107 protein-coding genes and 1 pseudogene (1 of these 108 running past the window's edge) are annotated in these 115,343 nt (G+C 47.6%); 86 read left to right on the top strand and 22 right to left on the bottom strand.

Annotated elements, in window-relative coordinates:
• Together QVE09_RS23005 and QVE09_RS23000 are read left to right on the top strand one after the other, a co-directional pair.
• Positions 1-236, top strand: the 3' portion of a protein-coding gene (locus tag QVE09_RS23005) for a hypothetical protein (protein WP_124116914.1). It extends 19 nt beyond the left edge of the window; 236 of the gene's 255 nt are visible here — the last part of the coding sequence; its start codon lies beyond the left edge, outside the window; its stop codon occupies positions 234-236.
• Positions 237-277: 41 nt separating this feature from the next.
• On the top strand, positions 278-502 hold the full coding sequence (locus QVE09_RS23000) for a hypothetical protein (protein ID WP_315938670.1): 225 nt from the start codon (positions 278-280) through the stop codon (positions 500-502).
• Between the two features lie 273 nt (positions 503-775).
• Here QVE09_RS23000 and QVE09_RS22995 read toward each other — a convergent pair whose 3' ends face one another.
• Positions 776-1,543, bottom strand: a complete 768-nt coding sequence (locus QVE09_RS22995; protein ID WP_076332059.1) for an SDR family NAD(P)-dependent oxidoreductase — start codon at positions 1,541-1,543, stop codon at positions 776-778.
• 195 nt (positions 1,544-1,738) lie between these two features.
• Here QVE09_RS22995 and QVE09_RS22990 point away from each other — a divergent pair, with 195 nt between their 5' ends.
• On the top strand, positions 1,739-2,377 hold the full coding sequence (locus tag QVE09_RS22990) for a TetR/AcrR family transcriptional regulator (RefSeq protein WP_315938669.1): 639 nt from the start codon (positions 1,739-1,741) through the stop codon (positions 2,375-2,377).
• Between the two features lie 9 nt (positions 2,378-2,386).
• On the opposite strand, the gene cobA is transcribed toward QVE09_RS22990, so the two are convergent.
• The 4 genes from cobA to nirB are packed head-to-tail and all read right to left on the bottom strand — an operon-like array spanning position 2,387 to position 6,848.
• Complete coding sequence (gene cobA, locus QVE09_RS22985) at positions 2,387-3,157, bottom strand: uroporphyrinogen-III C-methyltransferase (protein ID WP_315938668.1); 771 nt, start codon at positions 3,155-3,157, stop codon at positions 2,387-2,389.
• Entirely contained in the window at positions 3,154-4,035 is an 882-nt protein-coding gene (locus tag QVE09_RS22980) for a formate/nitrite transporter family protein (RefSeq protein ID WP_315938667.1), read from the bottom strand. The genes cobA and QVE09_RS22980 overlap by 4 nt, the downstream gene beginning before the upstream one ends.
• A 38-nt stretch (positions 4,036-4,073) precedes the next feature.
• Positions 4,074-4,391 carry a nitrite reductase small subunit NirD gene (gene nirD / locus QVE09_RS22975; RefSeq protein WP_315938666.1) on the bottom strand — a complete coding sequence of 106 codons (318 nt, stop codon included), beginning with the start codon at positions 4,389-4,391 and terminating at the stop codon, positions 4,074-4,076.
• 15 nt (positions 4,392-4,406) lie between these two features.
• Positions 4,407-6,848 carry a nitrite reductase large subunit NirB gene (nirB, locus tag QVE09_RS22970; protein ID WP_315938665.1) on the bottom strand — a complete coding sequence of 814 codons (2,442 nt, stop codon included), beginning with the start codon at positions 6,846-6,848 and terminating at the stop codon, positions 4,407-4,409.
• 611 nt (positions 6,849-7,459) lie between these two features.
• On the opposite strand from nirB, the gene QVE09_RS22965 reads away from it, so the two are divergent.
• Complete coding sequence (locus QVE09_RS22965) at positions 7,460-8,053, top strand: ANTAR domain-containing response regulator (protein ID WP_315938664.1); 594 nt, start codon at positions 7,460-7,462, stop codon at positions 8,051-8,053.
• 18 nt (positions 8,054-8,071) lie between these two features.
• Entirely contained in the window at positions 8,072-9,148 is a 1,077-nt protein-coding gene (locus QVE09_RS22960; protein ID WP_315938663.1) for an anthranilate phosphoribosyltransferase, read from the top strand.
• A 41-nt stretch (positions 9,149-9,189) separates the two neighbouring features.
• On the opposite strand, the gene QVE09_RS22955 is transcribed toward QVE09_RS22960, so the two are convergent.
• Complete coding sequence (locus tag QVE09_RS22955) at positions 9,190-9,702, bottom strand: acyl-CoA thioesterase (RefSeq protein ID WP_124116913.1); 513 nt, start codon at positions 9,700-9,702, stop codon at positions 9,190-9,192.
• A 209-nt stretch (positions 9,703-9,911) separates the two neighbouring features.
• On the bottom strand, positions 9,912-10,535 hold the full coding sequence (locus QVE09_RS22950) for an acetate uptake transporter (protein ID WP_091012490.1): 624 nt from the start codon (positions 10,533-10,535) through the stop codon (positions 9,912-9,914).
• 435 nt (positions 10,536-10,970) lie between these two features.
• On the opposite strand from QVE09_RS22950, the gene QVE09_RS22945 reads away from it, so the two are divergent.
• Positions 10,971-11,147: an aspartyl-phosphate phosphatase Spo0E family protein gene (locus QVE09_RS22945; RefSeq protein ID WP_017691636.1), complete on the top strand. Its 177-nt coding sequence runs from the start codon at positions 10,971-10,973 to the stop codon at positions 11,145-11,147.
• Positions 11,148-11,323: 176 nt separating this feature from the next.
• Here QVE09_RS22945 and QVE09_RS22940 read toward each other — a convergent pair whose 3' ends face one another.
• Entirely contained in the window at positions 11,324-12,253 is a 930-nt protein-coding gene (locus QVE09_RS22940; protein WP_249913770.1) for a response regulator, read from the bottom strand.
• 330 nt (positions 12,254-12,583) lie between these two features.
• On the opposite strand from QVE09_RS22940, the gene QVE09_RS22935 reads away from it, so the two are divergent.
• Positions 12,584-14,020 carry an alanine/glycine:cation symporter family protein gene (locus tag QVE09_RS22935; RefSeq protein ID WP_315938662.1) on the top strand — a complete coding sequence of 479 codons (1,437 nt, stop codon included), beginning with the start codon at positions 12,584-12,586 and terminating at the stop codon, positions 14,018-14,020.
• 147 nt (positions 14,021-14,167) lie between these two features.
• Here the strand turns inward: QVE09_RS22935 and QVE09_RS31555 are convergent, their stop codons facing one another.
• On the bottom strand, positions 14,168-14,626 hold the full coding sequence (locus tag QVE09_RS31555) for a methyl-accepting chemotaxis protein (RefSeq protein ID WP_397387086.1): 459 nt from the start codon (positions 14,624-14,626) through the stop codon (positions 14,168-14,170).
• A 664-nt stretch (positions 14,627-15,290) separates the two neighbouring features.
• On the opposite strand from QVE09_RS31555, the gene QVE09_RS22925 reads away from it, so the two are divergent.
• Positions 15,291-15,983, top strand: a complete 693-nt coding sequence (locus tag QVE09_RS22925; RefSeq protein WP_315938660.1) for a Crp/Fnr family transcriptional regulator — start codon at positions 15,291-15,293, stop codon at positions 15,981-15,983.
• 135 nt (positions 15,984-16,118) lie between these two features.
• On the opposite strand, the gene pepT is transcribed toward QVE09_RS22925, so the two are convergent.
• Positions 16,119-17,357, bottom strand: a complete 1,239-nt coding sequence (gene pepT / locus QVE09_RS22920) for a peptidase T (RefSeq protein ID WP_315938659.1) — start codon at positions 17,355-17,357, stop codon at positions 16,119-16,121.
• 488 nt (positions 17,358-17,845) lie between these two features.
• Between pepT and QVE09_RS22915 the strand changes: the two genes are divergently transcribed.
• A complete protein-coding gene (locus tag QVE09_RS22915) occupies positions 17,846-18,037 on the top strand; it encodes a tautomerase family protein (protein ID WP_017691642.1) in 192 nt (63 codons plus the stop codon).
• A 48-nt stretch (positions 18,038-18,085) separates the two neighbouring features.
• Complete coding sequence (locus QVE09_RS22910; RefSeq protein WP_315938658.1) at positions 18,086-19,120, top strand: NADH:flavin oxidoreductase/NADH oxidase; 1,035 nt, start codon at positions 18,086-18,088, stop codon at positions 19,118-19,120.
• A gap of 311 nt (positions 19,121-19,431) precedes the next feature.
• Here QVE09_RS22910 and QVE09_RS22905 read toward each other — a convergent pair whose 3' ends face one another.
• Complete coding sequence (locus QVE09_RS22905) at positions 19,432-20,199, bottom strand: class I SAM-dependent methyltransferase (protein WP_315938657.1); 768 nt, start codon at positions 20,197-20,199, stop codon at positions 19,432-19,434.
• Positions 20,200-20,426: 227 nt separating this feature from the next.
• Here QVE09_RS22905 and QVE09_RS22900 point away from each other — a divergent pair, with 227 nt between their 5' ends.
• The 8 genes from QVE09_RS22900 to QVE09_RS22865 all read left to right on the top strand — a co-directional run bounded on the left by QVE09_RS22900 (position 20,427) and on the right by QVE09_RS22865 (position 32,449).
• Positions 20,427-20,855, top strand: a complete 429-nt coding sequence (locus tag QVE09_RS22900; RefSeq protein WP_315938656.1) for an SRPBCC family protein — start codon at positions 20,427-20,429, stop codon at positions 20,853-20,855.
• Between the two features lie 240 nt (positions 20,856-21,095).
• On the top strand, positions 21,096-24,191 hold the full coding sequence (locus QVE09_RS22895; protein WP_315938655.1) for an ATP-binding protein: 3,096 nt from the start codon (positions 21,096-21,098) through the stop codon (positions 24,189-24,191).
• Between the two features lie 154 nt (positions 24,192-24,345).
• Positions 24,346-25,509 carry a response regulator gene (locus QVE09_RS22890; protein ID WP_315938654.1) on the top strand — a complete coding sequence of 388 codons (1,164 nt, stop codon included), beginning with the start codon at positions 24,346-24,348 and terminating at the stop codon, positions 25,507-25,509.
• Positions 25,510-25,545: 36 nt separating this feature from the next.
• The gene (locus tag QVE09_RS22885) at positions 25,546-26,892 is read left to right on the top strand and encodes a cryptochrome/photolyase family protein (RefSeq protein WP_315938653.1); all 1,347 of its coding nucleotides are present in this window, start codon (positions 25,546-25,548) and stop codon (positions 26,890-26,892) included.
• 281 nt (positions 26,893-27,173) lie between these two features.
• Entirely contained in the window at positions 27,174-28,349 is a 1,176-nt protein-coding gene (locus QVE09_RS22880) for an acyltransferase (RefSeq protein WP_315938652.1), read from the top strand.
• Between the two features lie 379 nt (positions 28,350-28,728).
• Entirely contained in the window at positions 28,729-30,372 is a 1,644-nt protein-coding gene (locus QVE09_RS22875) for an HNH endonuclease (RefSeq protein ID WP_315938651.1), read from the top strand.
• A gap of 270 nt (positions 30,373-30,642) precedes the next feature.
• The gene (locus QVE09_RS22870) at positions 30,643-31,302 is read left to right on the top strand and encodes a TVP38/TMEM64 family protein (protein ID WP_315938650.1); all 660 of its coding nucleotides are present in this window, start codon (positions 30,643-30,645) and stop codon (positions 31,300-31,302) included.
• Between the two features lie 67 nt (positions 31,303-31,369).
• Entirely contained in the window at positions 31,370-32,449 is a 1,080-nt protein-coding gene (locus QVE09_RS22865; protein ID WP_315938649.1) for a DUF1835 domain-containing protein, read from the top strand.
• Positions 32,450-32,723: 274 nt separating this feature from the next.
• Here the strand turns inward: QVE09_RS22865 and QVE09_RS22860 are convergent, their stop codons facing one another.
• Positions 32,724-33,242: a cupin domain-containing protein gene (locus QVE09_RS22860; RefSeq protein WP_315938648.1), complete on the bottom strand. Its 519-nt coding sequence runs from the start codon at positions 33,240-33,242 to the stop codon at positions 32,724-32,726.
• 152 nt (positions 33,243-33,394) lie between these two features.
• On the opposite strand from QVE09_RS22860, the gene QVE09_RS22855 reads away from it, so the two are divergent.
• Positions 33,395-34,396 (top strand): NAD-dependent epimerase/dehydratase family protein, encoded by a 1,002-nt coding sequence (locus QVE09_RS22855; RefSeq protein WP_315938647.1) that lies wholly within the window; start codon positions 33,395-33,397, stop codon positions 34,394-34,396.
• Positions 34,397-34,562: 166 nt separating this feature from the next.
• Here QVE09_RS22855 and QVE09_RS22850 read toward each other — a convergent pair whose 3' ends face one another.
• The gene (locus QVE09_RS22850) at positions 34,563-34,736 is read right to left on the bottom strand and encodes a CsbD family protein (protein WP_315938646.1); all 174 of its coding nucleotides are present in this window, start codon (positions 34,734-34,736) and stop codon (positions 34,563-34,565) included.
• A 192-nt stretch (positions 34,737-34,928) separates the two neighbouring features.
• Between QVE09_RS22850 and QVE09_RS22845 the strand changes: the two genes are divergently transcribed.
• From QVE09_RS22845 to QVE09_RS22790, 12 genes are all read left to right on the top strand, one after another.
• Positions 34,929-35,861: a cysteine peptidase family C39 domain-containing protein gene (locus QVE09_RS22845; RefSeq protein ID WP_315938645.1), complete on the top strand. Its 933-nt coding sequence runs from the start codon at positions 34,929-34,931 to the stop codon at positions 35,859-35,861.
• A 37-nt stretch (positions 35,862-35,898) separates the two neighbouring features.
• Complete coding sequence (locus QVE09_RS22840; protein WP_315938644.1) at positions 35,899-37,692, top strand: RNA polymerase sigma factor; 1,794 nt, start codon at positions 35,899-35,901, stop codon at positions 37,690-37,692.
• 682 nt (positions 37,693-38,374) lie between these two features.
• A complete protein-coding gene (locus QVE09_RS22835; RefSeq protein ID WP_017691658.1) occupies positions 38,375-38,821 on the top strand; it encodes a DUF1641 domain-containing protein in 447 nt (148 codons plus the stop codon).
• Between the two features lie 24 nt (positions 38,822-38,845).
• Positions 38,846-40,027: an NAD(P)/FAD-dependent oxidoreductase gene (locus QVE09_RS22830; protein ID WP_036606574.1), complete on the top strand. Its 1,182-nt coding sequence runs from the start codon at positions 38,846-38,848 to the stop codon at positions 40,025-40,027.
• A 317-nt stretch (positions 40,028-40,344) separates the two neighbouring features.
• Positions 40,345-40,989, top strand: a complete 645-nt coding sequence (locus QVE09_RS22825) for an SDR family oxidoreductase (protein ID WP_315938643.1) — start codon at positions 40,345-40,347, stop codon at positions 40,987-40,989.
• Positions 40,990-41,044: 55 nt separating this feature from the next.
• Positions 41,045-41,800, top strand: coding sequence for a response regulator transcription factor (locus QVE09_RS22820; RefSeq protein ID WP_315938642.1), 756 nt, complete (start codon positions 41,045-41,047; stop codon positions 41,798-41,800).
• Positions 41,797-43,173 carry a sensor histidine kinase gene (locus tag QVE09_RS22815; protein WP_315938641.1) on the top strand — a complete coding sequence of 459 codons (1,377 nt, stop codon included), beginning with the start codon at positions 41,797-41,799 and terminating at the stop codon, positions 43,171-43,173. Before QVE09_RS22820 ends, QVE09_RS22815 begins: the two co-directional genes overlap by 4 nt.
• A gap of 78 nt (positions 43,174-43,251) precedes the next feature.
• Positions 43,252-44,052, top strand: coding sequence for a PepSY domain-containing protein (locus QVE09_RS22810; RefSeq protein ID WP_315938640.1), 801 nt, complete (start codon positions 43,252-43,254; stop codon positions 44,050-44,052).
• Between the two features lie 229 nt (positions 44,053-44,281).
• Positions 44,282-44,911: a PepSY domain-containing protein gene (locus tag QVE09_RS22805; protein WP_315938639.1), complete on the top strand. Its 630-nt coding sequence runs from the start codon at positions 44,282-44,284 to the stop codon at positions 44,909-44,911.
• Positions 44,912-45,272: 361 nt separating this feature from the next.
• Positions 45,273-46,781 (top strand): RICIN domain-containing protein, encoded by a 1,509-nt coding sequence (locus tag QVE09_RS22800; protein ID WP_315938638.1) that lies wholly within the window; start codon positions 45,273-45,275, stop codon positions 46,779-46,781.
• 233 nt (positions 46,782-47,014) lie between these two features.
• Positions 47,015-47,800 carry an ABC transporter ATP-binding protein gene (locus QVE09_RS22795; protein WP_047840868.1) on the top strand — a complete coding sequence of 262 codons (786 nt, stop codon included), beginning with the start codon at positions 47,015-47,017 and terminating at the stop codon, positions 47,798-47,800.
• Between the two features lies 1 nt (position 47,801).
• Positions 47,802-49,469, top strand: coding sequence for a hypothetical protein (locus QVE09_RS22790; protein WP_315938637.1), 1,668 nt, complete (start codon positions 47,802-47,804; stop codon positions 49,467-49,469).
• Positions 49,470-50,006: 537 nt separating this feature from the next.
• On the opposite strand, the gene QVE09_RS22785 is transcribed toward QVE09_RS22790, so the two are convergent.
• Entirely contained in the window at positions 50,007-51,221 is a 1,215-nt protein-coding gene (locus QVE09_RS22785; protein WP_315938636.1) for a Leu/Phe/Val dehydrogenase, read from the bottom strand.
• A gap of 346 nt (positions 51,222-51,567) precedes the next feature.
• On the opposite strand from QVE09_RS22785, the gene QVE09_RS22780 reads away from it, so the two are divergent.
• From QVE09_RS22780 to QVE09_RS22770, 3 genes are all read left to right on the top strand, one after another.
• Positions 51,568-52,083 carry a DUF2179 domain-containing protein gene (locus QVE09_RS22780; protein ID WP_062836740.1) on the top strand — a complete coding sequence of 172 codons (516 nt, stop codon included), beginning with the start codon at positions 51,568-51,570 and terminating at the stop codon, positions 52,081-52,083.
• Between the two features lie 288 nt (positions 52,084-52,371).
• Positions 52,372-53,799: a pectate lyase family protein gene (locus QVE09_RS22775; protein ID WP_315938635.1), complete on the top strand. Its 1,428-nt coding sequence runs from the start codon at positions 52,372-52,374 to the stop codon at positions 53,797-53,799.
• A 189-nt stretch (positions 53,800-53,988) separates the two neighbouring features.
• On the top strand, positions 53,989-54,666 hold the full coding sequence (locus QVE09_RS22770; RefSeq protein ID WP_315938634.1) for a hypothetical protein: 678 nt from the start codon (positions 53,989-53,991) through the stop codon (positions 54,664-54,666).
• A 75-nt stretch (positions 54,667-54,741) separates the two neighbouring features.
• Here QVE09_RS22770 and QVE09_RS22765 read toward each other — a convergent pair whose 3' ends face one another.
• From QVE09_RS22765 to QVE09_RS22755, 3 genes are all read right to left on the bottom strand, one after another.
• Entirely contained in the window at positions 54,742-55,818 is a 1,077-nt protein-coding gene (locus QVE09_RS22765) for a substrate-binding domain-containing protein (protein ID WP_307415670.1), read from the bottom strand.
• Between the two features lie 140 nt (positions 55,819-55,958).
• On the bottom strand, positions 55,959-57,143 hold the full coding sequence (locus QVE09_RS22760; protein WP_315938633.1) for a glycoside hydrolase family 130 protein: 1,185 nt from the start codon (positions 57,141-57,143) through the stop codon (positions 55,959-55,961).
• On the bottom strand, positions 57,140-58,330 hold the full coding sequence (locus tag QVE09_RS22755; protein ID WP_315938632.1) for an AGE family epimerase/isomerase: 1,191 nt from the start codon (positions 58,328-58,330) through the stop codon (positions 57,140-57,142). Before QVE09_RS22755 ends, QVE09_RS22760 begins: the two co-directional genes overlap by 4 nt.
• A 471-nt stretch (positions 58,331-58,801) precedes the next feature.
• Here QVE09_RS22755 and QVE09_RS22750 point away from each other — a divergent pair, with 471 nt between their 5' ends.
• The 10 genes from QVE09_RS22750 (at position 58,802) to nikE (ending at position 69,782) form a co-directional block, all read left to right on the top strand.
• Positions 58,802-60,094, top strand: coding sequence for an ABC transporter substrate-binding protein (locus QVE09_RS22750; protein WP_397387085.1), 1,293 nt, complete (start codon positions 58,802-58,804; stop codon positions 60,092-60,094).
• 196 nt (positions 60,095-60,290) lie between these two features.
• Complete coding sequence (locus tag QVE09_RS22745) at positions 60,291-61,178, top strand: carbohydrate ABC transporter permease (RefSeq protein ID WP_062836746.1); 888 nt, start codon at positions 60,291-60,293, stop codon at positions 61,176-61,178.
• A 2-nt stretch (positions 61,179-61,180) separates the two neighbouring features.
• Positions 61,181-62,014: a carbohydrate ABC transporter permease gene (locus QVE09_RS22740; protein WP_315938630.1), complete on the top strand. Its 834-nt coding sequence runs from the start codon at positions 61,181-61,183 to the stop codon at positions 62,012-62,014.
• A gap of 231 nt (positions 62,015-62,245) precedes the next feature.
• Positions 62,246-63,283 (top strand): glycoside hydrolase family 130 protein, encoded by a 1,038-nt coding sequence (locus tag QVE09_RS22735; RefSeq protein ID WP_315938629.1) that lies wholly within the window; start codon positions 62,246-62,248, stop codon positions 63,281-63,283.
• 5 nt (positions 63,284-63,288) lie between these two features.
• On the top strand, positions 63,289-64,230 hold the full coding sequence (locus QVE09_RS22730; RefSeq protein WP_315938754.1) for a glycoside hydrolase family 113: 942 nt from the start codon (positions 63,289-63,291) through the stop codon (positions 64,228-64,230).
• A gap of 297 nt (positions 64,231-64,527) precedes the next feature.
• The gene (gene nikA, locus QVE09_RS22725) at positions 64,528-66,162 is read left to right on the top strand and encodes a nickel ABC transporter substrate-binding protein (RefSeq protein ID WP_315938628.1); all 1,635 of its coding nucleotides are present in this window, start codon (positions 64,528-64,530) and stop codon (positions 66,160-66,162) included.
• 36 nt (positions 66,163-66,198) lie between these two features.
• Positions 66,199-67,143 carry a nickel ABC transporter permease subunit NikB gene (gene nikB / locus QVE09_RS22720; protein ID WP_315938627.1) on the top strand — a complete coding sequence of 315 codons (945 nt, stop codon included), beginning with the start codon at positions 66,199-66,201 and terminating at the stop codon, positions 67,141-67,143.
• Positions 67,140-67,970, top strand: a complete 831-nt coding sequence (nikC, locus tag QVE09_RS22715; protein WP_315938626.1) for a nickel ABC transporter permease subunit NikC — start codon at positions 67,140-67,142, stop codon at positions 67,968-67,970. The genes nikB and nikC overlap by 4 nt, the downstream gene beginning before the upstream one ends.
• 43 nt (positions 67,971-68,013) lie before the next feature.
• A complete protein-coding gene (locus QVE09_RS22710; RefSeq protein WP_315938625.1) occupies positions 68,014-68,820 on the top strand; it encodes an ABC transporter ATP-binding protein in 807 nt (268 codons plus the stop codon).
• Between the two features lie 161 nt (positions 68,821-68,981).
• On the top strand, positions 68,982-69,782 hold the full coding sequence (gene nikE, locus QVE09_RS22705) for a nickel import ATP-binding protein NikE (RefSeq protein ID WP_315938624.1): 801 nt from the start codon (positions 68,982-68,984) through the stop codon (positions 69,780-69,782).
• A gap of 531 nt (positions 69,783-70,313) precedes the next feature.
• On the opposite strand, the gene QVE09_RS22700 is transcribed toward nikE, so the two are convergent.
• A complete protein-coding gene (locus QVE09_RS22700) occupies positions 70,314-70,892 on the bottom strand; it encodes an NAD(P)H-dependent oxidoreductase (protein WP_315938623.1) in 579 nt (192 codons plus the stop codon).
• Positions 70,893-71,207: 315 nt separating this feature from the next.
• Positions 71,208-71,798, bottom strand: coding sequence for a TetR/AcrR family transcriptional regulator (locus QVE09_RS22695; protein WP_315938753.1), 591 nt, complete (start codon positions 71,796-71,798; stop codon positions 71,208-71,210).
• 160 nt (positions 71,799-71,958) lie between these two features.
• Between QVE09_RS22695 and QVE09_RS22690 the strand changes: the two genes are divergently transcribed.
• From QVE09_RS22690 to QVE09_RS22635, 12 genes are all read left to right on the top strand, one after another.
• Positions 71,959-72,942 (top strand): phosphotransferase family protein, encoded by a 984-nt coding sequence (locus QVE09_RS22690; RefSeq protein WP_315938622.1) that lies wholly within the window; start codon positions 71,959-71,961, stop codon positions 72,940-72,942.
• Positions 72,943-72,960: 18 nt separating this feature from the next.
• A complete protein-coding gene (locus QVE09_RS22685) occupies positions 72,961-73,959 on the top strand; it encodes a glycosyltransferase (RefSeq protein WP_315938621.1) in 999 nt (332 codons plus the stop codon).
• A gap of 53 nt (positions 73,960-74,012) precedes the next feature.
• Positions 74,013-74,297 carry a hypothetical protein gene (locus QVE09_RS22680; RefSeq protein ID WP_076216814.1) on the top strand — a complete coding sequence of 95 codons (285 nt, stop codon included), beginning with the start codon at positions 74,013-74,015 and terminating at the stop codon, positions 74,295-74,297.
• A gap of 109 nt (positions 74,298-74,406) precedes the next feature.
• Positions 74,407-74,568, top strand: coding sequence for a hypothetical protein (locus QVE09_RS22675; protein WP_017691697.1), 162 nt, complete (start codon positions 74,407-74,409; stop codon positions 74,566-74,568).
• 98 nt (positions 74,569-74,666) lie between these two features.
• Positions 74,667-76,661, top strand: a complete 1,995-nt coding sequence (gene abc-f / locus QVE09_RS22670; protein WP_315938620.1) for a ribosomal protection-like ABC-F family protein — start codon at positions 74,667-74,669, stop codon at positions 76,659-76,661.
• A 441-nt stretch (positions 76,662-77,102) separates the two neighbouring features.
• Entirely contained in the window at positions 77,103-77,525 is a 423-nt protein-coding gene (locus tag QVE09_RS22665; protein WP_315938619.1) for a hypothetical protein, read from the top strand.
• Positions 77,525-77,809 carry a hypothetical protein gene (locus QVE09_RS22660; RefSeq protein ID WP_237177903.1) on the top strand — a complete coding sequence of 95 codons (285 nt, stop codon included), beginning with the start codon at positions 77,525-77,527 and terminating at the stop codon, positions 77,807-77,809. The genes QVE09_RS22665 and QVE09_RS22660 overlap by 1 nt, the downstream gene beginning before the upstream one ends.
• Positions 77,810-77,813: 4 nt before the next feature.
• Complete coding sequence (locus QVE09_RS22655) at positions 77,814-79,229, top strand: glutathionylspermidine synthase family protein (protein ID WP_315938618.1); 1,416 nt, start codon at positions 77,814-77,816, stop codon at positions 79,227-79,229.
• On the top strand, positions 79,211-79,615 hold the full coding sequence (locus QVE09_RS22650; RefSeq protein ID WP_017691702.1) for a DUF350 domain-containing protein: 405 nt from the start codon (positions 79,211-79,213) through the stop codon (positions 79,613-79,615). The genes QVE09_RS22655 and QVE09_RS22650 overlap by 19 nt, the downstream gene beginning before the upstream one ends.
• A gap of 58 nt (positions 79,616-79,673) precedes the next feature.
• A complete protein-coding gene (locus QVE09_RS22645; RefSeq protein ID WP_315938617.1) occupies positions 79,674-80,621 on the top strand; it encodes a nucleoside hydrolase in 948 nt (315 codons plus the stop codon).
• A gap of 160 nt (positions 80,622-80,781) precedes the next feature.
• Positions 80,782-81,111, top strand: a complete 330-nt coding sequence (locus QVE09_RS22640; protein ID WP_017691704.1) for a PadR family transcriptional regulator — start codon at positions 80,782-80,784, stop codon at positions 81,109-81,111.
• Positions 81,112-81,117: 6 nt separating this feature from the next.
• A complete protein-coding gene (locus QVE09_RS22635) occupies positions 81,118-82,095 on the top strand; it encodes a permease prefix domain 1-containing protein (RefSeq protein ID WP_315938616.1) in 978 nt (325 codons plus the stop codon).
• Positions 82,096-82,166: 71 nt separating this feature from the next.
• Here QVE09_RS22635 and QVE09_RS22630 read toward each other — a convergent pair whose 3' ends face one another.
• Entirely contained in the window at positions 82,167-82,646 is a 480-nt protein-coding gene (locus QVE09_RS22630; protein WP_315938615.1) for a heme-degrading domain-containing protein, read from the bottom strand.
• Between the two features lie 232 nt (positions 82,647-82,878).
• Here QVE09_RS22630 and lspA point away from each other — a divergent pair, with 232 nt between their 5' ends.
• The 28 genes from lspA to QVE09_RS22490 all read left to right on the top strand — a co-directional run bounded on the left by lspA (position 82,879) and on the right by QVE09_RS22490 (position 112,836).
• On the top strand, positions 82,879-83,370 hold the full coding sequence (gene lspA, locus QVE09_RS22625; protein ID WP_315938614.1) for a signal peptidase II: 492 nt from the start codon (positions 82,879-82,881) through the stop codon (positions 83,368-83,370).
• Positions 83,371-83,633: 263 nt separating this feature from the next.
• Positions 83,634-84,872, top strand: a complete 1,239-nt coding sequence (locus QVE09_RS22620; protein ID WP_397387082.1) for an ABC transporter substrate-binding protein — start codon at positions 83,634-83,636, stop codon at positions 84,870-84,872.
• Positions 84,873-84,896: 24 nt separating this feature from the next.
• A complete protein-coding gene (locus QVE09_RS22615; RefSeq protein ID WP_091012591.1) occupies positions 84,897-85,763 on the top strand; it encodes a carbohydrate ABC transporter permease in 867 nt (288 codons plus the stop codon).
• Complete coding sequence (locus tag QVE09_RS22610; protein WP_310339241.1) at positions 85,763-86,590, top strand: carbohydrate ABC transporter permease; 828 nt, start codon at positions 85,763-85,765, stop codon at positions 86,588-86,590. The genes QVE09_RS22615 and QVE09_RS22610 overlap by 1 nt, the downstream gene beginning before the upstream one ends.
• A 527-nt stretch (positions 86,591-87,117) precedes the next feature.
• The gene (locus tag QVE09_RS22605; RefSeq protein ID WP_315938613.1) at positions 87,118-88,881 is read left to right on the top strand and encodes a cache domain-containing sensor histidine kinase; all 1,764 of its coding nucleotides are present in this window, start codon (positions 87,118-87,120) and stop codon (positions 88,879-88,881) included.
• Positions 88,871-89,665, top strand: a complete 795-nt coding sequence (locus tag QVE09_RS22600; RefSeq protein WP_036671597.1) for a response regulator transcription factor — start codon at positions 88,871-88,873, stop codon at positions 89,663-89,665. The genes QVE09_RS22605 and QVE09_RS22600 overlap by 11 nt, the downstream gene beginning before the upstream one ends.
• A gap of 114 nt (positions 89,666-89,779) precedes the next feature.
• On the top strand, positions 89,780-91,099 hold the full coding sequence (locus QVE09_RS22595) for an extracellular solute-binding protein (protein WP_315938612.1): 1,320 nt from the start codon (positions 89,780-89,782) through the stop codon (positions 91,097-91,099).
• 38 nt (positions 91,100-91,137) lie between these two features.
• Positions 91,138-92,019: a carbohydrate ABC transporter permease gene (locus QVE09_RS22590; RefSeq protein WP_315938611.1), complete on the top strand. Its 882-nt coding sequence runs from the start codon at positions 91,138-91,140 to the stop codon at positions 92,017-92,019.
• A gap of 215 nt (positions 92,020-92,234) precedes the next feature.
• On the top strand, positions 92,235-93,098 hold the full coding sequence (locus tag QVE09_RS22585; RefSeq protein ID WP_315938751.1) for a carbohydrate ABC transporter permease: 864 nt from the start codon (positions 92,235-92,237) through the stop codon (positions 93,096-93,098).
• 235 nt (positions 93,099-93,333) lie between these two features.
• Positions 93,334-94,743, top strand: a complete 1,410-nt coding sequence (locus QVE09_RS22580) for an MATE family efflux transporter (protein WP_253504043.1) — start codon at positions 93,334-93,336, stop codon at positions 94,741-94,743.
• 222 nt (positions 94,744-94,965) lie between these two features.
• A complete protein-coding gene (locus QVE09_RS22575; RefSeq protein ID WP_244988514.1) occupies positions 94,966-95,862 on the top strand; it encodes a helix-turn-helix transcriptional regulator in 897 nt (298 codons plus the stop codon).
• An 85-nt stretch (positions 95,863-95,947) separates the two neighbouring features.
• Positions 95,948-96,799 (top strand): Rpn family recombination-promoting nuclease/putative transposase, encoded by an 852-nt coding sequence (locus QVE09_RS22570; RefSeq protein ID WP_315938610.1) that lies wholly within the window; start codon positions 95,948-95,950, stop codon positions 96,797-96,799.
• Positions 96,800-97,012: 213 nt separating this feature from the next.
• Positions 97,013-97,723, top strand: coding sequence for a response regulator transcription factor (locus QVE09_RS22565; protein WP_315938609.1), 711 nt, complete (start codon positions 97,013-97,015; stop codon positions 97,721-97,723).
• Entirely contained in the window at positions 97,720-99,225 is a 1,506-nt protein-coding gene (locus tag QVE09_RS22560; RefSeq protein WP_315938608.1) for a sensor histidine kinase, read from the top strand. The genes QVE09_RS22565 and QVE09_RS22560 overlap by 4 nt, the downstream gene beginning before the upstream one ends.
• Before the next feature lie 60 nt (positions 99,226-99,285).
• On the top strand, positions 99,286-100,392 hold the full coding sequence (locus QVE09_RS22555) for a TolB family protein (RefSeq protein WP_315938607.1): 1,107 nt from the start codon (positions 99,286-99,288) through the stop codon (positions 100,390-100,392).
• A 239-nt stretch (positions 100,393-100,631) separates the two neighbouring features.
• A complete protein-coding gene (gene trhO, locus QVE09_RS22550; RefSeq protein ID WP_062836769.1) occupies positions 100,632-101,519 on the top strand; it encodes an oxygen-dependent tRNA uridine(34) hydroxylase TrhO in 888 nt (295 codons plus the stop codon).
• 12 nt (positions 101,520-101,531) lie between these two features.
• Positions 101,532-102,179 (top strand): helix-turn-helix transcriptional regulator, encoded by a 648-nt coding sequence (locus tag QVE09_RS22545; protein ID WP_084174359.1) that lies wholly within the window; start codon positions 101,532-101,534, stop codon positions 102,177-102,179.
• A gap of 161 nt (positions 102,180-102,340) precedes the next feature.
• Positions 102,341-102,652: a hypothetical protein gene (locus QVE09_RS22540; RefSeq protein WP_315938606.1), complete on the top strand. Its 312-nt coding sequence runs from the start codon at positions 102,341-102,343 to the stop codon at positions 102,650-102,652.
• Positions 102,653-102,843: 191 nt separating this feature from the next.
• Positions 102,844-103,416, top strand: a complete 573-nt coding sequence (locus tag QVE09_RS22535) for a TetR/AcrR family transcriptional regulator (RefSeq protein WP_315938605.1) — start codon at positions 102,844-102,846, stop codon at positions 103,414-103,416.
• Between the two features lie 22 nt (positions 103,417-103,438).
• Positions 103,439-104,299 (top strand): aminoglycoside phosphotransferase family protein, encoded by an 861-nt coding sequence (locus QVE09_RS22530; RefSeq protein ID WP_315938604.1) that lies wholly within the window; start codon positions 103,439-103,441, stop codon positions 104,297-104,299.
• A 336-nt stretch (positions 104,300-104,635) separates the two neighbouring features.
• Positions 104,636-105,685 (top strand): ABC transporter substrate-binding protein, encoded by a 1,050-nt coding sequence (locus QVE09_RS22525; RefSeq protein ID WP_315938603.1) that lies wholly within the window; start codon positions 104,636-104,638, stop codon positions 105,683-105,685.
• 211 nt (positions 105,686-105,896) lie between these two features.
• Positions 105,897-106,817, top strand: a complete 921-nt coding sequence (locus tag QVE09_RS22520; protein ID WP_315938602.1) for an ABC transporter permease — start codon at positions 105,897-105,899, stop codon at positions 106,815-106,817.
• A gap of 2 nt (positions 106,818-106,819) precedes the next feature.
• Entirely contained in the window at positions 106,820-107,614 is a 795-nt protein-coding gene (locus QVE09_RS22515) for an ABC transporter ATP-binding protein (RefSeq protein ID WP_036606660.1), read from the top strand.
• A gap of 192 nt (positions 107,615-107,806) precedes the next feature.
• Entirely contained in the window at positions 107,807-108,985 is a 1,179-nt protein-coding gene (locus QVE09_RS22510; protein WP_315938601.1) for a winged helix-turn-helix domain-containing protein, read from the top strand.
• Between the two features lie 69 nt (positions 108,986-109,054).
• The gene (locus QVE09_RS22505; RefSeq protein WP_315938600.1) at positions 109,055-110,392 is read left to right on the top strand and encodes an MFS transporter; all 1,338 of its coding nucleotides are present in this window, start codon (positions 109,055-109,057) and stop codon (positions 110,390-110,392) included.
• 643 nt (positions 110,393-111,035) lie between these two features.
• Entirely contained in the window at positions 111,036-111,818 is a 783-nt protein-coding gene (locus QVE09_RS22500; protein ID WP_315938599.1) for a hypothetical protein, read from the top strand.
• Between the two features lie 34 nt (positions 111,819-111,852).
• Positions 111,853-112,101 (top strand): hypothetical protein, encoded by a 249-nt coding sequence (locus QVE09_RS22495; RefSeq protein ID WP_315938598.1) that lies wholly within the window; start codon positions 111,853-111,855, stop codon positions 112,099-112,101.
• 414 nt (positions 112,102-112,515) lie between these two features.
• Entirely contained in the window at positions 112,516-112,836 is a 321-nt protein-coding gene (locus QVE09_RS22490; protein WP_315938597.1) for a hypothetical protein, read from the top strand.
• A gap of 77 nt (positions 112,837-112,913) precedes the next feature.
• On the opposite strand, the gene QVE09_RS22485 is transcribed toward QVE09_RS22490, so the two are convergent.
• Entirely contained in the window at positions 112,914-113,495 is a 582-nt protein-coding gene (locus QVE09_RS22485; protein ID WP_315938596.1) for a hypothetical protein, read from the bottom strand.
• Between the two features lie 29 nt (positions 113,496-113,524).
• Entirely contained in the window at positions 113,525-114,058 is a 534-nt protein-coding gene (locus QVE09_RS22480) for a hypothetical protein (RefSeq protein ID WP_315938595.1), read from the bottom strand.
• Between the two features lie 199 nt (positions 114,059-114,257).
• Between QVE09_RS22480 and QVE09_RS22475 the strand changes: the two genes are divergently transcribed.
• Positions 114,258-114,755: a DUF6385 domain-containing protein gene (locus QVE09_RS22475; protein WP_315938594.1), complete on the top strand. Its 498-nt coding sequence runs from the start codon at positions 114,258-114,260 to the stop codon at positions 114,753-114,755.
• A gap of 45 nt (positions 114,756-114,800) precedes the next feature.
• Positions 114,801-115,343 (top strand): annotated as a pseudogene (locus tag QVE09_RS22470) (hypothetical protein); the annotation flags it as partial.

The following is a 115,343-nucleotide window of genomic DNA, read 5'->3' as shown; positions in this document are numbered from 1 at the left end:
ATAAAACGAAGGCAAGCCAGGCGAACATCGCTCTTGTGCTGAAGCATGAGCAAGCGTACATCAACAAGGCGCACGAAAATGCCAAAGGTAACGATGTGGATATTGACGGCGATGATCTGGCGGACTACATCCTTAGTCGCAAAGATGTGAAGCTGGATGAGTTGACCGTGGAAAGCATCCTGGATGCTGAGATGGACTATTTGATGGACAAGGGCCATGCGGGATACGTAGATTAAGTTAGCGTAGATCTGGAGCTTAGACTGTTGCGTGAGTTTTAATGAGATTTGTATCGATGATCGGCGGCATGAGGAGCTTGGTTATTGGTGTGCGGTGGTTGTTCAGTCCAGCGATCAAGCCTTTCTGTGATCCGGGTAAAATCTACCGACCTGACGCGCTCTATTCAGGTATTTCTCACTCGATTGGGAATGTAACGAATCTCAGACACGTTATTCTCTGGATTTCAGGACTTTTCGGTGCAATTGCAGCATTTCTGCGGAATTAGCGTGTCTGAGATTCGTTAGTCCGGGAAATAAGCGCTTTTTGCCGATATAAGGTGTCCTAGGTTCGTTAGAGTGGTCACATATGCAGCCTTATGCATGGCAAGTGTTATACTATAAAAAAGACCTCAACTCCACAATACTGTGGTGTTGAGGCCTTTTTTAGATTGTAGCAACCAGGCATCCCTTCGGGAACACCTGTCGGTATAACTTTTCTAAGGAGGGAATTGAAGCTCTATCGACCCACCCTGTCGAGTGCTCCTACCGTTTACAACTTCTTATTGACCCATCATGCCGCCATCTACAGTGTAGAGGGAAGCTGTTACATAGGATGCTTCTTCGGACAACAGGAAGTTCATTACCGCAGCAACTTCTTCCGGTTCACCGTAACGGCCCATTGGAATGGCAGATACCGTAGCAGATTGATAATCTTCCACGTTGCCGGAATTAGCTTCGATCTGGCGCATCATGCGGGTATTGATTGTGCCTGGCAATACAGCGTTAACGCGGATATTGTAAGGTGCCAGTTCATTGGCAGCGGTACGCGTGAGGCCAACTACGGCATGTTTGGACATAATATATGGAGATACGGCAGGTGCGCCCATCAGACCCGCGAGGGAAGAGGTATTGAGAATCGCACCGGATTTTTGTTTTTTCATAACGGGAATGACATTTTGCAGACCCAGGAATACGCCACGAATGTTGACGTTATACACGGTGTCGAGTGCTTCAACACTCAGGTCTTCGATTAGTCCTGTTGGACCTTCAATCCCGGCATTGTTGGCAAAATAATCGATACGGCCAAAAGCATCCAAAGCTTTTTGCACATAGTTTTTCACGTCTGCTTCTTGGGATACGTTTGCTTTTACGGCGATGACGTGCTCCTTGTCGAGGTTCAGATCGGTAATTGTTTGTTGGATGGCTTCTTCATTCAGGTCGACCAGTACCAGATTGATTTTGCGCTCTGCCAGGCGGCGTGCCAATTCTTTACCAATGCCTCCGGCTGCTCCTGTAATAACGGCTGTATGTGTATACGATGTACTCATGATATATTCGCTCCTTATTCATTATTGGCAGGTATTTCTTAAAAAAAGTTTCAACCTGTCGTCTATCTTTCCTGTCTCAATGTTAAGATATACATAGCCGTGTGACAATAATCATTGACAGCGCATATGTCAGCTATTGGACAGAGATGTAAGCGGTGTTCATTTAGTTTACAATAATGAACAAAGGAGGCGAAAATGTTGATTATCGAACATCCTCAGGACCGGAGAGCACGAAGAACGCAGGATGCAATCATCGCTGCGGCGGTTTCTTTGATATTGGAGAAGGGCGCAGACGCTTTAACCATTCGGGATATTACGGAACGGGCGGATTATAACCGCGGAACCTTCTATTTACATTTTCCCGGCAAACCGGAGTTATTGCAGTTCATTCTGGATGACTTCATGCAAGGGGTAGGACAGGCTTATGCAGAACCATACGCACAGCTCAAAGAAGTGGATATGACGGCATTGCTGCCATCCACGATGCCGGTATTTGAATATATAGAAGCCCATCAGGATATTTTCCGAGCATTAATGACGATGCATTCCGATATGGGTTCCCGACTGTGTAATATGTTTAGAACGTACTTAACCGAAGATTTTGTACTGGTGACCGAAGATAGCGAGCATACTATTAATTACGATATCATGTTAAGTTATCTGGTATCTGCTACGGTGGGCGTGATTATGCATTGGGCGGAGATTGGATTCAAGTATTCTGCGCATTATATGGGAGAGCAGCTGACGGCACTGATTAACATCAAACCGACCCGTCTGCTGATTGAACCAGGGCAGAAGGGCCGGACTATTCACGAGCGTATGATGTTGGATTAGAGAGTCAGATTATCCGGTCATGGAGGCGTTTGCGGCCTGTTGCATCTGAAGCAGCTGTTCGCGAATCAGGACCGACTCTCCAATCATGATTAATGCCGGATTATTCACTTGATGTGACAAGGCGAGGGAGTGGAGTTCGGCAAGTGTGCCGATAATAATCCGTTCCTCCGAAGTGGTTCCCCGTTCGATTAAAGCTGCAGGGGTGTGTCCACTTTTTCCATGGTGAAGCAATTCATGTTGAATCTGGGGTAGTTGGCAAATGCCCATGTAGATGACCAGTGTATCCACGCTATGGGCGAGCAGGTCCCAGCGAACTGATGAAACATACCCATCACTGCCAGTTCCCGTGACACATGCGAATGATGAAGCAATCCCACGATGGGTTAACGGAATAAGGGATGAAGCGGATGTGCCTACAGCTGAAGTGATGCCGGGAATGATCTCAAATGCAATCCCTGCTTCCGCCAGCACAAGCGCTTCTTCACCACCACGGCCAAAGATAAACGGATCGCCACCCTTGAGTCGTACAACTTGTTTGCCTTCCGCTGCATGTGCAGCCAGCATTCGTCCAATCATCTCCTGACTCATGGAGTGAAGGCCCGGCGCCTTGCCGCAGTAGATGCGGAGTGCTCCTTCACGAGCCTCAGCGAGCAATTGATCATTCACAAGTCGATCATACATAATGACATCTGCGGACTGAATACGTTTCAGGGCTTTTACCGTAATTAGATCCGGATCTCCAGGACCAGCGCCAACAATACTAACCAGGCCCCGGCTCATGGTCGTGTCCCCAATTTCGGTGTAACATCGGAACTTGCCAATCCTGAACGACCACCCGGAATGGTTGCCAGTTTGGATGAGAGCTTTACAGGATTTCCCCAGTGATGGGCGGCATATAGACCAAGGCCTGTAAATACAGCTCCGCCAATGAGGTTACCCACCAACACCGGGATCTGATTCCACAGCCACCAGTCAGCGACACTGACCTGTGCACCGAGCATCATGCCTGCGGGAATGACAAACATGTTCACCACAGCGTGTTCAAAACCTTGGGCGAAAAATATCGTAATAGGCAGCCACATCGCTACGATTTTACCCAGAGTAGAAGTGGATGTCATCGCCATCACTGCCCCGAGTGCGACCATCCAGTTACATAGAATGGCCTTGATGATCACCAGTACAATGCCTGCTCCGCCCAAATGCTGATATCCCAATGTTTTGGCTTCACTGGTCTGGATCAGCGTTTGAATCAGAGGGTTGCTCATATCCGTACCCATCTTGGTAATGGTCATGCCGTATAACAGAGCATAGAATGCACATCCGAGCAGATGACCTGTGATCACCCAGAAATAATTTCGGAGCATATCCATCAGTGTGATTCTGCGTTTCATCATGGCGAGTGGAAGCATCGCAAAGTTTCCTGTCACCAATTCAAGGCCCAGCAGAATAATAATGACAAATCCCGCGGGGAATATCAGTGCACCTGCCAAACCAACGGAAGTTTGAGTTACAGCGGTATATGCCAATGTGGTTGCAAAAGCAAGGATCGCCCCTGCCAGAAAACCGCGGATCAGCATCTGTATCCGATTCATTCTGGCTTTGCTCTCACCAGCTTCGACCATCGATTGCAGCACTTCTGCAGGTTTAACAAAATCCATAGCGCACGCCTCCTTGATGTCAGGGTATCTCCAGCCCTTTAACCCGCAATTGTGATGTAGATTTCTCCGCTGTTGCCGTCCACTTCTGTTTTGTAGGTATTCAAGCAGCCTTCATCCGGCTCATGTACCTTACCGTTACGCAGATCAATCTTCCAATCATGCAAAGGACAATGAACCGCTGTCCCGCACACCATGCCTTCCGACAGCTTGCCACCCTTGTGAGGGCAGCGATTCTCGATGGCATGCAGACTTCCGTCGCTCAGTTTGAAGACTGCAATTTCCGTATCCTGTATCAGGAAGGTTCGTGCTCCCTTTTCATCAATATCTGCAAGGTGTCCAATCCGGAATTTGTTCATGCTGTTCCTCCTCTTCTAGTGGGTTACCGGCTCGGCACCGGACAGTGGGGTGAAGTTTTTACGCAATTTCTCGTCTTGAATGATTTCTTTCCAAGGATCAACCGTGTGACCCAGGGTAACTTCCAGACGTTCAACCAGAGCGAGACGTACATCCCGATCCGCCAATGCTTCCTTCACATGATCCAGACCTACCCGTTCAATCCAAGCCGCTGTTCTCTCATTCCATTTTGCATTCTCTCTATAATATTGCAGGTAAGAGTAAGTCCACTCTTCCACTTCCGCATCGGTCTTCACCGTACAGAGTAGCTCGGCTGCACGAACCTTAACTCCGGCGTTACCGCCAACATGAATCTCCCAAGCGCCATCAATGGCGACAACACCCAGATCCTTGATGGTCGCTTCTGCACAGTTCCGCGGACATCCGGAAACAGCGAGCTTCACTTTGGCTGGAGCCACCATTTTGTCGAGTTTTTTCTCCAAACGAATACCCATCTCGATGGAATCCTGCGTGCCGAATCGGCAGAACGTATTACCTACACAAGTCTTCACCGTACGCAGCGCCTTGCCATAACCAAAACCGGAAGGCATATCGAGCTCTTCCCAGATCTTCGGCAGGTTCTCCTTTTGTACACCAAGCAGATCGAGACGTTGTCCACCCGTGAATTTCACCAACGGCACATCGTATTTCTCTGCGACAGTTGCAATTTTGATCAATTCCGCTGGAGAAGTGACACCACCATAGATCCGTGGAATAACGGAGTAGGTACCATCCTTCTGGATATTGGCGTGATAACGTTCATTGGTGAATTTGGATACACGCTCATCTGTGTATTCAGCCGGCCAGATCATACCGAGATAATAGTTCAGGGAAGGACGACACTTGGAACAACCTTCCGGCTCATCCCAACCGAGAACGTTCATAACTTCCTTCACGCTTTTGAGTCCCATTTCTTTGATCTGTGCAACAATCTCATCCCGATCATAGGATGTGCAACCACAGATGCCTTCTTTGGTCTGTTCGCCTACATTATCGCCGGCATAATACGTGAGCAGGTTTTCGATAATCGGTTTGCATCCACCGCAAGAAGCGGAGGCTTTGATGCAGGATTTGATTGCACCAAGGGTGTTACAGCCTTTATTCAGAACAGCGTCTCCGATGGAAGCTTTGGTAACACCGTTACAACCACAGACGATCTCGTCATCCGTCATACTCGCCATACGTTCTGCGACAGATGGACCAGAGCCTGAACTACCGGAAGGTACGCCGAGCAAAATTTCTTTCTCCCGACCGCTGATGTTCTCGCCACTCTTAATGAGAGAAAACAGCGATGCGCCATCTGTGGTATCCCCAAACAGTACAGCTCCAATCAGCTGCCCATCCTTAATCACCATCTTTTTGTACACACCATCGACATCATCCTGAATACGAATGCTGCGCGTGTTCGCAGCGTCTTTGAATTGTCCGGCAGAGAAAACGTCAACCCCGGATACTTTCAGCTTGGTAGAAGTGACCGAACCATCGTATCCTTCGGTTGCCGCGCCAGCCAGGCGTTTTGCGAGCACCATACCTTGTTCATATAATGGAGCAACCAGTCCGTAGGCAATACCGCGGTGTTCTGCACATTCGCCGACGGCAGATATACTAGGGATGCTGGTATGCATATAATCATCTACAATGACTCCACGATTCACATCGAGGCCGGTATTGCGAGCCAGTTCAATCTGAGGGCGAATCCCGACAGCCATGACAACCAGATCCGCTTCAAGTACCGTTTGATCGGTGAAACGAATGGCTTTTACTCGATGTTTGCCTGTGATTTCTTCGGTATGTTTGTTCAAAAGGAACTTCATGCCTTGCTCTTCAAGCTCACGCTGGAGCATCAGTCCTGCCGGGAGATCCAGATTCCGGTCCATCAGATGACCGTTAATGTGGATGACCGTGACGTCCATGCCCAGATTTAGCAGCCCCCTGGCTGCTTCCAGTCCTAGCAATCCGCCTCCAATGACGGCAGCTTTACGATACTTTTGTGATGCTGCCATCATGGTCTCGCAGTCTTTAATATCTCGGAACCCGATCACGCCTTCCTTGTTAGCGCCGGGAAGCGGGAGGATGAACGCTTGTGAACCGGTTGCCATAATCAGCTCATCATAGGCTGCGCGTACACCATTTTGAGATACAACTTCCTTGCGCTTGGTATCAATCTGAACGACCGGGTCACCCGGGTACACCCGAATGCGGTTATCTTCGTACCAGCTCCACTCGTTGATTACGATATCTTCGATGGATGTTCCGCCAGCCAGTACAGAAGATAACATGATCCGGTTGTAGTTGGGATGCGGCTCTGCGCCGAAAACTGTAATTTCATAAGCGTGTGGAGCAAGCTTAAGGATATGTTCGATTGTGCGGATTCCCGCCATGCCATTGCCGACCAGCACCAGTTTTTTCGTTGTACTCATTATGATTAGCCCCCTTAGGTCCATTCTGCAAACTGCCTCGAAACCTTGTCTCTAAAATCGAAAAAGCCTGTTATGCCTCGGAGGACTGCGCATATACATACGCATCCCTTGCTCCGAGATTGCAAAACAGGCTTCATTGCCGTTTCAACCAGCTACGCCGTTGTAACTGTGATCGATTCAAATATGGAGTTGTTATGGCTTAACTATAAAAGATTGGTCTATCCATGTCAATATAGTTAACATAAAAAAGTATTTGAAATTTAAAGTTAATTATGTTTACATGAGTTTATTGGAATATTGAATGGACGACGACATTTTACGAGTATATTTTCATAATTTGAAGGATTTAGATAACGTTAGCACGCTGAATACGATAAACACTGTAGAAAAGGTGCCATGTATAGTGTTCGAGCCTTTTTTATTGCAACATGATGAGGCATAAAAAGATCATTTTGAGGCATGAAAAGATCATTCTAATGTTGAAAATAAGACGCATAATCGTCACTACTTAATTTTTGTTAGGTAATGTAACATGTTTATTGCTTTCGTGTATTAACGTCTTAAATATTGTGGACTCTGATTATACGCAAGTAGGGAGGGATTGATCCATCATGCGATCTTTATTGGTCATCCGTGTTCAACCGATGATAGCTGCCTCATCCGATGCAATCCCTCTGACACCGGAGAGGCTGCTGGGAGCAAACGGGTACCATGTACAGGTGGCGGGCAGTGAAACGGAAGCGGTGAAGCTAGCTCGTGAGGCGGAGGCATCCATTTTGCACCTATCCCTGACTGATGTGGAATACTGGGGGAACTGCCTGGGAAAGGGGGAGTCGGATTCCCCGCTGCTCTGGTGGTGCGCGCCAGATACGGTCTCTTCCTCCGCAGAATCCTGCGAGGTCGAAACTTCATTTGATGGAATTCTTACACCATCCATGACCGGGCCCGAGATCCACTGGACTCTTCACTTTGCAGCTCGGCGCTACATGGAACGCAAACAGTGGGAGCAGGAACGGAAGCAGCTGCAATCCAGGCTGGAGGATCGGAAGTGGATTGATATGGCGAAGGCCATCCTTAGTGATCTGAAGCAGATCTCCGAGGCCGAAGCCTATGACCTGTTACGCAAGAAAGCGATGGATGAACGCAAACGGATGGTTGATGTAGCCACAGCAATTGTGAAGGCACATCAACTGCTCCAGTCTTAATTGGAAGGAGGATTCTCCATGGATATGTCTCAGATACTCCGAGAAGTCGGACGTGGGAAACGAGGCTCGCGTGATCTGAATTACACAGAGGCACTGACCGTTGCAGAGAAAATCCTGAAACAGGAGGTTTCCCCTGCCCAGACGGCTGCGTTTCTAATGGCTGAACGAATGAAAATGGAAAACGTCGAGGAACTGGAAGCCTTTGTTCATGCATGTCGTAACAGTGCGGAACGTTTCTCCATATTTGAGGATGGATTGGACTGCGCTGGCCCTTATGATGGGCGGACAAAGTCGTTCATGGCCACGTTTCCGGTTGCGTTTGTACTCGCGGCGGCCGGGTTGCCGGTGACTTTGCACGGGAGTGATCCTTTACCGCCCAAGTGGGGCGTCACGCTGTCGGTACTTTTGAAGGAAGTGGGAATTGATACACACAAGATGGATCGGGAAGATGCTCAGAGCGCTGCGATGCGTTCAGGTGTCATGTACGTGTCCTCCGAGGACTGGTGCGAGCCTCTTCGTAAGCTTCGTCCGTTACGGGAAGAGTTGGGTTTTCGAACGGTGTTTAACACAGCAGAGAAACTGATTGATTATAATCATTCACCGTATTTGGTGTTTGGTGTGTTTCATAATACCTTTCTGGATCGGATTGCGAAGTTGCTCACCCGGTTTAACTATCGTCGTGCTTATGTTGTACAGGGAATGGAAGGTTCTGAGGATCTGTATATTGATCGGCCAACCCGCGTATACGCTGTGGAAGACGGCGATATGAAGCTGGAATTGGTTGATCCTGCAGCCTATGAACTGGATATGCCCGTGCCGGAACTGGTCTGGACGGCTACGAAGCAGATTGAAGTGGCGGAAAGTGTATTAAGCGGTGACGGTCATATTGCTTTTGTGAATCAGGTCTTGTTAAATGGAGGTTTCCGCTTGTACGCGGCGGGGCGTGTCAATTCCATCGAAGAGGGCATATACACTTGTCAGGGGTTGCTGGAGAGTGGGGCAGCATATCGCCTCTACCAACAGTGGTGTGTCTCCATGGGTGGCGAACTGCCGGATAATAGAGCGGTGTCCATCTATCCGGCATCGTCCAGATAATGTAATGCTTGTGTTCAATCTTGTTATTGTTTAGCGTGTTTTTATTCCCATGGATAAGTGACGGTCAGGAAGTCGGCGAATTTCTTGCTCTCTTCCCGCCGCCTCTTCCGCATGGCCGCCCGATCCGGAGCGGTCTCGTATAGTTTCTTCTCTTCTTCCGTCTCCGGGATAATGCGGGGTACGATCAGTTTGCGATTATTTTCGTCCAGGGCCACAAAGGTCAGGAATGCAGTCGCCGCAATTTTCTTCTCTCCGGTCTTCAGATCCTCTCGAATCACCTTCACAAAAATCTCCATAGAACTGCGTCCTGTCCAGGACGCGAACGATTCCAGCGTAACGGAGTCCGTTGGGTTAATCGGGTACAGGAAATCGACAGAGTCGGTTGAAGCCGTTACGGTATTGACCCGGCATAGCTTCGAAGCGGCGATGGATGCAATATCATCGATGTAGGACATCAGCTTGCCGCCAAAAAGCGTATTATGATTGTTGACATCGGTTGGGAACACCCGCGCCGTCTTGAAACAACGTGTTTCACGTACATATTTTTTCTCCACCTGATCCATCTCCGTAGGTTTCGGTATCTCTCTCATGCTTTTCCTCCTTACAGTATGGCTGCTGTGACATTTCATTTCATGTGTTGCAGGGTCTTTTTTTGATCTGTTATCCCTAGTATAGGTGTAGGTCAGATACATATTCAAATGAAGTCAGACTGCAAAAAAACCGCCAGGCGCGGACCGGCGCGCTGGCGGTTTACTGCTGTATATTAAGCCTTGGGCTTGAAAATGCCGGACGGTTTGCCGATAGGCAAGAACGCATAGCCGAAGTGAGCGTTCAGTACCGAAGCACCTGTACCATACAGGGACACAATTCCGATCGCCATTTCAGCGTATGCTGCAATGGTGTGGAAAATGTGAGGAGCTACGCCGAAAGCGTCAAAAGTCAAGCCAAGGAACAGGAAGTCAATCAGAATGAAGATGATAAGCAATACTTTATTTGCTTCAATAGCACCGATTGTCATGAACAGGGTGAATACGAGGTATCCGGCAAAAGCAAATCCGAGCTGCTTGCCATCGGCCTGTTCAGCAAGCGTGGAGCCAAATACGCCCATTTTGATCATCCAGTTGGCCGCCATGGCAAACCAGAAGAATGCATACGCGCCGAAAGCTGTTGTGCCGAAGGTGTTGTTGCGTTTGGAATCTTGAATACATGCGAATAACTGGGCAAAGGCACCCAGGAAGATCGCCCAAGGAATAGCGTAGCTAAGTCCATCCGTAATGCCAAGCTTTTGGGAAGAAGCGACCAGGGTTACGATAGCCAACCCAAATAATCCCATTGCGCTGGGATCGGCGTTAACAATTTTGACTTTAGTCTGTGAATCGGTCTGCATGGTGATGATAAGCCTCCAATAATATCAAATCAGGATCAATGGCCGTCGTTGGCCGTCCTCTAAATTACATCATTTGTATCCGCCGGGTCCGGACACACACATCGCCCTATTGTACCTGAATGACCCCATTATGGAAAGGGATTTTATTACCTTTTGAACCAATAGACTTTTTGTTTTTTCAATATACACATTTACGACACAATCCGTTCTGGCGGTAAATAATGAGGCCAGACGCTACAATCGAACCCTCGATAAGACCACTAAAATTGCGTCATATCAGCCATTTTCGGATAAGCTCTTGTGTGATAAAATAATCTTTATCAAAATTTGGAGAAGAATACAAAACATCCTTGTCTCCTATGCCATATGTTAATCCAACTATAGATTGACAGGAAAAACTAAAATGGTTCACAGAATAAGGAGGTATCAGGGGTCATGGTTATGAGTTTGGATTTGAAAAATAAAATAGAGAAGGCCAGACATAACCTTCATATGCTGGTAGAGCATAACAAGGGTGGTCTTGGGCATCCGGATGTGATTCGACAGTCTATGGCATTGGACGAATTGATTAATGAGTATAACCGAATTAGCCGAAACCATTCACGGGCCTGAACCCGAAGCGATTTTGATTTTTATATACGGAACGAATCACATAAATTGTAACGTTTGATCGTACAGACGGGCATGAATACAGCCGGAATGGACTGCCTCAGTTGAAGAGGTGGTACCATACCAGCATAGTATTCATGCCCGTTTGTTTTTTTGCAAAATATCAATTATCTATCTGTTTAATGCAGCAATCGTTTGGCTTCCAAATATAGGACCTGTACGAACTTTTTTGTATTAATGCGTGTCTGGGACAAGGAAGGCTCAACGTTATTTTGCAGCTCCAGCATTTTTTTGCGAATTTCGGTGAAATCGAAAAATTTGGATGCATAGTTCTCGAACTTGGGATGTGTATAATCTGTTAATCCCAGAGAAACCACATGGCTCAGTGTCTGGAAGATGGCCCTGCGAACACGTTGTTCGGATGCCTTGATCTCCTTGTTCACCTCTGCGAGAGAGGCGTCCTCTCCCAGTTTACGTATCGCTACATTCTGGAAGATGTCTTTGAGGGATGGGAACGTATAGGGGGACAGCTTATGCTCATCTGTCTCTACCTGCTCCAGATATTCCAGCATGTCCAGCAGATCCCTGCTGCCCGCTTCACCGATCATGCCCATCTCGGACAGCAGGAAATGTCCTGCTGTCGTAATTGTTTTGTCCGGAACCGGAGCTGCGGTACGTTCGATAGAATTCAACCCGGACAATCCCTGCAATGTCCGCTGAATATCTGCGATGGATTGCTGCATCCGAAGCCTTTCGCTCACCAGCCGCAGAACAGATAGAATCTCCAACCGGTTAATCGGCTTCGTAATATAATATTCAATGCCTAGTGAATAGGCTTCACCGATCATATTTTTCGACTCGATCTGGGAGATCATGACGATCTTGCCCTCGAACCTTCCTTCAAGTGCTCGCACAGTCTGAATCCCGTCTCGTTGGGGCATCAGCAGATCAATCAGCAGTACATCCACCTTATGCAGTTCCAACAATTCCGCGTGAATATGTGCTCCGTCCTCAGCTTCCCCGGCAATATCGCCCAGGCCTTCATCCTCAATAATATCCATCAACATGGAACGAACGCCAGGATCATCATCCACGATAAAATAACGCATGTCAGTCATTCCCTTTCTCTGCGAATGGTGTGATTGATAAATCTATGGTAAAGGCGGTTAACGCCGCGATGAACTCTCGTTCCAGTGTAATCGTTCCTTTCCTTCTTGCATAGAACCCGACATGTCAGGTTAAATGACAATGATTGGGCGATCAAAGCCCATTTTTAAAATAAATCTAGAAATTGCATGTAGGTATTTGTCGATTTCCGTAGGTGCCCTTGTAGTATAAGTAACATCCCGAAGTCTGGGGCTAGTGTTGTGCAGAATGGTACAAACTTTTCACGTGACTCATCTCTGTACTTGAAATACACCATAAAAAGGGGCATACCGATGGAGCAAACAATACAAGATATTGTCGGCATTTTCAATGATTTTCTATGGTCCAAAGTGTTAATTATACTATTGGTAGTATGTGGCATATACTTCACCACCAAGACCCGATTCATGCAATTCCGCATGATTGGAGACATGGTGAAGGTGCTTCTAGAGCCGAAAAGCAAGGAACCAGGCAAAATTTCACCTTTTCAGGCGTTCTGTATTAGTATGGCGGCCCGTGTAGGTACAGGGAATATTACCGGTATTGCACTGGCTATCGCACTGGGTGGACCTGGGGCTATATTCTGGATGTGGATCATTGCAATTATCGGGTCGGCCTCCAGTTTTGTGGAGAGTACGCTGGCTCAGATCTATAAAGTGAAGGATAAGGGTGGATTCCGCGGGGGTCCGGCGTATTATATGGAACGTGGGTTGGGCAAACGCTGGATGGGGATTTTATTTGCCATTCTCATTACGTTGTCATTCGGTTTAGTCTTTAATGCGGTGCAGTCTAACACGATTACCGTTGCATTTGAGAACTCATTTGGCACGGATCGGTTAACGATAGGGATCATTATGGCCGTGGTATTTGCAGGAATTATTATGGGCGGTGTCAAACGGATTGCAAAAGCGTCGGAATACATCGTCGTGGTGCTTGCCGTATTGTACATTGGGGTAGCGGCTTTTGTGGTGCTGGCGAACATTACTCAGCTTCCGGCCATGATTGCGTTGATCGTCAAAAATGCCTTCGGCATTGAACAAGTTGCTGGCGGAACGTTGGGCGCTGCACTGATGAACGGTGTGAAACGCGGATTGTTCTCCAATGAGGCGGGGATGGGTAGTGCCCCGAATGCTGCTGCAACGGCGGATACAACACATCCGGTGAAACAGGGACTTATTCAGGCGTTTGGCGTGCTTACAGATACGTTAGTGATATGTACAAGCACAGCCATGATTATTTTGCTATCCGGGGTATACAAAGGTTCCAATCTGGGTGGCATTGAATTAACTCAGGCTGCATTAAGTGTACATATTGGTTCATGGGCATCGGGATTCCTGGCGGTTATGGTGTTCCTGTTTGCCTTCAGTACACTAATCGGAAATTATTACTATGGAGAAACCAACATTGAGTTTATCAAATCCAACAAAGTTTGGCTGTGGGTATACCGCATTTGCGTTATCGCGATGGTGGTGTTTGGTGCGGTAGCCAAAGTGCAGCTGGTATGGGATTTGGCTGACCTGTTCATGGGGCTCATGGTGGTGGTGAACCTGATTGCAATTCTGATGCTGTCCAAGGTGACTTTCGAAGCGTTGAAGGACTACAAGAAACAGAAGGCTGAAGGCCGTGATCCCGTCTTTACCCGGGACCGGATTCATATTCCGGGTGAAGTGGAATGCTGGCAGTCGGAAGAAGAAGTTATTGGAGATAAATCAATACATGTAGCCAATTAAGATTTTATCTGAACGTAGTTGGTTATATAAAATGGACACAACAAACAACAGGACTTGGATTATCCATCATGGGCAACCCGAGTCCTGTTTGTTGCATATAAAATCTATTTTTGCACTAGCTAAAGTTCATCAAAAGATATATTTTGATTACTTTTTAACCGAATAACTGATCAGTTGTTCGGATAGAGTTTTCATTCGTTCCCCTGTTACATTAAGCTGCTCAATCACATCCGTAAAGGATGCTACAAGCGTGGCTTGTTCCTGTGAAGAGGCTGCAATCTGGGAGACTTCAACTTCCATCTGTTTGATGACCTGTTGTACATCTCTCAGACTGGTATCGATATCACTTGTAGCTTGTTTGGCATCCACAGAGAGTTTGCGTACTTCCGAAGCCACCACACCGAAGCCGGCACCAGCTTCACCAACACGAGCGGCTTCAATAGCGGCATTGAGGCCAAGCAAGTTGGTTTGTTCAGAGATTTCACGGATGAACCCGGCTACTTTGTTGATTTGGGAAGAGTTCTGAACAGCAAGTCTTGTGTTCTGCAAGATCTGTTCACTGGTTGCTTGCAATTCTTCGGCATGAGCGGCGACATGCTGCACCATATCAACGAGGTTACCATTGATGGTTTGATTTTCTTGTATAATATCTTCAAGTTGGTTCTGATTGGATTGATCGTAAGATACACAGAAAACAGCAACGACTTTTTGTTGATCATCAAAGATCGGAATGTTCAAAATATCCAGTTCAATACCATAAACTTCCTTGGAGAGAGTAGAGAGAGTAGCTTCTCTTCCATTTTTTAAGATGGCAAAGTTTTGATACGATTCCAAGAGTGTCATTCCTTTTTCAAAACCAAGATCAAATTTATCTGTCATAATGACCTCTAATACTTTTTCGTGATCATAAAGAGTCAAACTGGCTGGTTCTCTGAGGATCAGGCTGATATAAGGCATTACTTTAAGCAGGGCATCTACAACGTTCATGGAAGAGGACCATCCTTTCAATATTTGAATGTATTTTATTTATCGATCTATGGAATGCTCTATCTTTCATCGGACAGGAAGGGCTTTTCGTGAACGGCATTTTGCATGAAAGAATGAACATTTTATGATTAAATTTTTAAATATTTACCATGTGAACTGATTTATTGGATATAAGTGTTAGTTGTAACTATTTTTATATCAAGATATTTGTACGATTGTATATCATTTATGGGACATATGTCCTTTTGTGTGCGTTATTTACGACAACGGAGGGGAAGTCGGGATGAAAGAAATTATGAACTTTGGACTTGTTCGGCAACTGGCCCGTGAGAATGGGCTCGATCAGGTGCTGGACGAGACTGCACTCACTGAGTTGAGACTACTTGAGGCTGCAAAGGGCGAGATGATATGTGCCAAAGGTGAACGACCCGAGCGATTGTATTTTCTCGTGCAGGGCAAGCTCAAGATCTATACCACCCTGCCTAACGGGAAGTCTCTGTTGCTTCGTTTCAGTACACCACTTGCGCTCGTGGGAGATTTGGAACTGGTAAATGGCAAGGAGGCTATGAATACGGTAGAGTCGGTGAGCAAAAGCCTCTTGCTGGGTATCAGCTATCGCGCTCTCCAGAATACGTATGCAGAGAACCCTAAGTTTCTCCACTTCATGCTCGGTCAAGTTACGCACAAATTGTATACCTTTTCCAACCTGTCGAGTCTGAATATGTTATATCCGGTCGAGAGCCGATTTGCCAGCTATCTGTTGTCCACAATGGGCCAGGACGAGTCCTCTTCGGAAGAGATCCAGACCTCCAAGCTCACCGAACTGGCCGATATGCTGGGCACCAGCTATAGGCATCTTAATAGAGTCGTTCAAGATCTGTGTAATCGAGATATTATTAGCAAAGTGCAGCGAAAGCTAGTGATCTGTGATCTGGAACAGTTGCGTGTCATCGCGGGAGGCAATATATATGAGTGATGGCATTTAAAATTAAGACCAGGCCTGCATATCTAAGCGACATGACGCGACACAATAAAATACAATACGACATAACAAAGAGCACCCTCCCGAATATACCAAGGGGTGCTCTTTTTGCAATGCACTTCAAGTGAATTAGATATCTCCGCGTTGCTCGAACAATTGAGCGATCTCTACAATGACACGGGTTGCCTTCACCATATTGTCTACCGATACATATTCGAATTTGCCATGATAGTTCTCACCACCAGTGAAAATATTTGGTGTTGGCATGCCCATATAGGATAGCTGGGAACCATCTGTTCCTCCCCGGATGGGGCGAATAACAGGTTCGATATCCAGTCGGGTCATGGCTTCATGGGCAATGTCGACGATCTGGCGTACGGGTTCAATTTTCTCGCGCATGTTATAGTACTGGTCATTCAATTCAATTGTGATTCTTTTCTCTCCATACTTGGTCTTCAGTTCGTTTGCGATATTCAATAGATTTGTTTTGCGCTCTTCAAACTTCTCCCGATCGAAATCACGGATAATGTAGCTCATCTTTGTCAGCTCAACGTCACCCTCCAGAGACAACAGATGGTAAAAACCATCATAACCGTCCGTGAATTCAGGAGCTTCCTCCACAGGCAGACGTCGATTCAATTCCATCGCAATTTTCAGAGAGTTCACCATCTTATCCTTTGCAGTTCCAGGATGCACATTGGTGCCTCGTACGGTAATTTTGGCGGCAGCTGCGTTAAAGCTCTCGTATTCCAGCTCACCAAGCGGTCCGCCATCAACCGTGTAAGCATATTTGGCTCCAAAAGCAGCTACATCGAACTTGTGCGGTCCACGGCCAATCTCTTCATCCGGGGTAAAAGCAACCCGAATCTTACCGTGTTTCACTTCCGGGTGTTCAATCAGATAGGCCATCGCGGTCATAATCTCGGCAATACCTGCCTTATTATCTGCACCAAGCAACGTTGTACCATCGGTTGTGATCAGGGTGTGGCCTTTATACTCGTGCAGCTCCGGGAAATCCTTGTTGGACAGTACTACATCCAGCTCCGAGTTCAGCACTATATCAGCACCGTCATAGTTGTCGATAACCTGTGGTTTGACATTTTTGCCAGTAAAGTCGGTCGCTGTATCGAGGTGAGCCAGGAAACCGATTACGGGAACATCCTTGTCGGTATTGGATGGCAGTGTAGCCATGACATAACCGTTCTCATCCATCGTCACATCTTGCAGACCAATGGAGGTACACTCTTCAACGAGCAGTTTGCCCAAAGCCAGTTGGCCGGGTGTGGAAGGGCATGTCTCGCTATTTTCATCGGATTGGGTATCCATCTGAACATAAGTACTCAGTCTTTGAATTAAAATATCTTTCATCTATTATCGCTCCCTAGCTTGAGTAGTATATAAGTTGAGCTACTTGTCTTACACTGATCCACTACGAGGCCAGAATAACCTTCTGATCGCTGTTATCCCCAGATTTTTTGATCCACTGTTACAAAGGTAAAAATCTGAGGATAGCGTATGCTTTCGATGCAGCTTTCTTTCAGAAAACTTTTAGGCGAAGTGTATGCTTTCGAAGTAGCTTTCTTGGAGAAAGCTTTTAGCTCCGCTTCTACAGGTTATTTCTGCCCTCTCCGTTATCGTGTAACCGTTAGTCACAACTTATGTAAATTGGGTATAGTAATTATTGTGGTTCTCTATGGTTATCATATCATGTTGTGCAGTCATTTCCAGAATGGGGCAGAGCCGAATTATGAGGATTCCTAGGTATCAAAAAGGGTACTAGGTCACAAAAATGTACGTACTTGTATTTCTATAACTGAGGTTCATAATAAATGATGAAGAAAGGATGTGTTCAAGACATGCCATTTATCACGGTTAAGGTACTGGAAGGCAAGTCGGTCGAGCAGAAACGTCAGTTGATTGAACGTATGACTCAGGTGGCTTGTGAGACACTGGATGTTGATCCGAGCAAAGTCTTTATCTTCATTGAGGATTTGGAGAAGGACAATTACGGCAAGAATGGAAAACTGTTTTCGGACTTAGACAAATAAGTAAGGCTTCATATATATCATGATCATGGAACAGGAGATGCAACATCAATGACTGAACAATTATTTTCCCCTTATCAATTCAAGAGTCTGCAATTAAATAACCGTGTCGTCATGGCACCGATGTGCCAATATTCTGTCACTGCGAAGGACGGCATTCCGAACGATTGGCATCAGGTTCACTATGTGAGCCGTGCGGTTGGAGGAACAGGACTGATTGTAATCGAGATGACCGATGTAGATCCGGATGGACGTATTACCGATAATGACTTGGGTATATGGTCAGATGAGCATGTGCCTGCCTTCACCAAACTTGTCGATGGAATTCATGCCTACGGCTCCAAAGTAGCTATTCAGATCGCACATGCGGGACGAAAAGCAGAGGATGCACCGCAGCCGGTTGCCCCATCGGTAGTTACATTCCCGGGAGAAAAGTACAAGGAACCACGTGCGTTAAGTACCGAAGAGGTAGAAGCCATGGTGCAGAAGTTCGCAGCCGGTGTTCGCCGCGCAGTACAGGCTGGAGTGGATACCATTGAGCTGCATGGCGCACATGGATACCTGATCCACCAGTTCCATTCTCCGCTGATGAACCATCGCGAGGATGCATATGGGCAGGATCTGTCCCGTTTTGGCGTTGAAGTCATTCGGGCAGCGAAAAAAGAAATGCCAGCAGACATGCCGCTGATTTTGCGGATTTCGGCCATAGAATACGCGGATGGTGGATACGATATCGACCACACGATCAATATCGCTCGTGCCTACCAAGATGCAGGCGTGGACATGTTCCATATCAGCTCAGGTGGCGAAGGACCTTCCGGACAGAGAAAACCGGGGAACTATCCAGGGTATCAAGTGCCATTTGCCCGTCGCTTCCGTGAAGAACTGAACGTTCCTGTAATCGCAGTGGGTATGCTGGAGGATGCAGCATTGGCTCAGGCGGTGATTGGAAACGGCGATGCGGATCTGGTTGCCGTTGGCAGAGGCATGCTGCGTGATCCGTACTGGGCGAACCATGCCGCTCTGGAACTGGGTGTCAGCAAGGATCAAGCTGCTATTGCGGAACAATATTCGCGTGGATACTAACTTGCACTAACATTTACACTTGCCACTCCGATGACAGAATAACCTTCCGATCGCTGTTATCCCCAGATTTTTTTGATTCACTTTTTCAAAGGTGAAAATCTGAGGATAGCGTAAGCTTCCGATGTAGCTTTCTTTCAGAAAGCTTTTAGGCGAACGCTCCGCTTCTTCAGGCTATTTCTGCCCTCTGCGTTCTCATGTAAATGTTATTGCAAATTTTATATAGTAAAATAGGCCACAGCAGGGGATAACCTTTGCTGTGGCCTATTTTTTTATAGTGAGAAGCATCAGCATATCCATCCAATTACGGATGGCTACGCTCTTCGAGTCGCTTCATAGACGAATTTTTGATTCGACTGTGTAGGTAGCTGGTCCGGGTTAAAGTTGGCGTACACTTTGATGTCAGAGAAACCAATGTGTTCGAGAATTAGGCGTAACTCTTCTATGCCGTACCAACGCAGGGTGAGTTGTTGCAGCTCCGTATCGGCAAGAGCACCCTGATGCCATTGCTCATAGCGAATGAGACTTACTAAGTACTGGTGAAGAAGGTTCACTTCAATGGTTTTCACTTCTACCGTGATCGTATCACCATCGGGTAATGAAACAATTGATGTTTCTACAGAAGAGGGTTGTGTCACATCGGGCAGAAACAGATCAAACACGAGCTTGCCGCCAGGTTCTAAATGCTGAAATAGATTACGTAATGCGTTAATCGACGCCTGTCTGTCTTGGATGAGGAGCAAAGAACCTCCGGGAATGATAATTGCCTCGTATCGATAGGGAAGGTCAAGCTTCTCCAGATTGGCAACGAACAACTCAGGCATGGGTAATGCTCGCTCCATACAACGAGAACGGCAAGAGTTGATCATATCGGTTGAATAATCAAGTCCATCCACCTTCAGGCCTGCTTCAAGTAAAGGAATGAGCACTCGGCCTGATCCCGACATGGCTTCAAGGATACGTCCTTTGCAGCGCTGAAGATAATGGCGATAGAATTCAATGTCTCCTTCCAAGGAGTGTCCCACAGGTTTCGTTAGATCATAAACGGCGGTGCATAATGGACCGTAATAACTGAATGACATAATAGGTGTCCCCCACATTCAAATGTATTAAAATGAAAACGTGGAAGGGAAGTCAGCAGGATTATCCCTTCCGGCAACGGTTGGAATTGGATTTTTCAGAGCAGACTATCATAGGAATCACGCACCTTTTATGGAATATGTTCCAATTATAGGGTGGATACAAAGCGGAGGTCAAACTTCAAATCCAGTAGTCCATACGAACAGATATGTCTAAGGAGGTGATTCGAATGGATTCATCATCAAGTTCATCAAGTGCACTGCCAGATATCCGGCAGGAACTTATGCTCCATGCACCTGTAGAGAAAGTGTGGGAGATGGTCTCGACCGAGCAAGGACTCAAAACCTGGTTCATGCCAGGCAATCTGGAACCTGTGGAAGGTCACGAGTTTATATTGGAGGCAGGCCCCTTCGGTCAATCACCATGTCGGGTGACGGAAGTTCTACCGCTGCACAAGCTGTCATTCCGTTGGGGGAAGGACTGGACATTGACGTTCCAACTGAATGAACAGCCCGAAGGTACGGATTTCACACTGATTCACAGCGGTTGGGATGCGGATAAACTGACCGAGTTTGGACAGGCCCACGCTATCGTACGCGAACGTATGGAACAGGGATGGGCCGGAATCGTTCAGAAGCTTGCTCAAGTTGTTAAATAAATCTTCATTCAATCAACTCCAGGCCATTTTGCTCGTTCATTCGGGTGGACATCGGCCTGGGGTTCCTTGGTGTACCAAGATCTGCCGGAAACAGACAGAAATCCTTCAAATTATAATGAATTTGACCGATTATGATACGGAAACTATTTCCGTGGGCACCAGAAACGTGTAACATGTTTTATAGCAATAAATCGACAAAATTAGACCTCTCTCGCCATTGTGGATGGAAGGAATACATAGATGAGAAAACACTGGATTATGCTGACCATAAGCTTCATATGTATTGTCATTGTTCCACTGGGCTGGATTGCCCAGACGTTAATAAGTGAGCGGAGTAACCCCCAGGCAACGGATGGAAGAATTGACCTGACCCAGTGGGACTTTGATCGCAAGGGTGCAGCGTCTCTAAAGGGTGTCTGGGATTTCTACCCTGGGGAGTTACTGAGCCCGGCAGATATTGAAGCAAGTGTATCCGGTCGCAAGCCATTGCCGGCTTCGTCTGGCACTCAGGTTCCGGCCCGATGGAACAAATCTCTGGGGCAAGCGCATGGGTATGGAACCTATCATTTGCAAGTCCAGCTTACACCCCGAACGATTAAAAACGATTATGGCATACGCACGCAGAATATACGCATGGCCCACCGGGTATTTATTGATGGTAAAGAGATTGGCGGCAAAGGGCTGCCAGGAAAGACCCCGGATACGGATGTGCAATTAAATCTTCCTTTTACGGGATTCACGTCCATTGAAGGCAACACGGCTGACATTATCATTCAGGTATCGAACTATAGTTATTCTTCTGGGGGCATTGTAGCGCCCATTTTGTTTGGAGACGAACATAGCATCCTGAAGAGCCAGCAACAAGATTGGCTCAAGGATCTGATGGCCTTATTCGGTTTTATCTTGCCAGCCGCCTTCTTTCTACTTCTATTCAGATTACGACGTACGGAGAAGGAGCTTCGTTTTCTCGGATTATTCAGCCTTTCTGGTGCGGTATACGCTCTGACACATGGGGAGAAGTTACTGGGAACGTTTGTACCGTTCCTGACCAATAATGAGATGCTTCGGATTCAGCTCCTTAGTTCAGCCTTTGCCTATTATTTTTTGCTCCGATATATGGATGCCCGTGTACCCGGAGCAGTCCACCAGTGGTTTGTTCGTCTGGGTGTAGTTTTGATCGTTGCACAGACTATTGTGGGTCTTACGCTCCCTTCGACCCTTTTCTCGTCTCTTGAGCTTCCCATGTTACTGATCTCGCTTGTTGTTATGTTCTATACGCTGCGCGCCATGTTCTATTGGTTGAAAGGACGGCCGAATGATAGCCACTTTGCACTGGTGAGCATGATGAGCATACTCATGGTTGTTGTGCTGCACACGCTTGGTGCGTTCACTACCTTAGACACAGCGTTCTTTGCGCTGATTGAACTTTTATTATTTGTATTTGCCCAGATGATTGTGACCGCAATCCGCTTTGCACAATCATTCCGTGATGTGGAAGCCCTTTCGGAGCGGTTGCTTGCCATTGACAGCCTAAAGGACGAGTTCATGGCGAACACGTCTCATGAGCTGCGAACTCCCCTGCATGGCATCATTAATATTGCGCAATCGATGCTGGAAGGTGCGGCCGGAGCGGTCACGCCCAAGCAAGCCAAAAATCTGTCCATGATTACTTCAACCGGCAAGCGCCTTTCACTGCTAGTTAATGATATTTTGGATTTTTCCAAATTAAAAAATAGTGAGATCGAGTTGAAACGGGTACCTGTCGATCTGGAATCGGTTGCCCGTACCGTTGTTGAAGTCTCGGGTTTCACGTTTGAGGACAAGCCGGTTTTACTAATTCAGCAATGGCCCCAGTCGTTGCCACTTGTTGAGGCAGATGAAGATCGCCTAAGGCAAGTTCTGTATAACTTGCTGGGTAACGCCTATAAGTACACTGAACAGGGTGAGATTCGGTTGTACGCCAGTGTTGAAGGGGATTGGGTGAAGGTATCGGTCGCTGATACAGGGGTAGGCATTGCCTTGGACAAACAGGAGGATATCTTCCAGGCGTACGAGCAGAGTAACGGGACGATCGAGCGATTAAATGATGGAACCGGACTGGGTCTGAGTATTACACGAAAACTTGTTGAGCTTGGCGGTGGTGAGATCTGGGTTGAATCGGAGCCGGGGCAAGGTTCGACTTTTCACTTCACCCTGCCTGTTATGAAGCTGCCGCTGCTGCAAACTCATTCAAAACCGACTGCTGCCCGATATGTTGCTGCACAGGGAGCAGGGACGAAGGAGCTTGTGACAAGAGAGTCAGATGAGCCTGATGATCTTACGGAAGCGGAGCATACGATTCTGATTGTAGACGATGATCCCGTGAATCGACAGGTATTGCTTAATCTGTTATCGACGGAACGGTATCGTGTGATTGCAGCGGACAGCGGGTCCACTGCATTGAAACTGCGTGAAGAATTTCCGTCCATTGATCTTGTTATTACAGATTGGATGATGCCTAAAATGTCCGGGCTTGAGTTATGTCGCAAACTGCGCGAGCACAGTTCCTTGTCTGAGTTACCGATTCTGATGCTGACCGCCCGAGGGTTGCCTGAGGATATCAAACACGGATTTCAGGCGGGAGCCAATGACTTCCTGAGCAAACCGGTGGATGCTGGTGAATTGCGCGCCAGAGTTCGGACGTTAATTGAGATGCGGAGTTCTGTGCAGGAAGCTATTCGTACCGAAATGGCCTTTTTACAGGCCCAGATCAAGCCACACTTTCTATATAATGCACTCAATGTCATTATCGCGACCTGTGCAGTGAATCCAGACAAAGCAACTGATCTGCTGATTGAATTGAGTCATTACCTGCGCGGAAGCTTTGACTTCCAGAACAGGGAGCAGCTTGTTCCTTTGACCAAAGAGTTGGAATTGGTGGAGTCTTATGTGCATCTGGAACAGGCCAGATTTGAGGAAAGACTGGTGGTTGAGTACGAGGTGGAATCAGACGTGCATCTATATCTGCCACCTCTCAGTATTCAGCCACTTGTGGAGAATGCCATTCGCCACGGCGTGATGGAGCGGGCAGCCGGCGGGACAGTTCATCTTAGGATTTTCAAAGAGAGCGAGTATGTAGTCGTACAGGTTCAGGATGATGGTGTAGGTATCCCCCCTGAGCGTATGGCTCAGGTGAAGTCTGGACGAACCGAAGGTCCCGGAGGTGTTGGGCTGCAAAATATAAATCGTCGCCTGATGTCTCTCTATGGTCAGGGACTGGAGATTCATAGCCATGTGGGTAAAGGCACACAGATCCGATTCCGCATCCCTGTGCAAAAGGTGAGTTATTCCAATTAATGAGCCGAGGCACGTCAAGGGAAAGTGACGCAGCAGGGGGCGAAAAGGCGGTAAAAGATGCACTTCAGCGAGTTTTGAGACACGCCCTAATAAGCGGATGCCGATAAAATCGGTATTCCTATTGAATTTTTCATGGCAGGAGGCTGAAAGAACGGTGAGAGCCATTGTGATCGATGATGAGAAGCCAGCGCAGCTTCATCTGGAGCGCCTACTACGAACGGACGGACGAATTACACCGGTGCAATGTTTTTCAACAGCCCGTGATGGTCTGCATTTTCTGGCAAACGAACGTGTAGATGTTGTATTTTTAGACATTGGAATGCCGGAGATGAATGGCCTGGAAGCGGCTGAATATATACAGCAATTGGATCAGAGTATTCGTATCATCTTTGTTACGGCTTATGCGGATCATGCAGTGGAAGCATTCGAGCTGCATGCGCTGGATTATGTACTGAAACCGGTAAGTTCCGCACGATTGGCCAAAACCATTGATCGAATTGCGAGTATAATGTCGCATACTTCCCAAGTTGCAGCCACCGCCGAGGTACAGGAATCGGAACCAGTATCTGTGGAATTGGATACAGAAGTACCAGGGCTGCTCACGTTCAAACATCTGGATATCTACAGAAGCTTGGATCAGGGTGCCGAGAAACATAAGTGGCGCACAACCAAATCACAGGAATTGTTTGCTTTTTTGTTTCATCACAGGGAAGAATGGGTAAGCAAGGAGATTCTGCTGGATAAGCTGTGGGGTGATGTTTCCCAGGAAAAGGGATTAACTCATCTACATACTTCTGTGTACCAGATTCGAAAGCTGATTAAGGAATGGAACATGACAGGCAAGCTGGAGTACAATATGAACCGCTATCGTCTGTTATCAGGCAATCTGGTAAGTGATGTGGATCAATTTGAAAAAGCCATGGTCTACAACGTCATCACATCAGACAATGTCGATGATTTAAGGCAAATGATTCGGCTCTATCGTGGCGATTATCTGGAAGAGCATGATTATCGTTGGGCACAGGCCAAAGCAAGGGAACTCAGACGCAAGTATACAGGGCTGGTTATGGATATCGCGAGATGGGACATGGAGCATGGTTGGGGCAAGGAAGCGATTGAGCAATTAACGATATTGCAGGAACGGGAGCCTTATTCGGAAGAAATCTGCCGACTCATGATGGAAGTGTATGCATCCATGGATGATCAGCAAGGCATACTTCGTTTATATCATTCATTTACATTGACATTGAACGAGGATCTGGGACATCAGCCGGAGCCGGAAACAAGCAGGTTATATCAGAACCTGACGGACAAATAAGCGTAAGTAACGTAAGTTCAGACAGGAGGGTGAGGCATGAAGGTATTCATACACCGCAAAGACTTGCGTACGGATGATCTGGCCGCATTCGATTATTTGCGGGAACACGAAGAAGAGAGTATGCATGTTCTCATCTATGATCCATTCCTCCTGCGGCAAGGCCGAGAGAAGGAACACAGTGGTGTGAATTTTAGGCAGCATGCGGCGGAATTAGGCAGACAGTATCTTGAAGCCAAACGAAAACTACATGTTGCTTATGGCAAACCGGCTGAAGTGGTTGAATTCATCCTGAACGAATTTAAAGGCGAGATTGACGAGATTGTGGTCCATCGGGACATGACGCCCTATGCAATCGAGCGGGATAGAGCCATACGCAAAGTCAGTGAGGAACGCGAGGTTTCGTTCACACAACTGACGGATCATCTGGTGATGGATCTGAATGGTTTTGCTAATTTTACAGGTAAGTCGGAGCCCTATAAGGTATTTGCGGCTTTTCATCGGCGGTGGGTGGAATTCATGAATGAACATCCCAACCCTCCTTCGGCAACAACGGTTGCAGAATTGAAGGTGAGTGATCGTCAGATTGAATGGCCGGATGCGATGCAGGTACCTCAAGAGTTGCTTGAGGGCAGTGGTTCGAATGACGAGGACCCGCATCTGCTGTTGGATCAATTCTTATCGGATCGTATTGCTGAATATGGGGATCATCGGGATGAATATGAGGCTTACGAACCGAGTCATCTCAGTTCTTACGTAGCGGTGGGAGCCGTGTCTATCCGCAAGATGTACGATGCGGCGAGTCGCATGGCTGAGGCTGGGGAATGGATCAGGCAGTTGTGCTTCCGCGACTTCTATCTGTATCGGTCGGTCTATGAGAGTCACTATTTTACATATGAAAAGGTGTACGATCTCTCGGCTCTCCATGATGATCACTTTGAACGGTGGTGCAAGGCGGAGACAGGTATTCCGATTATTGATGCAGCCATGACGGAACTGAATGAAACCGGACATATGCCGAACCGGCTCCGGATTCTCACGGCGATGTTTCTCACCAAAAACCTGCAATGCCCGTTCACCTTGGGTGAAGCCTATTTCAGGCGCAAGCTGAGTGACTATGATAACATTCAAAACCGTGGTAACTGGTTATGGTGTGCTTCGCTTGGTGAGAATGCAGCTCCGTATTTTCGCGTGAACAATCCGGTAACACAATCCGAGAAGTATGATCCGCAAGGCGATTATATTCGGAAATGGTTGCCTGAACTGAAGGATCTGCATAGCAAGGACATCCATCAGCCACGCAAGGATGCCATTGTAGATCTGAAGGCATCCAGACAGGCGGCTATTGACGTGTATAAACAGATTCTGGCGAGTCGTGGGAAGTAGACTCAGTCAGGGGAGGGATCATGCCCCAACCCAAATTTACCATTCTCATCCGGTTGATCCAACAATCATTTGGTGGAGAGCAGGATGTTCCTCAGACCGCGTACTCGCGGTCTTTTTTACATATATAGACATGAAAATAGTGTGAAATGTGATGAAAATTTAGGAATTATTAAGAAATTGGACTACCCATCTTAAGCATTATGGCTTTTAATAGATAGAGAGCTTTATTGTATTAAGTCATATCTGACCTATTGACGAACACATTAAGGAGAAACTTTAAAATGAGTGAAACACTGAAAAGAGAGCGAATTCCAGAGCTGAATCTGGTTCGTGCCATGGCAATTATCGGCGTACTCAGCGTGCATTCTACGTCCTATGCGACGGTGGACATGACGGGCTCAGGCTACTACTGGCTGTACAACTTTATTAATATCTTTATGAAATATGGTACGCCAACCTTTATTTTTATGAGCAGTTTTGTATTGTTCTATAACTATTATTCCCGTCCGCTGGATAAGAAACTCGTGAGTAACTTCTACAAGAAAAGATTCGTGTATATTTTGCTTCCGTATTTCCTGTTTTCATTGATGTATTTTGTGCTGCTGCATATCACGCATTATCAGGGCCGACCTTTCGGCGAATCGGCAGTAAGTTTTATCACAAAATTGTTTACAGGTAAGGCCTATACACATCTTTATTTTGTGTTTATTAACATGCAATTTTATCTGTTATTCCCATTGGTGTTATGGTTGCTCAAGAAGTATCCTTCCGTAGTGAAATGGTCTGTTCCGATTGGACTATTGATTCAATGGGCATTCATCGTAAGTAATAAATATGGATTTCAGGTACCCAACAAGGGAAGCTGGGCGTTCTCTTACTTTTCCTATTTCATGCTGGGGGCATTCATCGGAGTGTATTTCCCTAAAATCAAGCAATGGTTTGTCATCAGCCGGGCCAATGCTACCAAAGGACGCGTAGCTTCATGGATTCTGCTCTGGGCGGTATGGATCATTGCTGGACTTGGCCATGTGTATATCTATTATCTGCTGCGTCTGAAGATCGCAACGTATAACACACTGTGGTATGAATTCTTCTGGAATGTGCATACCTTCGCTTGTGCGCTGGTACTTATCCAGATTGCCTATCTGCTCTCTCGCAAAGGGCCGTCACTCATCGTCAAGCCGCTGAATCGGCTTGGGGCACTGTCCTTTGGCATCTATCTGATTCATCCATTCTTCCTGCTGGTGTATCGGAATTATCCGCCGCAAACAGGAGTCTCCTGGTTAGTGCATTTGTGGTATGCCGGAGGATTCGGCGTAGCTCTGATCGCTTCGTGGATCGTCGTTGGATTGACGGCAAGGTTTGTTCCATATGCATGGGTCATCTTTGGCAATCTGCCAAAACCGAAACCACGTCTGGTCCCACAACAGAACTCGGGCCAACTGGACGTCCGTTAAGATACATTTCCAACAAAGGAATAATAAACCGTTTCTTGGTCGACCTTAGGGGAGAGCAGGAAGCGGTTTTTTGGTTTATACAGATATGCTGGATGTGGGGAACGAGTGTTTCTTTTTCATGTATGCGGGGTAATCATAAGGCGGAACGATAATACATTATGGATAACAGGATTAAGGTGAATATAATGACAACATGCGAAAAATGCGGGAGACCGATGCAGGATATATTGGAATATGTGGAACACATTCTTCACGAATGCAGTGAACAGACACAGGAGTACAACTCGAAAGATTATCAGGCCTATGGCCATGAGGGTGTTCACGAGCAGATGTGATACAATAGAAAGAAACCGGATTCATACGGAACCGAGGTGACAACATGGAGACGGGTCCAGCCCCTTTCCGGCAAGGAAAGACGGAACAAGAAGCGCGACTGAGCAAAACGTGTATGTATTGCGGACAACAGCGGCCGATGTCCGAATTCCGGCGCAGAACCGGAAAGCGGGCAGGTCCCGGAGCCAGGCGGGGAGCCTGCCGCAGCTGTCGTCAGCCCGGTGGACAGGCTGATCACGAGGCAGGTTCAAGCGTGAGCGGTCAAACGAATGAACGGATAGAGCGTCAACGGGATAGCGTGGTTACACGTCCTGTTACTGCCAGACCCTCTGCATCTGCGAGAAATAAGGCAGGTCGTACCTCCCATGGTATGGAGCAGGGAGCTGCTACGGTGGCTGAGTCTGACAGTAGTCTGATGTCTCAACCGTCAGTAGACTCGAATTCTTCGAATGACGATGAACGTGCTGACTTGGTGACTTCTTCACCCTCATCTTCAGGTATTCGGAAGAAGAGGAGAAGACGCAGGAAGAGCAAGCGTTCAGAGGGACTGAAAGATAATGAGCTGAGAGAGCCGAGTCTGGAGCATGATGGTTTGGCAGGTGAGGTAGGAGATGAGCCACAGCTAGGCGAGCGCTGGCGTGGGGAAGAAGGGCATTCGCAGGGCCATGCTGCTGCGAATGATAAGGGCAGTGCACAGCGGGCTGGCGCGAGAGCAGCCGCAGCAGTGCAGGCCGCCGAGCAAGCTGCGGCGGCCCACCAAGCTCTGCTGCCGGCTGAGCCGCAAGGCCCGGCAGCAGAGCCCATGGCTGCGGATCAACCGGCCGCAGCCAAACGCAAGCGCAAGCGGCGCCGCAAGCGTGCTAGCGCGCTTGTGGCCGGCGCAGGGCAGGCCCGCAGCATAGCTGCTGAGGCCCCTGCGCCGGCACTGAGCGACCGTGGCGATGCCACCACGGTCGCTACGCCTACGGCGGCGGAGGCACAGCCTGCCGCCACCGGGCGCGAGCCTCGGCAAGCGCCGGGGGCTGCTGCGGAGGCAGGGCCTCCTGCGCCCGTGCGCCAGCCTGGCTCGCCAGGGTCCAAGCCGCGCCAGGCGCGCAAGGAGCGTGCGCCCAAGGCGAACGGCGAAGACGCTGCCCGCGCTACATCCGGGCAGCGACCCGCGCATGCCAGCCGTAGTCACGGGGCTGGCACGGATGGCCGTCCCCGCCGCCAGACCCCGTCGGCCCCGGTAGCCATCGACCCGGAAGATCCGGCTTCGCTCCGGACCAACCGGCAAGGCATGGTACGGATGCGAGGTAAGACGGACAAGGGCAGACGTTGGCATCAAGAAGTGGACATGGAGCTTGCGGTCACGCTGGTCAAGGAAAAAGCCGCTGTGGTGGTGAATCGGTACACAATTCGCCGATTGTTCAGCAACAAGGATTTCAAGCGGTATATTTTAACCCGGGATCACCACACTTGTTACTTCTGTGGATCGTATGGAGATACGATTGACCATCTGCTGCCGCGTGCCAAAGGTGGACATACCACCCCGCTCAACTGTGTCTGCGCCTGTAATCTGTGCAACCAGTCCAAAGCAGCGATGGATGCCGAAGAGTTCATGCGTTCCGGTATTCCTGAATGGAATGCTGCACATCAGGCAGAATTGATTGAACTGACCATGCAGGAAGCCCGGCTGGAAGAAGGATAAATGCCCCCGAAGATGGAATCGGGGTTTCGATATGAAGAGCGCACCAAGACCACAGAGGTCGAGGTGTGCTTTTTTTGATTTAATTCTGATTTAGGTGGGAAGTGAGTTTGCCTGTGCAATAATTTCTTCAAATTGACAACGGTGTTCATCGAAGATGTACGTTATACTGGGAGGGAGTTGCTAAAGAAGCTTCATCATCCATATGAATGATGAAATGTATAGTGAACATCAAACCTGAGAACTTAGACTGTATAGATTGGATGGATGCAGATGACCCCGGCAGCATTAGACATTATGTCATATATTACAGAAGAAAATATTCGTTTCTGGCTGGAGAAATTTCGCTCCCTGGGCCCGTTACCGGGAATTTTGCTTACGTTTATGAAATCATTTGTACCGCCGCTTCCAACGCTGTTGATTGTGGGCGTAAACGGTGCAGTATATGGTCTGTGGGCAGGATTTATATATTCATGGATCGGCATGGTCCTCGGTTGCACCGTTACTTTTCTGATCGTACGGGAGATTGGGAAATCCGCTTTTGTAGAGCGATGGGCACGCAAACCTCGTGTGCAACGCAGCATGGTATGGATTCGAAGGAATGCATTCAGTTATGTTTTTCTGCTGAGTATCTTCCCGGTAGGTCCGTTCGTCATTATTAATGTGGCGGCAGGTATCGCACGAATGCGATTGTTATCCTTCCTGCTTGCGGTGGGCTGTGGTAAAGCGATCATGATCTTCTCTGTTACGTATATTGGTTCCAATGTGGAACAATTTCTGGAGCACCCTGTACGCTGGGTAGGCGTGTTATTGTTCATTGCAGTATCCCTGTGGGCAAGCCGAAAACTGGAGCGACACTTTACCCGGTCCTCGTCAGATGGTGAAGATCTACAGGATCTGAATCAACCAACTGGTAAATCGATTTCCTCATAAATGTAAGAACTATCAGTGCGCAGAATTGATTCTGACAATATTGACGTTGGCAGGAAGGAGGATCAGCATGATTGAGGATATATTTGCATTCAACCGAATGTTGAATCGCATGAATGAACATGAACTTCGTTCATTGCTGCGTGTGCTCTACATGAAATCAGAACTCGTGGTCAAACGGCAGGAAAAACAAGACGAAAAAGTGGATTTTGCGGAAATCATGCAATCCCTGTTTAGAGATCTGGAGACTCCTTTGGATCTGGGGCGTATGGAACAACAAGCTCTCGCCGAGGTCGACAAGCCAAATGAAATTCATATTACGTTTGGAGAATCACCTCTTAGCAGTTTGAAAATGGCAATGAGTACATTGCCTGATCAGGAAAAACGGAGCTTTTTCTCCATGGACGATGATTATGCTGTGGGTCCGTTAGGAGATCTGACCAGGCGTGCAGACTTGCAACGCAGGCATCTCTGGCTGACGGAACGATTATGTCTTAATGACCGTGAGGCATACGCCCTGCATGAACTGGACTCGTTGTCTGAACTCAACACCAGACTACAGTCTATAGATGATAGGACTTCAATCATCATCTGGTATGCGAATAATGCACATGAGAATACAGGACTGCTCTACGCCATGTATCTATTGCGGAGCAGCGAGAGTCCTATATATCTTATCGAAACGAGTGGCTTATATAAGCAATTATTTGATAGACCTGACATTCAATACGATGTGCTCCACACAGGCGAGATTCTTCCGGAAAAGCTTCTGGCGATGTGGCACGTTTGCTCTGAGCAAGAGCCATTGTCCAAGCAAGAGCGCCGCCAACTGGAGCAGGATTGGCTGGAACTTTCGGCGCAGACTGGGCTATTACGTATGATGGAGAATGGCGTGATTCGGAGTCTGCCTGAAGATGCGTTGGACGAGTATATCATGCAGAAAGTAAGGGAACTGACACCGAACTGGGAGCCAGGCAAATATATCCGAGCAGCTCGTATTGTGGGTGAAGTGATTGGTACGAGCAGTCAGCATATTACTGCTGCATTCGTGGAATACCGACTGCGACAACTGGTGCTGCTAGGCCAACTTGAGATGGATGGAAAGCCACTTGCAATGAGGTATTACAGTGTTCGGCTTGCCGAGTGCTGAAAGGGACTAAGGCTGAAACGCACAGATAGAAAGTAAGCGACGAGATCGCAAAGTTTGAAATAAGACGGAAGACATGAGCACTTCCTTCCGCATACAGGAAGATGATCAGGAAGTGTTTCCGATACCAGCTGTTCAGATTTAACACTTAATAGACTATTCCACCGGTAAGTCACTGCTACTTGTCCGGGAACAGTCTATTTTTTCTCGTTAAGTACTGAACCAACTTCACTTGTGCATTGTTCAATAACATGCCTCTTTATGATCATCATTTGTATTAAGATTTCTGCCCATTCCAGATTTCTAGTAGCGGTCCGTGCTGCCCATAGACCGGATCGGTATCCGGGATCGGAACCTCTTGAATCTCCTGAAGAGCCTTGTGTCGCTCGCCTTCCTCACCTGTGCGTGTGTTGTAACTCATGCCGCCCGGATAGGCACCGGCAATACGAAAATCAGTGCTGGACTCCAGACGTTTATGCCCTGTTCCAGCGGGAAGCACGACAACGTCGCCTGTCTGAAGGTAAACTTTCTGTCCATTTTCTCCGCCTAAAATCAGTTCCACGAATCCACTCACCACAGCAAGAGCTTCATGAGCATTACTATGATAATGATGATAATTGAACACACCATTCAACCAGCTATTTCCCCATCCATTACGGTTCAGCAACGATTCTGCATGAAGAGCTTCTTCAGCCCATACATTCTTATACAAAAGCACAGGCAGGGTCGGATGATTGGGAATTACACCGTCATCCTGAAGGAATAACGTCTCTATGTCCTTTTTCCGTTCATTCATCTCACATCACCTCACTATAAATTACCCTATAAACTCAAAGACGAACAAAAAACAATTGTAAAATGATACAAAATGTATCATTTTAAGGTTATACTCAGTACATATACTCTCTTCAATGCACTCGTTGTATAAATCGCAAGGGGGAATCGTGTGTGAACATTGTGATTACAGGGGCTTCTGGATTTGTGGGATTTAATCTTTCGCAGTATTTGGCGCAAAATGGGCATCAAATTACCCTTCTGGATCGGGATGATTATTGTCAGAGGCTTGTTCACATTTCTCCTCTGCATGAGATGCCGTTCATCTGTTGTGACCTTGCAACGGACAGGATTCATCTGCCTCCAGGAACAGATTACATTATTCATTTGGCAGCCATGCCACACGTGGATTATTCGTATCATCAGCCAGGGGAGGTCTTTCGCAATAATACGCTCAGCACTCAGGCAATTCTGCAATATGCGACCGAACATCACATTCCGGTCTTGCTGGCTTCGTCCGTTGAAGTGTATGGGGGCGATTGGGGCAGAGTCTATCACGAATCAGATCCGTATGCACCCGTCTCTCCGTATTCCGCGTCCAAAGTCGCGTGTGAAATGCTTGCTCACTCCTACGCTCAATGTTACCAGCTTCCAGTCAAACTCTTTCGTTTGACCAACCTCTATGGTCCATGGCAATTGCCAGACCGTATTATTCCCCGAAACTTCGGTCGAATGCTGGACGGGCTTCCTCTGGATATTCAGGGATCGGCAGTGCGTGATTTCTTGTATGTGGACGATGCCCTCCGAGCCATTGAACAGATCATGCTGAAAGGCAAAGACGGGCATGTTTATAACATTTCAACAGGGCTTGGGACAACCATGCAGGAAATTGGGGAATTGTTGAAACCGATGGATCGATCCGTAGCTGCTGTAGAGATTCGGGAGCAAGAACCAACCCAGTCCAGAGGGTCCAGTCTGGTCGTACATTCAGGCAGATTGCGAGCGGAATTGGGATGGTTACCGCAAACTCCCCTGGAACAGGGATTGGAAAGAACCTTTCGTTGGTATCAGGAACATCCCGAATGGGTAAGACAGTTCAGCCGTGAATATCATACAACAAGGGAAACCCGCAGTTTCATTATCGATATGGCAAGATACGCAGTTCCAGCAGTATAAAATACACAAAAAAAGCCAGGGAAGGGTGTATTGAGTAACACCTTCCTTGGCTTTTTTGCGCCTCCGTCTCATTTTCGGATAGCTTCCGAACACGGACGGTTAGGCTATTTTATAACGATCTATTGCACGAGATCTTCGTGCTCTTTGACTTTTGTATCAAAAGGATCTAGTGATCTCTTTTAACGTCGGCAATTTTATCCTGTACAGCACCTTTGGCTTTGTCTTTTTTACCCTCAGCCTGAAGGGATCTGTTATTGGTTGCATTACCGATCTGATCCTTCACTTCGCCTTTAGCCTTATTAATACCTGCTTTGATTTTATCGCTAGTTGAATTACTCATATCGAACATCTCCTTCGTTTCTGGTGTAGTCCTTATTAACCGGGATGTCCGCATTCTAAACGTTCGCTATTTCATGCGGGCAGAAATTTGTTCTGGATATTCTGTCAGAAATGATCTGTACGAAGAGTCAGTATAAGTATAGGGCATTGCATAATCGCGTGCTTCATTAAAGGAATGAGAGGATGTTATGATATGAGCAATTATATTGGAAATGGTGCGTATTGTTATGCCAATTCAGCTTCAATGCTGCTGTCGTCCATTGGAGAAAAGGTTGACCCGAGTGTCCTTGAAGCTATAGGTGGCTTTTCCCTAGGAGCTTTCCGCACGCAGGAAGACCTTCTATTTTTTGATGACTGTACATCTAGTCCTGATCTGGCCATCAGCAAGGCGATGAGCATTATGGGATTTAGTGTGCGCGAAAGTGTGCAAGCACGGGGTACAGAGATGCCTGTAGATGAGCTAAGAGAGGCTTTGAAGCAGGGCCCTGTGATGATGGGGCCGCTGGATATGGGCAAACTCGTCTACAATCCCAACTCTCCCAATCTGGGTGGTTGCGATCATTATGTAGTGGCGCTCAATATGAGGGGCGATGAAATATGCCTGCATGACCCGGCTGGCTTTCCGAATGTCTTCCTGACACTCGATAAACTTGAGGAAGCATGGAAGTCTGAATTCCCATGGAGTAGCGGTGTGTATCGACGATGGTGGAGTCCTGAACGCATTGAACATCCTGATCTGGAGGAGATTAACCGCCGGGCTTTTACTTGGTTCAAATCAACCCTTACGGAACAGATCCATGATATTGCTGCACAGGAAGGACGAACCGGAGCTTCAGCCATTCTGCATAAGGCGGAACAGGTTCGTGCTGGAGCAATCGATGGTAATGAGTGGGCTCATTATGTGTATTTTGCTCTGCCAGTAGGCGCGCGTCGTGCCCATGATTATGGTTTGTTTTTTAAAACAATCCATCCTGACCTTTCTGCTTTGAAATACGCACAATCCCGCCAATTCGGGGAATGCCAATCCCGTCTTGTCTCTCGGAACTGGGAGGCTGCTGCGACAATCATGGTGGCACTCGCGGAGACGGAAGCCATGATCGAAGCTTCTATTTTGAAGATGGAGTAATGAAAGTGAAGCGACGCTATAAGAAAGGGAGTTATAAATGGATGGATTAACTAACAATAGCCACATCAGGCCAGGGGAAGATGAGACATTAGAGGATCGGCAAAAGGAGCCGGATATCGTGCTTATCCAACGAGCTCAAACGGGGGATACAGAGGCCTTTGGAGAGTTGATTCACCGTTACCGTGGGCAATTGTTTCGTTATGTGCGAGCACTTACGCATGATTCTTATCTCGCAGAAGACATTTTACAGGATGGGCTTATTCGTGCGTTCATTCATATGGGACAGCTTCAAAATGCTGAGCGTTTTATGGCCTGGATGCAGCGCATTGTGCGTAATCAGGCGTACTCACATATGCAGCGCCAAGAGCAGCAGCGGGAACAACATTTTTCTTCGTTCTTTGCATTTGGAGCCGATGATGCCTCATGGAGCGATCAAGACTCGCTCGACATGACGCTGAACCATCTTTTGAATGACACCGATCGGAGATCGCAGGAAACAGGCTATGATCCATATCAAGCTGTTGCTCAGCAGGAAATGAGGAACAATCTCCACAGGTTGTTGGGTTGTCTGAATGAAAGAGAACAACAGGTCTTCACATCATATTGGATGGAGCAGCTGTCACCGCAAGAAATGGCCTACAAATTCAATCTGACAAGTGCCAATGTGTATCAAATTCTGTCCCGTTCACGTAAAAAAGTGTCTCAGCTTCATATTCATTTATCTGTAGAAGAAATGCTGGCAGAGTGGAATTCACTCGGGCAAAATCGAGTGACTCTGGAGGAGCCCCTTTCGTTTCGGGCTCCCCAAACCTGGAACTCGGCAGCAGCATCCATTCACGAGATGTTAGGCTATATCGGTCCAGCTCCGTCCCTCCCTATGGTTATGGGGATGAGTGGACTTTCTTTTCGTTTGACCATCCTGCCTCAGGACATACATATCGCTGGACCTACGGCCTATAACTTCAAAGAGGTGCTTACAAGAGGATTGCAACATATGGGTTATCGTTCCCATGCGGTTGAGGCTTTGGCGAGCGAAGCGGGACTCAATGCCAATCTGGTCGATCCTTCGATGCTAGAGGAGAAAGCGAAGGGGAAAAGGTTGCTTAATCCAAGACTTGTTCAGGCCCTCTCCCTGATACGTTACTCCATTCATCGGGGAATTCCGGCCGTTGTGTGGGACCTGAATATTCCCGAATTCGGGTTGATCTATGGCTATGATGATGCAGCCCGGACCCTATACGGTACCGATTTCATTAAATCAGGAACAATTCCCTATGATCATGTAGGGCGGGGTGTGAATCAGGAAGTATTTGTACTGGCAGCGGAATCAGATGGCATGATACGAGAAATGAACTTGCACGCGGCACTGACAGCTGTTTTGGCTCATTATCGTGGGGAGGACCCGTATACCTTGCCGAACACAGTCAGTGGTGTGGCTGCCTATGCAGTCTGGAGAGAAGCCCTAGAATATAGACGGGTAGAACCGAACGGTCACGCCTATAACATTGCGGTTTTGTGGGATGCCAGACGTTATGCAAGTGAGTTTTTCAAAGAACTTTCTCTAAAGTGGGCTTCGACTGTCTGCTATTCCAGCTTGATTCCATTCTGTCATCAGGCAGAAGAGTTATATCGAAACATGTCCCAAAAGTTAAACAAACTCGCGGAATTATTTCCTTTTCCAGATGGAGGACTGCCTAATGAGAAGCTTCATGCCGATCAGGCTATCTCGATACTTTTGGAATTGGAGGAATTGGAGCGAGCCGCTGTCGTTGTAATAGAAGCATTGCTTGAAGGAATGGCTCAGCATTCCCCAAAAATAGTTATGGTTTGACCTAAATGATCCAATCGGGCGAATAGTAAAGCAAAATATCAGGAGGTATGACGATTCGTCAGGCCTTCTTTGTGTCTTTTTTGCTTTCATGCCAGAATAGGTTCATACTTGAACAAGAAATGATGTCATTTCAGGAATAAGGCTGCACCCCTAGCTGCATAATAACAACAGTGACCAATTTCGTTGCATGAAATTCATGGTTTTGGAAAACAATTCCTGAATCGTTCAGTTGAAAAAATCCTTCCTTGTGTACATATCGCACATATGGTCATATGGGATCTTGTCTTCATACCACATGTGGTAGGATGACGGATCTGGGACAGGAGAATAATCGATTTTAATCCGACCGCAATGCTTGACAAAAAAATCGATTTTGCTACAATGTTCACAATATATTCACAAGTGTAAAAAATTTCTTTTTCATGTTCATGTGTAAGAGGTGTAATATAAGGGTATAGAGTTCGGTTTCGGCCTGCTTGTCGTTTTGTGCGTCAACACATGTTGTCCGCAATAGATCCAAGATACAATGCATGATATGGGAGTGGCCCTGAGCTACGCTCATCCTATTGTGTGAAATTTGGTACATTTAGATGTATTCGATGTATTTTGTGGTTCGGCTCTGCTTGACAGGCATCATGAAAGTCGCGGACTTCTATCCCAAAGTAAAGGAGGACTTTCTCTTATGTCACAATCGCCTACTCAACAAGAGGTGCCAGTTACAGAAGGTGCCAACGTTTCCGAGCGCCAGTCCTTGGACGTTCTGGATCAACTGATGAAGCCTGAGGTACAGGAGTCTTTAACCGTTCTGGTGGAGAACCTGCCTAAATTGGCTGAAATGGTTACTGCTATGACAAAAGCTTATGACTTTGCACAAAGTGTAGCAACAGACAAAGTTCTGATCAGCGACACAATGAGCGCAATGGGCGAGTTCGCTAAGCCTGTTGTAGACAAAGCTAAAGGTGTAGCTTCTGCTGCCATCGAAGCCAATGACCGTGCGCAAACAGAGCAAACTTCAGTTGGCTTGTTCGCTATGCTGAAAATGCTTAAAGATCCAAACGTACAACAATCGCTTCGTTTTGCTCAATCTTTCTTGAGCATCCTGAACGAGCGTCAACAACCGAAACGTTAAGACTTAGAAGAACGGAGGATGGATATGTCGAAGCAAATTTTGATCTTGGGTGGAGGATACGGCGGTCTGTTGACTGCATTGACTGCGCGTCAATACTTGTCTCCGGAAGAAGCGACAATTACTGTCGTGAACCGTTACCCTACACACCAAATTATCACGGAACTGCACCGTCTTGCAGCGGGAAGCATTGCTGAACAAGCAGTTGCTCTTCCACTTGAAAAATTGCTGCGTGGCAAAAACGTGAACTTGAAAATCGATACGGTGGATACAATCAAGCCGGACGAGAAGAAAGTTCTGATGACCAGCGGCTCCACATACTCTTACGATGCACTTGTTGTTGCCTTGGGCAGCGAAACGGCATTCTTCGGAATTCCGGGATTGCAAGAGTACAGCTTCACGCTCAAATCGGTTAGCGATGCAAACCGTATTCGTGCACACGTTGAAGCACGTCTTGATGCTTACAAACAGTCCGGCAACAAAGCAGACGCTACGTTTGTTATTGGTGGCGGCGGCTTGACAGGTATTGAGCTTGTTGGCGAATTCGCTGACCTGCTTCCTGCTGTATGTCAAGAAAAAGGCATCGACTTCAAAGAAGTATCCCTGTACACAGTTGAAGCAGGTCCTTCCATCCTGGCAGGATTCCCGCCAGAGCTGGTTGAACGTGCTAAATCAAGTCTTGAGAAACGTGGCGTTAACTTCATCGTTGGCGTAGCGATTACCGAGATGAAAGAAAACGAAGTTCTGCTGAAAGACGGCAGCTCCATCCCTACGAACACACTCGTATGGACAGGTGGCGTACAAGGCAACGCTGTTGTTGCTAACAGCGGAATTGAAGTGGATCGTGGCCGTGCGAAAGTTACGGAAGTTCTGCAATCTACTTCTCACAAAGACGTGTTTGTTGCTGGTGACAGCGCAGTGGTCTTCCCTAGCGAAGGCGCTCGCCCGTACCCTCCAACAGCACAATTGGCTTGGCAAATGGGTGAGACTATTGGTCACAACTTGGGCGTTATGTTCAAAGGTGGCGCAATGGAATCCTTCACACCAGTATTCTCCGGTACGCTGGGAAGTCTGGGTCGTAAAGATGCTGTCGGCATGATCGGTGGCAACCAGACTCGTCTGAAAGGTCTGCCTGCAACCATGATGAAAGAAGCAAGTAACATCCGTTACCTGGCTCATATTCACGGTTTGTTCGCACTGGCTTACTAATCTTAATGCCATTCAAGGGCGCCCTTTTGGGCGTCCTTTTTGGTTGTCACGATTACAAAGAATAACAGATATTCAGATGGGAAAAAGGTGCGGCAGTAGTGGTCGATGTGAGGTCGCGTATAAAGTACCTAGGGGATATGGCATATTAATGGGACAACGGAAGAATCCACATTTCATAGATGTACTGAACAGGCATGAACATGAAGCCGGCGCTTAGAAGCGCCGGCTTTCGTTTAAATTATAGGATGAGCATCTTTAAATAAAAGGAACGGGGAGCAACAACAAGCCATCCGTTCAACTGAGAGGAGAAATGACGTATGAACGTTTTAGTTATAGGAGCAAATGGACAAATCGGCAAGTTTGTGGTGGAGCAGTTGGTACAAGAAAGCAAACATAAAGTAACGGCCATGATCCGCAAACCGGAGCAGGCGGACGCACTGAAGGAACTCGGTGCCGATGTGGTAATCGGTGATCTGGAGGGTAGTGTGGAGGACTTGGCTGAGGCAATGAAGGATCATAATGCAATTGTGTTCACAGCGGGTTCTGGCGGATCTACCGGTCAGGACAAAACACTGCTTATTGATCTCGACGGTGCGGTGAAAACGATGGAAGCCGCAGAGCAGCAAGGAATCTCCAGATATATTCTGGTCAGTGCGTATGGCGCAGATCAACGGGAGAAATGGTCAGAGTCCATTAAGCCTTATTACGTGGCGAAACATTATGCGGATCGTGCATTGTTTGCAAGTGATCTCAATTACACGATTATACGTCCAGGTGGTCTCAAGAATGAACCGGGCACAGGCAAGATTGCAGTTGGAACCGATCTGGAGCCGGGAAGCATCCCTCGTGAAGATGTAGCCCGCGTAATTGTGGCTTCTTTGCAGGAAGAGAAGACGTACCGTATGGCCTTTGATCTAATTGCCGGGGAGCATCCGGTTGAAGATGCCTTGGGCAAATTGTAGATGTTATTGTAAGATAACGGGAGAATGAAATGATGGGGATGAGGGGGAGCGCTGCATGAACGAAGCCGTGCTGGTCATAGAGGATGAGCCCAAAATAGCACGTCTGCTGGAACTGGAACTACAGTATGAGGGATATCAGGTGGGCAAGGCTGGTAGTGGAACAGAAGGACTGGAGAAGTATGCTGAAGGACAGTGGGATCTGATTCTGCTGGATGTGATGTTGCCTGGTCTGAGTGGAATTGAAGTGTTGCGGCGAGTTCGGGCCAAAGATGCTACGGTCCCGATCATTATGCTCACTGCCAAAGATTCTGTAGAAGACAAAGTATCCGGCCTGGATCTTGGAGCCAATGACTACATCACCAAACCGTTCCAGATTGAAGAGCTGCTTGCCCGAGTTCGGGCCGCATTGCGGCTTAGTGCAGTGGCGTCTGTTGTTTCTTCCGCTTCTTCTTCTACACCTGCTGATACAGGGAATGACTCTTCTGGGCATCAGGATGAAGTTGAGGCGGGCTGGTTGACGGCTGCCGGGTTGAAACTAAATGAAGGAACGCGAGAGGTATCCCGAGATGGCGTGGCTATTGAGCTTACTCCACGTGAGTTCGACCTGCTGGTGTATCTGCTGCAGAATCAACGTCAGGTGCTCAGTCGTGACCAGATTGTGCAGGCCGTGTGGGGATACGATTATTATGGAGATACCAATGTGGTGGATGTGTATATCCGTTATGTGCGAAAAAAGGTGGATAACGGATTCACACCGCCCTTAATACATACCGTACGGGGCGTAGGATATGTCCTGAAGGAACAGTTATGAGCCTGCGCAGTAAAATCTACGGATATTCGTCTGTATTATTTGCGGTGCTGTTAATCGCGGTGAACCTGTCGGTCTACATCGTGTTTGAACGGATGTCGATTGATAACGAGGTTAATCGGGTGGAAGCGGAAGCAGAGTCTATTGTCAAAGGAGTACGTCAGTCTGCCGGCTCCATTCCGCCGGATGACTTGCTGCGGGCCTACGCGCCTGTGAACGGCATGCTTCGAATCGTTAATGAAGACGGCACCAGTTCCCCGGTGACAACAACAGCAGCTTCTGAGCAGCTGAGCAAGCTGCCCTATAAGTACGAAAGTGAGAAGAAATCGGAGTATACCCAAGTTGAACAGATTGGTTATGTGTGGGTATCAGTCCCGGTTATCTGGCCTGATGGCGAGGTGGTGAATGTACAGGTCACCGAGAGTATTGCAGAGACAGAGAATCGCCTGTCTGTACTGCGAACCGTGCTTGTGGCCGTTACGATTATTGCTCTGATCCCAGCTATTATCTCCAGCCGGATTCTGGCGAATCGGATGACCAGACCGATTCAGCAGATGACACGCACAATGAGTGACATTCAGTCCAGCGGCCAATTCAAGCGTCTTCCACTGGAGGAAGGGTCGAAAGATGAACTGAAAACGATGGGACAGACGTTTAACCGGATGATGGATCTGCTCGAATCCAACTTTGAACGACAGGAACGATTTGTATCCGATGCATCTCATGAGCTCAAAACACCGCTGACCATTATTGAAAGCTATGCCAGTCTGCTACAGCGGCGAGGAAAAGAGCGGCCCGAGGTATTTGATGAAGCGGTGGAGGCGATTCTGTCCGAATCGGTTCGCATGCGAGAGATGACCGAGCAACTGTTACTGCTCGCGAAGCAGCCAGAGCAGTGGAATGTACAGTTGGAGCGTGTGGATATCACGAGACTGGCAACAGACTCCACACGTGCGTTTCGCGAAGCCTATCACCGTGAAGTCCGGTGTGAAGATTCAGGTCCAATCTGGGCGATCAGCGATGAGAGCAAGCTGAAGCAGCTGTTATTTATTTTGCTGGATAATGCCCGGAAGTATAGTGAGGATGCAATTGAAGTCAGGCTAGAAGCCAAGGGGCAAGAGTGCCGTATTCGGATTGTGGATACCGGGATTGGTATGCGGGAGGACGAGCTGGAGAAGGTATTTGACCGATTCTACCGGGTTGATCCGGCCAGAACACGCAGCTTAGGCGCAAGCGGTTCAGGTCTGGGATTGTCACTTGCCAAAGAGCTTGCAGGAGCAGTTGGAGCACGGATCGAACTGACCAGCACCGAGGGTGAAGGCACCGAGGCTTCGATTATTTTGCCTTTATCGGTTCAGAACGGGCCGCTCTCATGAAATTCTCATTCTTCTCTTATATACTGATAAGCATCAGATCAACTGGGGATGATAAGAGAGTGCATAGGGGGAAACGTGATGACAGAGCATGAGCAGCGACCACCGGAGATGAAACGGCATGAACAGGGGAACAGTGGATGGGCGAAATCGCGAAGATCGCTCTGGTGGGGTGCAGGGTTTCTCGTTGTGCTGATTGTGGCAGCTGTTGTGTGGTGGAAGCCGTGGCAATCAACTGGTGTTGTACTTACAGCAGATGCGGCAGCCCAATCCGTACTGGATCAATATCCAGGAGAGATTGTGAATTCCACGTTGAAGGACGGGACGTATATCATGCAGCTCCGCTCGGAGACCGGACTGTATGATGTGCAGGTGGATGCCGTCACGGCTACGGTGAATTCCATTAAACGGCTGGAGTCGAACCCCCAAGCGGAAGAGAAGACGTTATGGAGCCGCGAGCAGATCAAGACGGCGTTGTTAAAACAACAAACAGATAACCAATTGGTCTCGCTTGAACTTGTGGAGCAGCAAGGCAGTCCGGTATACACCGCGGTAGTGAAGGCGAAGGATAACAGCCGTGAAGAACTCACGATTGATCCATACACGGGAGAGACGATATCTTCCAAAGTAATAGCAGCCCCGACAACTGAACCAACCAAAGATGATCCCAAACCTCAGTTTCTGAGCGAAAAACAAGCGAAGCAGAAGGCACTTGCAGAGGTCCCGGGAGAAGTGGACGACATCGAACTGCGTGGAACCAATAGCGGGAATCCGTATTATCTGGTTGAAATTGATCTGGAGGATGGCCGGGAAGCCATTGTGCAGGTGAATGCCATCTCGGGAGCGATTCGTTCCGTGACTTGGGATGAGGACGATGATTAACATGTTACAAGGAACACATTAAATATAGTGTTAAACTGCTTTAGAGAGATGATTCCTAGTTTAGGGGTCATCTTTTTCAATTAGATGAACAATGAATACCTGTTAAATGAGTATTCTCTTCATTTTCTCATCAAATTCTAATCTAACTCTCGCTGATCTCTCATTCCTGCAGGTTATTCTATAAATGTAGACGAGAACGAAAACAACAACAACGAGGAGATGAATGATGATGATGAACAAACATAAACTTTGGATTGGTAGCTTGTCAGCAGCAGTATTACTTGGTGGATCGGCCGTAGCGGCTAGCGGGAATGTGAACGGACAATCGGTGCAAACTACACCAACGTCAACAACACAATCTGTAACACAGAATCAGAACAGCACAGGTAAAATGCTGAATGCATCACAAGCGAAAGCGTTGGCGTTAAAAGCAGCCGATGGTAAAGTGGATGACGTGGATCTGGAGCGTAGAAACGGCCAAACGTTCTATGAAGTTGAGATCGACAGAAAAGGAACCAATGATGTTGTCGTTCGTCTGGATGCTTATACAGGCAAAATTCTTGCGGTTGTGAATGATGAGGACTACGATGATGACGACGATTATAAAGGTACTGCAACAGGCAACACGTCCAATAACTCTGTTTCCAAGCAGGTCAAATTGACGGCGTCCCAAGCTTCAAACATTGCGTTGAAACAAGTTACGGGTGGCAAAGTAACCAAAGTCGAGCTGGATCATGATGATGGTCGCTATGTGTATGAGATCGAGCTGAGAACCGCTCAAGGTGAAGCAGATGTAGATATCGATGCCAACACAGGTAAAGTGTTATCGTTTGACCAGGATTTTGACGACCAAGATTAAGCAATAAGGGCGAGTATACGCCGATAAAACATCATATAAAAACCTGTCTATGAACAGCCGCACACAGCTAGAGATCGTTACATCATGGAGGGGCAGGGCAGGTATAGCAGAGGACGCTTCGGGGGAAGCGTCTTTTTGCTGTTGATCGAGAGAGCGGAGTATAAAATTGTACATCTTCCGCCGGATTGTTCACTATTCGAGCAGGAACGTGGCGGATACAATCGGAATCAGGGAGGTGAACGCTCAGCCAGTATTGCCAGGAATTCTAATGCTGAAATGCATCATCGATCGGAGGCAGATAAGACATATCGATTTTCTTTTATGTAAGCGCTTCACAAAAAACATGGAGGTGCATTACGATATGGCTATGAACGATGGATGGTTGAAAAAGAATACACATTCACGTCGCTTTACCCGCCGCTTAAGTTATCTGCTTGCTTTGGTTTTGGCGCTGCAATCAATAGGCATGCTGCTCGCACCCGGACCGAATGCTTCAGCTGCTCCGCTCAGTGTAACGAACGGGGTACAGTTCAAGGATACCAATGGCAATGTCGTTCATGCCCATGGGGGCGGGATGATCAAGGCAAACGGGTATTATTACTGGTTTGGAGAGAACCGCAATACGAATGGAACGTTCAAGGCGGTATCGGTGTATCGTTCATCGGATCTGAAGAACTGGGAGTATCGCAATGATGTGCTGACCAGCAACTCGGCTGCCGAACTAAATATCTCCAACATTGAACGTCCGAAAGTCATCTATAACAGTTCGACTGGCAAATACGTGCTTTGGATGCATAAAGAGAATGGTCTGGATTATGGCGAGGCCCGAGTGGCGGTAGCTACTTCGAATACGGTTGATGGCAACTACACGTATGTGGGCAGTTATCGTCCACTTGGGTATGATTCCAGAGACATGACGGTATACAACGATAACGGAACCGCTTATCTGATCTCTGCGACCCGAGTGAATGCAGATCTGAATATATATAAGCTGACCCCGGATTTTCTGGGTGTGGAATCCCTAGTCACAACGCTGTGGCCTGGACAATATCGTGAAGCACCGGCCCTATTCAAAAAAGACGGCGTCTACTTCCTGATCACTTCAGGTGCTACTGGCTGGAATCCGAATCAGGCCAAATATGCGACAGCCTCCAGCATTACAGGCACATGGAGCGGCCTTAGCAATTTTGGAGACAGCACAACGTATGGTTCCCAATCCACCTATGTTGTTCCTGTAGAAGGTTCACAGACCACCTCCTATCTTTACATGGGTGATCGCTGGGCTGGTGCATGGAGCGGACCTGTGCAGGATTCCAAGTATGTCTGGCTGCCACTTTCATTCCCGAGTGCAACCAGTCTGGCGATGAACTGGGCCAGCAGTATTACGATTGATACAGCAACAGGGACTGTGACCGGAGTGAGTACACCGGATGTCTGGGACCCGAATGCTTCATATCAGTTGATTAGCCGTAAAAGCAACAAGTTGCTAAATGTCATCGGGGGTTCTTCCGCCAACGGTGCGGATTTGGAGCAGCGAGCAGATGGGGGAACAACAAGTCAACAGTGGCAGATTACCGATGCGGGTGGCGGTTATGTCAAAATCATCAACCGTTCCAGTGGTAAACTAATCGGTGTGGAGAATGGTGCCACGACCGATGGGGCTGTCATCGAACAGTGGAATGATGGGGGCTGGGCCAGCCAGCAATGGCAACTAGTCAGTGTAGGCGGTGGTTATTATAAACTGAAGAACCGCAGTACCGGCAAGGTGTTGGACATTTCCGGTCAATCCCTGGCAGATGGGGCAGCAGCCATCCAGTGGACGGATAATGGCGGTACGAATCAGCATTTTCAGATTGTTAAGGTGCAATAAGACTTTTAGATAGTAGAAAATAAGATTCAAAATAATGTGGAAGCCCTTGTCTCTTACCATAAGGTGGGACAGGGGCTTTGTGATGTGTTCACGCTTGTGATGTGATGCTCTTACTCGAAGGGGATATCCAGATGATGGCTCATATCGTGACCTATTTCCGATCAGAATCATACCAAACTGTGGTAAACTAGTAGAATTGTAGAAAAAGATAGAGACAGGAGCTGGATAACGAAGTGAGTGAACAACAAGTGCTATCCATTGAAAGCTTGCGTATGAGATACAACGGACGTTATGTGCTGAATGGCATCGATCTGGAAGTGAATCGCGGTGAGATGATTGGATATATTGGTCCGAATGGGGCTGGCAAAAGTACAACGGTTAAGATTTTACTCGGGCTGGTTGAAGGATATGTAGGCACGGTGCGAATCTTTGGTAAAGATATTGCGGATGGGGATGTAGAGTATAAACGCAGAATTGGCTATGTTCCGGAGGTGGCGGAATTGTACGAGCAATTAACGCCTGCGGAGTATCTGACATTCACGGGGGAGTTATACGGCATGTCCTATGAAGATGCAGATTACAAAGCCAAGCTGCTAATGGATTGTTTTGGACTCGAAAAATCATATCATTCCCGCATTGCATCCTTTTCCAAAGGCATGCGGCAGAAAGTGCTGTTAATCTCTGCGCTGCTGCATGACCCGGATCTCTTGTTCCTGGATGAACCTCTCAGCGGACTGGACGCCAATAGTGTGATGGTGGTCAAAGAGATTTTATCGCAGTTGTCAGCCAAAGGTACAACCATCTTCTATTCGTCCCACATCATGGATGTAGTGGAGAAGATCAGCAGTCGGATTGTACTGATCGCTGAAGGACGCGTCGTGGCAGATGGTACGTTTAAGCAGCTTCAACAGCAGTCCATGGAAGGGACGTTGGAGGAAGTATTTAATCAATTGACAGGCTTCAATGAGCACAAAGCCATTGCGGAGCGATTTGTATCGATTGTGCAGGAGGTGTACTGATATGGAGGAATCCTCCGACTTCCGCACACTCAAGATTCTGGATCGCTTTCGTCCGCTCATCGCCAGAACAGGGGCGGATTATGATGTGCTGCGCCTGATCTTGCGAGTGAAGTTCCAGATGGATCAACGCAGAGTTCCTACCATTTTATCCAACAATTCAGGGAAAAAAGAGCGCAAGGAAGGTAATCAGTTTCATCGATCCCTGTGGTTGTATGGATTAATGGGACTGATGATGGTTCCCTTTATTGTGTGGGATACAGGGCATTTCATGCTACAGATGGGTCTGGTGTTCGGCATCTTGATGTTTATGATCATGACGTCCATGATCTCGGATTTTTCCTCCGTGCTGCTGGATATTCGGGATCGTAATATCATTATGACGAAACCCGTTAATGGGCGAACGGTGGGTATGGCCCGAGCCATTCACGCAGGCGTCTATCTGCTGCTGCTGACGGGTTCATTAACCGGTATACCGCTAATTGCCGCGTTGGTGACGCATGGGATCGGATTCTTTTTGATCTTCCTCGTGGACTTAATTCTGATCAATATGCTGATTCTGGTGACAACGTCCCTGATCTATCTGTTCATGATGAAGTTTCTGGATGGTGAGAAGCTGAAGGATATGATCAATATGGTGCAGATTCTGCTTTCCGTGGGGATTGCGATCGGTTATCAGCTGGTCATCCGTTCGTTCAGTATTATTGATTTTGGTATGGTATTTACCCCGGCTTGGTGGCAGTTGCTGTTGCCTCCGTTATGGTATGCGGCTGCCTATGAATGGTTATTCGCGGGCGGTGGGAATGTGTGGATATATACCTTCACAGCATTGGCTGTCTTGGTTCCGGTGGTAAGTCTGATCGTATATGTGAAGCTTATGCCATCCTTTGAATTGTATTTGGAGAAAATGGCACATTCGGGTCAGTCCTCCGGACGCAGACGTGGAAGATGGGATCGGTTGATCTCCAAGGTGGTCAGTCGTTCGAGAGAGGAGCAGGCTTGCTTCCGTCTGTCAGCCAGCATGATGCGTAATGAAAGGGAATTCAAACTAAAGGTGTATCCATCGCTTGGTTTATCATTTGTTTTACCTTATGTATTTTGGTTTACCGAATTGCAATCCTCCACCTGGGCGGAGTTTAGGCAAAGTTCGTTTGTATACACCTTTTACATCGTGCTGATGTTGGTTGTAACGGTGGTGGTCATGCTGAAATTTTCGGGACAATACAAGGCATTCTGGACCTTTCGCGCTGCACCGATGGCGAATGATAGCGCATTATATAAAGGCGCTCTGAAGGCATTCTTATGCAACATGTTCCTGCCTGTATTTCTGGCAAATGCCATTTTGTTCACCTGGACATTTGGATTAAGGATACTGCCGGATATTGCGATTATTATGCTGACGGCTACTGCGCTTGTGCCACTGGCAGGCAAGTTGTTGCTGCGTAAGCCGCCGTTCTCCCAATCCTTCAGTATGGCGCAGCAAAGTGATGGCTGGTATGTATTTGCCGCCCTTCCTGTGCTTGCTATGTTATGGGGTGTCCATGTCTTTTTCCGATCAATGTCAGGGGGGATTTGGATCTATGGTGCGCTACTGATCGTGGCGAATTTGTTGTTGTGGACGCTGCTGTATCGAGAGAAGAAGACACCGGAGAAAAGGTCGGTTGCAGTTTGAGAAGTTGCAGTAGTAGTGAAAGAGAGTAAGAGCGCTAAACGATAAGAGAGGGTAAAAGAGCTAACCTAGACGCTGATGTCGGGGTTAGCTCTTTTGATAAGTGATCCTACCCCATAGAACTCTCGTCCGCAACGCTAACGAATCTGAGACAACCTATTGGGGGGATTAATCAGAAATATAAATTCTAACGAACCTCAGGAACGCTAACCTTCGGAAAAGTAGTTATTTAGCTTGAAAAAGGACCAAATTAGGCGTAATAACGTGTCTGAGATTCGTTAGATATTAGATCCATGCTAAAAGGGGCTAATAACGTGTATCAAGTTCATTAAAATGGAGTGAAGCAGTGGAGGCTCACTTTCGGTACATCGAAATATTGAAATCGAGCGAAGCCCATGATGAGTTCCAGGTAATACTAAACTTTGGACCAATAGGGTGGCGGCGGATGTGTTGGCGGTATGAATATACTTAGGTGACAGGGTGTTTGCATACAGAAGCTGTGTCCAGTGTAGTAATAAGGACTAGCAGTAGCGTCGCGCCCTATCTCTTATCGCCTGCTCGGAGGATGGATTCCGCCAGCCGATCCGCTGCATCCGCAGTGGAGGTTGCAGTTTGCGTAGCTTCTGCGTATACCTTGCTTAGCGTGCCTGCAATCCCCGCCACTTTTTGGCGGATCAGGTCAGGCCCGGCGCCTTCCAGCTCGTAGGCGGTGGAGATGATTCCGCCTGCGTTGAGCACATAATCAGGCGCGTATAGGATACCGCACGCCTGCATGCGGCCTGCAACCAGCTGTCGTTCACTCAGCTGGTTGTTGGCCGCCCCGGCAACGATGGAGCAGCGCAGCTCCTCCACCGTTGCCGGGGTCAGTACGCCCCCTAGGGCACAGGGGGCGAAGACCTTGCAGTCAGCGGCGTGGATATGGGCCGGATCGGCCGGGATGGCGCCGCTGAACTGCACAAGGGCACGTTGTACACGCTCCGGTACAACGTCTGCCACAATGAGCCGTGCCCCGGCTGCATGCAGGTAACGGCACAGGGCATACCCGACCTTGCCCAGTCCCTGGACGGCAACGGGAATGCCCTGCAAAGATGCAATGCCTTGCTGGCGCAGCGAGGTCACAATGCCGATGTGTACGCCATAGGCGGTCATCTCGGCAGTGAAGTCATCCTGCGCCCCAAGCGAACCCGTGGTGTCCGTCACATGTGCGGTCTCCAGTCGGATCTGGTCCATGTCTGTCGCCGTGGTACCCAGATCAAGACCGGTCACGTACCGTCCGTTCAGCCGCTCCAGACAACGACCCAGTGCGCGAAAGCGCTGCGCCCGCTTGGATACGTCCGTATCCAGGCTTTTATCTATACGATCAGCACCCTGATCGGCGACGACTTCCCGTTCAGCGGCAGCGCCCTTTTGCTGCTCTACCCCTAGATCTCCAGCGACCTGCTCAGCACTTTGAGATCCGCAACCATCCTCATCCGGTTTTGCATTTTTCGCAATAGGCACATTCCATATGACCACTTTCCCGCCACCATACGGCAGTCCGGAGATTGCATTTTTGTACGTCATGCCTCTGGCAAGCTTCACAGCATCCCGAACAGCTTCTTCCTCGGACGCATAAGTCCAGTAGCGGCATCCGCCGAGCGCAGGTCCAAGGGCCGTGTTATGAATGGCAATGACTGCCCTCAATCCACTATCTGCATCATGGCAAAAAATGAGTTCCTCCATGCCTTCCCGCTCCATCTCCTGCCATAGCTGCATGACGGTACCCCCTTTTTGTTTTGACCCATCCATCCTGGTTCTGACCTGATATCTTGTGTGATCGTGCTCGGTTTTATGATGATACAGCATATTCAAAGACCCCTGTTTTCGACCCTGGGACCTCCGCCGGGTTGATAATCGGTACAAACGGTTCTATAATGGCAGTTCCGGCTTGCCAGAGAGCAGAAAATGCCTACGGATTTACATCCAACCGTTTAGAATGAGGGTATAACGTCCAATGATGGAGATAGAGCGAACATACAGGAAGCATAGATGATACGAAATCGTCGAGGATATGCAGCAAAGGGCCAATTCCGTTGTGAAGGCCAGGAAAGAGGGATTGTTATTGTTTAAAATATTGGTATTTATCTTTTTGATCCAGATTGTATATGTATCGGCTTATACATTACGGATGATTCTGACACTCAAAGGACAGAAATACATCGCCGCATTGATCAGCATGGGTGAGATTGTGATCTATGTACTCGGTCTGAATCTGGTGCTCAAATATCTGACCCAGCCTTCTGCCTTGATCGTGTATGCGGTGGGATACGGACTTGGTGTGCTGCTCGGAGCCTGGATTGAAGAAAAGATTGCACTCGGTTACGTCACCGTTAAAGTGATCTGTAACCAGATGGGCGGCAACGTTGCGAATGCCCTGCGGGATAAAGGGTACGGGGTCACCGCATGGGTGGGCAGTGGACGTGATGGGGATCGGCTTGTGATGGAGATTCTGGCGAAACGCAAAAACCAGAAATTGCTCTATCAGACAATTCTCGATCTGGATCCCAAAGCATTTGTCATTACCGTGGAGCCCAAACAGTTCCATGGCGGCTTCTGGACACGTTCTATCAAAAAGTAAAATCGAGCAGGTCTGCGGCAGATGCAGTCCTGCTTTTTTAATTTCATCCCGTCTGGAAAGTTCTTGTTGCCACGATATCTCCCTGAAACCTCACTTCCCAAGTTAACTCTGTACGATTCAAGGTTGCTTCCAGTACAAACCCTCACCACATCAGCATTTCCACCTGAAAGTGAGATAGGGATTATTGTTGTAATCGCTTTCAACATTTACATTGAGAACATGTCCTTCGTACCTGGCATGGCAGCGATGGACGAATGTCATCATCATATTTTGGGAGGAATGGAATCGATGAAAACTAAATTTCGAAGCTGGTGCAGCACAGCCTTGGCTATAACGTTGGGGCTAACATTATTGTCCGGACCAGCAAGTGTGCAGGCAGCGGGTAACGCGGACTACAATCTTACAGGCTTCTCCCAAGGGAACGCGGGCGGCGGCATCATTAGCGAATCTAACACAGCCACGTATAAGAAAGTGTATAATGCGACCGATCTGGCATTGGCTCTGAAAAAGAACTCCGGTGTCAAAGTTGTTGAGATCATGAACGATCTGAATCTGGGATGGAATGAAATTCCGAGCGCAGCGCAGACTTCTCCTTTTGCCAAGCATAATGATGCGCTGACGCATCCCGTATTGAAACAGACCGGTGTTAGCAAGCTCACGATTGATGGTTTCAATGGACTCACGATTTTCTCCGCCAATGGCTCCAAAATCAAACACGCTGCGATCAGCGTGAAACGAAGCTCCAACGTCATTATCCGGAACCTGGAATTCGATGAGTTATGGGAATGGGATGAATCCACCAAAGGTGATTACGACAAGAACGATTGGGATTACATCACCCTGGAGGAGAACAGCAACGTATGGATCGATCACTGCACATTTAATAAAGCCTATGACGGACTCGTCGATTCGAAAAAAGGAACCAGTGGCGTGACCATCTCCTGGTCCCTTTTCAAAGGGGATGACGGCAGCTCGAACAGCTGGGTTACCCAGCAGATTAACGAATTGGAAGCAAACAAGGCTTCCTATCCCATGTACAACTACCTGCGCAGCAGTGCGGTAGGTCTTAGCAAAGCCGATATTATCGCCATCTCGGGACCACAAAAGAAAGGACATTTGGTTGGTTCGACCAGCTTGGAATCAGCTAACGCCAACCTGTCCATGACCCTGCACCATAACTTTTACAAAGATATTCAGGATCGGATGCCACGCCTGCGTGGAGGCAACGCACATGCATACAACATCGTGATGGATTCGACAGGGGCACGTGCCGCTAAAGCCAAAATTACAACAGCGATGGCAACAGCGATTGCGTCCAAAGGTTATAAGTTCGATATCATTGGCAATGGGGCAATCTCGACAGAGAGCGGAGCCGTATTAGTTGAGAAATCAGTCATTAAGGACGTGCTGTATCCTGTTCGCAACAATCAGACCGATCCGGCAGACCCAACCTATACCGGCAAAATCAGAGTGACCGATACCATGTATTCTTTGGATGGAAGCTCATTCCGTGGCAGCAGTGATACGTCTGGCAGTCCACTGGCGCCAATCCCGGCCGTGGTGAAATCGTTCTCGTGGAACGGTTTCTCAACACTTCCTTACAGCTATACCACGGATGATCCATCTACGTTAAATGCACGCCTCACGGCTTCGAATGGTGCGGGTTCGGGTAAATTGACCTGGTCCAAGGACAATTGGTTGAAGACAAGTTATTGATATCAGAGTAACCTGTTGCTTTTCATTCTTCAAACAAGGAAAAGAGTGCTCCTGCAGCTTCGATAGCCGGGAGTGCTCTTTTTATGTAATTTAGCTCCATAAAAAGTCATTAATACAAATTCACCTTGTAATTTTACTTACCGGTAAATATAATTTATTAGAATTGACCAATAAGGATGGTGAAGCAGCTTGGATGTATGGATATACTCCGCACTTACTCTTGTTTATGTGATACTTGTTGTTTGGATGGGCGTCGATTTAACCCAGAGGAAGCAATGGCTCGCGTATTCCAGTCTTCAGCTATTTGTAGCGTTCAGCTTGGCATATGATAATGGAATTATTGCTTTAGGTAATTTGATAGGGGAAGGGGAATTGTTAATTGTTCTTAGTAGCCTTCGATTTTGGCTACATGCCTTTGCTACCCCTACCCTTATTCTGGTTGGCTACCATATCTTGCGTAGCTCAGGTGCCAAGTTTGCAAATAGAAGTATAACGAATGTGGTAGCATGGCTGATAACGCTGGGTCTGGTTATCTACCAGATTGTAGGCTTTACTTTATCCGAGGTTAAAAATCTCAAGGTTATAGAAGAGTATGGAGTACTGAGATATATGGCAGAAGGTCATGGAGGTCCGCCGATGATGGTGATCATCGTGGGGCTTGTACTCTTATTTGTTAGCCTGATCGTTCTTTTCAAACATAAATGGGTATGGCTGTTTGTTGGGACTGCATTATTGTTTGTAGGACAGTTAATCTCCTTACCAGTGGAAACCGGAACTTTAACCAATGTGTATGAGTTAATCCTCATCCTCTCGATTTGGAGAACGACTACATTTTTGAAGAATTCAACAGATCATCGCCGTCGTTAAGCTCCGATGCATCAAAAAAGACTGGCCAGTAAGATAAAGGCCAGTCATCTGTGTTCGTTTATTTAATTGTATAATTCAGATATCCATAGTATCTGATGAGGCAGACACAGCACTCACCGAGTCACGATAGATGATGTTGCCTTTCACGTGTACACGGCCGAAACTGCGGTTTGGGTTGTCGACCTTTTTGAGCATGGACTGAACTGCCGTGCGCGCCATCTGTTCCACATCCACTTCAACAGTTGTCAGCTTGGGATCGGAGAGCATCGCATAGATATCATTATCAAAACCAACAACGGAGCATTGGCCAGGCACCTGAATATCCATGGAAGTCAGTTTCTGAACGAGCAGATGAGCGACCTGATCACAGTTGCATACAAAAGCGGTTGGCAGCTGTTCCGGCAGATCAATCTCAATAAACGTACCCCGTTCATCCCGATCATTCAGAACCAGATCCGGATTCATTGGCAACCGATGTTCCAGCAAGGATTTGTAATACCCGAGGAATCGGTCCTGGATACTGCTCGTGGAATACAGGTTCCCTACATAAGCAATGTTACGGTGGCCCTGCTGAACCAGATAGTTCGTCAGCTCATAGGCAGCGTAGAAGTTATCGGTAACGACGGAATCAATGTCCGAATGTTCATCGTAGAAGTCGAGAAACATTTTGGGAACTTCCATCGATCGCACCAGTTCAATATACTCTTTACTGATCTGTCCGAGCACGATGAAACCATCGACCTTGTTGTCACTGTACAGCTTGGGCAGCGTTAATTCTTCCTCATCCTCCACATTCAGAATGTGCAGAATACCATAGTAGCCCTGTTCCTCCAGATGTTTCGTAATGCGCTGGAACACGCGTACATAGAACGACTGCGTAGGCCCGGTAAAACGCTCCGGGATAATTACGCCAATATTATGGGTTAAGCCTTCCTTCATCGAACGGGCAGCGGCATTATACCGATAGCCCATTTCGATAGCAAGTACTTTAATTTTTTCCTTTAATTCGCCACTCACGCCATCTTTATCATTCAATGCTTTCGAGACGGTCACACTGCTGACCCCGAGCCTGTCGGCGATATCCCGCATGGTGATATTGTTCTTCAGTATGGTCGCCTCCTTCAAGCCGGTATAGGCACAATGTGCTGTCATTATGATGAGCACTTTCCTCCAACATAATAACAATCCATATCAGTATACATCGTTACCCACTTGGAATAAAGCCATTCTGGCTGTTGTTTCGCTAATTTTCAGCACATTGCAGGTTTCCCTGAGAGGACGCTCTACCGATGTTATGTCAATTGTTTCTGTAGAAGCTTCTCATTCTGTTCAATCATCTGACCCCGTTGGCTAGCACAGTCCAAGGAACGATATGGATCAGCCGGTGTATTGAACGTATAATCGACCAGTTTTTCCAACGTGGTTGTTGCCACATGACAGCGGGTATCACTGGATGCGTAATAGATAAAGACTTCTTCTTTCTCATTGACCACAGCCCCGTTGCAGAAAATAACATTGGACACATCGCCTACACGCTCGTCGTCATAAGGGGCAATGAAGTGGCCTCCCGGCTTGGCAATCATACGCGCCGGATCATTCAGATCCGTAGCGAATGTATATAACACGTAACGCAGGCCTGCTGCGGTATTCCGAACTCCGTGAGCAATGTGAATCCAGCCACGATCCGTCTTGAGCGGAGCAGGGCCCTGACCATTTTTGACCTCGTAGACTGTATGATATTGCCGTTCGTCGATAACCGTCTCTTCATGAATGACAGGGTTCAAGATATCCTCACACAGACCAAAGGCGATTCCGCCACCACTGCCAGTTGAGATGAATCCGTCCTGCGGACGGGTGTAGAAGGCATACTTTCCATCCACGAATTCCGGGTGCAATACGACATTGCGCTGTTGAGGGGAATTCGTTGTGATGTTGGGCAACCGTTCCCAGCTTGTAAGATCCCGTGTACGGACCAGTCCTGCCTGTGCAACTGCGCTGGATGTATCAAATGCAGGAGCCTCCGGGTCTTTGCGTTCCGAGCAATAGATGCCATAGATCCAACCATCTTCATGTTGAACAAGGCGCATATCATACTGATTGGTTTCATCCGCATCGATATCATCCCAGACTAATGGTTTACCCGTGAAACGGAACCCGTCAATTCCATTGTCACTCTCCGCGAGCGTAAAGATCGATTTACGGTCCAATCCTTCCGTACGGATGACCATGACGTATTTGCCATTGAAATAGATGGCCCCTGGATTCAACGTCGCATTAATGCCCAGGCGTTCCATAAAGTGTGGGTTTGTCGTCTCATCCAGATCGAATCTCCAATGCAGCGGCACATGATGGCGAGTGATTACCGGATATTGATACCGATCATATACGCCATTGTAGAAGGAAGAATTGATCTCATTGGGGCGAGTAAGCAACTGCTCCTGTTTCTCCAGTAACTCCTTGTATTTCGGGTGTATCATTTTGATCCCATCCTCTCCATTAGTTCAATACAGAATCTGCTATTGTGATACGGGCATTTCCACGGTCCGGCAATTTCGCTCTGGTCAGGTATACCGTTTCCGTCAACCGACCAGTACCATTCCCCGCCTTCGCGCTGATCAATGATGTTTTCTTGCGTATAGGTCCACAAGCGTTCCACTCTCTCCAGAAACAGTGGATCACCTGTGCGCTGATACGCATTATAGAAGCCAACCATCGCCTCCGCCTGAACCCACCAAATGCGCTTCTCATCGATATGTTCACCTTCTTGTTCATTAAGCAGGGAACCATCTGCATTCACAGCCACATTGGAGATGTTATAGGCGATATCTGTAACCATCGCCGCGTAATCCGGATGTTGTTCCATCCCCAGAACTTTCAGTGTTTCGTCAATCAGCCAGCTGGCTTCAATCTCATGTCCGAACGAGCGCAGGTCAATGATGGATTCCCACTGTTTGTTGAAAAATACCCCGAGAAACTTGGTGTCTTGGTCATACACCCGTTCATATAGAATTCTGAGCAGGCGTTCCAGCGCCGCCTTCACTTGTTGATCCGGCCACACGCGATAGAGCGTGGTGTAGGCCTCTAACACATGGATATGCGTATTCATTGTGTAATCCGCAATCACCCCGTTTTCACTCAGCATTTCATTAGGCTGTTCATTCCAGGTGCGATCAAATTGTTCCTTGTACGCAGGTAGTTCAGCATCCAGACCTTTGTCCTCGATTAGCGCAAAGAGCGTTTTCGCAAGTTCCAATGCAGAAGCATCCCCGGTAGCCCGATAGTACTCACTAAGTGAATACACGCCGAATGATTGCGTATACACATGTTTGTTAGTATCCAGCGCTTCCCCTGTGTAATCTACCATCCAGTACATACCGCCATATTCAGTATCCATCACATGGTCAGCGAGAAAACGATAGGCGTGCTCCGCGTGATCGCGCCATCTTTCGTTTCCGGTAACCCGATAGGCTGCTGCAAAAGACCATAATTGCCGTGCCGTGGCGATCCCGCCTTTGGGGGCCTGTGGATTCACCTGAAGATCATTGCCAACCCAGCCGTAGAATCCACCGTGGATTGTATCTTTAAGGTTGGACCAGAAGGGTAAAATCTGCTTTTCCCAATGCGCCTTAATCTCAGATTGGAGTTGGGGTGTTTTTGTATTCATAAGTGAGCGCTCCTTCAACGTGTTACATAAATCTTAATATATAAATTGAACTAAAGAATATTTACACTGGCCACTCCGATGACAGAATAACCTTCCGATCGCTGTTATCCCCAGATTTTTTTGATTCCTTGTTATAAGGGGGAAATCGGGGGATAGCGTATGCTTCCGATGTAGCTTTCTTTCAGAAAGCTTTTAGGCGAACGCTCCGCTTCTTCAGGTTCTTTCTGTCCTCTACGTTTCGTGTAAATGTTTAATCAATACATATAGTTAAGTTAACGGTAACTTTATTAAACAATATTAGTGCCCTGAAAAACAGATGTCAACGAAATGCATCGCAATTTTTCTTGTTAAGTTATAAATAAATGAATTGACAGGTAAGCGTTACCATAATAGAATTCATCTTGTAACCTTAACGATAACTTAATTAAATCAAGAGAGGGGTCGAAACAATTGAGAAAAAACAAAGGTTGGATGATGTTGCTGATGATGCTGCTCATCACTTCACTACTTGCTGCATGTTCATCTGGAGGTGGATCTTCGCAGGCAGGGGAGGAGATCAGTACAGATCCGGCAGATATCAAAGGTGAAATAACTGTTCTGACGCAACGTACAGATATTGTGGATACCGTATTCAAAGATTACGCTGCTGAGTTCAATAAGGAATACCCGGATGTGAAAGTAAACTTCCAGGCACTGGCTGACTATGAAGGACAAGTGAAGATCCGTATGAGTACCAAGGATTATGGTGACGTTCTGATGATCCCGACCAGCGTTCCGATCGCGGATATCCCGGACTTTTTCGAGCCGCTCGGCACGTACGATGAACTGAAAGACAAATACACCGCTATTGAGGAACGCATGGTGGATGGCCAGGTATATGGTATTCCTACGGTTATCACGTTCTCCGGCATTATTTATAACAAACAAGTCTTCAAAGACGCAGGCATTACCGAATTGCCAAAAACACCGGAGCAATTCCAGGCTGCCCTTCAATTGGTCAAAGATAATACTGACGCGGTTCCGCTCTACACCAACTATGCATCCGGCTGGGCATTAACCCAATGGGAAGCAGACCTGCCAACGGTTGCAGGTAGCATAGATTACGTGAATGTGGACCAACCAAACACAGATGATAACTTTGTGCCTGGTCAGCCGCACTATGAACTGTACAAAGTGCTCTATGATGCAGCCAAGAACGGTCTAATCGAGAAAGATCCAACAACAACCGACTGGGAAAGCTCCAAAGCTGATCTTGCCAAAGGCAAAATCGCCACGATGGCACTGGGCTCTTGGGCGATCACACAGATCCAAGGCATGACGGATACCCCGGACGACATTGGATTCCTTCCTTTTCCTACGAATGCAAGCGAGGTTGTGGTACCACTTTCCGCCGACTATAACATCGGCATGAACGTGAACAGTGAGAACAAACCTGCTGCCAAAGCCTGGATTGACTGGTTCCTGGCGAAATCGAACTACGCAGTTGAACAGGGCGGCGGCATGGATGCAGACAAAAACGCGGAATTGCCACCCATTTTGGATCAATATAAAGACGTTAAATTCTCCACACTTACACCTGCCAAAGAAGGTCAGGAAGGTCTGGTTGACAAGATCGATAACGAAGGTGAAATTGGCCTCTGGCAGCCTGACTTCAAGAAACGCATTATCGAAGCGGGTATCGGTAACCGCAAGGAATCATATGACGACATCATGAAGGACCTAAATGACAAGTGGGTCAAAGCACGGGCAGAACTCACAAAATAATTGGATTAACGTAAGTGGACCAGGTAATGAATGGACTGCGGGGATATAGGAACCCATTTATGAATGGAGCATGGAGTATGTGGTATTGGAAAGCATGATACCCATGCTCTTCCCCCGGCAGTTATTCCGCAGGAATTCCATTGGACGGGAGTCTTTCGATATATAGGCGGGTGAACCGCTTGGAGGTGTGGAGAGCATGAAGTACTTAAAGGTTTCGAATTGGGGTTACTCAGCGCAACGCATATTTATCATCTGTGCCTTCTCAATTATTCCGCTGGCGTTGTTGTTCACGTTTGCATACTTACCGGTCATCAACATGTTCAAATACAGTTTCACCGATTGGAACGGATATAGCAAAAGGTTCGATTATGTTGGCTTTGAGAACTATACGCGCATATTCAGTGATCCCGAATACTTCAAAGTATTTATTGTCAGTTTGTACTACTTCGTGGCTACGTTTGTGCAGATGGGGTTGGCGCTTTATTTTGCCACAATTCTGAGTTTCAAAGTCCGAGGCAAAAACTTTTTTAAAGGCATATTGTTCTTCCCTTATTTGCTGAATGGTGTAGCCATCGGTTTTATCTTCCTCTTTTTCTTCAAACCAGACGGCACGCTCGATATGCTCATGCATGCTGTAGGGCTTGGACAATACACACAGCTCTGGCTCGGTAATCCGAATATTATCAATGTGTCTCTTGCAGGCGCATCGGTATGGAGATACATGGGATTCAACTTTATCATTTTCCTGGGTGCGATCTCCTCCATTCCGAAGGATGTGTATGAAGCATCCGATATTGACGGCGCCAATCGCTGGCAGCAATTCCGCCATATCATCCTGCCGAGTATAACACGCATCTTGCAGCTTAACCTGATCTTGGCCATTAGCGGCGCAATTAGTGCGTTCGATATTCCATATATCATGACCGATGGTTCCAACGGCAGTATGACATTTGTAATTCAGACGGTTCACTTGGCATTTAAATATGGCAAGCTGGGACTGGCATCCGCCATGGCAGTGGTGCTGCTCATGATCGTTATTCTTGTTACGCTTGTGCAGCGCGTCACCATGAAAGGGGAGGAATAAACGTGACACAACTCAAATACACCCTTGCGAGCGTGGTTAAATATGCTTCCCTCATACTTGCGGCGTTTATTGCACTGCTACCCATCGTGGTCATCCTGTTTGCATCCCTCAAAACGAATACGGAATATGCCACCAGCAGCCCGCTTGCCCCACCAGCCAACTGGCTAAACTTTGCGAACTATGCGAAGGCCTTTGTAGATGGAAACATGCTGGTTGGTTTCAAAAATACAATTATTATCCTGGTCATCTCCATTATCGGAGCAACCTTAACGGGTTCCATGATTGCGTATGTGCTGGATCGATTTAAATTCAAAGGTAAGAAAATCATGGTCGCGGCATTCCTGCTCGCTACCCTGATTCCAAGTGTTACAACGCAGGTTGCCACATTCCAGATCATCAACGCGCTCGACCTGTTCAACACACGCTGGGCAGCCATCGTCATGTACCTGGGTACAGATATCATCGCGGTTTATATCTTCCTGCAATTTCTTGGCTCCATCTCCAGTGCATTAGATGAATCCGCCATGCTGGACGGCGCATCGTATTTCACCATTTACTGGAGAATCATTCTGCCACTGTTGAAACCGGCGATTGTAACGGTCATCATCGTGAAGGGTGTGAACATCTACAACGATTTCTATACACCGTTCTTGTATATGCCGAAGGACAGTCTGCAGGTCATATCCACTGCCTTGTTCAAATTCAAGGGACCCTTTGGATCACAGTGGGAGGTCATCAGCGCCGGCATTATGATTGCCATTATACCAACCATGATCATCTTCTTACTACTACAGAAATACATCTACAACGGCTTCGCGCAAGGCTCTGTTAAATAAAAAAACGAAAGGCTATATGAAATGCATATTGAGAATGCACAGGAACGAGGAGGACAGAAAAAAGCTGGAGAAACGGAGTGGTCGCATTTATAACCGGATTTTCCCCTTTTATAAGGGGATCAAAAAAAATCTGGGGATAACGGCGATCGGAAGGTTGTTCTGTCATCAAAGTGGTCTAGTGTAATTTTAAGTATTCATTTCATAAAGCCTAACCGAAGGGAGAAATGAAAAATGTCAGTTGCTGAAACAAAAAACGTACACATTGTTGGGGATGCTTTGCCGAATATGCCTTGGGAGAACAAACCGGAGGGAACGGAAGGCCCGGTATGGAGACATTCGGCGAATCCGGTGGTTCCGCGTAACCCGGTCAAAGGCGTTGCCCGTATTTTCAACAGTGCTGTTGTACCGTATGAAGGAAAATTCATTGGGGTATTCCGCGCCGAAACCGTTAATGGCCGTCCGCACCTTCACATGGGCGCAAGCGAAGACGGATTGTCGTGGACAATTGAAGAGGAACGCATTGTATTTGTAGATGAAAATGGCGATTCGTTTATGCCGAACTATGCGTATGACCCGCGTCTGGTCAAAGTCGAGGATACGTATTACATCATCTGGTGTACTGATTTTTACGGTGCAGCACTCGGTCTAGCGAAGACGGATGACTTCAAAACATTTGTCCGCCTTGAAAATCCAATGCTACCGTTCAACCGTAATGGCGTGTTGTTCCCACGCAAAATCAACGATAACTATGTAATGTTGTCCAGACCGAGCGACAGTGGACATACGCCATTCGGGGATATCTTCCTGAGTGAAAGCCCGGATCTCGTGTATTGGGGCAAGCATCGTCATGTGATGAGCAAGGGCGGCCAAGGCTGGTGGCAATCGGTCAAAATTGGCGGCGGGCCCGCTCCAATCGAAACGTCCGAAGGTTGGCTGATGTTCTACCACGGTGTAACTGGAACCTGTAACGGTTTTGTCTATAGCATGGGTGCGGTCATTCTGGATCTGAATGAACCCTCCAAAGTAAAATATCGTTCGTCCAACTTCGTACTGACACCTGAAAAATGGTACGAGGAACAAGGCTTCGTTGATAACGTCATCTTCCCGTGCGCAACACTGCATGATGCCGAGACTGGACGTATTGCCATCTATTACGGTGCTGCCGACACGTATGTTGGCGTGGCTTACACGACCATCGAAGAGATCGTGAACTATGTGATCGAGACGGATGAAGTCATTGCAGGAGATCACGAGGAAGGCAAGCTGTAATGCATATGGAGTATATCAAGGGATTTACATTTGGCTGGATGAGTGGCAGGGGCGACTTCCGCAAGAAGGAAGCCAAAGAATCCTTGCACCTGATGGCTGAACGTACAGGCAGTTCACATGTTATTTTTGCACTGGCGGCACATCAGGATCATCCGCAGGCGGTAGAGGTCAAGTATCGGGGTACACATCTGGTAGAGGATGATGAACTGGTGGACATGATTCGTTATGCCCGTACACTCGGGCTGCGTGTCATTCTGAAACCAACCGTCAACTGTACCGATGGCACATGGCGTGCACATATTAACTTTTTTGATATCGATGTGCCTTGTGAGCCAAAGTGGAAGGATTGGTTCCGCAGCTACACAGCATTTCAGAAGCATTATGCAGCGATTGCAGAGCAGGAAAAGTGTCAGATGTTCATTGTTGGCTGTGAGATGGTGCAATCCGAGCGTCGGGATCAGGAGTGGCGCGAGGTGATCGCTGGTGTGCGTGAAGTGTACACGGGACTGGTGTCATACAACACGGACAAGTATCAGGAAGATCATGTGAAGTGGTGGGATGCTGTGGACGTGATTTCTTCCAGTGGTTATTATCCCATCGGAGATTGGGAGGCACAGCTGGATCGTATTGAACAGGCGATTGCTCCCTATGGTAAACCCTTTTTCTTCGCGGAAGCAGGCTGTCCCAGCCGCAGCGGATCGGCCCAGGTTCCAAACGATTGGGGACTGGAAGGCGAAGTGAGCGCTGAGGAACAGGAGCGGTTCTATGAAGCGATGTTCCGGCATGTCAGTCAGCGTGACTGGGTACGCGGATTCGGTCTGTGGGATTGGAGCGCACATCTACACGCGGAGAAGGATGCGCTGACCGATGACGGATACGGGGTGTATGGTAAGCCAGCGGAGCAGGTGATTCGTCGGTTCTATGAGAGCATCGCTGTAGAAGTTTAAACGAGAAACAAGAAGGCGTATGTGAAGATAGATTTCAGGTGATATATCTGTATATGTACTTTCGTGATTTCCATGCTGTGAACAAGGAATAGCAGATTATTGTGGAACTTATTTTTGCAGTTGTGATTCATATTCAGGTCGAGAGGCTCTTCCTCCTACAGGAAGGGCTTTTTTGGCATATTTAGTAGTGATACATACAATGTCGAATTATATTGACAAAAGGAGGTCTCCTGCCTATTCTTAATGGATGAATATGATAATCATTATCATAAAATAGAGAAAAGGGGTTCTACATCCATGTCTGTACAACATCGCAAATCTTCGGCCCTCACGCTGGCAACTATGCTCTTGTTGCTATTCGTTATTGTGGGTTGCAGCAATACAGGAAGTGGAGATGAATCCTCATCTGCTGCTTCGGATCAAACGTCTACGAAGTCGATTACGATGTCATGGCCACGTGATATCGGTACAATGAATCCGCATACGTACAATCCTTCGCAATTATTTGCCCAATCGATGCTCTATGAGCCACTGATCAGTTACCAGAAGGACGGAAAACTGGAACCTGCGCTGGCAGAATCATGGACCATCTCCGATGACGGCAAAGTATATACATTCAAGCTTCGCCAAGGTGTGAAATTCTCAGATGGTACGCCATTTAATGCTGAGATTGTGAAAAAGAATTTTGACGCTGTGATGAAAAATAAAGCTACACATAGCTGGCTGGGAATTGTAGGTGTGCTCGACAAGACGGAGGTTGTGGACGACCATACGTTCCGTATGACACTCACAGAGCCGTATTATCCTGTTCTTCAGGATTTGTCTGTGGTTCGTCCTTTCCGCTTCCTGGGTGAAGCCGGATTCCCGGATGACGGAGATACATCCCAAGGCATCAAAGAGCCAGTTGGAACGGGCCCGTGGATGCTGGCTGATTACAAGCAGGACGAATATGCTGTTTTCAAACGTAACCCGAATTATTGGGGGACCGCACCGAAGGTGGATCAGATTACGGTTAAAATCATCCCTGATGCAGAAACCCGCGTGCTTGCTTTTGAAAAAGGTGATCTCGACCTGATCTACGGTGAAGGTATGATCAGTCTGGATGCGTTCCAACAGCTTCGTGACAACGATAAATATGTGAGTCAACTGTCTGATCCGGTAGGTACGCGGGATCTGCTGCTGAATTCCTCCAATCCGAAGCTGTCTGATCTCAGAGTACGGATGGCGCTCCAGCAAGGATTTAACAAAAAAGCGATGGTGGAAGGCATCACTCTGGGTCTGGAAGAACCGGCAGATACGGCACTATCCAAAAACTACCCATACACCAATGTTGACCTGAAACCGATCGAATATAACGTGGAACGATCCAAAGCTTTATTGGATGAAGCGGGTTGGAAGATGCCTGCGAATGGTAGCGTTCGTGAGAAAGACGGCCAACAGCTTGAATTCGAAATGATTTTTGACAAGACGGACCCGATTCAGAAAGCGATGGCTGAGACCATTCAGGCGGAATGGAGCGAGCTTGGGGTTAAGGTAAACCTCACTGGGCTGGAACTGACGGTACAGATCAAACGTTTGAAAGCCAATGATTTTGACCTGTATTTCTGGTACAACTATGGTGCTCCGTATGATCCACATTCCTTCATTAACGTTGTAGCGAGCCCTGGATTTGGTATCTCTGAGACGCTCAGTGCCTTGCCGATGAAAAAGGAACTGGACGAGCAGGTACATGCCGCACTATCATCAACAGATGAGACGAAACGTCAGGAGCTGTATGGCTCCATCCTGACAACACTTCAGGAACAATCGGCGATTGTCCCCATCTCGTATGTTAAGAAAACGGCGGTATATCAGAAGAAAATTTCCAACTTTATTTTCCCGGCGAACCGTGATGAAAATCCGTTTGTAGGCATTGAGTTGGGCAATCAATAATGATCCATGTAGCTTGATAAAAGGGAGGAACGTTTGGTGATCAGTTATATCGGTAAACGAATGATCGCGATCATTCCTATCGTTTTTATCGCTACACTCGTTACCTTTGCGCTTATTCATATCTCACCAGTTGATCCGGCCGAGGCTTATCTGACAGCTGCTCATATCTATCCCACACCGGAGCTGCTTGCGCAAAAACGGCATGAATTCGGCCTGGATCAGCCTTTGTTAACCCAATATGCGCATACGATTCAGAAAATTGCCAAGCTCGACTTCGGCACCTCGTATCTCACCAATAAACCCGTATGGGATGAGGTGAAATTAAGGCTCCCGGCTACGGCTGAGTTAGCCTTCTGGAGTATGTTGTTATCCGCTTTGGTGAGTATTCCATTGGGAATACTGGCGGCGGTGTACAAGAATAGCTGGATTGACATGGTCAGCCGGGCCATTTCCTATTTTGGAGCATCTATTCCGCAATTCTGGCTCGGTTACCTGCTGATCTTCTTTTTCTCAGTGAAATTGGACTGGCTGCCTGTGGAGGGGCGTGGATCGTGGGAGAATCTGGTTCTGCCTACGATTACACTTTCCTTGATTCTTATTGCGGTCTACACCCGATTGTTACGTTCCAGTGTACTGGAGCAATTGCAGGAGACATATGTAAAGTATGCAAGAACACGCGGGATTCGCGAAAGAGTGATTATGCTCAAGCATGTCCTGAAAATCGCCATATCGCCCCTCATTACGGGGATGGGGATGAGTATGGGCAAGCTGCTCACAGGCACCATTATTGTAGAGCAGGTATTTTCCTGGCCTGGGTTCGGACGATACTTTGTTGATGCGATATTTAACCGGGATATTCCCGTAATACAATGTTATGTCTTCCTGGCGGCATGCCTGTTCATCGTATGCAATCTGCTCGTTGATCTGGTGCAGCTCGTTATGGACCCACGGATTTCAGCGAAAGGACGGGCAGAACATTGATAAACAAATGGTGTGCGGTATTTAAAGGACAGAGAGCCATTCAAATATGCTCGGTGATCCTATTACTTTTCTTCGTGATTGCGATACTTGCTCCGTGGATTGCTCCTCATGACCCGGTTAAGGTGAATCTGTTACAGAAGCTGGCGAGTCCATCGCTTGAGCATTGGCTGGGAACGGATCATCTGGGACGCGACAATCTTACCAGACTGATGTATGGAGCGCGGGTGTCGCTTGGATTTGCTACTTTGATCTTTCTGTCGTCTTTGCTCATTGGTGTCATTGTAGGTTCGATCTCTGGTTACCTTGGTGGCTGGGTGGACAGTCTACTGATGCGCTTGTGTGAAGGCATTATGGCGTTTCCGAATCTAGTACTGGTGCTGGGCATTGTGGGGATTTTCGGCCCAGGTCTGATGCAGGTGCTTCTAGCCCTCATGATGGTGCAGTGGGTGTATTATGCACGCATCTGTAGGAATATGGTCGTTAGTCTGAAGGAACGGAACTTCATCGCAGCGGCGCGGATTAGCGGCTCCTCTTCGTGGACGATTATCCGCAGACATATCATCCCCAACGTGCAGCGTCCCATTGTTGTGATGGGCACACTGGAGATGGGCTGGGCGATTATGGATATATCTGCACTGTCCTTCCTGGGACTCGGTATTCAACCCCCGAATGCAGAATGGGGGGCCATGATTCATGAAGGAACGGGTTATATTCGGAGTCATCCCGAATTGATGATCTATCCGGGTGTGTTGATTTTGCTGGTGGTCATGACGTTCAACATCCTGGGAGAATCGTTATCTGAGCGTTATGGTATTGCGAAACGATAGTTGCAGTTGAACGGGTGGAAAGCAGACGGGGGTGAGCATATCGATGGTTGATGCAGCGAAGGTACTTGAAGTTCGGGATCTGCAAGTGAAGCTTAGAACAACGGAAGGTTCAGTCCCGTTACTGGAGCCTATGGATTTCGAATTGCAAAAAGGCCGTGTCTTCGGTCTGGTCGGCGAGAGTGGCAGCGGCAAGACCGTTACGTGTAACGCGCTGCTCCATCTGCTTGATCCGCGCAAGATGGAAGTGTCAGGCAGCATCCGCCTGAATGGGCGTGAGCTTGGCTCCTTGTCAGGTGAGGAGATGCGGCGCATCCGAGGCAAGGACATCGGATTTATTATGCAGAATCCGATGAATGCTTTTACACCCGTATATACGATCGGATCTCAATTCATTGAAACCTTGCGTACGCATACGGGGATGTCGAAAGCAGTAGCCCGAGAACGGGCTATTGCTGCCTTGGCAGACATGAACCTGCCCGAGCCGGCCAAACTGATGAAGCGATATCCCTTCCAACTGAGTGGTGGTATGTTACAGCGGGTAATGATTGCCATATCGATGTGCCTGCGACCAGCCCTGGTTATTGCTGACGAGCCAACGACGGCACTGGATGTCGTGAATCAGTTGAAGGTGCTTTTGGAATTGGATCGGCTACGTACGGAATATGGCACATCCATCTTGCTCATCTCCCACGATCTGGGTGTGATCTCGCATATGGCCGATGAAGTCGCGGTTATGCAGAAGGGACGGATTGTGGAGCAGGCGGATGTGTATCAACTGTTTGATCACCCGCAGCATGAGTATACCCGGATGTTGTTAAATGCCAGGCCCAGTATGTCTTTGGGACGATAGCGAATGGCAGATGAGATGAATCGTTCAATGAATGTATGTGTAGAACGGGTATGAACTGGATTTTGAGTGGGTAGGCTTAGGGGTGAAATGGGCATGGTGATGTGAAATTTCAGCTTCTTCCGAGATTGCTTCTGCCAAGTACAAAAGAGGAGGATGACCTGATGCTTCAGGTACGTGGAGTAAGCCATAGCTATGGCAAACGCAATTGGCTGGATCGTTCGGGAGCGCGTCCTCCTGTGCTGGCAGATATCTCACTTACGATTGAAAAGGGTGTTTGTCTGGGACTGTTAGGTACGAGCGGGGCAGGTAAAAGTACCTTGGGCAAAATCATTCTTGGTCTGGAGAAGCCCAGCCAGGGTCAGGTTTTATTTCAAGGTCAGGATATCTACCGATCCAGCAAATCCGTACTCAAGGGATTACGACGTGATCTGCAGGTCGTGTTCCAGGACTGTTATTCGGCTGTGAATCCACTCATGACTGCCGCGCAGATCATCGGTGAGCCACTGGATAATTACGAGCGTTTGTCTACAAAAGAACAACTTCGTGTGGTTGGACAACTGCTTGAGCAGGTTGGACTTACACCTGAGGATGGGAGCAAGCTTCCGCATCAGTTCAGCGGCGGGCAATTACAGCGAGTCAACATTGCACGAGCCATTGCGCTCAAGCCAAAGTTAATCGTACTGGATGAATCGATCAGCAGCCTGGATATGGTGCACCAGACGCAAATCCTATCCTTATTGGCGGAGCTCAGAGCATCGTATGGGTTGTCCTATCTTTTTATCACACATGATATTCGGGCCGCCATGACGATCTGCGATAGTATTGCCGTAATGGATCAGGGGAAGCTGGTCTATAGCGGTGATGCCGGCGATTCGGTAATGCAGTCAGATCATCCGGCAGTCCAGCAACTGGTTACAGCTATTTTGCCTGAGCATCCATCAGGTCGTATTTCGTTTGGGTAATGCGTTGCTTGTATGGTTGTAGATGGCTGTTCGTTGGGGTTGCTTACCATGGTTGTGCTCCATTGCATGAACGGATACGAAGTCGCTAACGAATCGAGAGAGCGTTAAATGGCGATATAGTGCGGAATGCAAAATGTAACGAACCTCAGTGAAGTTATTCCGGTGCAAACTAGTTTAAAACCTCCAAATGATACACAGATCGAGGAAATAACGCGTCTACGATTCGTTAAACCTCAGACTTATCGAAAATGGCGCTAATAGCGTGTTTACGGTTCGTTAGATCATAATGAATGCTAAAAGGGTTGTCCCCTACGTCTTGTTCAAGACGTAGGGGACAACCCTTTTTTGTAACTGGAAATAGGTACATTTCTGCTCTCTGATATAAGTTAAACTAAAATTACAAGTGCGCCACTCGCGGAATACAGGACTACCTTTGAATTATGAGTATCCCCAGATTTTTGATTTAACTTACAACGTGAAAATCTGGAGAGAAGCATATACTTCCGATGAAGTTTTCTTGCAGAAAAGTGTTTACCCCATCTTCCGCCCAAGCTGTTCGATCTTATCCAACCAATTCTTTCTCTGTTCATCAGACTTCTTCCCAACTTGATCTACAGGTGTTATCCGCACAGGTTTGATGCCAGTCAGTGCAAATGTGGAGATTTTCATCATTTTATGTGCGGGCTCACCTTGGAACCATTTGTAGTACCAGCTCGGACCATCCATCGTGGTGATCATGCGGGCGGTGCGGCCTTTGAGCAGTTGATCGGGGAAAAGTTTTCCTTTTTGATACTTGAAGGCGTAACCTGGCATGAAGATTCGGTCAACGAAACCTTTCAGCAGGGCAGGTGGTCCTCCCCACCATATTGGGAACACCCATACGAGATGCTCGGCCCACTTGATTGCTTCTTGAGCTTGTAGCAAATCCGGTTCAAGTGGAAGTTTATTACGATATCCTCCTTCCAGATTCATGTTGAACGCGAGTTCGTTCAGGTTGATCATGCGAACGTCTGCACCAGCCTGAACCGCACCTTTACGGTAAGCCTCGGCGATTGCACCGTTGTAACTGGGTGAGACGGGATTGCCTTGAATAATTAATATTTTCTTCATCGAAGATAACACTTCCTGACTGTTTTAGTTAATGAACACTAACCTCGTGTGCAAAAAGAAAAGGTCACGTGTGACCCGGTAATCCATTATTCGTATATCCTGATGGTATGCTGATGATTCTCTTTTAGAAGTTGTTCAAAGAGTCCGCTTTTGATTACGAAGCATGCCTAGTGGCATCATCCGCATCGGAATATGGGATTCAGCCGAGATAAGCGGATGTTTACGAAGGTTGTTTCCTTCGGAAACAATGTAGTTGCTCACGTCGTTTTCCCTACACTCCGCTACTCCATTTCTAGCTTCATCCCATCTCCATCGTTACTTCTGAGGTAAGTGCCCCAACATCGATGCAAGTCGGTGAACAGTCTCGCCCGTATAAGGTACCAACAGCTCTGGTAGCTCACCTTGCATACTGGAGACCGCCATGCGTGTAATTGCACCGATCACCAGCACGGCTGTAAGCCGTGAATCCTGCTGAGGCAGTTCCCCCCTCATCATTCCCTGATCGATCAGATCCATTAACGCATCCAATGGCTGACGGTAATCCTCGCTGCTTCCAGCTTCAATGAATATTTCATGATTCTGTGAAATTAGCAGCAGTCCGTAGGGATCTTCATCATGCAGATGGAGAACCTCGGTAACCAGTTGCTTGAAGCGTTCCAACACCGGACCTTCCTGTCGAACATACCCGTCAATCAGTGCAGTATAGTCGACACAGTATTGGGTGAAGGCTTCCAGTGCAACGGCATCTTTGTTTTTAAAATGTTTGTAGATCGCCGCATCGGTTACTCCGGCGGCGTCACCGATCTCTTTGACGGATATGCCGTCAACGCCTTTGGTTGCGAACAAGCGCATCGCCGCTTGTAGGATATCTTTCTTTTTGCTGTCCACATGAGATTTGTTCTTCATGATTTTATAGTAAGTGATTACTAACCAAAATGCAACAAGCAATTTTGAAACTCTAAATTAAGACACTGAATAAGCGCTTACGAACAAAGCTTGCAGGCTTGTGAACGGCAACGTATGATGAATAGAAATCAACATCGGAGCAGCAGGGAGAACGAAACGGATGGTGGATAGCGTGAACGAAGAGATGGATGCATATAGCTGGGTGACGCCTGAAGGAATGCTGAATGATTACTATATAACAAGCCGCGAACAGTTGTATAAAGGAATGAACGGACGATATGTGGAGCGATTCACGATTCCTACCGGGGGCAGTTATATTTTCAAACCACTGACGAATCCTGCACAGCATGGACGGGAACGATGGATGTACGAACGTGTGATGTCAGGTCTACCCCCGATCTATCCGCAGCTCATTGCAGCGTCGGATCTTACCATTGCTCCAGCACAGAGCTGGATGATCTACGAGGATCTGGGGCAACTGGTGCATGATTCGCAAGAAGCGACGATGCTCGGCGCAGCGGCACATATGGCAGCATGGCATGCATTGCCTGTTACGGAGTGGAACGAGCTGCCTCGCATGGGCCAGAAACCGTCTATTCGCACAATATTGGATGAGTTGCAAATGCATAGGCAATCTACCGATGAACTGTTATCCAGATTGGATATGCAGCTATCCGCATCCGATTGGGATAAGATCACTAGGTTGATCCTTACGGCAGAGGAAGAACTTCCTACTGTTTTGTGTCACGGAGACCTGCATCCAGGTAACATGGCGGAGGTGGAAGGCAGACTGGTCATCTTGGACTGGGAGCATGCCCATCTGAATACGCCACTGTGGGATATATATCACCTAGTTGATCTCTCGCATCCGCTGTTTCCCAGAACAGTTACGCCTGTATTGCGAGAGCGGGTCATGGATGTTTATTTGGACAAACTAGGGAGCCTGGGCATGCAGATTGAACGGGTTTCTTTTGCAGAATGGTACGATGCCTATGCTATTGCATTCTCACTCTGGATGCTGCGTTTGATTGATGGCGATCTCAGAAGTGAGGAATGTGTGTGGCCGAAGGAACAGTTGCGGAACCAATGGCATGAGACGGCAGCGACGATGGAACAGTGCATGAGGCACATGGGTGAGGAATAGAAATGAGGGGTGAGAAACTTGCGTAAAGTCGCACTTGTTATGCGTAAAATTCAATTCACGGAAGCACAGGGGCCACGCGTATTTGCGGATCGGCTGAAGCAGATTGGTCTGGAACTGGGCGTAGATATCGTGTTCATCTCGCCGGAGCGTCATGTCAGCGGATACGACTGGTTGCCGGGTTATGAGCATGAGAAAGGTGACCTGGTGAACTACGATATCGTGCTGGACCAGATTCATAGCCAAAATATAGAGCATGTCATCTACACCGTATCCGGGTTTACGTTTTTGAAGATGTTCCTACCAAAGAGTGTATTGTTTCCGCACAGTTTTCCCGATCCCGCGCTAACGGGATATGAGATGATGAAGCCATTTTATACGATGGTGGATAAAGCGATTGTGCAGACCGAGTTTTTGAAAACAGAACTGGCCCGCAATTTCGGCGTACATGACGTGAACGTCATCCCGATTGGCTTTAGTGAAGAGCTGGCGAACCGGCACTATGACCCGAGCCAGGTCGTACATAATCGGGTGCTCTGGATCGGTAGGGATGAAGCGAACCGTCGACCGGACTTGGTCCTGGAATATGCTCGGCAGAACCCGGACAAGGAAGTGTACATGGTGTTTGGCGGCGTGCGCTATCGGGAAACCATGAAGAAGTATGACATTCCTGCCAACGTGAAGCTGAAGTTTGCGCTCACGCAGGATGAGATATTTACGTTGATGAATTCATCCAAGGTATATTGGAACTGTTCGGCCTTTGATACGTTTGCGATGCCGCTGACGGAAGCGATGGCGATGGGCAAAATGGTCGTGAAACCGGAGCATGCTTGCTACGGTCACATTCGATCCACGCATGCCTTTGCAGGCAACGAGGATAACTGGTTTGAACTGGTGAACATGGCTGCGGCAGCGCCGCGCAGTGTGTCAGAAGACAACCGGGAGTATGCGTTTGGTGCCTTTTCGCGCACGAAGATGAAAGAAGGGTACCGGAACTTTTTCTCAGAGTGGTTGAAGTAACGTAAGGTCTGTAACAAAGGGCTTGATCCATCCAGCAACAGGAGGGGAACCTTATGGAAGTACTGATCTTATGGACATTGGGAATGTGGGCGGTGCAGCTGCTGATTGAATGGCTTATCTACCGATTGCAAGGACGGCGAATGACGTGGGTACAATATATATTGCCATGTGTGGCCCTGCTTGGCGGTGCCGTTGTAATCATGATCAGCATCGATATTGGCGGGTGGAACGGCATCGGATATGCCCTGCTCGGCGCATCACTGGGTACCTCGGGAATGTTAACACTTATTACGGTGGCGATCAGGGATGTAATGCTTCGGCGACGGGGCAGGGATTAATCAGAGCTGTAGCTATTGTGGAAAAGGATGAATTGGCGATGGGATGGTTGCGGAAACGCATTCGTCTGTGATATATTGACATTAATTATGACATGGGAGGTGAAGACAGGTGAATCACGAGATGCTTAACAACCGTATTAGCCAGCTGCCGATTGCTATGGCTGGCATTGTTCATACTTTTCTGACCAACGGGAGAAGTCTGTCCAATTTTGAATATACGGAAGTTAACATTTGCGAGAAGATGCCTGCCTTGACCTCATTCGGACGATAAGCGATATTGCTTGAATTCTGAAGGGCCGCGGAGCTAACCTCCTGCGGCTCTTTTTGTGTTGCGGTCAGGATCTTCCATACCATAGGAGGAACCTTATTATGATGATGATTAGCGCGCAACAACTGACTCAATACCACGGAGCACATCTGGTGCTGGACGGCATTACATTTGAAATTATGGAAGGTGACAAGATTGCCTTAATCGGCCGCAACGGAAGCGGCAAGACCACACTTATGCGCCTGATGGCAAGAATGAACAAGCCGGATGAAGGGCAATTGATGATAAAAAAAGATACACGAATGGGATATGTAGCTCAGGTTCCGGAAGGATTAGATGACCATACCGTACTGGATGTGCTGAGCCTTGGATTCAAGGAGCTTATGATATGTCGCACGCAAATGAAGGAAATGGAGCAGCAGATGTCCGATCCGGCATGTGCTGCAGACCCAGATCAATTGGAGCGCCTGTTGAAACGCTACGCGGCGCTGCAAGATCAGTTTGAGCGTGAGGGTGGATACGAAATGGATGCCCGGATCGATCAGGTGGCGGACGGTTTGGATATCGCCAAGGCGCATTATGGTTGGCGCTTCGGTTCACTGTCCGGTGGGGAACAGACCCGGGTGGTGCTGGCCTCGCAGCTGATCGTAAAACCCGATCTCCTATTGCTGGATGAACCCACGAACCATCTCGATCTGGAGCGGGTGGAGTGGCTGGAAGGATTTTTACGAGAATACTCCGGCACCATTGTCCTGATCTCGCATGATCGCTACTTTCTGGATCGGGTAGTGAATGGAACGCTGGAGCTGGAGGATGGTGAGGCGCTAACGGCAGCAGGAGGCTATACGGAATATATGGCAGTGAAAGAACAACGGCTGTTGCAGCAATTCGAGGAGTTCAAGGAGCAGCAGAAGGTGATCAAAAAAATGAAGGAAACGATCCGCCAGCTGGAGGAGTGGGGCCGAGTTGGTGGCAATGAAAAGTTCTTTCGGCGGGCCGCTTCCATGCGCAAAGCGCTGGAACGGATGGAACAGGTGAAGCGCCCCATATTGGAGCGGCGCAATGCCGACTTCGATGTTCGTCCTACGGATCGAACAGGTAAACGGGTCGTGGTCCTGGAACAAGTGGAGATGAGTTATGGCGAGCGAGCGATTCTACGCGGGATCTCGGGTCTGCTTGAATATGGCGACAAAATTGCACTCATTGGCCGCAATGGTTCCGGCAAGACGACCCTGTTCAAGTTGTTGCTTGGAGATGAGCAACCCAATACCGGCAAGCTGGAGTGGGGTGCACGCGTGGATGTAGGGTATCTGGCTCAACAGGAGGAACCTAAGAATCCGAAGCTGAATGTGCTTGAATACTTCCGTCTGGAAGCAGGCGTGGAGGAAGGCGAAGCACGCGGGATTCTGGCTCGATACCTGTTCTATGGAGCCGATGTATTCCGCGCAGTGGGACAGTTATCTGGCGGGGAATGGACGCGCCTGCGGCTGGCTCTGCTGGTGCAGCGCAAACCCAATGTACTGCTGCTCGATGAGCCGACCAACCATCTGGATATCGCATCCAGAGAAGCGCTGGAAGAGTCACTGGTTGATTTTGAAGGAACCGTACTTGCCATCTCGCATGATCGATATTTCGTCAATCGCCTTGCGTCCCGTGTCTGGGAACTGGAGAACGGGCAAATGACCGCTTATCTGGGAGACTATGAGGCGTATCGTGAGAAGAAGCTTGATTTGCAAGCTCGTGCGGCGGCGACAGGTCAGGGCACAGGAGGGGGAGCCGTTCCATCCGGCGGAAAAGCCAAGTCAGAGATGAAGTCAGGTATGACGACAACGTCGAGGGGGACTGTCCGATCAGGGAAGAAGCCAGAAGCTAATTCGGTTGCAACTGCATCGAATGATAGAAGTGGCAATGGCAATCAACACTCTGCGGAGAAGCTGGAACAGACTTTGGCTCGTCTTGAGGCACAGATTCAGGCGCTGGATCAACAGCTGGAAACGGTGCAGAACAATCCGCTTGAACTTGAACAAATCTGGCATGATCGCGAGCAATTGTCCGCTGAATATAATGATGTATTGGCCCAGTGGGCTGAGTTATAGGTCCGAATGGCATGAGCATAAGGTTGAACAAACGAGGTCGGGGAATCTTCTCCGGCCTTTTGACACGGGCTTAAAACATATCAAACGTGGAATCTGCTTGTTTTTTCAAGCTTTGTTGATCCAAGAACGTGGCGACAACCTGTTCTTATTTTTACATGTCATGGTGAATAGAATCAATTTCATAAATCACTAAAAATGGAGTTTTGTAACTAGACATAGAGACAAATTAAACCATTTTGATCTATGTCTAGCCTTGATTTGAAGCAGCTAAAGGTACTATGAAATTGATTCACTAGTGTAACTTTTTTCCTTCTGATGCGTTAAATACGTTTGTATGAATTGAAACGGCTCACCTAAGAGCTCGCAAAAAGGGAGGTTATCGGTATCTATTATTCATTGACGTATCGGAGTTGGTCGGATGATCGACAGGCGGAGACTGGGGTGCTGGAACAGACTTCAGTCACACGAGATGAACTGTTCATGCGCAAACTGGTGGATGCCACTTTGGTGAAAAACAAACTTTGGGCGCATCTGTCCAATGAATGCCAGGATGGGCGGGAACATGCGGTATACGTGATGGCGTATGACCAACAGATGCCGGATGAGTACGGTGCAGCCATTGCGGATGCTGCGCTGGCGATGTGCAAAATGTCTTCCATTTACAGCGCAGAGTATATGTTGTGGAATGGAAGTTCGTTTCAGGAGTTGGAGCTCACAGCTTCATCCACCTATACAATGGAGCTTGCCGAGCAACTGCTGGACCATTATATGGTTCGCGGTGGCAAGACGTATGAGTTCCTGTATTCCGTGCTGGATGCGGATCGCAAGAAAGTGTTGTTTTATATGAAAGAGGTGGATCTGTGATGAGTGACCAAGAGCGGGGGCAAGCATCGAAACCCGGATCAAAAGCGAAGCTGGTTGCTTTCTCCCTGATGCTGGCAGTTCCTGCTGTGTTATCCGGTTGCGGCAGCAACAATGATGAATGTGACCCGGAGTATGATACCGGATGTGAATATGATTCCAACAGTGGGCACTACTACTACGGCGGGTCGTCGTATCGAAGCAATAAGGACAGTAACAGCTCCTATAGCAAATCCAAGTCCAAATCAAGCGGCTTTGGTAGCTTCTTCCGCAGTTCGGGAGGATAACCGGATGAGGCAAGTGGTTCAACTACCGTTTAGTCACGAAGAAGTATTTCAGGGCGAAACGGAACAACAGATTCCATATCATCGAATGTATGGGAAGCAGTATTGTGTGCCTGCATTGACGGTCTATTCTCCCTCGGAGGTACAAGAGCTGCGTGCCGCAGCCGAGGCGGTAGACGGCATTTATTGTAAAGTGATGCGATTTATCCAGCAATACATGCCGGATTCCTTTTTGGATCATCAGTTGGGTATCCATCCGGGGCTTATTCCGGCAGCACGTATGGAGATGGTAACTGGAGGCATTACCCGTCAGGACTGGATTATTGGAGAGGCTGGACCGAAGTGTATTGAAAATAATACGGACACTCCAACAGGCATACCGGAGGCTGCTGCATTGGAAAATATCCTGGTCGGTCTTGCTGAGGATGCTACGCTAACTGCACCATCTGCCGAGATGGATACACGTATTCGGGAGTGTTTCAGGATATGGCTGGAATTCTATGCAGAGCAGGGTTTAAAGGGGTCTGTGACATTCACTTCTTTTGGCAAACATGTCGAAGATCGAACAAATACGGAATACCTGATGAAACGTTGTCAGGAAGCGGGATACGAAGTTTTCTATGCTCCACTTGAGGAACTGGAGATTGTTCCAGGGGAGGCGCTTTACCATCAGGGTCGGGAGATTAACTTGCTGTACCGTCTCTATCCACTGGAGTATCTGATTGATGATCGGGATGAGACGACAGGGGTGGAGATTGGGGTAGCTCTGCTTGATCTTGTACGGGAGGGACGACTAGGTCTAATGAATCCGGTTCAGCATGTACTGATGCAGAGTAAAGGCTTCATGGCGGCAATCTGGTCGCTCTACGAGCGTAACGAGCAAACCCCGGATTATTGCGGGTTTACCCTCTTTGATGAAGCAGAAATGGACGTGATTTCTCGATATCTGCTGCCAACCTATTTTTCGGCTGAGCCTTTCGAGCTGAATGCCATACCATATGTAGCTAAAAGCTATTGGGGGCGCGAAGGCAGAGGAACTCTTTTGCTGGATGGTGGAACGGACAATGCCTTTGGAAAGCAGGATACAGAGGAGCAGGATACAGAGCATTCTCTTAACGAGGTGCTGGAATCCAATCTTGCATCTGGGGCAACAGACGAGGATGAAGAGATTGCAGCTTATTACGAAAATCAGCCCAAAATCTATCAGCAGTTGGTTCCGATGGAACAGGCCGTGATCGAGACGGAAGATGGGGCGTACAGCGGTTATCTGCTTACAGGGGTGTTTGTTATCGGTGGGCGTTTGGCTGGGGTGTTACCCAGGGTTGGGGAGAAAGTAACTGGAGATATGGCCTATTATTGTGCGGCTACAGTTCGGGAACGGATGAATGATGAGGAGGAGAAGGAATGGAGAATTTGGGATTAAACCTCGTGAATGTGGCGGTGGGTGTGGGCATTCTGCTGGTGGTATTGGTATGTGGATATTTCGCTTTTAGCAAATTGACCCGGTATAACGATAGTGAGGAAATCGCTAAAGGTAACGAGGCGGCGGGCATGTACATGGGCAGCAAATTGCTGGGACTGTGTATTATTGTAGGTATGGTATCTTTCTCGACGCATTCGTGGTTGGATATGCTGTTGTGGTCGGCGTTTGGAATTATTGTGCTGTGCCTGGTCTATATTATATTTGATTTCCTGATTCCAAAAATGCGGGTGTGTGACGAAATCGCACGAGGAAATATGGCGGTAGCCCAGCTGCTGCGTTCGATTATCATCGGCGTTTCCATCGTCATCGGTACATTTTTGATGTAAAATAAGACATAGTGTTTTATAGAATGTACTATATAAACGGAAGAAGGAGCGCGGCATCATGAGAAGAGTCATCATCGATACAGATACAGCAGGAGACGATACGATTGCGATCCTGACGGCATTGCATCACTTTCAGGTGGAAGGCATCACGATTACGGGTGGTAACGTACAATTCGACCAGCAGGTTGAAAATGCTCTGTACACGGTACAGGTTGCTGGACATGGCGGCAAAGTGCCTGTGTATAAAGGATGCGAGCGACCGCTAATGGCCTACGGTAAAGCTCAGCACCGTACAGTGGAAGACGTGCATGGCGATGACGGCATGGGCGGCGCGCATTTCCCGAAGGCGGATCAGCGTCCCGAGAGCGGGCATGCGGTTGATTTTATCATTGAGAAGGTGCACGCACATCCGGGTGAAATTGAACTTCTGGCGATTGCCCCGCTGACTAATATTGCTATGGCGATCCAGAAAGACCCAACGATTATTCCAGAGATTGCTCACCTGTACATCATGGGCGGAACGAATAATGCACTGGGCAATATCACCCCGGCGGCGGAGTATAACTTCTACGTAGACCCGGAAGCAGCGAAAATTGTACTGCATGCGGGCATTCCGATCACAATGGTTGGTTGGGAGATGTGTACGCAATATTCAGTGATGGACGATGACGATCATGCAGAGATTACGGCTCTGGGTACATCGGGTGCTGACTTCTTCACCGCAATCAACAAAGTGGTTATGCAGTTCAACAAGTCGGTACATAAGCTGAATGGCACCACTCATCCCGATACGTTGCTGATGGCTGTTGCGGCAGATGAATCCATCATGACCAAGTCGGGTCAATATTATGTGGATGTGGAAGCGGTAGGAGAGCTGACACGTGGATACAGCGTGGTTGATATCAACGGACGTTTTGGCAAAGAGCCCAATGTACGTGTCTGTGAGGGCATTGATCGGCCCAAATTCAAATCCATGCTGCTGGACGTTCTGTCAGCGATCCAATAAACGCAGGAATTTAACTACAGGAAAAAGAAGAAAATCCGTGCCTATCCCAGGTACGGATTTTTTATTGCCCATTTTTGGAATAACTACTTCACCTGTCGTAGTAAATTGTGCTATACTTCAACTACTACGACAGATGAAGTAATGAGGAGGAGTATCTTTTGTGATCAGCAGTGACGTTATACGTGGCTACAATGATACGCTGATCCTCTACATGCTGCTCGAAGGGGAGTCGTACGGCTACGAGATTTCCAAGAACATCAGGCAGCTGACAGAGGAAAAGTACGTCATGAAGGAGACGACATTATACTCGGCCTTCACCCGATTGGAGAAGAACGGTTATATTGAATCGTTTTACCTGGATGAGAATAGTTTGGGAAAGCGTCGTACCTATTACCGGATTACGCCGCCCGGCCTCGACTATTACAGAGAAAAGTGTGAGGAATGGAAGGTTACGCAGGAGGTTGTTAATCTATTTATCAGGGAGTTGTGACGGAACATGGAGACAATTATGGTGTATCTGGAGAACATGTTTGCTGGTCTACCGAAGACACCCGAGGTGGAGCATCTGAAGCAGGAGCTCCTTTCGGGGATGGAAGATAAGTACCTGGAGTTGAAGCGGGAAGGCAAGTCGGAGAATGAAGCCATCGGTATTGTGATCTCAGAATTCGGTAATATCGAGGAGCTAACTGCAGAACTCGGTATTCAACCAGTCAATGCGGAAGAGGCAGTACCTGTGCTGACGGAAGAAGAAGCCTACGCATATACCACTGCAAAAAGAAATGCCGGATTTTGGATCGGGCTGGGTGTTTTATTGTGCGCGTCGGGTGTGGCGTTTCTGATTTTCATGGATACTTTATTTGAGAACTATGCCACTTCAGCTGCAAACCGTTCGGTGGAAACGGGGACTGTACTGGGCCTGATCGGCATGTTTGTGCTGATTGCGATTGCGGTAGGCATGTTCATTCACAGTGGCATGAAGCTTGAACGCTTCAGTCATATGGAGAAGGGCTTCCAGCTTCCTTATACACTTAAAATGAGTATTCAGCATAGTCGGGAGAGCTTCGCTCTGACTTATCGTATAGCCATCATTACGGGTGTCTGCCTGTGCATTCTGTCTCCTGTGTTTATTTTCGCAGCCTCCTCTATCAATGATAACTACGCCTCTTATGGTGTATCTGCCTTTATGGTCATGGCTGGGGTAGGAGCATTCTTGTTTGTATATTACGGGAATATTCAGGGGGCTTACACGAACTTACTGGAGAAGCACCAGTTGACGGTAGAGAAGAAGCAAGAAGTAAAGGTTGTGAGAGCCGTGGAAGCGATTGTATGGCCGCTGGCGACAGCCATCTTCTTGTTCACAGGCTTTGTATATCAGCGGTGGGATATCAATTGGGCCATATTCCCGATTACAGGCATTCTCTCCGGCAGCTTTAGCAATGTGTACCATATTATGAAAAGCAAAAATCCGTCCTGAGCATGCTGCTTTAGCTAGTAAAGCCCACTTGATCTATATTGATCAGGTGGGCTTTTTTTGCTCCACTTAATCTAGTTTTGCTGCAACAAAAACGAGCGAATTCCTGTCGTGACCAGATCATGGTCTTCCTCATCAGGCAAACCGGATACTGTAATGGTGCCGACCTGTCCCTCATTTTCCAGAATCAGCGGGAAAGCGCCACCAGCCAGGACATAGTCCGTTGAAGGCAGATTAAAATCCTGTTCAAGCGTTTGGTTTTCGCTTCTAAGCCGCAGAGCTGTATGCCAAGAACTGGAGGAGAAATGATTCACCACGTTGTTTTTGCGTCGAATCCAGTCTTCATTGTCGGGATGAGTGCCTTCCATCGCATGCAAAAAGAGACGATGTCCCTTCAGGGTAATGTCGATGGTCACGGCTTGAGAGCGACGCTTCGCTTCTTCGACCAGATGCAGGCCAAGGTTGAGCGCTGTTTCAGAATCAAATGTGCCAAATACCAAGTCTTTTTCTTCCTGCTGCATTTCCTTTAATTTCTCTGTCATGGTCAGGTTCAAATTACAGGCAGCCCCTTTACATACATATATGATTGATGTCTACATTCGACATGAATGGGTATAGTACCTTCCAAATGCGGACTGGACGATGTTAGTCGACGTTATAGACGTGTTTGAAGATGGCTCATTTGGAGACCATACATCGGCTGTGTTAAAGTGAAAGAAACCTAATATACTCAAAACTCTTAAAGTTAAAATAAGTTATCGCTAAGTAGGCAGGAGGAGAAGCACGATGCTGTTTTATTTTGTAGCACTGCTGGTGACTTTGGTGGATCAGGGAACCAAGATTGCAGTGAGGATGTATATGGAAGTTGGCGACGTCATGAGACTGGGTGACTCGGGCATGCAGTTACAGCATTATGAGAACAGTGGAATGGCGGGCAGCATGTTTCAGGGAAATGCGCGTCTGTTCGGTGTGATTGCTGTTCTGTTCATAGCGGGCATGCTGTATTACCGGAGTAAAGGTGAGATTCGCGGTTTCTGGATGCAAGCTGGCGCGGGTTTTATGGTCGGTGGGGCTTTAGGCAATGCGATCGATCGATTTATCTATGCGCGGGTAACGGATTTCCTCGTGTTTCCGTCAGGACGCGGGATTTTGAATCTCGCTGATGTCGCAATTAACATCGGTGTGGTCATGATCATCATCGGGATGTTGATTCGTGCATATCAGAGTTATCGGACCAAGCGTTTACGCAATGCTTTGCCGAAAGCAGAACGTTCGTAACAAGTGGATAGAAGTTTTACAGTGGCTGAACATAAGCTTATTAAATGAGGGACATTGGATATCATCCAGTGTCCTTTTTGTTATGCCTGATTCAGGTCATGGGAAGAACTGCCGTGATTCATTTTTATCGAAACCGTTTTAGGAATAATAAAGGCTTGTATCATCCATTCAGATTGAAGTTAGTTTGGAAGGATTAACCAAATGGTTATTTCACCATTTGAATGGGTAAATTCTTACGTATATAAAGCTGAGGGAGGTACAACATGAGAAGAACGCTTACCAAGGCTCTCGGGACAATGTTGCTGTGTGGAACGATGGCTGTACTTTTATCTTCCTGTACCAGTGGAGATAGCGCGAATGGCAAAGTACAGATTGAATTTTTCCAGAACAAGCCTGAAGCCAAAACAACCTTTGATGAATTGATCAAAACGTTTAATGCGGAGCATGACGATATTCAGGTGACACAGGTGAATCCGCCGGATGCGGAGACGGTATTGAAGACCCGTGTCGTCAAAAATGATATACCGGATATTATGGCCATGGGGGCAACGGACACGTATTCAATCCTGGCCCAGAGTGATATTTTCACCGATCTGACGGATAGTTCATTACTCCAGACGATTGATCCAAACTACATACAAATGCTGAATGATCTCACAGGTATGGACGAAGTGACAGGTATTCCTTACGCGACTAATGCAAACGGCATTATGTACAATAAAACGCTGTTTAAGGAAATGGGATTGGATGTACCCAAGACGTGGGATGAACTCATTGCGACCGCCCAAAAGATTAAGGATGCAGGTGAGATTCCATTTTACTTCACATACAAGGATGACTGGCAGACTAGTCTGCCCTTCAATGCACTGGCCTCTAATCTGGTAGGTATTGATTTCTACCAAGAGCGGCGCGATAACAAAGTGACGTTCAAGGAGAAGTACCGCGAGGTAGCTGAGAAGCAACTGGAACTCATGAAATACGGTCACAGCGATAACTTTGGTAAAGCTTATTCGGACGGTAACCGTGCCTTCGCTAACGGTGAAGCTTTCATGTACATCCAGGGAACCTGGGCCATCTCGGAGATTCGCAAAGCGAACCCAAATGTTTACATTGGTTTCTTCCCATTCCCAACGGGCAACGATGCAAGCGAGATCAAGCTGGTGAACGGGATCGACTCCCTGTTTACCATTGCAGCGGACACACCTAATCGCGAGCAGGCAGAGACGTTTATTGCGTTCCTGTTAGAGCCTGAAAATATCGGAAGATATATTGACGAACAGACGCTGTTCTCTGCGGTCGAAGGTGTGAAGCAGGATGATCCTGCGGTACAGGAATTGATGCCATATATCGAGCAGGGCAAGGTTGTTGACTTTCCCGATCACTATATTCCGGCTGCCGTGCAGCTGAATTCCATCGTACAGTCCTTTTTGCAGAATCAAAACATCGACAACTATCTAGATACACTCGACAAAGAATGGGACAAGGTTGCCAATCGGCGTTAAGCCTTGTCTGAAGGAGGATGGAGTATGAACAAGCGTATCGCACCTTATTACTGGATGACGGTTCCGGCGGTTATATTGTTCTTTGTATTTATGACCCTGCCGGCCCTCCAGGGCATCTATTATTCATTTACGAATTATAACGGATTCGGGAAAGAGTATGATTTTGTTGGTTTCAAAAACTATTTCAACTTGTTCCAAGATGACAATGTAGGCAACGCCTACTGGTTTACGTTCAAATTTGCGATCGTTGTAACGATCCTGACCAATATTCTGAGCCTGCTCATTGCACTCGGGCTGAATGCCAAAATCAAGTTCCGTAACTTCTTCCGCGGCATCTACTTCCTGCCCAATATTCTGAGTGTACTGATCGTAGGTTACATATTTAACTACCTGTTCTCCAACGTATTCCCGATCTGGGGACAAAATCTGGGCATCAATGCGCTATCCACCAACATTCTCGGCAGCGAGAGTCTGGCTTGGATCGGTATCGTCATTGTTGCCGTATGGCAATCGGTGGCCCTGAATACGATTCTGTATTTGGCTGGTCTGCAAACGATACCAACGACACTGTACGAGGCATCCAACCTCGATGGTGCAGGCAAATGGCGTGAATTCTGGAGCATTACTTTCCCGCTTATTGCCCCTTTCTTCACCATTAATATGGTGCTGGCGATGAAAAACTCACTTATGGTCTTCGACCAAATCGTAGCCTTGACCAACGGTGGTCCCGGACGGGCGACGCAGTCCATCTCCCATCTGATCTACACCGGAGGATTTGAAGGCGGCGAATATGCATATCAATCTGCGAACTCGGTTATTTACTTCATCGTTATTGCGGTGATTTCAATTCTGCAAATCCGGTTCCTGCAAAGAAGGGAGATGGATCTGTAATGAAAAGCCGTACACGAATCAATTGGCTCGTTATGCTGCTCGTTGTGCTGGGCACCCTGTTTATTCTGTTCCCCCTATATATGACCGTTACGATTGCTTTGAAAAATCCGGAACAGATGGCCCAATCGGTCTTTGCCATTCCGACAACGCTTCACTGGGAGAATTTCGCGAGGGCCATCGATATGACAAACTTCTTCCAATCGTTCCGTAACAGTGCAATCGTTACCGCATCAACCGTGCTTTTGACGTTGCTCAGTAACTCGATGGTGGCCTATGCGATTGCGCGGAATATGGAGAAACGCAAGTTTTTCAAAGGACTGTATTATTACTTCGTCAGCGCGATGTTCATTCCATTCCCGATCATCATGCTGCCGATTGTTAAACTGACCGCATCACTGGAGATGACAAATCTGGTGGGTCTGATCCTGCTGCACACGGTCTATGGTCTGGCATTTAACGTATTTGTATACGTTGGATACATCCGGTCCATTCCGGTAGCGCTGGAGGAAGCGGCATTTGTGGATGGGGCGACAACCTGGGGCACGTTCTGGAAAATCATTTTCCCGCTCATGGCGCCAATCAGTGCCACGGTTGGTATTCTGACTTGCCTGTCCACGTACAACGACTTCTTGCTGCCACTCATTATTATCAGTGATCCGGGACAGTACACGTTGCCGCTGGTACAGTATGTATTCCAAGGACAGTTCAATACCGAATTTAACCTTGCGTTTGCATCATACCTGCTCGCGTTGCTGCCAATGATTATCATCTACCTGTTTGCACAGAAGTGGATCATCAACGGGGTTACCCAAGGGTCCGTGAAATAACTGAAGATGTGTCACAGAGAAGGATATGTGTGAAGGGATATGAACCAAGAGAGGTGGACTTTAAAAGTCCCCTCTCTTTTTTTTGATCCTTGTCATTTAACGTTTGGGAACTCTTCGGAGGATTGATTAACCTGTAAAACTATGCTATTTTTTAGTCGTTAGTTTAATCGGTAAACAAAGACTAAGAGAGAAGAAGAGTAAGGTTCATTTCTGCAAGCGCTTTAACTATATAAATGAACTAAACATTTACACGAGAACGGAGAGGGCAGAAATAACCTGAAAAAGCGGAGCGTTCGCCTTTATCCCCGGATTTTCCCCTTTAAAAGGGAATCAAAAAATCTGGGGATAACAGCGATTGGAAGGTTAATCTGTCATCGTAGTGGCTAGTGTAAATATTCTTTCGTTCATTTTATATAGGGGAACTGAATACGTAGATAAATCCGGCATCGTTTGTACCCAGTCTTCAAGAGCACGGGCGTAAGGTGGTGGGTTCTTTTACATGCCAAAAAGAGAGGAGAATGGGGAAGTTGCACGGGAAAAAAGGACATTTCAACTCACTTCGCAATCAGATCTTCATTGGTTTTGTTATGGTGATGCTTGTTGTTCTGCTGCTCGCAGGCATATCGGCTTATGATCGAGTAGCTGCTCTGCTGAAAAGCAATGCGGAGAAACATATTCACCAAACCGCCGTCCAAGCCAGTGGCAGATTGGATGCACTCATTGCACAAGTGAATTCGCTGACCGCCCAGGTGGCGGATGATTCATACGTGCAGCGTTTGCTCAGCGATGAGAAACAAGGCAACCCGGCCACCTTTAATCAGCGTCAAGCCCTCCTGCAGATTGCAGGCAGCTATCAGTCTTTCATCAACGGCGCGCAAAGTATGGAGATATATACTACGGGTTATAACCGCATCTTTCCGATGGATGACCGATCCCTCGATCTCAGAGTGGAGCGCAACTGGATCAGTCTGGCGGATGAAGGAAAAGGCAGACTGGTATGGGCAGGCGCTGACCCTGAAGATCCGGGTGTGCTCCTGGCTATTCGGCGAATTAACCTGCTGGATCATTCTTTCGAACATGGAGGTTATGTGGTAGTGCGGATGCAACGCAGTTTTTTTCAATTGAATGATTCGAATGGGACAGATGGTTCGCAGGACTCTATCATGCTCCTGGATGGTGCAGGCGAAGTGGTGACTTCCGATCTGGAGATTAATCTCGATCCAAAAGCCATATTGGACAGCGGATCAGTCGTGCAGAACGGGGAGGAATCCTATATCGTCGTCAGGCAAAAATCGGAGTTAACGGGATGGACACTTGCTGTCCTGACCCCGCTGCGGGAGACAACGGAAGGTGTATCCATCCTGAGAACGGCGCTGCTCGTCTCGGGAATGATTGGTGTTATCCTCTTCCTTATCATGTCGTTCTTTCTGTCCACGATGATTACACGTCCGCTCATCCGGCTGATGCGGGCCATGCGCAGTGCACAGCCAGGAGCAATGAGACCGAATCTAATGGTCAGCTCTACGATGGAGATCAATGAACTCAACAACGTATATAACCAGATGGTTTACAGGCAGAATGAATTGACCCGTGTGGTTCATGAGAAGGAAATCATGCAGTCCCGGGCTGAGCTGAAGGCGTTGCAGTCTCAGATTAATCCCCATTTTCTATTCAACACACTGGAGGCGTTCTATTGGTCCCTTGAGGAGAAGGGAGACGAGGAGATGGCACGTATGGTCGTGGCGATGTCCCGATTATTTCGCTACATTATCTCCAGTTCACAGCAGGATGAATGGGTTACGATTGCCGACGAGCTGGAACACGCCGAGCGTTATCTTCGAATTATGCAGATGCGATTGGGAGAGAGAATGCAATGGGAGATTCAGCTGAGCGACGTGGTTCGTAAGGTCCCAATCCCAAAACTGCTTATACAGCCCTTGGTGGAAAATGCGATTCTACATGGCATTGAGAGTAAACTGGGACCGGGAAAGATAATCGTCCATGTGGATGCTTCGACCGAGGAGAATCTGGTTCGCATTGAGGTTCGGGATGATGGTCCCGGTATGGATGAATCACGGCTTCAATCTGTCATTCATGCTTTACATGGTGGCCCCGCTGTATCTAACAAGGGTACAGGCGTAGGTCTAATCAACGTACATCGGCGACTGAAGCTTTACTTTGGCAGCCAACTTGGCGAACGTTGCAGGCTTTCCATAACAAGTAAGGTTGGGGAAGGAACCGTCATTTGCTTTGAGATTCCCAAGGGAACGGAGGGTGCATATGATTCATGACAAAACGATTCTTATCGTTGATGATGAGCCGCGTACAAGAGAGGGTATCCGCAAGACACTGGAAGGATGGTCGGCAGGACGAAATCACATTCAGACTGCAGAAAGTGGCGTCGAGGCCGTGGAATGGCTCAAGAAAAAGCCGGCAGATCTGTTAATAACGGATGTTCGCATGCCGGAATTCTCTGGCTTGTCTCTGATTGAAGCCATTCAACATTTTTCGAACAAGCCTGTTGTTCTTATTATGTCGGGACATGCCGATTTTCAGTACGCCCAGCAGGCCATTAAACTGGGTGTTGTGGAGTATATGTTGAAACCGATTGATAAGGAACAATTGCTGCAGACCGTCGAAAAAGCCTTGAAGTTTAGCGAACAACAGCGACGTATTCAAACGATGCAAGAAATGGTTGACCCCAAGCTGCTGGATGTTAAGGAGCGCGGAGAACAAAGGCTCAATAGCCAGATCAGTGAAGCTTTGACCTATGTGGATGCTCATCTGGGTGAACATGTGACCATGCGTGAAATCGCTGATTTACTCCATCTCAACTCCAGTTACTTCAGCGTATTGTTTAAGGAACAGATCGGCATCAATTTTAGTGAATACCTTACCCGCAAACGCATTCAGCGCGCGAAGGAGTTGCTTGTGCAGACAACGATGCCAATCTCGGAGATTGCTGAACAGGTGGGTTATCAGACGGATAAGTATTTTATCACAGTATTTAAAAGTCTTGAGGGGCTTAGTCCAAGCAAATATCGACATTCCCTATCTGAACGAAATAACAAATAACCTCAAAAAAGTGGAGTTTTTCCAAATTGTTCTGGTCTTATAGGCGTGATAGGCGCGTGCTACAATTTGGTTAAAGCGGTTACATTAACCGAAAAAACCAAGGGGGTTTGAATAATGAGCAAAAAGACGATGGCCATTCTTCTGTCATGGACGCTGGTTCTCGCCGTAATTTTATCCGGATGTAACAGTTCAAGTTCGGATGAAGAGGGTGAAACAGGCAGCAACGGCACAGATGGGAAAGTAACCCTCAAATTCATGCACCTCTGGCCAGCAGGCAGTTCCGCACAGCAAAACAAACTGGTCAACGATATCATCAAGCAGTATCAGACGGATCATCCGAATGTAACCATTAAGCAGGAAGTGCTGGAGAATGAACAATATAAGAACAAATTGAAAATTCTGTCAGCATCCAATGAACTGCCCGATGTTGGTGTAACTTGGGCTGCTGGATTTCTGGAGCCTTATGTAAAGGGGAATCTGTTCGCACCGGTCGATGATCTGCTGAGCGACTCGCTGGGCGAGAAATTCATAGCCGGAACAACAGAAGCTTATGCCATAGACGGCAAAACATATGCGTTACCAATCGAGTTGAATATCTCCCCCATTTATTATAACAAAGCCATTTTTGCGAAATATAACTTGCAGCCGCCAGCAACGTACGATGAATTCCTGAATGTGCTGAAGACACTGACAGAGAACGGTGAGGTTCCGATCGCACTGGGCAATAAAGATCGCTGGACCGGCTCACTCTGGTATATGTATCTGGCGAATCGGTTAGGTGGAGATGCACTGGAAAAGGCCATCAATGGCTCTGGCAAGTTTGACGATCCTGCGCTGACTCAAGCTGCTGCCGAGGTACAAAAGCTGGTGGATATGAATGCCTTCAACAAAGGCTTCAACGGGTTGTCCAACGATGAGGGCAAATCCGAATTCATGAACGAAAAGGCTGCTATGTATCTGATGGGTACCTGGGAACTGCCAAACTTCACGACCAACCCGGACATCCCGCAGGAATTCAAGGACAAGATCGGATTTTTCAAATTCCCAACAATGGAAGATGGCAAGAGCGATATTAACAGCTGGGTAGGTGGTCCAGGCGTAGGGCTGTTCGTGGCCCAGAACTCCAAAGTGAAGGAAGAAGCGCAGAAGTTTGTGCAATACTTTGTGGAAAAATGGGGTGAAAGTTCGGTAACTGAAGCAGGCGTCATCCCGGCAACCAAAGTGGATACAGCTGCAGTACAGCTGCCACAGCTCTACATCGACCTGCTGAACGAATTGAATCAGGCCAGCAGCCTTACACTCTTTGCAGACGTACAGATGAAACCGGCAGCCGCTCAGGCACATCTGGACATGATTCAGGCGTTGTTTGGCAAAGCGGTGACACCGGAGGACTTTGTGAAGAATCATCAGGCTGCGATTGATAAAGGCAATTGACGTACACACGTTTGAACGCTTGAAGGGAGGATAATGTGATGGACAAAGTCATGTCCAACCGTCTCGTTGCTGCGTTGTACGTGCTTCCTGCACTGCTTCTGCTGCTGGTCTTGGTGTACATCCCGATCGTGCTCACCGGGTATTATGGGTTGATGCAATGGGACGGGATCGGTGCAATGACCTTTATTGGATTAGATAATTACGCCAGACTGCTTCAGGACGGAACATTTTGGCAGAGTGCGAACCATACTTTTTTGCTTGCTTTGTTCTCTGCGCTGAGTCTGGTCGGTTATCTGATGATTGCTTTGGTGCTGTCAGGCAAGATCAAGGGGGCCAATCTGTTCCGCAAAATATATTTGATCCCGATGCTGCTGTCTTCGGTCGCGATCGCCCAGTTATGGCTGAAGATCTATCATCCCAGCAATGGTGTGCTGAACACCTTTCTGGAAGCGATCGGCTTCAGCAATCCGCCAGCCTGGCTGGCGGAGCCATCACTGGTGCTGTATGCACTGTTCGTGCCGATTCTATGGCAGTATGCTGGCTTCTATATTTTGATCTATTATGCGGCGCTCAAAAATATTCCGGAATCTCTGGTGGAAGCAGCCAGGATTGATGGGGCTAGCCCTTGGCAGATCGCTTTTCGAATCAAGCTGCCGCTTATTACAGAAGTCATCAAGGTGACCGTTGTACTGGCTGTGGTAGGCTCACTCAAGTATTTTGATCTCATCTACGTGATGACCGATGGCGGACCGAATGGATCAAGCGAAGTGATGGCCTCCTATATGTATCGTCAGGCGTTTCGTAGCTTCGACTTTGGTTACGGCAGTGCTGTAGGTTTCTTCCTGCTCTTGATCTGTCTGCTGGTTACCTGGCTGCTTCGAAAAGCGACAGCATCCAAAGATACGATCCAGTATTCCTGACGCTAGTTCGTGTCTGAAAACTCGCTGAAGTGCATCTTTTACCGCCTTTTCGCTCCCTGCTGCGTCACTTTCCCTTGACGTGCCCCGGCACGCCTGCGGAAAATTTCCTTGCTTGGAACGAAAATTCGGCAAAATCTGCCACCTTCGGAGTTTCCAGACACGCCCTAGTGAAATGAAAGGAGGTCCATCCGGTGAAGACGGATACGGCCGTTAGATTGCCAACGTACCCGGGGACAAGCCGAGGTTCGGCATGGTTAAGGAGATTCGGATATATTCTGCTGTATTTCCTCTTGTCCCTGGTAGCTTTGCTGCAAATTTTGCCCTTGGTATGGCTGCTGTTGTTCTCGCTTAAAAATAATCAGGAAGTATTCGACATGGCGCCTTTTTCCCTTCCTGCTACCCCGCGTTGGGAAAACTATGTCAAGGTATGGACAGAGGGAAATATCAGCTTATACTTCTTCAACAGTGTATGGATTACGGTGGTCTCGGTGGTGTTCACCGTGCTGTTTGCCAGTCTGGTGACCTTTGCCATTACACGTATGCGCTGGAAGGGTCGTTCGCTGGTATTGGGGCTATTCATGGTGGGTCTGATGATCCCTGTGCACTCCACGCTGATCCCGTTGTTCAGCTTGTTCCTGAAGCTTCATCTCACAGATCATCCTTTGTCAGTCATCTTGTCTTACATTGCGTTTAATATGCCAATTACCATTATGATTTTACTCGGATTCTACTACGCGCTTCCCCGTGAAGTGGAAGAGGCCGCTGTGATGGATGGTTGCTCCGTGCATCGGATTTTCTTTCGGATTGTGCTGCCGATGACGTCTTCGGTCATTTCCACAACGGCGATCATCAACATGATCTATAACTGGAATGAATTCATCTTTGTTAATACGTTCATCAGTACAGATTCGTACAAAACCCTGACTGTTGGTGTACAGAACTTTATCGGTCAATATACAACGGATTGGGGAGCCATTGGTGCAACGCTGATGATTAGCATTATGCCGATCCTGATTGCTTTTCTCATCCTGAGTAATCGAATCGTGGAGGGAATTGCTGCGGGTTCTGTTAAAGGTTAAAAGGCTGAGGGCCTAGGGCCCTTCCATTACTTGCTTAAAAGCGAGTTGGGAGGGGCCTTTTTTGTCTTCTACAACCTCTGGCAGGCGTACGGAGCGGGGCTTGATGAAAACGCTGAAAATACCTATTTATGGAATTACAAAAAACTTTCAACTATTTTCGCAAAACTACTGCATTTTCAAACCACCTGTGCTAACATACCCTAAGAATTAAAGCCCACATGGGAAAGGTGAGAAAATGACAGCAATATCCTCAACCAAAGAGTCCCTTCGTTCTGATGCCAAGGATCTGAATCTGATTCGACTGACATGGCCTATTTTCCTGGAACTCTTCTTATTTATGTTGATGGGGAGCGTGGATACGCTCATGCTCAGCTCGGTATCCGATAATGCGGTCTCCGGCGTTGGAGCAGCCAATCAGATTATTTCTATCGCTATCCTTGTATTGGAAGTCATTGGACATGGTGCTGCGATTGTAGTAGCACAATATATCGGATCGAAAAAGTTAAGTGAAGCAGCACAAGTTACGGGTAATGCGATCACACTGAATCTTATCGTAGGTCTGGTCCTGAGCGGAATCTTCCTTCTGTTCGGAGGACAATTGCTAACACTTCTGAATATTCAAGGCGAAATTTATGATTTTGCCCGTTCGTATATAAATATCGTCGGTGGCGGGATCTTCCTCCAGGCACTCATTAATGCGCTGGCTGCGACGATTCGTACACATGGTTACACCAAAGAAACGATGTATGTTGCTGTATTCATGAACGTGATTCACGTTGTTGGTAACTATGCATTGATCTTTGGACACTTCGGCCTGCCAAAGCTTGGGGTAGAAGGGGCAGCGATCTCCACGGTGGGAAGCCGTTTTATCTGCCTGCTGATCTTCTTCTGGTTGTTGTATCGTGTGAGCGAGGTAAGGGTGGATTTCGAATACTACATTAAGTTGTCCAAGAAATTCATTGGCAAAATTCTGCGGATTGGCATTCCGTCTGCGATGGAATCGATGGTATATCATTCGTGCCAACTCGTGTTCACGCTGTATGTGACCTATCTGGGCGCAGAAGCTATGGCAACCAAGCAGTATGCGGGTAATATCTCCAGCTATATCTACTTGTTCAGCATGGCGATTGGTATGGGGACATCGATCATTGTAGGCCGGCTTGTGGGTGCGCGGCGCAAAGACGATGCGTACAAACGTGTTTTTGACAGTGTGAAATGGGCCCTTCTGGCCACGGTTATCATTGATGTAATCATCATTTTTTTCCGTGTACCGCTGATGAGCATATTTACGGATAATCCGGAAATTATCAAGCTGGGGGCTCAAGTGATTCTGCTCAGTCTGTTGCTCGAAACCGGACGTACCTGCAATATTGTGATCATTGGTTCCCTGCGTGCGGCAGGGGATGCAAAGTTCCCGGTATACATGGGTCTGATCTCCATGGTCTGCATGAGTCTGCCTCTGGGATACCTGCTCATATTCAAGCTTCATCTGGGGCTCGCTGGTGTGTGGCTTGCCATTGCGGCGGATGAGTGGACCCGCGCGGTCATTATGTACTTCCGCTGGAAGAGTAGAGCTTGGGAGAAACATGAACTGGTGGAGCATGATGACGAAGAGGTTGGTGCACAGCCGGTACCGGCTGTCTGACAAATAGATAAATGAACCTGCTTGTAGATTAATGAAGTGGCTCTACAGTAGCCACAGGGCAGCAGTTTCCCAGAAGAGTCAATTACGGAAAGGATTCCATCCGTGATTGGCTCTTTTTGCATCTCCGGCAGAGGTAAGGAGAAATAAAGATAGCAAAAATGATCAAAACGGCGATGACATCCTTCACGTATAGTAAGGATATGGAAGGGGGCTTTACCTCAGTTGAGCCGTTATCGTGCAATGATTCAGCAAAGTTTGTTCTATATTGAGACTCATCTGCATGAGCAGATCGGGCTGGAAGAAGTGGCATCCGAGGCGTTGTTGTCGCCGTATCACTACCATCGAATTTTCCGTAATGAGGTGGGCATGACCATCGTGGATTATATCCGCAATCGCCGGATGAGTCTGGCGTCCACGACTCTGCGATCAACGGATGCGGGCATTTTGGACATCGCCCTGGCATGTGGTTTTGAGAGTCAGGAAGCCTTCACCCGTGCATTTCGCAAATTATATGGCATGCCGCCGGGACGTTTTCGCAAATTGTTCGATCTGAAATTATTCGAAGGAAGAACCAGAGGAGGAGAATTACAGATGAATCAGACGTCAACAATTACAGGTTGGATGTTAACCGGGAGTCATCCGCAGAATTATGAGATGGGCATTGATCCAGCTGAAGTGCATCAGGGAAAAGCATCAGGATATTTGAAGGCCGTTACGCCTATGGAGCCTAACGAGTTCGCAACGATGATGCAACAGTTCAGAGCGGACAAGTATGTGGGTAAGCGGATGAAGTTATCGGGATTCGTGAAGACCGAGCATGTGGATGCGTTCTGCGGATTATGGATGCGTGTGGATAATAACGTTCATGATGTACTTCAATTTGATAACATGCATGATCGGCCAATTACGGGTACGCAGCCATGGAATCAGTATAGTATTGTGCTTGATGTGCCGGAGGGCAGCGCGGTCATTTCATTCGGAGTTATTTTGAACGGTAAAGGAAAAGTGTGGGTCGACAGTTTCCGCTTCGAGGAGGTTGACCTGAACACACCGCTGACACATATGGAGACAGAGTACGAGATGTCGGACGAGCCGCTGAATCTGTCATTTGAGGAGTAAATGCAATATATGTGCAGATCCATTATCAAGCTGAGGCTATATGGGAATTATGATATAATGCTGGTGAGAATGGAGCTGATGCTGAGTGACGGAATTACTCGATCCACGAGTAGATTTTGTGTTCAAACGCATTTTTGGAAGTGAGCAAAACAAAGATGTTTTGTTAGCTTTTCTGAACAGCACGTTTATAGAGACCGGCGAATCTCCTCTTACGGAGATCACTGTGGTTAACACGTATACAGATAAGGATAGTCCAGAGGATAAACAATCCATTCTGGATATTAAAGCAAAGACGGTAGAAGGCAAACTAATTAACATTGAAATGCAGCTGTTTAACCCGTATAACATGGAGAAAAGGACGTTGTTTTATTGGAGTGAGATGTACTTTCATCAGATAAAAAAGGGTGAAAACTATAGTCTACTCAAAAAATGCGTGACTATTAATATACTCAACTACTCCTGTCTGGATAATGAGCGATATCACAATGTTTTTCATTTACGAGAAGATCATACAGGTATTGGTTTGACGGATGATATCGAAATACATGTGATGGAACTAACCAAATTGGATGAGTATTCTGTTCCGATGGAAAAAGGCGGACTCGTGAATTGGTTATTATTCCTGAAAGGAATAGATACATCAAACTGGGAGGTGCTGGCCATGAATGAACCGATGTTGAAAAAGGCGATGGATACGCTGGAATTTCTGAGTCAGGATGCGTCCACCAGAATGGCCTACGATGCTCGAATGAAAGCATTGAGTGACGAAAAATCGATGATTGAAGGCGCACGAGCTGAAGGTGCAGCCAAGGGTAAGTTGGAAGGCAAGAGAGAAATGGCCCGTGAATTACTTACACTTGGCGTAGATCTCTCTGCTATAGTTAAAGCATCTGGACTCTCCGAAGATGAAATTAAGAAGTTGTTGCCTAAACAGTAACATGAATTGAGAATCTATAGATTAAGGGCTGATCCAATCACGGGTTGGCTCTTTTTGTTGCCTTTAGGGTATAAAGAAAGTAGAGCCAGGTCCAAGCTGAGAGGATGCAAGCTTCTCATACAAATTGCAAACTCATCCATAGCTAATTCCCACGGACCTTGCTAACATAGACCCATAAACTAACTCATGACATAGATAAAGAGGATGAATCCCATGAATAAAAAAGTGCTCGTGGTGGATGACGAATCAAGTATCGTCAGTGCCATTGCTTACGCGCTGCGGCGCGAAGGATATGAAGTAGAGACTGCGAGTGACGGCGAAGAGGCTTTGGTCAAGGTCGCATCGTTTCACCCACAGGTCATGATTCTGGACGTGATGATGCCAAGGCTTGATGGATACGGCGTATGCCGCAGGCTGGAGGACCGCGAGGATATCGGCATTATTTTGCTGACCGTCAAAAATGATATCGTGGACAAAATCGTTGGCCTGGAAATGGGCGCCGATGATTATATGACCAAGCCATTCGAGATCCGTGAACTGCTTGCAAGGGTGAAAGCGCTCATGCGCCGTGTCGAGAAAAGCAGTCCACCACCTGACGATTCGAAGAATCAGGCCATCGTGAATGGCACACTGCGTATTCATGTTGCTCACCGCACAGTGACCGTGAATGAGGAGAAGCTGGATCTGACACCAAAAGAGTTCGACCTGCTGACCATTCTCATGTCCAATCCGGAGCGTGTGTACACACGAGACGACCTGCTAGATCGGGTGTGGGGCATGGAGTATGCGGGTGGTACACGAACCGTAGACATTCACATCCAGCGTTTGCGTAAAAAAATTGTAGATACGGATCAGCAAAAATTGCAGACCGTATACGGGATTGGCTACAAAGCCTCTGCACCTGATACAGGCGGGGCCATATGAGAGTCAGCATCAAGCTGAAGTTCAGTGTTTTTCTGGCAGCCTTGCTTATCCTGACCGTGGTTGTGCTTAGTTCACTGGTCCTGCGCGGTATTGAACGCAATCAGCAATCACAGATTGAAGGTATTTTATCGCAGCAGACAAGGCTGGTGAATCTGAATGTGAGACAGTCCTACTACACCGAGTCCGTTCATCTGGATCAGGACGTTTTTTTACAGCGAAATGGCCGCAGGCTGGCACAGGAACTGGCCAACTCTACCGGATTGCCAATAGCACTCTATAACATGACAGGCCAGCAGGTGGGAGCATCCTTCGCCTCCGGCGAGAGTGAACTCGTTCAGGAAACGTTAGACTATGCGCTGCAAAATAAAATAGCCTATCATGAGCAGGGCGAGACCCTGCTCTATGCCGCACCGCTAGATGGTCCAGATGGACAGATGGGCGCCGTATGGATACAATATCCTGTCCAGAGCTACCATGAATTTTATACTCGCATCCTTCAATTGTTCATATGGGCAGGAATTACCGTTGTTGCGCTGAGCTTCATATTAGGTTATCTGTTCTACAATCGGTTTGCCGTTGCGATTACCCGACTGAAGAGGTCCGCAGATTCCATTCGCGAAGGGAATTACATTACGGAGTCTCCTTTAAAGCGCAAGGATGAATTGGGAGAGCTGGGGCAGGGCATTTATTATATGAGTACATCCATCCAGCAAAATATCACAGCCATGCATGCGGAGCAGCAGAAGCTGCAACTGGCGATTGAGAAACTTCAGGCGCTGGAACAGCAGCAGAAACAATATATCGGTAACATTAGCCATGAGTTCAAGACACCGCTGACATCGATCAAAGCTTATGTGGAGCTGCTCGACATGTATAAGGATGATCCGCAACTGCTTGATGATGCCACAAGTAACATTGGCAAAGAAACGGAGCGGCTGTACGAGATGGTGGAGAAAGTACTACATTTATCTGCTCTGGAGAAGTATGACTTCGAGAACCAGGCCGAAGATGTAGAGGTCAGTGCTCTGCTGGAGGATGCCTGTGGCCGGATGCGTGGGAAAGCGGAGAAGTTTGCGCTGAACATGGAACTGGATCTTGAACCAGCGGTGATCCGTAGCGATCGGGAGAGTCTTATGCACATTTTCATCAACATGCTGGATAATGCCATTAAATATAACGTTCCGGATGGTGTGATCCGGGTGAAGAGCGAACTGCGGATGCAGGAGCGTCAAGCGATCATTCGCATCTATAACTCGGGTACGCCGATTCCGGCAGAGGCGCGGGAGAAGATTTTTGAACCCTTTTACACTGTGAACAAAGACAGAGCCAGAAAAACCGGCGGAACCGGACTGGGACTATCTCTCGTGAAGCAGTTTGTTGAAAAACAGGGCGGTACAATTACCCTGTTGCCGGGCGATCCAGAAGATGGGGAAGGTGTGACGTTCCAGCTCATGTTCCCTTTGGTTGATTCAAGTTTACAAGTTCGAAACAAGTCTGAATAACTTTGGAAGTATGCGATGTGTATGCTTGGTCTATAGCAAGAGAAACCAGGGGGGGCCATCATGAATTGGAAACAAGCAGCTTTGGGCACGTTGGGGGCCATTGCCCTGATAACGACAGCAGCATGCGGGGGAACAACGGAGCCGGGGGGCAACGCACAAGGCGGGAAAACGGGCACCGACATTACAGTAAAAGATAATACCAACACGTCCGTGTACCAGAGCTTTAAGCTGGAGAAAATTGATAAATTGCCGAATATGCGCGGGATCGCATGGCTAAGTGACGACTGGATTGTATCCGACAAGGAGAACAAGTCCTTGAAACCAGTCACCGTTGAGGGCCAGGAAAGATATCCGCATAACTTATATATGTATGATCTAACCAAAGGCACAGACACGCCGCTCAAGGAAAGTGAAGCCAATCTGGGTGCACCGCTGGTGTCACCGGATGGTCAGTACCTGTTCTATCGGGAGCCGGAGGAAAATACGGGCAAAGGCTACTTCCTGAACCTGCATAACGGGGAGACAACCCCTGCGGGTAAGGAGGATGGATTTATTCAGGAGGGCGTATGGCTGGATAATGAACATGTCGTTTTCCCCAATATGAAGGGTGATCTGATCTCGGCAAGTCTGGACGGTACAACGAAAGTACTGGTGGAGACAGGCAATTTCAATGTGCGGAGTATCAAAGTGTCAGGCAATATGCTCTATTATATTACGGGTGAAGATGGCCAGTTGAATGCATACGACGTGAAGACGGGTGACGTGAAACAGGTGCTGAAAAGTGTGGAATGGGTCATCCCTTCTAATGATGGAACAAGGCTTGCGATTGTGAAAAGAACAGCGGACACCAAACGGGCGCTGGTGCTCACCGATCTGGAAGGCAATGAGAAGGCCACACTCGCCAGAGGCACACAGATTTTCGGCACAAGCTGGTCGGGTGATGATTCCAAGATTGCATATACGATCAATTCCGAGAATGATAATGAGAAAGGGCTGTTCGTCTCCAACACAGAGTCGGCTGAGCAGTTCCAGATCTCGGCGGATATGGATAACGCCTCTGACCCGCTTGCCTGGAGTCCGGAAGGCAATAAAATCCTGTTATCGCAGGCGGTATTGGAGAATGAGTCGTATCACTTTGTGACCTCGGTCATTACGATCTCGGAATAGGATGGTTGTTGCGGAAAGATATGTTCCATATCTTTCATCCCTTTCTATACATTTATATTGACTAAGCTGTTCCGCTTCCGATAAACTAGAATGCAGGAATATAAGTCGAATGTCAGGCAGCAGTTCGAGACGAAGTTTCGGGCGGCTGTTTCTTTTCTTTTTACAAGTAAGGGTGCAACGTAGTCGTCTTGCCGGATGATCCGGCTCATAACAACATGGAATAGGAACAGGTGATATACATGTGTAACAGCGCGTATCGCGTGCTTTTATATTATAAGTTCGTGAAGATTGAAGACCCCGAGACGTTTACACAAGAGCATTTGCAATACTGCAAGGACCTCGGTGTGAAAGGCCGTATTCTGATCGCATCCGAAGGCATTAACGGTACGGTATCCGGAACGCCTGAACAGACGGAACAGTACATGAAAGACATGCATGCGAATCCGTTGTTCAGCGATATGGTATTTAAGATTGATGATGTGGAAGAGCATGCGTTCAAAAAAATCTTTGTTCGTCACAAAGCAGAACTGGTTACGTTCCGCGTGGACGAAGATCTTGATCCAAATGTGATTAGCGGCAAGCGCCTTTCACCGAAAGAGTTCCATGAGCATTTGCAACGTGATGACGTCATCGTTATCGATGGTCGCAATGATTATGAATACGAAATCGGTCACTTCCGCGGGGCCATCCGTCCAGATGTTGAGTCGTTCCGCGAGTTTCCGGAGTGGATTCGAGAGAACCTGGGTGACATGAAGGACAAAACCATTATTACTTATTGTACTGGCGGCATTCGCTGCGAGAAGCTGACTGGGTTCATGATCAATGAAGGATTCCAGGACGTGGCTCAATTGGACGGCGGTATTGTCACGTACGGTAAAGACCCTGAAGTACAAGGCCACCTGTTCGATGGCAAGTGTTACGTATTTGACGAGCGGATCTCTGTACCGATTAACCGGACAGACGAGGATATTGTCATTGCCAGCTGTTATCACTGTGGAACAACACATGACCGATATATTAATTGTCCAACCTGCAACCTGCAGCATGTAAGCTGTGAGGATTGCGAAGAGACGCATAACCGCTTTTGCTCGGATGCTTGCCGAGAGGCAGCACCGGTACACGCATAAGCAGGAGAGCAGGTGCTGATCGTGAAGCGCGAAGAGGAACGAACGACGCGTGAACGGATTTTGTTCATGCTGAAGCAGCAAGGTACATTGACCGCGAGGGAAATGACAGCTGATCTGGGTCTGACCGGCATGGCCATTCGCCGTCATCTGACGGCACTGGAGCAGGACGGCTGGATCGAGGTTCGGGAGGCCCGGGCTACGGCCGGACGTCCGTCCTCGGTGTACCAATTGACGGTACGCGGGGACAGCTTTTTCCCAAAATCATATTCGTCCCTTACGCTGGAACTGCTTGAAGAATTGTCTGACTCAGCCGGGAGCGGTGTGGTGGATGCATTATTCGAGAGTCGCCGAGACAAGCTGCTTCGTAGCGGATTGCCACAGATGGAGGGCCAGGATCTGGCCGGACGGGTGGAGGAACTCGCGCGAATCCAGAATGCCAACGGATATATGGCGGATGCGTCCAGAGAAGAAGATGGAACCTACGTTATTACGGAAATGAACTGCCCGATTGTGCAAGTCGCGAGTGTCTACAAGCAGGCTTGCCGCTGTGAACTGGAACTGTTCCGCTCGCTGCTTCAAGCCGAGGTGGAGCGTACCGAATGTTACGCCGATGGAGGCAAAAGGTGCAAGTATGAGATTCGCGAAGCGTCGGGGAATTAACTGGTTTATACACAAGAGATTGTTTCGATTCGTCGAGACAGTCTCTTTTTTTTTGGATAAAAATGACGTAAATACGTTATATTTATAGTGAGATGCGTGATGTAATTTGAGATAACATCCAGATTTTTTATACATAACTCAATATTAGATGGGAGGCGTTAATGATGCACGAACCGGAACCGGCTTTGAAAAAAGCCATGAGTGTATTGGAGTTTCTGAGCCAGGATGAGCAAGCACGTCAACGATATATCGACCGTCAGAAATTTCTGTGGGACGAAGCTTCCATGATTGAGGGCGCACGAGAAGAGGGTCTCAAGAAAGGCATGGAGGAAGGAATTAAAGATGGTGAAGCTGAGAGCAAGCGGAAAATCGCAATGAATATGCTCAATTTGGGTCTTGATCAGGCTACTATTATTAAGGCTACCGGGCTAACCTCATCTGAATTAGAGGAACTGCAAAAAGAAAAGGAATAAAGCACTCTGGAGCTATCCTTTGATTGACATAAGGCGACCATACCCAAAGTACATTGGGAGGGACGCCTCTTTTTTTTGAAAATTTTAAATATGCAAAATCTCATCCCGTAAGTACACTTGACACATGATTCGACTCATAATAACATACGTTATATAACATGTGTTATTAACAAGGGAAGGAGAAGAAATATATGCCACCCAAATCCGAGATTACGCAAGAAAAAGTGTTATCTGCCGCCTTTGAGCTTGTACGGACTCAAGGCTTGGAGGCGCTCACTGCGCGAAACGTTGCCCAGGTACTCCATTGTTCCACCCAACCCATATATAGTCTCTATAGTAACATTGAAGAGCTAAAAGCAAACGTCTATGACAAGGCTGCCGAATTCGCCCGTCACAGTATGGTGGAGTATAAGGACGATGCCAATTCCCCTGCTTTGAACCTGACGATTGGATTCCTGTACTTTGCACAGAACGAGAAGCAGTTATTTCGAACGTTGTATCTTTCGGGTTACCGACAATACAATCCCCATACCGATCAGTTTCTGGGTGAAGAATTAACCACGTTCTACATGCGGTATAGCAAGCGATTGCAGGATGTATCGGTCGAACAACTCAAGCGTATTTTCCTTAAGCTCACGATATATCTGATTGGCATTGGAACACTTCTGAACTCTCACACCCTGGAGCTGGAGATGAATGAAGCGATTGACATGATCCGGGAAATGTACGAGATGTTATTGCATAGAGAAGGTCTCACTTATTAAATCCGTTGAAGGAGTGAGCATCATGGTCCATAGGCTCGGCAACAAAATTGGAGAAGGTGGATGTGCAGAAGTATTCGAATGGGAAGACGGGAGCAAGATCGTTAAACTGGCTAAACCGAACACGATTACGGCTGCTTTGGAGGCCGAACTTCATCATTGCCGAATCGCTTCGGCGTGTGGGTTGCCTGTTCCCAAACCATATGATCTGGTGACCGTTAAGGGGCGATCAGGTATTGTATTTGAACGGATTGATGGCGAGACAATCATGAAGCGTTTTGTAGACCAATCAGTAGAACAGTCCAGAATACAGGCGCCTTTGGATGTCGGCATAGATTTCGTGAATGCCCGAATTACAGCCCAGCTATTTCATCAGATTCATTCACATGCTGTGTCCAATATGCCGAGTCAGCGGGAAAATATCAAACATAACATTGTTGAAGCAAAATACTTGTCTGAAGCGGAGAAAGCTGCCGTTATTGCCCAATTGGATCGATTACCCATGAGGCAGCAACTATGTCACGGTGATCCCAACCCGGGTAACATACTCCTTCGAGATCATGATGCAGTCATTATTGACTGGAACAATGCCTCTACCGGGAATCCGGAAGCAGACTTGGCCGAATACATTATTATGATTCGATATGCGATACTGCCCCCGCATCTGCCGCATGAAGCGACGGTTGTCCTGAATGCGACGAGAGATTACAGCATTGGTGTCTTTATGGAGGAGTATGAGAAGTTGTCCGGTATTGGTTATGCAGATATCGAACCCTGGATTGCTCCCGTTGCGGCGCGCAAATTGATCGCGGATGCCATATCGGATGCGGAGAAAACAATGCTTGTGGACGAGATTAGAAGAAGACTTCATACTCCATTTTCATGAGTAGGACCTTATTTTGTTGTATCCATGGTGACCATCTACAGAACAATGTGGGTGGTTTTTTGTTTAATGTAATGTTTTCTATCACAATCATACGATGAAAGTAAATTGGAAGCGGTTCAACCATTGACGGATATCGGGACGCCCCTTAATATTAGGGGAACAATAAAACACCAACACGGGTCATGGACTTCAGTCGCATGAGAAAAGTCTATATTTGTCTGCTTTTGTCGATCAAAGCAACAATGCGTTGAAGCGTTCGTTTTGTCCCGCCCTATCGTGTCAATGGAATTCGATAAGGGTAACCACATTTTATAAGATGGAGAGGGGTTCTCACACATGAAAAAGAAATTTTGGATGTCACTCATGATGGTTGCTTCAATGATCGTTGCGGCAGGTTGCGGAAATAACAGCGGTACAGGTTCGGAATCCGAAGGATCGGGGAGTACAACAGGTGGAGGCAGCGAGGAAAAGTCATACCAGATTGCCATCTCCCAGATTGTTGAACATCCATCCCTGGATGCTACACGCGAAGGTTTCATCGCAGCCCTGAAGGATGCGGGTATTGAAGAGAACAAGAACCTCAAAATCGATTACAATAATGCGCAAGGTGATTCAACGAACAACCTGTCCATTGCACAGAAAATCTCAGGTGATTCCAAAAATGATCTTGTACTCGGAATCGCAACACCATCTGCGCTGGCTCTGGCTCAACAAGTGAAGGACAAGCCATTGTTGTTCGCAGCAGTAACAGACCCACTGGGTGCAAAACTGGTGACCGATATGGACAAGCCGGGCGGCAATGTTACAGGTGCATCCGACACGAATCCGGAGGCTATTGTACAATTGGCTGACTTTATCGCTAAAAATCTGCCGGATGTGAAAACGGTAGGCTTGGTCATTAACGAAGGTGAACCAAATGCGGTGGTTATGGCAGATAACGCAGAAAAAGCGCTCGCAACACATAATATCAAGCTGGTGAAAGCACCAGTTACGAATACATCTGAAGTAAAACAGGCAACGGATTCTCTCGTTGGCAAAGTAGACGCCTTCTACATTACGCTGGATAATTCTGTCGTGAGTGCGGTGGATACGATTATCCAAACGGCGAACAGTAATAAAATTCCGTTCTTCTCCAGTGATCGGGATACCGTTGAAAAAGGAGCTTTCGCAACGGTTGGCTTCAAATATTATGACCATGGATATCAGGTGGGTGAGATGGCCGCGGACATTCTGAAAAATGGTACGAATCCTGGTGATATGAAAGTCACCGTTCCGGACAAACTGGATCTGATCCTGAACCTGAAAGCAGCTGAAGCCCAAGGTATCACGGTTACGGATGAGATGAAAGCGGAAGTAAAAGACCAGGAAAACAACATTATTCAATAGAATCAATTCATAATACCTTTAGTTACTTCAATCAAGGGTAGATATAGATCAAAACGATTCAATTTGTCTATATCTAGTTACAAAAACAATAGTTTAATGAGTTATGAGATTGATTCAATAATCTGACCGGAGTGTAATCCGGCAATATGGATGCGAGGCGAACGTGCAACGGGTTCGCCTCATTCTTTTCGATAGACAGGGAGGAAGTAGCGTGAGTATAAGCTGGAATTCAATTGAAGGGGCGATTGAGCTGGGGCTTTTATATGCACTGATGGCACTGGGTGTATATATTACGTTCCGCATACTCGATTTTCCTGACCTTACCGTAGACGGAAGTTTTACAACAGGAGGCGCAATCGCGGCGGTTATGATCTCCAATGACTTCTCTCCTTGGCTCGCCTGTTTGGCGGCAATGGCTGGCGGCATGGTGGCCGGGGCTTGTACAGGTTTGCTTCATACCAAAGGCAAAATCAACGGATTGTTATCTGGGATTTTGATGATGATTGCGCTCTACTCCATTAATATGCGTATTCTTGGCGCACCGAATAAATCCATTATGGGTATGGATAATCCATTCTCAGATGAGCATGTCATGGTTTTGATCATCATCGTAGTGCTGGTGTTTAAAATCATGCTGGATCTGTTCATGAAAACTGATGTTGGACTGGCACTCCGCGCGACAGGTGATAACAAACGCATGATTCGCAGCTTTGGTGCGAATACCGATGTGACTACGATTGTAGGTGTCAGCTTATCCAATGGATTGGTTGCCCTGTCTGGTGCATTCATTGCACAGCAATCAGGTTTTGCGGATATCACGATGGGCATTGGTATGATCGTCATTGGACTGGCTTCGGTGATTATCGGTGAAGCCATTCTTGGTGCAAGAACGGTCTTCTGGGCTACACTTGCAGCGATCGTTGGTTCGATTATTTACCGGATTGTGGTTGCACTTGCCCTACAGGTCGAATGGTTTGATACATCTGATCTGAAGTTGATCACCGCGGTGATCGTCATTATCGCCCTTGTATTCCCAACGATGCAGCGCTCCATGAAGCAGCGAAGTCTGGCTCGCAAACGAACGGAAGAGTTGATGCGATCCGGGGGTCATCAGACGAAGGGAGGTATGTGATCATGCTGGAGATTACACAAGTAACCAAGCTGTTCAATCCAGGCACAACGGATGAGAAGACCGCGCTGGTTGGCGTGAACCTGACGATGAATCCGGGAGATTTTGTGACGGTGATTGGCAGTAACGGAGCAGGTAAATCTACGCTGATGAACATCATTTCGGGTGTAATGAAGCCGGATATGGGTGATGTACTGATCAATGACCGCTCCATTAAAAACCTGCCAGAGCACAAGCGCAGCAGTTGGATTGGCCGGGTGTTTCAGGACCCGATGGCAGGAACAGCACCACATATGTCCATTGAAGAAAATATGGCGATGGCATACAAGCGTGGCAAAGGACGCGGACTGGGCTTCGGAGTTACCCGTGCCAGACGGGAGATTTTCAACACGCAACTGGAGAAGCTGGGAATCGGACTGGAAAAGCGACCTAACGCGAAAGTGGGTCTTTTGTCTGGCGGGGAGCGGCAGGCACTCAGCCTGTTAATGGCTACGTTTACCCAGCCGCAGATTTTGTTATTGGATGAGCATACGGCAGCCCTTGACCCTTCACGTGCCGAACTGATCACGGAACTAACGGAGACACTTGTGCGTGAGATGAGACTGACTACATTGATGGTGACGCACAATATGGAGCAGGCCATTCGTCTGGGTAACCGTCTGATCATGATGGACAAAGGCCGAATTATTCTGGATGTCAGCGAAGAGCGCAAGCGTACGTTGACTGTCCCTGAGTTGCTTGGTGAATTCGAACGGATTAGCGGCAAAAAAATGGCAGATGATCGTGTCGTGCTGGGTTAAGGCAAGGTAACACTTGTTGGAAGAACAGATATACGTAGCGTGATCTACAATCTAAGCCATCTATACGATAGACCATAAAAACCTTTTGCGTTCTCGCAAAGGTTTTTTTTGTGGTATGTTGAACACGTTGAAGAAAAGAACGAATCTATATTATTTCGGAATAGCGAATTATACATAGTAGGAGGACCTGACATGTCTTTGCAATGGGATGAAGGAACATATACGGTCACTCGGCGAACGGAATCCATTCCCCTGCTCGCCAAGGAATTTGCACTGCTGCATTTTCTGTATGAAAACAAGGAAAAAGTCTTCACCCGCAGTCAACTGCTGGATCGGGTATGGCCCCTTGAATATCCGGTTGAACGCACCGTGGACGATCATATCTATCGCCTGCGCAAGAAATTGAAACGCTGGGATGAGATCAGTCTGGACACGGTACGGGGCTATGGATACCGGCTTGCTGTGCAGGAGAACAAGTCCGCTCTACCCGCTAGCCCCTCTGCTCAGGACCCAGAAATGCAGGAAGTCATTCACGGATTACTTCGCAAATATCACTTGTTTGGGCAGGGAAATGCCATACAGACCCTGGTTCAACAGCAGGAAGCGCTGGGTATCCAGATTGCCCCTTATTATCAGTTGTATATTCATTTTATACAGGGAGATCTGGAGTGGCTGATTACAACCAAAGAAATTGCTTTCGAAGAACGCTTATACTGGTTATTAATTTTTGTCCATTCGCTAATTGAACCATCAGAAAGCTTACCTTTGTATGAGCAGGCATTGAGTTCATCTGCATTGTCTGCCGATCAGCTACGCGAACTCCGCATTCTGAACATCGTTGAGGTCTATGTAGAGGTGGGCCAATATCAACGGGCCAAAGCGCAGCTGGAAGAAACGTATCGTGTAATAGAGACTGACGAGCTGAAGAATTTCAGACTGCCTGTAGCACTTGCAGCGTTGTATGTGGAACTGTGGGGTGGCAGCGGTGAAGCTGTTGAAGCTCAGATGGCAGTCCTGCGGTCAGGATTGAAGGAAGCCCCGTATCTGCGAGAGATTGGACGTTTTCAGGTGATGGAGGGGTTATGGTTACTTCGGCAAGGACGAGTTCGTGAAGCGGAACTTAGAATGGATGATGGCCTGGACGTATTGAAGATGTCTCTGAACGCACCGCTATATCTGAATGCTGCCTTTCAGATTCTCCAGTTCATGGCTCAACATCGAATTGAAGGCAGAATTCGGAGTAAGTATCGTCAAGTGTATGCAGAAATCGGCAAAAGTTACGGTGTTCCCACATATGGACAGCAAATTGTAGATGAAATACGTAACTTTTTATCTCCTATCTCCCCATCCTCTGATCTTCCTCTGATATAACTCCTTTATGATTACAGCCAAGGAACATACAGCCCGCTAACGGCTGTAATCAAGGGAGGAAGTACACGTATGACCGTCATTTCAAATGAACCCACATCCAAGGAATCCACCGAATCACTCGTGGAATCTTCCAAAAGCTTATGGACCAACCTCCGGTTTGTCCGCATGTTTATCGCATACTCGCTGGCTACGTTTGGAGACTGGTTCGATGCACTCGCCATCCAGGTGATGGTTGCCTACCGTTGGGGCGCCGATCCGTTGATCATTGCCCTTATTCCTGTATGTATGGCTGTCCCGGGCATACTGCTGGGCTCCTTTGCAGGTGCCCTGGCAGATCGACTGCACAAAGTGAAAATCATGATCCTGTGTGATGTAATCACCGTGGGATTAACCGTTGCTATTTTATTCGCACCAAGTCCGGTATGGCTGCTTCCACTTCTCGCCCTGCGAGCGATGATGGGGGTGTTCCATGTTCCCGCCCAGCAGGCGCTAACCCGCCAGGTAGTGGCAGAAGAGCATCTGTTTCAGGCATCGTCCCTAAACGGTTTTGTAAGCCAGTGCTCTAAAGTGGCGGGACCACTTCTAGGTGCAGTCATTTTGGCCTTTTTTTCACCACAAATCTGTATTGTCATTAATGCCTGTACCCGCCTGTTGTCGGGTGCGGTATTATGGCCCTTGCGGCGTTTGGTGGAGAAGTTGGAGTCCGTTGCATCAGACGGAAGTGCTAATAGTGAAAAGGATGGATCGGAATCTTTGTTCTCCCAGTGGAAGCAAGGCTGGCGTTTTATACAGAGCAGTCGCACCGTGCTGAGTACGATTCTGTTCGGCTGTTTTGGACTCATGGCCATTCTTATGATTGATTATCAGTTTACGACCCTGTTTCGGGAGATCAAGCCAGGTAATGAATCACTGCTCGGCTGGTTGGGTTCATCTGCAGGCGCAGGAGCAGTCGTCATCATTTTGTTGTTAAATCGCTTGCCGAGAATTGGGTATGGGTGGGGACTGGGTGGTGGATATCTGTTCGTAGGTGCCGGAATCGCTGCGTTGGGGTGGATCGGCCCACAAACACCTGAAATTTGGGTCATTATCTGGGGGCTCTGCATTGGGATAGGTAATGGACTCTTTATGGTAACACTGAATTATTTGTTGCAAAAGGAGACCCCTCCTGCCTATGTAGGGCGCGTCTTTGGCATTCAAAATTCACTATCCAGTGTTGTACTGGTGGTAGCTCCACTTGCAGGTGGGGCGCTCATTCGAGTTGCAGGGCCGAGCCCCACTTTTCAATATATCGGTCTCGCTACGCTCGTGATTGGTCTTGCCGGCATACTGCTACAGCGTATCTTGTGGGAGGGAAAGCAACCTCTCATGTCTGAAGCCAAAGAGACTATTCCGCAGGAATCGGTCTGACAGACTTGTCCGATTTCTAACATCATTGTATCCACAGTCAGACAACTAGCCATATTGAAACTTGGGGTCTCTCTTAATAGCTAACTGTTCCTACCATAAAAGAGTGAGGAGATAACCATGGGTTTACTAAAGCTGAGAGAAGCGAACTTACATGTAAATAAGATACGACAAGCGTATCTTCAATATTTTAGGAATTGATGATGCATTACTTGATCCTGATATAGTTCCTTATCTTGAATATGAATCAGAGGAGAGAAGCCGTGAATTATGGGTTACTAAACCTTGGAGCATTGACGCCCAACTGTTTTCTTATCAAACGATTGTAGATTCTAAGGAAGAAAAAGTGAGAGATCAATTCCCAAAACTATTCTTCGATGAAGAGTACGTCTTGTTCTGATTGAGCTTGAATATTCAAAGAAACGGTGCTCCTCATCGGTATTTTTTTAGTGATTATACCTTGGATCTGGTGCGGAAACATATAAATATGGTTTTTATTTTCTCATATGGATAATAAATTATTATTTTTTATAAAATTCCATAACTTTATACTGAGATAAGGTGTTCTTATTATAACTAGATACATTTAATACATTAATTGTATTTGGTTGTACGTAAATAAACCTAAGAGAAGGGAAATTGAAAAATGAAGTTGAAGTTGAAGTTTCCTGTAATTCTGTCTCTAGTAGTGGCAATGGTAGGAGGTACCAGCTCATCTGCTTTTGCTGAAACTGAAAATACAGTTTCGGCCGAGTCTAATGTATCAAGAGCATTTATCGTTGAAGATGGGGTTAAAAAAGAGCTTAATACTGAGCAGTATGATCTTTTAATAAAAGAAAATGAGGAAAAACAACAACTTTTAGAAGCACAGAAAAGTATTATGACTAATAGAATTAATATTGGGGATTTAAAGAGCCGTTCTAATGATGATGATTTGATTACACCATTTGCTTTGATTGATCGAAGTAGATACGTTCAGGCTGGATTCGTACCTACAGTGTATCGGCAAAATTTAGCTCGCAGAATTTCCGTTCCGGTTTATAATTCTGGGACACAAACTGTCACTAGAACTATCTCCTTTGCGGCTTCACAATCCTTTACGAGTAACGTTAGTTTGTCCGCTTCCCATACAAAAAAAGCTTTTACTGCAGGGGTATCAGTAGGGGCATCGTGGAGCAACTCATACTCTAACACTGATGCAATTGCTCAACCAATACCGCCAAAAAAATACTCATGGATGCAATATACTCCCAACATGAGTAATTCTTTTGGTACAATGTATGAAGAACTATGGAACTTCGATGGTAAGACCAATGTGAAAATAACGGATGAGAAATATTTTCTAGACGTTTATATCGCGAAAAAAGGAAATGCAGGGTTGCCTGATGGGCTCTATGTAGTAATGGAAACTGATACAGTTCCGAATTAAAACAAATCTATTGATACCAAGGAGGAATGATTATATGAATAAACGGGCAGCAGGTATTACCCTCCTTGTCATCTCTGCCATATTGTTTATTTCGAGAAATACTACACACTTTATTGTTGCGGCAATTATGGGGCGCAAAGATAATGTTTTAGGCGAGGGTATGTTTGAGTACGCTTTGTCAGTTACTAAATCCTTTTCTTTTATCCCAGAAATAATTGCACTATGTCTAGGAATTATTTATCTAGTATGGGCTGAAATGGACAAAAAGAAAGAAATGCATTGAATAATAAATCATCGTTTTACTCATTCTTAAAGAGCATCCATATGGGTGCTCTTTTTGATCTTAATGATTAAGCTTACTCTCTAAACGGAAAATAGGATGGATACCTAGATAAAGATCTTCTTCAGAGAAGGTCTTTTTTGTTGTTTCTGGGGGCTAATGCTACCGGCTCTAAGGCGGCCAGAGCGTCCACCTAAGAGCCAGCAGGCACTGCTGCGGAGTTACTCCGCTCTAAGTTCCTGACCCTCGTTTAACATCCCGCAGCGAGCCAAAGTCTAAAGCAGACTAAACTCTATTCTTTAAAATTTGTCACCTCGCATCGATTTTGCAATAATGCAAATATCTTGATAGTGGAGGTAAACACTGAGAAGAGTAACAGCAGCTAAAAATAGGGCTAAAAGTCGGATTTTAAACCTCATGAAAATGGCAGATCCTATTGAGGATGAAGTCGTGAAACAAGTCATACATCCGGATGATCGTATCTTAAGTGAATCTATAATCGATTTTTATGTCCGTGAGAATATAACACACTGTAAGCATGAAGTTTTACGTGTCGCCGCCACATTAGGTGGCCATTACATTCTCGTAATCTACTTAGAAGGTATAAGTGAAGATAACTTATTAAAACAGGAGTGGGAGCAATTTAAGATGCTCTGTGCTGAACAATCGGTAGAGGTAACGGATTATGATACAGTGCTTTTCTTTGATGGTTCGATCTTTATGCTTTTAGGGAAATAAGACAGGTAGACACTAAAGAGATTTTTTTTAATGTGTGTCGGCCGTTTGCTATCCTAGAATGTTATATATTGAACGAATCACACTTCCCACCAGGCGAAATAAGCAGTGGAGGCCATCAGTCCACCAACCGAAAGGGATCCGCTGACAGAGAGGTTAATAGCTTGACCCGGAGGAACCACGTAACGGCCAAATTCATTGGATAGAAACGGCCCTGCTTGAAGGGGCATAGCCATCAATGAGGTCGCTCCTGAAGGCGCTGCAGCAGAGAACCGTACTGTGGCTACGCTGGTATTGCTGCTGGAAAGATTGCTGTTCACCGATGTTAGTGTACTGGGAGAGCTTAGCGTTCCATTGGCGGTCAGACTCATGGAACCGCTGAAGGATGACAACAGATTCAGTGCAACCGTGATTCCGCCGGAGAGCCGGGATACGTACAGGGTCTTCCCGCTCCCTGCTGGATTGGCCAATTGTACGGTGGCGATAACTGTTCCTCCCAGCAATCCCAATGTTGTGGAGTTGGTGGAACCTGCATTGTACAGATTGCCTGTACTGCCAGCATTATTCTCCGGAGGAGCAACAATGCCGGGAGAAATGTACGTGTTGGTGTTGGACGTATAGACGGGCAGATTTAATGGATTAAATACATTATTGTTTGGCACAGTGTGCACCTCCTTTTATCAGGATCTGCTCAGAATTCCCACCAGAAGAGGTTAATGGCCGCAGTCTGACTGCCAGTTCCTAAACTAATGGATAGTGATTGTCCCGGCGGAACAACAATGGAACCGTTTAAATCCAAAGAATACATTCCCGCAGTAAGAGGTATGCTGAGCAAGCTTGTGAACGTACCCCCAAGAGTGCCGGTATTTTGTCTGGTGGTCACGATGCTGGTGTTGGCGTTGCCAAGCAATGTATTGACGGGTACAGGTGTACTTCCTACGGTCACAGTGCCGCCGGAATAAACGACCAGTGTAGCTGCAGCAGTTGTACCTCCCGAAAGGCTGGCAATACGTACTGTTCTGCCACTTCCAGTCGCATTCAGGATTTGAAGAAGAAGGTTTTGGCTGGAAGGAATCGATATATTATTTGTCGTCAGGGCAAAAAAACTGCCTGCCGCAGCCGCACCGGTATTTACCGAAGCCTCAATACCCGGGGCTGCATAGGTGTTGGTCAGTTGAGTGAACAGGGGCCCGTTAGACTGGTTGAATACATTAGAATTTGTCATCTTGTCCCCCCCTCTGAACAGATTGAAATGGCTTCACGATACCATTTGTTTCGCATGTCCTCATTACTTTCAGTGTATGTAAGAAAAAGAGAAAGCGTTTGGGAACTGACTGCAAATTCCAAAATAACGGCAGTTGCCGTGCCCGTATATCCAATCCGGGCATACGATGCGTAAGCACATTTTTTAAGGGGAAATCGAGATGAGTCGAACAGCAAAGCGAAGCAAGAAGAGAACGAAGCAACCAACTAAATATGTCAGTCGCCGTCGCTCCCGTCATTCCTGCCGCGCTAAATTGCTGAAACCCCCTTGTTCCCGGATTACTCGTCCCCGGTTCAAGCAGGGTGCTTCCTCACGTACGAAACTCCCTGGTGCTATTCATTGTTTTACAGAGCATACGTATGTCGGGGCCGAAACCAGTAGCAGCATGGATTCACTCCCGGCACAAGACACCTCATCACTCAGCATGTATACCTATGGCGTTGTGAATCGGGGGAAACATCCGGCTCTTGTACAGATCCAGATCAGCCCCAATGCCGTGGACTATGCTGTGGACAGCCAGGAGATGGTCGCGGGAGGCCAGACCAAAGCGCTGGTACCATTGCGATTTTTGCGTTATACCCGGCTTGCAATTCGATCCGTTGAACCGGATCAGCCGACCCGGCTCGACGTTTACTTTCAGGCGCAGCGTATGCCATAAGGGAGTATGATCTCACAGATTTGACCAGGGAGGAGGACGAGGCACATGCCTAACTTTACAACGTTTAATACGAATCCGGATAATCTGAGAACGTTGATTTTCGGCCAGGATAGTACAGGCACAGCCCAGCCTGTCAGAACGGATACGAGCGGGAACGTGGTTGGCATTATTTTGGACGGAACCATCAGTAACATCTCAGGTTTGACCACGGTTACAATTAACGCCGGAACCATTACCAACATTTTGAACGGAACGATCACGAGTGTACTTGGAGCCACAGTTACAGCGGGTACATTAACGAACTTGCTAAATGGTACGATCACAAGTGTATTGGGAGCAACCGTGACCGCAGGTACATTAACGAACCTGCTCAATGGTACGATTACCAGTGTGCTCGGAGCCACGGTGACAGCGGGAACCCTGACGAACCTGTTGAATGGTACGATCACAAGTGTACTGGGAGCAACGATTACCGCCGGAACGATCACGAGTGTGCTCGGAGCCACAGTGACAGCGGGAACGCTGACGAACTTGCTGAATGGTACGATTACAAGTGTATTGGGAGCGACCATTACCGCTGGAACGATC

It is taken from the genome of Paenibacillus sp. ClWae2A, assembly GCF_032452295.1.
In the GTDB taxonomy this organism is placed as follows: domain Bacteria; phylum Bacillota; class Bacilli; order Paenibacillales; family Paenibacillaceae; genus Paenibacillus.
The sequence above is the reverse complement of the archived record's forward strand: the minus strand, read 5'-3'. Positions and strand labels throughout refer to the sequence as shown.

Excerpts from the sequence above, each read along its gene's own strand:
- QVE09_RS23000 (WP_315938670.1), top strand. The coding sequence starts at position 278 with ATGAGATTTGTATCGATGATCGGCGGCATGAGGAGCTTGGTTATTGGT.
- QVE09_RS22995 (WP_076332059.1), bottom strand. The coding sequence starts at position 1,543 with ATGAGTACATCGTATACACATACAGCCGTTATTACAGGAGCAGCCGGA.
- QVE09_RS22990 (WP_315938669.1), top strand. The coding sequence starts at position 1,739 with ATGTTGATTATCGAACATCCTCAGGACCGGAGAGCACGAAGAACGCAG.
- cobA (WP_315938668.1), bottom strand. The coding sequence starts at position 3,157 with ATGAGCCGGGGCCTGGTTAGTATTGTTGGCGCTGGTCCTGGAGATCCG.
- QVE09_RS22980 (WP_315938667.1), bottom strand. The coding sequence starts at position 4,035 with ATGGATTTTGTTAAACCTGCAGAAGTGCTGCAATCGATGGTCGAAGCT.
- nirD (WP_315938666.1), bottom strand. The coding sequence starts at position 4,391 with ATGAACAAATTCCGGATTGGACACCTTGCAGATATTGATGAAAAGGGA.
- nirB (WP_315938665.1), bottom strand. The coding sequence starts at position 6,848 with ATGAGTACAACGAAAAAACTGGTGCTGGTCGGCAATGGCATGGCGGGA.
- QVE09_RS22965 (WP_315938664.1), top strand. The coding sequence starts at position 7,460 with ATGCGATCTTTATTGGTCATCCGTGTTCAACCGATGATAGCTGCCTCA.
- QVE09_RS22960 (WP_315938663.1), top strand. The coding sequence starts at position 8,072 with ATGGATATGTCTCAGATACTCCGAGAAGTCGGACGTGGGAAACGAGGC.
- QVE09_RS22950 (WP_091012490.1), bottom strand. The coding sequence starts at position 10,535 with ATGCAGACCGATTCACAGACTAAAGTCAAAATTGTTAACGCCGATCCC.
- QVE09_RS22945 (WP_017691636.1), top strand. The coding sequence starts at position 10,971 with ATGGTTATGAGTTTGGATTTGAAAAATAAAATAGAGAAGGCCAGACAT.
- QVE09_RS22940 (WP_249913770.1), bottom strand. The coding sequence starts at position 12,253 with ATGCGTTATTTTATCGTGGATGATGATCCTGGCGTTCGTTCCATGTTG.
- QVE09_RS22935 (WP_315938662.1), top strand. The coding sequence starts at position 12,584 with ATGGAGCAAACAATACAAGATATTGTCGGCATTTTCAATGATTTTCTA.
- QVE09_RS31555 (WP_397387086.1), bottom strand. The coding sequence starts at position 14,626 with ATGGTGCAGCATGTCGCCGCTCATGCCGAAGAATTGCAAGCAACCAGT.
- QVE09_RS22925 (WP_315938660.1), top strand. The coding sequence starts at position 15,291 with ATGAAAGAAATTATGAACTTTGGACTTGTTCGGCAACTGGCCCGTGAG.
- pepT (WP_315938659.1), bottom strand. The coding sequence starts at position 17,357 with ATGAAAGATATTTTAATTCAAAGACTGAGTACTTATGTTCAGATGGAT.
- QVE09_RS22915 (WP_017691642.1), top strand. The coding sequence starts at position 17,846 with ATGCCATTTATCACGGTTAAGGTACTGGAAGGCAAGTCGGTCGAGCAG.
- QVE09_RS22910 (WP_315938658.1), top strand. The coding sequence starts at position 18,086 with ATGACTGAACAATTATTTTCCCCTTATCAATTCAAGAGTCTGCAATTA.
- QVE09_RS22905 (WP_315938657.1), bottom strand. The coding sequence starts at position 20,199 with ATGTCATTCAGTTATTACGGTCCATTATGCACCGCCGTTTATGATCTA.
- QVE09_RS22900 (WP_315938656.1), top strand. The coding sequence starts at position 20,427 with ATGGATTCATCATCAAGTTCATCAAGTGCACTGCCAGATATCCGGCAG.
- QVE09_RS22895 (WP_315938655.1), top strand. The coding sequence starts at position 21,096 with ATGAGAAAACACTGGATTATGCTGACCATAAGCTTCATATGTATTGTC.
- QVE09_RS22885 (WP_315938653.1), top strand. The coding sequence starts at position 25,546 with ATGAAGGTATTCATACACCGCAAAGACTTGCGTACGGATGATCTGGCC.
- QVE09_RS22880 (WP_315938652.1), top strand. The coding sequence starts at position 27,174 with ATGAGTGAAACACTGAAAAGAGAGCGAATTCCAGAGCTGAATCTGGTT.
- QVE09_RS22875 (WP_315938651.1), top strand. The coding sequence starts at position 28,729 with ATGGAGACGGGTCCAGCCCCTTTCCGGCAAGGAAAGACGGAACAAGAA.
- QVE09_RS22870 (WP_315938650.1), top strand. The coding sequence starts at position 30,643 with ATGACCCCGGCAGCATTAGACATTATGTCATATATTACAGAAGAAAAT.
- QVE09_RS22865 (WP_315938649.1), top strand. The coding sequence starts at position 31,370 with ATGATTGAGGATATATTTGCATTCAACCGAATGTTGAATCGCATGAAT.
- QVE09_RS22860 (WP_315938648.1), bottom strand. The coding sequence starts at position 33,242 with ATGAATGAACGGAAAAAGGACATAGAGACGTTATTCCTTCAGGATGAC.
- QVE09_RS22850 (WP_315938646.1), bottom strand. The coding sequence starts at position 34,736 with ATGAGTAATTCAACTAGCGATAAAATCAAAGCAGGTATTAATAAGGCT.
- QVE09_RS22845 (WP_315938645.1), top strand. The coding sequence starts at position 34,929 with ATGAGCAATTATATTGGAAATGGTGCGTATTGTTATGCCAATTCAGCT.
- QVE09_RS22840 (WP_315938644.1), top strand. The coding sequence starts at position 35,899 with ATGGATGGATTAACTAACAATAGCCACATCAGGCCAGGGGAAGATGAG.
- QVE09_RS22835 (WP_017691658.1), top strand. The coding sequence starts at position 38,375 with ATGTCACAATCGCCTACTCAACAAGAGGTGCCAGTTACAGAAGGTGCC.
- QVE09_RS22830 (WP_036606574.1), top strand. The coding sequence starts at position 38,846 with ATGTCGAAGCAAATTTTGATCTTGGGTGGAGGATACGGCGGTCTGTTG.
- QVE09_RS22825 (WP_315938643.1), top strand. The coding sequence starts at position 40,345 with ATGAACGTTTTAGTTATAGGAGCAAATGGACAAATCGGCAAGTTTGTG.
- QVE09_RS22820 (WP_315938642.1), top strand. The coding sequence starts at position 41,045 with ATGAACGAAGCCGTGCTGGTCATAGAGGATGAGCCCAAAATAGCACGT.
- QVE09_RS22815 (WP_315938641.1), top strand. The coding sequence starts at position 41,797 with ATGAGCCTGCGCAGTAAAATCTACGGATATTCGTCTGTATTATTTGCG.
- QVE09_RS22810 (WP_315938640.1), top strand. The coding sequence starts at position 43,252 with ATGACAGAGCATGAGCAGCGACCACCGGAGATGAAACGGCATGAACAG.
- QVE09_RS22805 (WP_315938639.1), top strand. The coding sequence starts at position 44,282 with ATGATGAACAAACATAAACTTTGGATTGGTAGCTTGTCAGCAGCAGTA.
- QVE09_RS22800 (WP_315938638.1), top strand. The coding sequence starts at position 45,273 with ATGGCTATGAACGATGGATGGTTGAAAAAGAATACACATTCACGTCGC.
- QVE09_RS22790 (WP_315938637.1), top strand. The coding sequence starts at position 47,802 with ATGGAGGAATCCTCCGACTTCCGCACACTCAAGATTCTGGATCGCTTT.
- QVE09_RS22785 (WP_315938636.1), bottom strand. The coding sequence starts at position 51,221 with ATGCAGCTATGGCAGGAGATGGAGCGGGAAGGCATGGAGGAACTCATT.
- QVE09_RS22775 (WP_315938635.1), top strand. The coding sequence starts at position 52,372 with ATGAAAACTAAATTTCGAAGCTGGTGCAGCACAGCCTTGGCTATAACG.
- QVE09_RS22765 (WP_307415670.1), bottom strand. The coding sequence starts at position 55,818 with ATGACAGCACATTGTGCCTATACCGGCTTGAAGGAGGCGACCATACTG.
- QVE09_RS22760 (WP_315938633.1), bottom strand. The coding sequence starts at position 57,143 with ATGATACACCCGAAATACAAGGAGTTACTGGAGAAACAGGAGCAGTTG.
- QVE09_RS22755 (WP_315938632.1), bottom strand. The coding sequence starts at position 58,330 with ATGAATACAAAAACACCCCAACTCCAATCTGAGATTAAGGCGCATTGG.
- QVE09_RS22750 (WP_397387085.1), top strand. The coding sequence starts at position 58,802 with ATGATGTTGCTGATGATGCTGCTCATCACTTCACTACTTGCTGCATGT.
- QVE09_RS22745 (WP_062836746.1), top strand. The coding sequence starts at position 60,291 with ATGAAGTACTTAAAGGTTTCGAATTGGGGTTACTCAGCGCAACGCATA.
- QVE09_RS22735 (WP_315938629.1), top strand. The coding sequence starts at position 62,246 with ATGTCAGTTGCTGAAACAAAAAACGTACACATTGTTGGGGATGCTTTG.
- QVE09_RS22730 (WP_315938754.1), top strand. The coding sequence starts at position 63,289 with ATGGAGTATATCAAGGGATTTACATTTGGCTGGATGAGTGGCAGGGGC.
- nikA (WP_315938628.1), top strand. The coding sequence starts at position 64,528 with ATGTCTGTACAACATCGCAAATCTTCGGCCCTCACGCTGGCAACTATG.
- QVE09_RS22710 (WP_315938625.1), top strand. The coding sequence starts at position 68,014 with ATGGTTGATGCAGCGAAGGTACTTGAAGTTCGGGATCTGCAAGTGAAG.
- nikE (WP_315938624.1), top strand. The coding sequence starts at position 68,982 with ATGCTTCAGGTACGTGGAGTAAGCCATAGCTATGGCAAACGCAATTGG.
- QVE09_RS22700 (WP_315938623.1), bottom strand. The coding sequence starts at position 70,892 with ATGAAGAAAATATTAATTATTCAAGGCAATCCCGTCTCACCCAGTTAC.
- QVE09_RS22695 (WP_315938753.1), bottom strand. The coding sequence starts at position 71,798 with ATGAAGAACAAATCTCATGTGGACAGCAAAAAGAAAGATATCCTACAA.
- QVE09_RS22690 (WP_315938622.1), top strand. The coding sequence starts at position 71,959 with ATGGTGGATAGCGTGAACGAAGAGATGGATGCATATAGCTGGGTGACG.
- QVE09_RS22680 (WP_076216814.1), top strand. The coding sequence starts at position 74,013 with ATGGAAGTACTGATCTTATGGACATTGGGAATGTGGGCGGTGCAGCTG.
- abc-f (WP_315938620.1), top strand. The coding sequence starts at position 74,667 with ATGATGATGATTAGCGCGCAACAACTGACTCAATACCACGGAGCACAT.
- QVE09_RS22660 (WP_237177903.1), top strand. The coding sequence starts at position 77,525 with ATGAGTGACCAAGAGCGGGGGCAAGCATCGAAACCCGGATCAAAAGCG.
- QVE09_RS22655 (WP_315938618.1), top strand. The coding sequence starts at position 77,814 with ATGAGGCAAGTGGTTCAACTACCGTTTAGTCACGAAGAAGTATTTCAG.
- QVE09_RS22650 (WP_017691702.1), top strand. The coding sequence starts at position 79,211 with ATGGAGAATTTGGGATTAAACCTCGTGAATGTGGCGGTGGGTGTGGGC.
- QVE09_RS22645 (WP_315938617.1), top strand. The coding sequence starts at position 79,674 with ATGAGAAGAGTCATCATCGATACAGATACAGCAGGAGACGATACGATT.
- QVE09_RS22635 (WP_315938616.1), top strand. The coding sequence starts at position 81,118 with ATGGAGACAATTATGGTGTATCTGGAGAACATGTTTGCTGGTCTACCG.
- lspA (WP_315938614.1), top strand. The coding sequence starts at position 82,879 with ATGCTGTTTTATTTTGTAGCACTGCTGGTGACTTTGGTGGATCAGGGA.
- QVE09_RS22620 (WP_397387082.1), top strand. The coding sequence starts at position 83,634 with ATGAGAAGAACGCTTACCAAGGCTCTCGGGACAATGTTGCTGTGTGGA.
- QVE09_RS22615 (WP_091012591.1), top strand. The coding sequence starts at position 84,897 with ATGAACAAGCGTATCGCACCTTATTACTGGATGACGGTTCCGGCGGTT.
- QVE09_RS22610 (WP_310339241.1), top strand. The coding sequence starts at position 85,763 with ATGAAAAGCCGTACACGAATCAATTGGCTCGTTATGCTGCTCGTTGTG.
- QVE09_RS22600 (WP_036671597.1), top strand. The coding sequence starts at position 88,871 with ATGATTCATGACAAAACGATTCTTATCGTTGATGATGAGCCGCGTACA.
- QVE09_RS22595 (WP_315938612.1), top strand. The coding sequence starts at position 89,780 with ATGAGCAAAAAGACGATGGCCATTCTTCTGTCATGGACGCTGGTTCTC.
- QVE09_RS22590 (WP_315938611.1), top strand. The coding sequence starts at position 91,138 with ATGGACAAAGTCATGTCCAACCGTCTCGTTGCTGCGTTGTACGTGCTT.
- QVE09_RS22580 (WP_253504043.1), top strand. The coding sequence starts at position 93,334 with ATGACAGCAATATCCTCAACCAAAGAGTCCCTTCGTTCTGATGCCAAG.
- QVE09_RS22565 (WP_315938609.1), top strand. The coding sequence starts at position 97,013 with ATGAATAAAAAAGTGCTCGTGGTGGATGACGAATCAAGTATCGTCAGT.
- QVE09_RS22560 (WP_315938608.1), top strand. The coding sequence starts at position 97,720 with ATGAGAGTCAGCATCAAGCTGAAGTTCAGTGTTTTTCTGGCAGCCTTG.
- QVE09_RS22555 (WP_315938607.1), top strand. The coding sequence starts at position 99,286 with ATGAATTGGAAACAAGCAGCTTTGGGCACGTTGGGGGCCATTGCCCTG.
- trhO (WP_062836769.1), top strand. The coding sequence starts at position 100,632 with ATGTGTAACAGCGCGTATCGCGTGCTTTTATATTATAAGTTCGTGAAG.
- QVE09_RS22540 (WP_315938606.1), top strand. The coding sequence starts at position 102,341 with ATGATGCACGAACCGGAACCGGCTTTGAAAAAAGCCATGAGTGTATTG.
- QVE09_RS22535 (WP_315938605.1), top strand. The coding sequence starts at position 102,844 with ATGCCACCCAAATCCGAGATTACGCAAGAAAAAGTGTTATCTGCCGCC.
- QVE09_RS22530 (WP_315938604.1), top strand. The coding sequence starts at position 103,439 with ATGGTCCATAGGCTCGGCAACAAAATTGGAGAAGGTGGATGTGCAGAA.
- QVE09_RS22525 (WP_315938603.1), top strand. The coding sequence starts at position 104,636 with ATGAAAAAGAAATTTTGGATGTCACTCATGATGGTTGCTTCAATGATC.
- QVE09_RS22515 (WP_036606660.1), top strand. The coding sequence starts at position 106,820 with ATGCTGGAGATTACACAAGTAACCAAGCTGTTCAATCCAGGCACAACG.
- QVE09_RS22510 (WP_315938601.1), top strand. The coding sequence starts at position 107,807 with ATGTCTTTGCAATGGGATGAAGGAACATATACGGTCACTCGGCGAACG.
- QVE09_RS22505 (WP_315938600.1), top strand. The coding sequence starts at position 109,055 with ATGACCGTCATTTCAAATGAACCCACATCCAAGGAATCCACCGAATCA.
- QVE09_RS22500 (WP_315938599.1), top strand. The coding sequence starts at position 111,036 with ATGAAGTTGAAGTTGAAGTTTCCTGTAATTCTGTCTCTAGTAGTGGCA.
- QVE09_RS22495 (WP_315938598.1), top strand. The coding sequence starts at position 111,853 with ATGAATAAACGGGCAGCAGGTATTACCCTCCTTGTCATCTCTGCCATA.
- QVE09_RS22490 (WP_315938597.1), top strand. The coding sequence starts at position 112,516 with ATGAAAATGGCAGATCCTATTGAGGATGAAGTCGTGAAACAAGTCATA.
- QVE09_RS22480 (WP_315938595.1), bottom strand. The coding sequence starts at position 114,058 with ATGACAAATTCTAATGTATTCAACCAGTCTAACGGGCCCCTGTTCACT.
- QVE09_RS22475 (WP_315938594.1), top strand. The coding sequence starts at position 114,258 with ATGAGTCGAACAGCAAAGCGAAGCAAGAAGAGAACGAAGCAACCAACT.